General features: G+C 67.4%; 116 protein-coding genes, 3 tRNA genes and 2 other RNA genes (1 of these 121 running past the window's edge). 40 read left to right on the top strand and 81 right to left on the bottom strand.

What is annotated here, in order from left to right; all coding sequences use genetic code 11:
* A protein-coding gene (locus tag K2Y03_RS06040) for an SDR family oxidoreductase (RefSeq protein WP_294089137.1) crosses the window boundary here: on the top strand, positions 1–680 show its 3' portion. The gene continues 67 nt to the left of window position 1, outside the view; the window shows 680 of its 747 coding nt (coding positions 68–747); the start codon falls outside the window, past its left edge; it ends in the stop codon at positions 678–680.
* On the opposite strand, the gene miaA is transcribed toward K2Y03_RS06040, so the two are convergent.
* Complete coding sequence (gene miaA / locus K2Y03_RS06035) at positions 675–1,595, bottom strand: tRNA (adenosine(37)-N6)-dimethylallyltransferase MiaA (protein ID WP_294089134.1); 921 nt, start codon at positions 1,593–1,595, stop codon at positions 675–677. The genes K2Y03_RS06040 and miaA overlap by 6 nt on opposite strands.
* Between miaA and serB the strand changes: the two genes are divergently transcribed.
* Complete coding sequence (serB, locus tag K2Y03_RS06030; protein WP_294089131.1) at positions 1,588–2,469, top strand: phosphoserine phosphatase SerB; 882 nt, start codon at positions 1,588–1,590, stop codon at positions 2,467–2,469. The genes miaA and serB overlap by 8 nt on opposite strands.
* On the opposite strand, the gene K2Y03_RS06025 is transcribed toward serB, so the two are convergent.
* Positions 2,466–3,485: an SPOR domain-containing protein gene (locus tag K2Y03_RS06025; protein WP_294089128.1), complete on the bottom strand. Its 1,020-nt coding sequence runs from the start codon at positions 3,483–3,485 to the stop codon at positions 2,466–2,468. The two genes, serB and K2Y03_RS06025, sit on opposite strands and share 4 nt — an antisense overlap.
* Positions 3,486–3,651: 166 nt before the next feature.
* Between K2Y03_RS06025 and K2Y03_RS06020 the strand changes: the two genes are divergently transcribed.
* The 3 genes from K2Y03_RS06020 to K2Y03_RS06010 are packed head-to-tail and all read left to right on the top strand — an operon-like array spanning position 3,652 to position 6,300.
* On the top strand, positions 3,652–4,365 hold the full coding sequence (locus K2Y03_RS06020) for a ParA family protein (protein WP_294089126.1): 714 nt from the start codon (positions 3,652–3,654) through the stop codon (positions 4,363–4,365).
* 14 nt (positions 4,366–4,379) lie between these two features.
* A complete protein-coding gene (locus tag K2Y03_RS06015) occupies positions 4,380–4,946 on the top strand; it encodes a hypothetical protein (RefSeq protein WP_294089124.1) in 567 nt (188 codons plus the stop codon).
* A 4-nt stretch (positions 4,947–4,950) separates the two neighbouring features.
* Complete coding sequence (locus tag K2Y03_RS06010; RefSeq protein WP_294089122.1) at positions 4,951–6,300, top strand: tetratricopeptide repeat protein; 1,350 nt, start codon at positions 4,951–4,953, stop codon at positions 6,298–6,300.
* A 7-nt stretch (positions 6,301–6,307) separates the two neighbouring features.
* Here the strand turns inward: K2Y03_RS06010 and K2Y03_RS06005 are convergent, their stop codons facing one another.
* The gene (locus tag K2Y03_RS06005) at positions 6,308–7,528 is read right to left on the bottom strand and encodes a dihydroorotase family protein (RefSeq protein WP_294089121.1); all 1,221 of its coding nucleotides are present in this window, start codon (positions 7,526–7,528) and stop codon (positions 6,308–6,310) included.
* On the bottom strand, positions 7,519–8,502 hold the full coding sequence (locus K2Y03_RS06000; RefSeq protein ID WP_294089119.1) for an aspartate carbamoyltransferase catalytic subunit: 984 nt from the start codon (positions 8,500–8,502) through the stop codon (positions 7,519–7,521). The genes K2Y03_RS06005 and K2Y03_RS06000 overlap by 10 nt, the downstream gene beginning before the upstream one ends.
* 79 nt (positions 8,503–8,581) lie before the next feature.
* Between K2Y03_RS06000 and lipA the strand changes: the two genes are divergently transcribed.
* Together lipA and K2Y03_RS05990 are read left to right on the top strand one after the other, a co-directional pair.
* Positions 8,582–9,502 carry a lipoyl synthase gene (lipA, locus tag K2Y03_RS05995; protein ID WP_294089117.1) on the top strand — a complete coding sequence of 307 codons (921 nt, stop codon included), beginning with the start codon at positions 8,582–8,584 and terminating at the stop codon, positions 9,500–9,502.
* A gap of 1 nt (position 9,503) precedes the next feature.
* Positions 9,504–9,980, top strand: coding sequence for a type II toxin-antitoxin system RatA family toxin (locus K2Y03_RS05990; RefSeq protein ID WP_294089115.1), 477 nt, complete (start codon positions 9,504–9,506; stop codon positions 9,978–9,980).
* Here K2Y03_RS05990 and K2Y03_RS05985 read toward each other — a convergent pair.
* Genes K2Y03_RS05985 through K2Y03_RS05975 form a run of 3 tightly spaced genes read right to left on the bottom strand, consistent with a single transcriptional unit; the run spans position 9,926 to position 12,167 of the window.
* On the bottom strand, positions 9,926–10,456 hold the full coding sequence (locus tag K2Y03_RS05985) for a CinA family protein (protein ID WP_294089112.1): 531 nt from the start codon (positions 10,454–10,456) through the stop codon (positions 9,926–9,928). The genes K2Y03_RS05990 and K2Y03_RS05985 overlap by 55 nt on opposite strands.
* Positions 10,453–11,007 carry a hypothetical protein gene (locus K2Y03_RS05980; RefSeq protein ID WP_294089110.1) on the bottom strand — a complete coding sequence of 185 codons (555 nt, stop codon included), beginning with the start codon at positions 11,005–11,007 and terminating at the stop codon, positions 10,453–10,455. Before K2Y03_RS05980 ends, K2Y03_RS05985 begins: the two co-directional genes overlap by 4 nt.
* On the bottom strand, positions 11,004–12,167 hold the full coding sequence (locus tag K2Y03_RS05975; RefSeq protein ID WP_294089107.1) for a bifunctional 2-C-methyl-D-erythritol 4-phosphate cytidylyltransferase/2-C-methyl-D-erythritol 2,4-cyclodiphosphate synthase: 1,164 nt from the start codon (positions 12,165–12,167) through the stop codon (positions 11,004–11,006). The genes K2Y03_RS05980 and K2Y03_RS05975 overlap by 4 nt, the downstream gene beginning before the upstream one ends.
* Positions 12,168–12,258: 91 nt before the next feature.
* Between K2Y03_RS05975 and dusB the strand changes: the two genes are divergently transcribed.
* From dusB to K2Y03_RS05945, 6 genes are all read left to right on the top strand, one after another.
* The gene (gene dusB / locus K2Y03_RS05970; RefSeq protein ID WP_294089104.1) at positions 12,259–13,257 is read left to right on the top strand and encodes a tRNA dihydrouridine synthase DusB; all 999 of its coding nucleotides are present in this window, start codon (positions 12,259–12,261) and stop codon (positions 13,255–13,257) included.
* Between the two features lie 118 nt (positions 13,258–13,375).
* Positions 13,376–15,601 carry an ATP-binding protein gene (locus tag K2Y03_RS05965; RefSeq protein WP_294089102.1) on the top strand — a complete coding sequence of 742 codons (2,226 nt, stop codon included), beginning with the start codon at positions 13,376–13,378 and terminating at the stop codon, positions 15,599–15,601.
* The gene (locus tag K2Y03_RS05960; protein WP_294089100.1) at positions 15,601–16,980 is read left to right on the top strand and encodes a sigma-54 dependent transcriptional regulator; all 1,380 of its coding nucleotides are present in this window, start codon (positions 15,601–15,603) and stop codon (positions 16,978–16,980) included. Before K2Y03_RS05965 ends, K2Y03_RS05960 begins: the two co-directional genes overlap by 1 nt.
* 87 nt (positions 16,981–17,067) lie before the next feature.
* Positions 17,068–17,550 carry an RNA chaperone Hfq gene (hfq, locus tag K2Y03_RS05955; RefSeq protein ID WP_294089096.1) on the top strand — a complete coding sequence of 161 codons (483 nt, stop codon included), beginning with the start codon at positions 17,068–17,070 and terminating at the stop codon, positions 17,548–17,550.
* A complete protein-coding gene (gene hflX / locus K2Y03_RS05950) occupies positions 17,547–18,839 on the top strand; it encodes a GTPase HflX (RefSeq protein ID WP_294089094.1) in 1,293 nt (430 codons plus the stop codon). The genes hfq and hflX overlap by 4 nt, the downstream gene beginning before the upstream one ends.
* A 28-nt stretch (positions 18,840–18,867) precedes the next feature.
* On the top strand, positions 18,868–19,533 hold the full coding sequence (locus K2Y03_RS05945) for an SDR family oxidoreductase (protein WP_294089091.1): 666 nt from the start codon (positions 18,868–18,870) through the stop codon (positions 19,531–19,533).
* Between the two features lie 24 nt (positions 19,534–19,557).
* Here K2Y03_RS05945 and K2Y03_RS05940 read toward each other — a convergent pair whose 3' ends face one another.
* The 11 genes from K2Y03_RS05940 to K2Y03_RS05890 all read right to left on the bottom strand — a co-directional run bounded on the left by K2Y03_RS05940 (position 19,558) and on the right by K2Y03_RS05890 (position 29,527).
* Positions 19,558–20,283, bottom strand: a complete 726-nt coding sequence (locus K2Y03_RS05940; protein WP_294089089.1) for a YoaK family protein — start codon at positions 20,281–20,283, stop codon at positions 19,558–19,560.
* Positions 20,284–20,350: 67 nt separating this feature from the next.
* Positions 20,351–21,103 (bottom strand): nucleoside triphosphate pyrophosphohydrolase, encoded by a 753-nt coding sequence (mazG, locus tag K2Y03_RS05935; RefSeq protein WP_294089087.1) that lies wholly within the window; start codon positions 21,101–21,103, stop codon positions 20,351–20,353.
* 35 nt (positions 21,104–21,138) lie between these two features.
* Positions 21,139–21,765 (bottom strand): TIGR02281 family clan AA aspartic protease, encoded by a 627-nt coding sequence (locus K2Y03_RS05930; RefSeq protein WP_294089085.1) that lies wholly within the window; start codon positions 21,763–21,765, stop codon positions 21,139–21,141.
* On the bottom strand, positions 21,762–22,526 hold the full coding sequence (locus K2Y03_RS05925; protein WP_294089084.1) for an MBL fold metallo-hydrolase: 765 nt from the start codon (positions 22,524–22,526) through the stop codon (positions 21,762–21,764). Before K2Y03_RS05925 ends, K2Y03_RS05930 begins: the two co-directional genes overlap by 4 nt.
* Complete coding sequence (locus K2Y03_RS05920; RefSeq protein WP_294089082.1) at positions 22,523–23,305, bottom strand: TatD family hydrolase; 783 nt, start codon at positions 23,303–23,305, stop codon at positions 22,523–22,525. The genes K2Y03_RS05925 and K2Y03_RS05920 overlap by 4 nt, the downstream gene beginning before the upstream one ends.
* A complete protein-coding gene (gene metG / locus K2Y03_RS05915; RefSeq protein ID WP_294089080.1) occupies positions 23,305–24,867 on the bottom strand; it encodes a methionine--tRNA ligase in 1,563 nt (520 codons plus the stop codon). Before metG ends, K2Y03_RS05920 begins: the two co-directional genes overlap by 1 nt.
* A 29-nt stretch (positions 24,868–24,896) precedes the next feature.
* Positions 24,897–25,889 carry an AAA family ATPase gene (locus K2Y03_RS05910; RefSeq protein WP_294089078.1) on the bottom strand — a complete coding sequence of 331 codons (993 nt, stop codon included), beginning with the start codon at positions 25,887–25,889 and terminating at the stop codon, positions 24,897–24,899.
* Positions 25,886–26,512: a dTMP kinase gene (gene tmk / locus K2Y03_RS05905; RefSeq protein WP_294089077.1), complete on the bottom strand. Its 627-nt coding sequence runs from the start codon at positions 26,510–26,512 to the stop codon at positions 25,886–25,888. Before tmk ends, K2Y03_RS05910 begins: the two co-directional genes overlap by 4 nt.
* Positions 26,509–27,684: a D-alanyl-D-alanine carboxypeptidase family protein gene (locus tag K2Y03_RS05900; protein ID WP_294089210.1), complete on the bottom strand. Its 1,176-nt coding sequence runs from the start codon at positions 27,682–27,684 to the stop codon at positions 26,509–26,511. The genes tmk and K2Y03_RS05900 overlap by 4 nt, the downstream gene beginning before the upstream one ends.
* Positions 27,685–27,695: 11 nt before the next feature.
* A complete protein-coding gene (locus tag K2Y03_RS05895; protein ID WP_294089075.1) occupies positions 27,696–28,490 on the bottom strand; it encodes a septal ring lytic transglycosylase RlpA family protein in 795 nt (264 codons plus the stop codon).
* On the bottom strand, positions 28,490–29,527 hold the full coding sequence (locus K2Y03_RS05890; RefSeq protein ID WP_294089072.1) for a lytic transglycosylase domain-containing protein: 1,038 nt from the start codon (positions 29,525–29,527) through the stop codon (positions 28,490–28,492). Before K2Y03_RS05890 ends, K2Y03_RS05895 begins: the two co-directional genes overlap by 1 nt.
* Before the next feature lie 136 nt (positions 29,528–29,663).
* Between K2Y03_RS05890 and K2Y03_RS05885 the strand changes: the two genes are divergently transcribed.
* Positions 29,664–29,753, top strand: a tRNA-Ser gene (locus tag K2Y03_RS05885).
* A 2-nt stretch (positions 29,754–29,755) separates the two neighbouring features.
* Here K2Y03_RS05885 and K2Y03_RS05880 read toward each other — a convergent pair.
* The 15 genes from K2Y03_RS05880 to ffh form a co-directional block, all read right to left on the bottom strand.
* Positions 29,756–30,769 (bottom strand): DUF2806 domain-containing protein, encoded by a 1,014-nt coding sequence (locus tag K2Y03_RS05880; protein WP_294089069.1) that lies wholly within the window; start codon positions 30,767–30,769, stop codon positions 29,756–29,758.
* 240 nt (positions 30,770–31,009) lie between these two features.
* Positions 31,010–32,551, bottom strand: coding sequence for a TolC family protein (locus K2Y03_RS05875; RefSeq protein WP_294089067.1), 1,542 nt, complete (start codon positions 32,549–32,551; stop codon positions 31,010–31,012).
* Positions 32,548–33,624, bottom strand: coding sequence for an HlyD family efflux transporter periplasmic adaptor subunit (locus K2Y03_RS05870; RefSeq protein ID WP_294089063.1), 1,077 nt, complete (start codon positions 33,622–33,624; stop codon positions 32,548–32,550). The genes K2Y03_RS05875 and K2Y03_RS05870 overlap by 4 nt, the downstream gene beginning before the upstream one ends.
* Positions 33,611–35,311, bottom strand: coding sequence for an ABC transporter ATP-binding protein (locus K2Y03_RS05865; RefSeq protein WP_294089061.1), 1,701 nt, complete (start codon positions 35,309–35,311; stop codon positions 33,611–33,613). Before K2Y03_RS05865 ends, K2Y03_RS05870 begins: the two co-directional genes overlap by 14 nt.
* A 213-nt stretch (positions 35,312–35,524) precedes the next feature.
* The gene (locus K2Y03_RS05860) at positions 35,525–35,857 is read right to left on the bottom strand and encodes a PilZ domain-containing protein (protein ID WP_294089058.1); all 333 of its coding nucleotides are present in this window, start codon (positions 35,855–35,857) and stop codon (positions 35,525–35,527) included.
* A 61-nt stretch (positions 35,858–35,918) separates the two neighbouring features.
* Positions 35,919–36,149 (bottom strand): 50S ribosomal protein L31, encoded by a 231-nt coding sequence (gene rpmE / locus K2Y03_RS05855; RefSeq protein WP_294089056.1) that lies wholly within the window; start codon positions 36,147–36,149, stop codon positions 35,919–35,921.
* 97 nt (positions 36,150–36,246) lie between these two features.
* Positions 36,247–38,070 (bottom strand): M2 family metallopeptidase, encoded by a 1,824-nt coding sequence (locus tag K2Y03_RS05850; protein WP_294089051.1) that lies wholly within the window; start codon positions 38,068–38,070, stop codon positions 36,247–36,249.
* Between the two features lie 59 nt (positions 38,071–38,129).
* Positions 38,130–38,897: an alpha/beta fold hydrolase gene (locus tag K2Y03_RS05845; RefSeq protein WP_294089048.1), complete on the bottom strand. Its 768-nt coding sequence runs from the start codon at positions 38,895–38,897 to the stop codon at positions 38,130–38,132.
* Positions 38,898–38,907: 10 nt separating this feature from the next.
* On the bottom strand, positions 38,908–39,939 hold the full coding sequence (locus K2Y03_RS05840) for an aspartate-semialdehyde dehydrogenase (RefSeq protein WP_294089045.1): 1,032 nt from the start codon (positions 39,937–39,939) through the stop codon (positions 38,908–38,910).
* A gap of 74 nt (positions 39,940–40,013) precedes the next feature.
* Positions 40,014–42,212 carry a DPP IV N-terminal domain-containing protein gene (locus K2Y03_RS05835; protein ID WP_294089207.1) on the bottom strand — a complete coding sequence of 733 codons (2,199 nt, stop codon included), beginning with the start codon at positions 42,210–42,212 and terminating at the stop codon, positions 40,014–40,016.
* Between the two features lie 195 nt (positions 42,213–42,407).
* Positions 42,408–42,779, bottom strand: a complete 372-nt coding sequence (rplS, locus tag K2Y03_RS05830) for a 50S ribosomal protein L19 (protein ID WP_294089043.1) — start codon at positions 42,777–42,779, stop codon at positions 42,408–42,410.
* A 3-nt stretch (positions 42,780–42,782) separates the two neighbouring features.
* The gene (gene trmD, locus K2Y03_RS05825) at positions 42,783–43,514 is read right to left on the bottom strand and encodes a tRNA (guanosine(37)-N1)-methyltransferase TrmD (RefSeq protein WP_294089041.1); all 732 of its coding nucleotides are present in this window, start codon (positions 43,512–43,514) and stop codon (positions 42,783–42,785) included.
* An 18-nt stretch (positions 43,515–43,532) separates the two neighbouring features.
* The gene (gene rimM, locus K2Y03_RS05820; RefSeq protein WP_294089040.1) at positions 43,533–44,009 is read right to left on the bottom strand and encodes a ribosome maturation factor RimM; all 477 of its coding nucleotides are present in this window, start codon (positions 44,007–44,009) and stop codon (positions 43,533–43,535) included.
* Position 44,010: 1 nt separating this feature from the next.
* Positions 44,011–44,460 (bottom strand): 30S ribosomal protein S16, encoded by a 450-nt coding sequence (gene rpsP, locus K2Y03_RS05815; protein ID WP_294089038.1) that lies wholly within the window; start codon positions 44,458–44,460, stop codon positions 44,011–44,013.
* Positions 44,461–44,499: 39 nt separating this feature from the next.
* On the bottom strand, positions 44,500–45,996 hold the full coding sequence (gene ffh / locus K2Y03_RS05810) for a signal recognition particle protein (RefSeq protein ID WP_294089035.1): 1,497 nt from the start codon (positions 45,994–45,996) through the stop codon (positions 44,500–44,502).
* 201 nt (positions 45,997–46,197) lie between these two features.
* Between ffh and K2Y03_RS05805 the strand changes: the two genes are divergently transcribed.
* From K2Y03_RS05805 to K2Y03_RS05790, 4 genes are read left to right on the top strand one after another with little or no spacing between them, the layout of a single operon-like run.
* Positions 46,198–47,772, top strand: coding sequence for an EAL domain-containing protein (locus tag K2Y03_RS05805; RefSeq protein WP_294089033.1), 1,575 nt, complete (start codon positions 46,198–46,200; stop codon positions 47,770–47,772).
* A gap of 41 nt (positions 47,773–47,813) precedes the next feature.
* Positions 47,814–49,040, top strand: coding sequence for a tRNA (N(6)-L-threonylcarbamoyladenosine(37)-C(2))-methylthiotransferase MtaB (gene mtaB / locus K2Y03_RS05800; RefSeq protein ID WP_294089031.1), 1,227 nt, complete (start codon positions 47,814–47,816; stop codon positions 49,038–49,040).
* On the top strand, positions 49,037–49,960 hold the full coding sequence (gene ftsY, locus K2Y03_RS05795; RefSeq protein WP_294089029.1) for a signal recognition particle-docking protein FtsY: 924 nt from the start codon (positions 49,037–49,039) through the stop codon (positions 49,958–49,960). Before mtaB ends, ftsY begins: the two co-directional genes overlap by 4 nt.
* A gap of 32 nt (positions 49,961–49,992) precedes the next feature.
* Positions 49,993–50,595 (top strand): septation protein A, encoded by a 603-nt coding sequence (locus tag K2Y03_RS05790; RefSeq protein ID WP_294089027.1) that lies wholly within the window; start codon positions 49,993–49,995, stop codon positions 50,593–50,595.
* A gap of 45 nt (positions 50,596–50,640) precedes the next feature.
* Here K2Y03_RS05790 and K2Y03_RS05785 read toward each other — a convergent pair whose 3' ends face one another.
* On the bottom strand, positions 50,641–51,261 hold the full coding sequence (locus K2Y03_RS05785) for a superoxide dismutase (RefSeq protein WP_294089025.1): 621 nt from the start codon (positions 51,259–51,261) through the stop codon (positions 50,641–50,643).
* A 70-nt stretch (positions 51,262–51,331) separates the two neighbouring features.
* Entirely contained in the window at positions 51,332–52,360 is a 1,029-nt protein-coding gene (gene pspF / locus K2Y03_RS05780) for a phage shock protein operon transcriptional activator (RefSeq protein ID WP_294089024.1), read from the bottom strand.
* Between the two features lie 175 nt (positions 52,361–52,535).
* On the opposite strand from pspF, the gene K2Y03_RS05775 reads away from it, so the two are divergent.
* The 10 genes from K2Y03_RS05775 to K2Y03_RS05730 all read left to right on the top strand — a co-directional run bounded on the left by K2Y03_RS05775 (position 52,536) and on the right by K2Y03_RS05730 (position 56,005).
* Positions 52,536–52,676 (top strand): hypothetical protein, encoded by a 141-nt coding sequence (locus tag K2Y03_RS05775; RefSeq protein WP_294089023.1) that lies wholly within the window; start codon positions 52,536–52,538, stop codon positions 52,674–52,676.
* A 91-nt stretch (positions 52,677–52,767) separates the two neighbouring features.
* A complete protein-coding gene (pspA, locus tag K2Y03_RS05770; RefSeq protein WP_294089022.1) occupies positions 52,768–53,436 on the top strand; it encodes a phage shock protein PspA in 669 nt (222 codons plus the stop codon).
* A gap of 1 nt (position 53,437) precedes the next feature.
* The gene (gene pspB / locus K2Y03_RS05765; RefSeq protein WP_294089021.1) at positions 53,438–53,707 is read left to right on the top strand and encodes an envelope stress response membrane protein PspB; all 270 of its coding nucleotides are present in this window, start codon (positions 53,438–53,440) and stop codon (positions 53,705–53,707) included.
* A 3-nt stretch (positions 53,708–53,710) separates the two neighbouring features.
* Positions 53,711–54,085, top strand: a complete 375-nt coding sequence (gene pspC / locus K2Y03_RS05760) for an envelope stress response membrane protein PspC (RefSeq protein ID WP_294089020.1) — start codon at positions 53,711–53,713, stop codon at positions 54,083–54,085.
* 30 nt (positions 54,086–54,115) lie between these two features.
* Positions 54,116–54,412, top strand: coding sequence for a hypothetical protein (locus K2Y03_RS05755; protein ID WP_294089205.1), 297 nt, complete (start codon positions 54,116–54,118; stop codon positions 54,410–54,412).
* Between the two features lie 14 nt (positions 54,413–54,426).
* Positions 54,427–54,759: a hypothetical protein gene (locus K2Y03_RS05750; protein ID WP_294089018.1), complete on the top strand. Its 333-nt coding sequence runs from the start codon at positions 54,427–54,429 to the stop codon at positions 54,757–54,759.
* 10 nt (positions 54,760–54,769) lie between these two features.
* On the top strand, positions 54,770–55,039 hold the full coding sequence (locus tag K2Y03_RS05745) for a hypothetical protein (protein ID WP_294089016.1): 270 nt from the start codon (positions 54,770–54,772) through the stop codon (positions 55,037–55,039).
* Between the two features lie 40 nt (positions 55,040–55,079).
* Positions 55,080–55,325 (top strand): hypothetical protein, encoded by a 246-nt coding sequence (locus tag K2Y03_RS05740; protein ID WP_294089015.1) that lies wholly within the window; start codon positions 55,080–55,082, stop codon positions 55,323–55,325.
* A 5-nt stretch (positions 55,326–55,330) separates the two neighbouring features.
* Positions 55,331–55,573: a hypothetical protein gene (locus K2Y03_RS05735; RefSeq protein ID WP_294089012.1), complete on the top strand. Its 243-nt coding sequence runs from the start codon at positions 55,331–55,333 to the stop codon at positions 55,571–55,573.
* 24 nt (positions 55,574–55,597) lie between these two features.
* Positions 55,598–56,005 (top strand): SufE family protein, encoded by a 408-nt coding sequence (locus K2Y03_RS05730; protein ID WP_294089010.1) that lies wholly within the window; start codon positions 55,598–55,600, stop codon positions 56,003–56,005.
* Here the strand turns inward: K2Y03_RS05730 and K2Y03_RS05725 are convergent.
* A complete protein-coding gene (locus tag K2Y03_RS05725) occupies positions 56,002–56,781 on the bottom strand; it encodes an SDR family oxidoreductase (protein ID WP_294089007.1) in 780 nt (259 codons plus the stop codon). The two genes, K2Y03_RS05730 and K2Y03_RS05725, sit on opposite strands and share 4 nt — an antisense overlap.
* 145 nt (positions 56,782–56,926) lie before the next feature.
* On the opposite strand from K2Y03_RS05725, the gene K2Y03_RS05720 reads away from it, so the two are divergent.
* Positions 56,927–57,583: a DUF4197 domain-containing protein gene (locus K2Y03_RS05720; RefSeq protein WP_294089005.1), complete on the top strand. Its 657-nt coding sequence runs from the start codon at positions 56,927–56,929 to the stop codon at positions 57,581–57,583.
* On the opposite strand, the gene K2Y03_RS05715 is transcribed toward K2Y03_RS05720, so the two are convergent.
* The 12 genes from K2Y03_RS05715 to K2Y03_RS05660 form a co-directional block, all read right to left on the bottom strand.
* Positions 57,573–57,893, bottom strand: a complete 321-nt coding sequence (locus tag K2Y03_RS05715) for a hypothetical protein (RefSeq protein ID WP_294089002.1) — start codon at positions 57,891–57,893, stop codon at positions 57,573–57,575. The two genes, K2Y03_RS05720 and K2Y03_RS05715, sit on opposite strands and share 11 nt — an antisense overlap.
* Entirely contained in the window at positions 57,878–58,414 is a 537-nt protein-coding gene (locus K2Y03_RS05710; protein ID WP_294089001.1) for a J domain-containing protein, read from the bottom strand. Before K2Y03_RS05710 ends, K2Y03_RS05715 begins: the two co-directional genes overlap by 16 nt.
* A 52-nt stretch (positions 58,415–58,466) precedes the next feature.
* Positions 58,467–58,850: RNase P RNA component class A (gene rnpB, locus K2Y03_RS05705), an RNA gene on the bottom strand.
* A 10-nt stretch (positions 58,851–58,860) separates the two neighbouring features.
* Positions 58,861–59,574 carry an N-acetylmuramoyl-L-alanine amidase gene (locus tag K2Y03_RS05700; RefSeq protein WP_294089000.1) on the bottom strand — a complete coding sequence of 238 codons (714 nt, stop codon included), beginning with the start codon at positions 59,572–59,574 and terminating at the stop codon, positions 58,861–58,863.
* A complete protein-coding gene (locus K2Y03_RS05695) occupies positions 59,571–60,461 on the bottom strand; it encodes a DMT family transporter (protein WP_294088999.1) in 891 nt (296 codons plus the stop codon). The genes K2Y03_RS05700 and K2Y03_RS05695 overlap by 4 nt, the downstream gene beginning before the upstream one ends.
* 41 nt (positions 60,462–60,502) lie before the next feature.
* Positions 60,503–61,315 carry a protein-glutamate O-methyltransferase CheR gene (locus tag K2Y03_RS05690; protein WP_294089203.1) on the bottom strand — a complete coding sequence of 271 codons (813 nt, stop codon included), beginning with the start codon at positions 61,313–61,315 and terminating at the stop codon, positions 60,503–60,505.
* A gap of 38 nt (positions 61,316–61,353) precedes the next feature.
* Positions 61,354–62,424 (bottom strand): chemotaxis-specific protein-glutamate methyltransferase CheB, encoded by a 1,071-nt coding sequence (gene cheB, locus K2Y03_RS05685; protein WP_294088998.1) that lies wholly within the window; start codon positions 62,422–62,424, stop codon positions 61,354–61,356.
* Positions 62,425–62,446: 22 nt separating this feature from the next.
* The gene (locus K2Y03_RS05680) at positions 62,447–62,812 is read right to left on the bottom strand and encodes a response regulator (protein WP_294088996.1); all 366 of its coding nucleotides are present in this window, start codon (positions 62,810–62,812) and stop codon (positions 62,447–62,449) included.
* A gap of 61 nt (positions 62,813–62,873) precedes the next feature.
* Entirely contained in the window at positions 62,874–63,305 is a 432-nt protein-coding gene (locus K2Y03_RS05675) for a chemotaxis protein CheW (protein WP_294088994.1), read from the bottom strand.
* Positions 63,305–65,641 carry a chemotaxis protein CheW gene (locus K2Y03_RS05670; protein ID WP_294088992.1) on the bottom strand — a complete coding sequence of 779 codons (2,337 nt, stop codon included), beginning with the start codon at positions 65,639–65,641 and terminating at the stop codon, positions 63,305–63,307. Before K2Y03_RS05670 ends, K2Y03_RS05675 begins: the two co-directional genes overlap by 1 nt.
* A gap of 60 nt (positions 65,642–65,701) precedes the next feature.
* Positions 65,702–66,346 (bottom strand): histidine phosphotransferase family protein, encoded by a 645-nt coding sequence (locus K2Y03_RS05665; RefSeq protein ID WP_294088990.1) that lies wholly within the window; start codon positions 66,344–66,346, stop codon positions 65,702–65,704.
* On the bottom strand, positions 66,343–66,825 hold the full coding sequence (locus K2Y03_RS05660) for a M67 family metallopeptidase (protein ID WP_294089200.1): 483 nt from the start codon (positions 66,823–66,825) through the stop codon (positions 66,343–66,345). The genes K2Y03_RS05665 and K2Y03_RS05660 overlap by 4 nt, the downstream gene beginning before the upstream one ends.
* 18 nt (positions 66,826–66,843) lie before the next feature.
* On the opposite strand from K2Y03_RS05660, the gene K2Y03_RS05655 reads away from it, so the two are divergent.
* The 3 genes from K2Y03_RS05655 (at position 66,844) to mtgA (ending at position 69,516) form a co-directional block, all read left to right on the top strand.
* A complete protein-coding gene (locus K2Y03_RS05655; protein WP_294088989.1) occupies positions 66,844–67,794 on the top strand; it encodes an RluA family pseudouridine synthase in 951 nt (316 codons plus the stop codon).
* 74 nt (positions 67,795–67,868) lie between these two features.
* Positions 67,869–68,771 (top strand): RNA polymerase sigma factor RpoH, encoded by a 903-nt coding sequence (gene rpoH, locus K2Y03_RS05650; protein ID WP_294088986.1) that lies wholly within the window; start codon positions 67,869–67,871, stop codon positions 68,769–68,771.
* Between the two features lie 67 nt (positions 68,772–68,838).
* A complete protein-coding gene (mtgA, locus tag K2Y03_RS05645; RefSeq protein WP_294088984.1) occupies positions 68,839–69,516 on the top strand; it encodes a monofunctional biosynthetic peptidoglycan transglycosylase in 678 nt (225 codons plus the stop codon).
* A 177-nt stretch (positions 69,517–69,693) separates the two neighbouring features.
* Here mtgA and K2Y03_RS05640 read toward each other — a convergent pair whose 3' ends face one another.
* The 6 genes from K2Y03_RS05640 to K2Y03_RS05615 all read right to left on the bottom strand — a co-directional run bounded on the left by K2Y03_RS05640 (position 69,694) and on the right by K2Y03_RS05615 (position 74,310).
* Positions 69,694–70,017 (bottom strand): YbaB/EbfC family nucleoid-associated protein, encoded by a 324-nt coding sequence (locus K2Y03_RS05640; RefSeq protein WP_294088982.1) that lies wholly within the window; start codon positions 70,015–70,017, stop codon positions 69,694–69,696.
* A complete protein-coding gene (locus K2Y03_RS05635; RefSeq protein ID WP_294089195.1) occupies positions 70,014–71,660 on the bottom strand; it encodes a DNA polymerase III subunit gamma/tau in 1,647 nt (548 codons plus the stop codon). The genes K2Y03_RS05640 and K2Y03_RS05635 overlap by 4 nt, the downstream gene beginning before the upstream one ends.
* 48 nt (positions 71,661–71,708) lie before the next feature.
* Positions 71,709–71,807, bottom strand: an RNA gene (gene ffs, locus K2Y03_RS05630) — signal recognition particle sRNA small type.
* A gap of 54 nt (positions 71,808–71,861) precedes the next feature.
* Positions 71,862–72,197, bottom strand: a complete 336-nt coding sequence (locus tag K2Y03_RS05625; protein WP_294088980.1) for a 2Fe-2S iron-sulfur cluster-binding protein — start codon at positions 72,195–72,197, stop codon at positions 71,862–71,864.
* Entirely contained in the window at positions 72,194–73,270 is a 1,077-nt protein-coding gene (locus K2Y03_RS05620; protein WP_294088979.1) for a cysteine desulfurase family protein, read from the bottom strand. Before K2Y03_RS05620 ends, K2Y03_RS05625 begins: the two co-directional genes overlap by 4 nt.
* Complete coding sequence (locus K2Y03_RS05615) at positions 73,267–74,310, bottom strand: aminotransferase class V-fold PLP-dependent enzyme (RefSeq protein WP_294088976.1); 1,044 nt, start codon at positions 74,308–74,310, stop codon at positions 73,267–73,269. The genes K2Y03_RS05620 and K2Y03_RS05615 overlap by 4 nt, the downstream gene beginning before the upstream one ends.
* A 92-nt stretch (positions 74,311–74,402) precedes the next feature.
* On the opposite strand from K2Y03_RS05615, the gene K2Y03_RS05610 reads away from it, so the two are divergent.
* On the top strand, positions 74,403–75,059 hold the full coding sequence (locus K2Y03_RS05610) for an alpha/beta hydrolase (protein WP_294088974.1): 657 nt from the start codon (positions 74,403–74,405) through the stop codon (positions 75,057–75,059).
* Between the two features lie 51 nt (positions 75,060–75,110).
* On the opposite strand, the gene K2Y03_RS05605 is transcribed toward K2Y03_RS05610, so the two are convergent.
* Complete coding sequence (locus K2Y03_RS05605; RefSeq protein WP_294088972.1) at positions 75,111–75,290, bottom strand: hypothetical protein; 180 nt, start codon at positions 75,288–75,290, stop codon at positions 75,111–75,113.
* Positions 75,291–75,293: 3 nt separating this feature from the next.
* Entirely contained in the window at positions 75,294–76,256 is a 963-nt protein-coding gene (locus K2Y03_RS05600) for a threonine/serine dehydratase (RefSeq protein ID WP_294088969.1), read from the bottom strand.
* A 142-nt stretch (positions 76,257–76,398) separates the two neighbouring features.
* On the opposite strand from K2Y03_RS05600, the gene K2Y03_RS05595 reads away from it, so the two are divergent.
* The 3 genes from K2Y03_RS05595 to K2Y03_RS05585 all read left to right on the top strand — a co-directional run bounded on the left by K2Y03_RS05595 (position 76,399) and on the right by K2Y03_RS05585 (position 79,299).
* Positions 76,399–77,625 (top strand): type III PLP-dependent enzyme, encoded by a 1,227-nt coding sequence (locus K2Y03_RS05595; protein ID WP_294088968.1) that lies wholly within the window; start codon positions 76,399–76,401, stop codon positions 77,623–77,625.
* Positions 77,626–77,698: 73 nt separating this feature from the next.
* Positions 77,699–78,763 carry a deoxyhypusine synthase gene (locus tag K2Y03_RS05590; protein WP_294088967.1) on the top strand — a complete coding sequence of 355 codons (1,065 nt, stop codon included), beginning with the start codon at positions 77,699–77,701 and terminating at the stop codon, positions 78,761–78,763.
* Between the two features lie 77 nt (positions 78,764–78,840).
* Positions 78,841–79,299: an MAPEG family protein gene (locus K2Y03_RS05585; RefSeq protein WP_294088965.1), complete on the top strand. Its 459-nt coding sequence runs from the start codon at positions 78,841–78,843 to the stop codon at positions 79,297–79,299.
* Here the strand turns inward: K2Y03_RS05585 and K2Y03_RS05580 are convergent.
* The 12 genes from K2Y03_RS05580 to K2Y03_RS05525 all read right to left on the bottom strand — a co-directional run bounded on the left by K2Y03_RS05580 (position 79,288) and on the right by K2Y03_RS05525 (position 94,617).
* A complete protein-coding gene (locus K2Y03_RS05580) occupies positions 79,288–81,180 on the bottom strand; it encodes an XrtA/PEP-CTERM system amidotransferase (RefSeq protein ID WP_294088963.1) in 1,893 nt (630 codons plus the stop codon). The genes K2Y03_RS05585 and K2Y03_RS05580 overlap by 12 nt on opposite strands.
* The gene (gene xrtA, locus K2Y03_RS05575; RefSeq protein ID WP_294088962.1) at positions 81,180–82,700 is read right to left on the bottom strand and encodes an exosortase A; all 1,521 of its coding nucleotides are present in this window, start codon (positions 82,698–82,700) and stop codon (positions 81,180–81,182) included. The genes K2Y03_RS05580 and xrtA overlap by 1 nt, the downstream gene beginning before the upstream one ends.
* Complete coding sequence (locus K2Y03_RS05570) at positions 82,697–83,893, bottom strand: TIGR03087 family PEP-CTERM/XrtA system glycosyltransferase (protein WP_294088961.1); 1,197 nt, start codon at positions 83,891–83,893, stop codon at positions 82,697–82,699. Before K2Y03_RS05570 ends, xrtA begins: the two co-directional genes overlap by 4 nt.
* Positions 83,893–84,963, bottom strand: a complete 1,071-nt coding sequence (locus K2Y03_RS05565) for a FemAB family XrtA/PEP-CTERM system-associated protein (RefSeq protein WP_294088960.1) — start codon at positions 84,961–84,963, stop codon at positions 83,893–83,895. Before K2Y03_RS05565 ends, K2Y03_RS05570 begins: the two co-directional genes overlap by 1 nt.
* Positions 84,960–85,796, bottom strand: coding sequence for an XrtA system polysaccharide deacetylase (locus K2Y03_RS05560; protein WP_294088959.1), 837 nt, complete (start codon positions 85,794–85,796; stop codon positions 84,960–84,962). Before K2Y03_RS05560 ends, K2Y03_RS05565 begins: the two co-directional genes overlap by 4 nt.
* A 5-nt stretch (positions 85,797–85,801) precedes the next feature.
* Positions 85,802–87,079: an AAA family ATPase gene (locus K2Y03_RS05555; protein WP_294088957.1), complete on the bottom strand. Its 1,278-nt coding sequence runs from the start codon at positions 87,077–87,079 to the stop codon at positions 85,802–85,804.
* A gap of 31 nt (positions 87,080–87,110) precedes the next feature.
* Positions 87,111–88,709 (bottom strand): hypothetical protein, encoded by a 1,599-nt coding sequence (locus K2Y03_RS05550; protein WP_294088955.1) that lies wholly within the window; start codon positions 88,707–88,709, stop codon positions 87,111–87,113.
* Positions 88,709–89,623, bottom strand: a complete 915-nt coding sequence (locus K2Y03_RS05545) for a CpsD/CapB family tyrosine-protein kinase (protein WP_294088953.1) — start codon at positions 89,621–89,623, stop codon at positions 88,709–88,711. The genes K2Y03_RS05550 and K2Y03_RS05545 overlap by 1 nt, the downstream gene beginning before the upstream one ends.
* The gene (locus K2Y03_RS05540) at positions 89,620–91,131 is read right to left on the bottom strand and encodes an XrtA system polysaccharide chain length determinant (protein WP_294088952.1); all 1,512 of its coding nucleotides are present in this window, start codon (positions 91,129–91,131) and stop codon (positions 89,620–89,622) included. Before K2Y03_RS05540 ends, K2Y03_RS05545 begins: the two co-directional genes overlap by 4 nt.
* Before the next feature lie 15 nt (positions 91,132–91,146).
* A complete protein-coding gene (locus K2Y03_RS05535) occupies positions 91,147–91,743 on the bottom strand; it encodes an XrtA/PEP-CTERM system exopolysaccharide export protein (RefSeq protein ID WP_294089193.1) in 597 nt (198 codons plus the stop codon).
* Positions 91,744–91,864: 121 nt separating this feature from the next.
* Positions 91,865–93,121, bottom strand: coding sequence for a pyridoxal-dependent decarboxylase, exosortase A system-associated (locus K2Y03_RS05530; RefSeq protein WP_294088950.1), 1,257 nt, complete (start codon positions 93,119–93,121; stop codon positions 91,865–91,867).
* Positions 93,118–94,617: an acyl-CoA ligase (AMP-forming), exosortase A system-associated gene (locus K2Y03_RS05525; protein WP_294088948.1), complete on the bottom strand. Its 1,500-nt coding sequence runs from the start codon at positions 94,615–94,617 to the stop codon at positions 93,118–93,120. The genes K2Y03_RS05530 and K2Y03_RS05525 overlap by 4 nt, the downstream gene beginning before the upstream one ends.
* A gap of 104 nt (positions 94,618–94,721) precedes the next feature.
* On the opposite strand from K2Y03_RS05525, the gene K2Y03_RS05520 reads away from it, so the two are divergent.
* Genes K2Y03_RS05520 through K2Y03_RS05510 form a run of 3 tightly spaced genes read left to right on the top strand, consistent with a single transcriptional unit; the run spans position 94,722 to position 96,378 of the window.
* Positions 94,722–94,988 carry an acyl carrier protein gene (locus K2Y03_RS05520; RefSeq protein WP_294088946.1) on the top strand — a complete coding sequence of 89 codons (267 nt, stop codon included), beginning with the start codon at positions 94,722–94,724 and terminating at the stop codon, positions 94,986–94,988.
* Between the two features lie 35 nt (positions 94,989–95,023).
* The gene (locus K2Y03_RS05515) at positions 95,024–95,620 is read left to right on the top strand and encodes a hypothetical protein (RefSeq protein WP_294088944.1); all 597 of its coding nucleotides are present in this window, start codon (positions 95,024–95,026) and stop codon (positions 95,618–95,620) included.
* Positions 95,608–96,378 (top strand): hydrolase 1, exosortase A system-associated, encoded by a 771-nt coding sequence (locus tag K2Y03_RS05510; protein WP_294088942.1) that lies wholly within the window; start codon positions 95,608–95,610, stop codon positions 96,376–96,378. Before K2Y03_RS05515 ends, K2Y03_RS05510 begins: the two co-directional genes overlap by 13 nt.
* A 66-nt stretch (positions 96,379–96,444) precedes the next feature.
* Here K2Y03_RS05510 and trxB read toward each other — a convergent pair whose 3' ends face one another.
* The 5 genes from trxB to K2Y03_RS05485 form a co-directional block, all read right to left on the bottom strand.
* On the bottom strand, positions 96,445–97,419 hold the full coding sequence (gene trxB / locus K2Y03_RS05505) for a thioredoxin-disulfide reductase (protein WP_294088941.1): 975 nt from the start codon (positions 97,417–97,419) through the stop codon (positions 96,445–96,447).
* Positions 97,420–97,535: 116 nt separating this feature from the next.
* Positions 97,536–97,612, bottom strand: a tRNA-Met gene (locus tag K2Y03_RS05500).
* A gap of 93 nt (positions 97,613–97,705) precedes the next feature.
* Entirely contained in the window at positions 97,706–99,970 is a 2,265-nt protein-coding gene (locus tag K2Y03_RS05495; RefSeq protein ID WP_294088940.1) for an FG-GAP-like repeat-containing protein, read from the bottom strand.
* Between the two features lie 127 nt (positions 99,971–100,097).
* A complete protein-coding gene (locus K2Y03_RS05490) occupies positions 100,098–100,607 on the bottom strand; it encodes a 2'-5' RNA ligase family protein (RefSeq protein ID WP_294088938.1) in 510 nt (169 codons plus the stop codon).
* Positions 100,604–102,448 (bottom strand): potassium transporter Kup, encoded by a 1,845-nt coding sequence (locus tag K2Y03_RS05485; RefSeq protein ID WP_294089191.1) that lies wholly within the window; start codon positions 102,446–102,448, stop codon positions 100,604–100,606. The genes K2Y03_RS05490 and K2Y03_RS05485 overlap by 4 nt, the downstream gene beginning before the upstream one ends.
* Before the next feature lie 228 nt (positions 102,449–102,676).
* Here K2Y03_RS05485 and ald point away from each other — a divergent pair, with 228 nt between their 5' ends.
* Positions 102,677–103,771 carry an alanine dehydrogenase gene (gene ald / locus K2Y03_RS05480; RefSeq protein ID WP_294088936.1) on the top strand — a complete coding sequence of 365 codons (1,095 nt, stop codon included), beginning with the start codon at positions 102,677–102,679 and terminating at the stop codon, positions 103,769–103,771.
* Between the two features lie 36 nt (positions 103,772–103,807).
* On the opposite strand, the gene K2Y03_RS05475 is transcribed toward ald, so the two are convergent.
* The 8 genes from K2Y03_RS05475 to gspJ all read right to left on the bottom strand — a co-directional run bounded on the left by K2Y03_RS05475 (position 103,808) and on the right by gspJ (position 109,865).
* The gene (locus tag K2Y03_RS05475) at positions 103,808–104,614 is read right to left on the bottom strand and encodes an APH(3') family aminoglycoside O-phosphotransferase (RefSeq protein WP_294088934.1); all 807 of its coding nucleotides are present in this window, start codon (positions 104,612–104,614) and stop codon (positions 103,808–103,810) included.
* Positions 104,615–104,748: 134 nt separating this feature from the next.
* Positions 104,749–105,795 (bottom strand): Glu/Leu/Phe/Val dehydrogenase dimerization domain-containing protein, encoded by a 1,047-nt coding sequence (locus tag K2Y03_RS05470; protein WP_294088932.1) that lies wholly within the window; start codon positions 105,793–105,795, stop codon positions 104,749–104,751.
* Positions 105,796–105,822: 27 nt separating this feature from the next.
* Positions 105,823–105,899: transfer RNA gene (locus tag K2Y03_RS05465), tRNA-His, on the bottom strand.
* 47 nt (positions 105,900–105,946) lie between these two features.
* Positions 105,947–106,636 carry a type II secretion system protein N gene (gene gspN, locus K2Y03_RS05460; RefSeq protein WP_294088931.1) on the bottom strand — a complete coding sequence of 230 codons (690 nt, stop codon included), beginning with the start codon at positions 106,634–106,636 and terminating at the stop codon, positions 105,947–105,949.
* Positions 106,636–107,115 carry a type II secretion system protein GspM gene (gene gspM, locus K2Y03_RS05455; protein WP_294088929.1) on the bottom strand — a complete coding sequence of 160 codons (480 nt, stop codon included), beginning with the start codon at positions 107,113–107,115 and terminating at the stop codon, positions 106,636–106,638. The genes gspN and gspM overlap by 1 nt, the downstream gene beginning before the upstream one ends.
* Positions 107,112–108,191 (bottom strand): type II secretion system protein GspL, encoded by a 1,080-nt coding sequence (gene gspL / locus K2Y03_RS05450; protein ID WP_294088928.1) that lies wholly within the window; start codon positions 108,189–108,191, stop codon positions 107,112–107,114. The genes gspM and gspL overlap by 4 nt, the downstream gene beginning before the upstream one ends.
* Entirely contained in the window at positions 108,188–109,168 is a 981-nt protein-coding gene (gene gspK, locus K2Y03_RS05445) for a type II secretion system minor pseudopilin GspK (protein ID WP_294088927.1), read from the bottom strand. Before gspK ends, gspL begins: the two co-directional genes overlap by 4 nt.
* Positions 109,155–109,865: a type II secretion system minor pseudopilin GspJ gene (gspJ, locus tag K2Y03_RS05440; RefSeq protein ID WP_294088924.1), complete on the bottom strand. Its 711-nt coding sequence runs from the start codon at positions 109,863–109,865 to the stop codon at positions 109,155–109,157. The genes gspK and gspJ overlap by 14 nt, the downstream gene beginning before the upstream one ends.
* Positions 109,866–109,967 lie beyond the last annotated feature (102 nt).

The following is a 109,967-nucleotide window of genomic DNA, read 5'->3' as shown; positions in this document are numbered from 1 at the left end:
CTGCCCGGCTGGCGGCGGCCGGCTATGTCGTGGCCGTGCACGCAAGCGGCGCGCTGCCCCCCGATCCGGCAGTCGCCGCGATGCTGGCCGGCGGCGATCACGCACTGTTCGCGGCCGATTTTACCGAGGACGGCGCGGCAACCGGGCTGTTCGCGGCGGTGCACCGTCACTATGGCCGCGCGCCGGACCTGCTGGTCAACAATGCCGCGATCTTCGGCAATGATGACCTGGCCACCACCTGCCACGCCGAACTGGCGCGGCATTATACCGTCAACCTGGTCGCGCCGGCGCTGCTGATGCGGGCGCTGGCGGCGGCGCGACCGGCCGGAGCGGCGGTGGTCAACATCGTCGATCAGCGGGTGGTGCATCCGCACCGCGATCAGCTGAGCTACACACTGTCAAAGGTCGCGCTGGCCGCTTTGGGCGCAATCGCCGCGCAGCAGCCGGGCCTGCGCGTGAATGCGGTGGCGCCGGGCCTGGTGCTGCCCACCGCCGATTATGCGCCCGATCAGATGCGCCGGCTGGCCGCCGCAATGCCGCTCGGCGCGCTGCCGACCCCGGGCGCGATTGCCGATGCGGTGCTGTTCCTGGCCGGGCAGGGGGCGATCAACGGCGCGCTGCTGTTCGTCGATGGCGGCGCGCATCTGCGACCGTTTACGGCCGATTTCGTCAATCTATAGCAGCAGCAGCAGCGGCAGGCACTGCGCCGGCGTCGGCTCGGTCGCGCGGGGCCAGTCGGGCGGCGGCTGGTTGCGGAACCAGGTATATTGCCGCTTGGCATAGCGGCGCGTGGCGAGCTGGGCGCGGGCCAGCGCTTCGTCGCGCTCCCACGCGCCGCGCAGCCAGCCGGCGATTTCCGGCACGCCGATTGCGCGCAGCACCGGGGCGTCGGGGTTCAGGCCGGGCCGGGCGAGCAGCGCGCGCACCTCCTCCACCGCGCCGCCATCGAACATCGTGGCCAGCCGCGCGTCGCACCGCGCCATCAAGGTCGCGCGGTCGGGCAGCAGGATGAGCGGGCGGAGCGCCACGCGATCCGCGATCCCGCCCTCGCGCGCGGCCTGCCATTCCGCCAGCGGCCGGCCGGTCGACCGTACCACCTCCAGCGCGCGGGCGACGCGGCTGGTGTCGGCCGGGTTCAGCCGCGTCGCACCCGCCGGATCGAGCCGGACGAGCGCGTCGTGCGCCTGCGCGACCGGCATCGCTCGAACCGCCGCGCGGACGGCGGGGTCGATATCCGGCACCGGCGCGATCCCGTCGAGCAGGGTGCGCAGGTAAAGCCCGGTGCCGCCGACCAGGATCGGCAGCTGCCCGGCGGCGTGCGCTGCGGCAATCTCGCCGCGCGCCGCCGCCGCCCAGCGCGCCGCCGACCCCGCCTCGTCCGCTGGCAGATAGCCGAACAGCCGGTGCGGCACGCGCGCCTCGTCCGCTTGCGTCGGCCGGGCGGAAAGGATGCGCAGGTCGGCATAGGCCTGGGTCGCATCGGCATTGATGACGACGCCATTGGCGGATTCCGCCAGCGCCATCGCAAGCGCGGACTTGCCGCTGGCGGTTGGCCCTGCGATGAGCGCGAGGCGAGGAAGCGACGCCATGTTCATTGCCACATTGATAGCAGCCGACGGAATCGATCAAGGCCGGATTTCGGAAAGCATGGACCGGCTGGCCGAAGCCGGCTGTGCGCCGGTCGCGGGCGGCTGGCTGGACGAAGGGGTGGCGGCGGACCTGTTGTTCGGCCTGAATGCCGATGCGGCGCGGGCCGCGCTCGAAGGGGTGTTTCCGGCCACCGATGTGGTGGTGCAGGCGCAGTTCACCCGCGCCAAGAAACTGCTGGTGGCAGACATGGATTCGACGATGATCACCGTCGAATGCATCGACGAACTGGCCGACTATGCCGGCATCAAGCCCCAGATCGCCGCCGTGACCGAGGCGGCAATGCGCGGCGAGCTGGATTTCGAGGCGGCGCTCAACGCTCGTGTCGAACTGCTCGCCGGGCTGGATGAGAGCGTCATCGCCCGCTGCCTGGCGGAGCGGGTGCGGATCATGCCGGGTGCCGTTGCGCTGGTGCGCACGATGCGGGCGCGCGGCGCGCGCTGCGTGCTGGTCTCGGGCGGCTTCACCCGCTTTGCCGAGCCGGTCGCCGCCGAAATCGGCTTCGACCGCGCCATCGCCAACCGGCTGGGCGTGGCAGACGGGCGGCTGACCGGGCAGGTCGCGCTGCCGATCATCGGCTCAGCCGCCAAGCTGGAGACGCTGGAAGCCGAAAGCGCCGCCGGCCAGCTTCAGCCGCACGAAACGCTGGCGGTGGGCGACGGCGCCAATGATCTGGCGATGATCCGTGCGGCCGGGCTGGGCGTTGCCTATCATGCCAAGCCCGTGGTGGCCGCTGCTGCCGCCGCGCGGATCGACCATAATGACCTGACCGCGCTGCTTTATGCGCAGGGCATCGCCCGAAGCGACTGGGTGAACACCTAGGGCGCGACCGGCACGCAGGCGCCGCCCGTCGCCGCGCGCACCTGACCGCACAGCTTGGCGGCGGCGGCCGCATTGGCGAGCGGCCCGGCCTGGAGCCGGGTGAGGGCGCCCGAGCGCACCAGATAGGGCTGCATCGCGCCCAGCGCGCTCACGCGGCCGCGCAATTGCTCCCACAGGCGGCGGGCATTGCCTTCCTCGCCAAACGCGCCGAGCTGCACGCGCCATTTGCCGCCCGTCGCCGGCGCGGGTGCCGGGGTGATCGTCGCCACCGGTGCGGGGCGAGGCGGCGGCACCTGTCGCGTCGCAACTGGCGGCGGCGGCGCGGTGGTGGCCACGCGCGGCGGCTTCACGCCCGGCTGCGCCTCGGTTGACGCCGTGCTGGGTGGCAATTCGGTGCCGCGCGGGCCGGGCGTGGTGCCGCCGGCCAGTTCATAGGAAAGCTGCGGGCTTTGTGACTGCGCCTCATATTGCCGGGCCAGTTCCAGCCCGCGCTGGCGCACGTCGGTGGGGATATACTGGTCCATCTGCCCCAGCGTTTCCGACGCCTTGGGGAGGCCGGTGGAGGAGGCGCGCACCATCAATGCATAGGCGCGCACCCAGTCTTTCTGAACGCTGTCGCCATTGAACAGCATCGTGCCCAGCACCAGCTGCCCGCGCGGATCGCCGCGCCCGGCCGATTTTTCCAGCCATGGCACGGCTTCGGCATGCTTTCCGTTCTGGAACAGGGCCAGCGCATAGTTGGTTTCGGCCTGGGGGTGGCCCTGGGCGGCGGCCTTGCCGAACCATTGCTCGGCCAGCGCAGGATCGACGGGCACGCCGCGCCCCAGCTTATAGGCCTGGCCCAGATTGAACTGCGCATCGGCATCGCCTGCCACCGCGAGCGGGCGCCATTCCTCGATCGCGCGCCGATAGTCGCCGCGCTGCCACGCATCGACGCCAGCCTTTACATCAGCGAGCGACGGGGTCGCCGACAGCGCCAGCAGCAACGGCAACGCAATCCCAAACGGCTTCAGCACCTACCCGCTCCCTCGCAGCCTGCCCGGCGGCGTGCATTATGCCTCTTTCTGCGGCAATCGCAAACCATTGGCACGAATGGCCGATCTGGGGCCGCGCCGTTTTAACCACTTCTTATCACTCGCTGTGTCATCCCCCATGCGGAACAGTTTAAGTTCAGGGGTTAGAATGCGCGTTCTGGCGATGGCATCGCAAAAAGGCGGCTCCGGCAAGACGACCTTGTCGGGTCACCTGGCCGTGCAGGCCCAGTTGGCCGGCATGGGGCCGGTTGTGCTGATCGACATCGACCCCCAGGGTTCGCTGTCTGACTGGTGGAACGAGCGCGCTACCGAATTTCCCGCCTTTGCCCAGACTACGGTCGCGCGGCTGGCCGCCGATCTGGAAGTGCTGCGCCAGCAGGGCTTCAAGCTGGCCGTTATCGACACGCCGCCTGCCATCACCATGGCGATCCAGAGCGTGATTGCGGTTGCCGAGCTGATCGTCATCCCCACGCGGCCCAGCCCGCACGATCTGCGCGCGGTGGGGGCAACGGTCGATCTGTGCGACCGCGCCGGCAAGCCGCTGATCTTCGTGGTGAATGCAGCGACGCCCAAGGCGCGGATCACCTCCGAAGCCGCGGTCGCGCTGTCGCAGCATGGCACGGTGGCGCCGGTCACCATCCACCACCGCACCGATTTTGCTGCCTCGATGATCGACGGGCGCACGGTGATGGAGGTCGATCCCAACGGCAAGTCTGCCCAGGAAGTGGCGGCGCTGTGGGCCTATATCTCTGACCGGCTGGAAAAGAATTTCCGCCGCACCGTGTTCAGCGCGCCTGCCCAGCCGGGTGGGATGGTTCCCAACCGACAGTCGGCCGGCTTTGGCCGACGTGTCGTGAGTTGAGCGGGGAGGGGGGGATGATCAACGGTCAGGCCAAGTCCTTCGCATCGCTCTCTTCGGGGCTGCTGGCGCGCAAGGGGCAGGCACGCCCGGCGATGCGGCCGCAGGCATTCGGCGCAGCAGACGCGGGCGCGCTCGACGATCTGGGCTGGAACGACATGGGCCATGCTGGCCCGGCGGTGGCGCCGGTGCCGGTGGTGGCCAGCATTGCGCCGCCGCCGCCCGGTGTGCCGCCGGTGCTGCGCCAGCGCGAAGTGCTGCGCGAGGAATTCGAGGCGCCTGTCGCCCGGCCGGTCTCCGAGCCGGTGGCTGAGGTTGAAGCGCCGGCGGCCGAAGTTGAGGTGGCGGTGCCCGTGGTGGCACGCCTGCCCAAGGCGAAGGCGGCGTTCACGCTGCGGCTCGACGCCGATCGTCATCTGCGGCTGCGGGTGGCGAGCGCGATCGGCCGCCGTTCGGCGCAGCAGATCGTGACGCAGGCGCTCGACGCCTATCTCGCGACGCTGCCGCAGGTTGACCAGATGTTGGGGCACATGTCGGCCGGGGCCGGCACCGTTCAGGCCACGGATCAAGGCAAGGGGGAATGATCCAATGAAGAACCGGGCGATGATGATGCTGGGCGTATCTGCGCTGGTGCTGTGCACCGGCGGCGTAAGCGCCGTGTTGACGCAGGGAGGTGCCGCGGTTGCCGGCGCGCCGAGCGCGACCAAGCTTGCCAAGCAGGCCGCGGCCGATGCGGAAGCCGCGCGCAAGGCGATCGGCGACCGCGCCTTTGGCAAGGCCGTGCGCTATGCGGAGCGGGCCGTGGCGGGGGCGCCGGACAATGGCACCTATCGCGCGCTGTTGGGCCATGCCTATCTTCAGTCGGGCCGCTTCGCTTCTGCCCGCGATGCCTTTGGCGATGCGCTGACGCTGATGCCCAATGATGGCCGCTCGGCGCTCAGCTATGCGCTGGCGCAGATCGCAACCGGCGACTGGGTCGGCGCGCGCCAGACGCTGGAAAGCAACGCCGAAACCATTCCGGTGGCCGACCGTGCGCTGGCAACCGCGCTGGCCGGCGACCCGGCGGTCGCGGTCGAGCAGCTGGCGGTTGCCGCCCGCAGCCCCGGCGCGGATGCCAAGACCCGGCAGAATCTGGCGCTGGCACTGGCGCTGTCGGGCCGCTGGGCCGAAGCGCGCGCGATGGCCGAGCTCGACGTGGCGCCGAACGAAGTCGATGCGCGCATGATCGAATGGGCCAAGTTCGCCCGCCCCACGGGTGCGGCGGACCAGGTTTCCTATCTGCTGGGCGTGACGCCGGTGATGGACCCGGGCCAGCCGGTCTCGCTGGCGCTGGCTCGCCCCGCACCGGCCACGCCGGTGGTGGCGGCGGCCGAACCGGCTCCTGCCCCTGCCCCTGCTGTTGAAGCAGCGCCGCAGCCGGCAGCCGAGGTGGCCGAGGTCGCAGCACCTGTCGAAGCGCCACGCCCGACCATCGTATTTGCCGAGCGCAAGGAAGTGGTGCAGCCGCTGCCCGTGCAGGCCGAGCGGGTTCGCCCGGTGCGCGTCGCCAAGGTGGCCAAGCCGGTGGTGAAGCCGGTGGAAGTGGCCGCAACGGTTGCGCCGGTGGCCCCGGTTGCCACCAAGCCGGTAGTCGCCAAGGGCAATTTCTATGTGCAGCTGGGCGCCTTTGAAAACGCCGCCGTCGCGCGCGACGGCTGGGCGCGCGCGGTGCGCCGCTATGCCGGTTTTGTGGGTCAGCAGCCCTCGGGCATGGCGGTGAAGACGGCCGCTGGCCAGTTCTACCGCCTGTCGGTGGGCGGCTATGCTCGCAATGATGCAGTCGCGATGTGCCAGGGGTATCGCGCGGCGGGTGGCACCTGCTTCGTGCGCCAGGGCGCGGGCGATCAGGTGGCCAGCTGGGTGAAGCCGACGGCAGTGCGTCAGCTCGCGTCGCGCTGAGCCACAATCAGACCAACCGGCGCCCGCCCTTGTAGAGCTGGCGCACCTGGCCCTGCACCGGCAACCCGTCAAACGGCGTGTTGCCGGCGCGGCCGGCATAGCGATCGGCGCTGATCTGCCACGGTGCCTGATCATCGAACACCAGCAGATCGGCGGGCAGCCCTGGCTCCAGCCGGCCCGTCTCCACGCCCAGCACTTGCGCCGGTGCCGCCGCCAGCAGCGAAAACAGGCGGGGCAGGGTGATGCGCTCATCACGCACCAGCCCCAGCGCCAGCGCGAGCAGGCTTTCGGCGCCCGCCGCGCCGGGGCTTGAATCGGCAAAGGGCAGGCGCTTTTCCTCCGGCCCGCGCGGGTCGTGCCCCGAACAGATCAGGTCGATCGTGCCATCGGCAAGCGCTGCAAGCGCTGCCTGCCGGTCCGCCTCGCTCCGCAAGGGGGGCGAGAGGTGGGTGAAGGTGCGGAAATCGGCCATCGCTATGTCCGACAGCAACAGATGCGCAGGCGTAATCCCGCAGCTAACCGCCACACCCCGCCGCTTCGCCGCGCGTACCAGATCGAACGCTGCCGCCGTGGTCAGCTGGCGGAAATGCAGCCGCGCGCCGGTTTCCTCGGCCAGCATCAGGTCGCGCGCCACTGCCAGCGCCTCGGCCAGGGCAGGGGCGGCGGCCAGGCCCAGCCGGGTCGCGGTTTCGCCCTGCGTGGCAACCGCACCGGCGGCGAGCCCGCCATCCTCAGCATGGGCAATCATGGCGAGACCCAGATCATGCGCATAGAGCAGCGCCCGGCGCATCACGCCGCTATCGGCAATCCAGCCACGCCCAGTGCCCACTGCGCGCGCGCCGGCGCCCCGGTTGATCGCCATTTCGGCCAGTTCGCGGCCAGCGAGGCCCCGGGTGGCGGCGGCAATCGGGTGAATCCACAGGTCCGGCCGGCCGATAAGGGCGGCACGCTGCACGATGCCGGGCTCGTCGAGCACGGGGGACTGGTCTGGCATCAGCCCGATCCGCACGATGCCGCCGGCATGGCACGCCGCCACATCGGCCGCGAACACGCCCAGATCGACGATCGCCGGCGCCAGCATCAGCCCGTTCAGATCATGAACCTCGGCCTCCGCCGGCACGTCGACCGCGCCGAGTGCCGCAATCGCATCCCCCGCCACCAGCAGCGTGCCGGGCGAGACGCCGCCCGCCGTCACCAGCCGGGCGTTGATGAAGGCGGTCAGGCCCATCCCGGCACCCCGCGTTCGGCGCGCGTCAGCACGTCCAGACAGGCCATGCGCACCGCCACGCCCATTTCGACCTGCTCGGTGATTGCCGACCGTTCATGATCGGCCACTGCCGAGGTTATTTCCACGCCCCGGTTCATCGGGCCGGGATGCATGATCAGCGCATCGGGCCGCGCGCGCTTCAGCCGCTCGACGGTCAGGCCATAGCGGGCATGGAATTCGCGGGTGGATGGGATGAAGGCGCCGTCCATCCGCTCATTCTGCAGCCGCAGCATCATCACCACATCGGCGCCATCCAGCGCGGCATCGAAATCGGTGAAGGCGGCGACCCCCATCGATTCGACGGCGGCGGGCATCAGCGTCGACGGGGCCACCACACGCACCTCAGCCGCCAGCGCGGTCAGCGCCAGGATGTTCGAGCGCGCAACCCGGCTGTGCAGCAGATCGCCACAGATCACAACGCGTTGCCCGGCAATGCTACCACGCCGTCTGCGGATGGTGAGCGCGTCGAGCAGCGCCTGAGTGGGGTGTTCGTGCCGCCCGTCACCGGCGTTGAGCACCGGGCAGTCCACCTTGCCGGCGATCAGCTGCACCGCGCCCGAACTCTGGTGGCGGATGACAAGGGCATCGGCGCGCATCGCGTTCAGCGTCATCGCGGTGTCGATCAGCGTCTCGCCCTTTTTCACGCTCGATTGCGCGGCGTGCATGTTGACGACATCGGCGCCCAGCCGCTTGCCGGCAATCTCGAACGACAGCAGGGTGCGCGTGCTGTTCTCGAAAAAGGCGTTGATCACGGTGAGGCCGGCCAGCCGGTCGCTCTTGCGGCGGGCGCGATTGGCCTCGATCCACTGTTCCGCCTCGTCGAGCAGAAAGGTGATTTCGTGCGGCTGCAGCCCGGCAATGCCGGTCAGGTGGCGGTGCGGAAACACGGCGCGGCCGGGGATCAGCGAGGCGGGGCGATGGTCGGACGCGGTCATCACGCCCGCTGGGTAGAGCGTGGCCGGGGCCTGTGCAAGCGTGGTTGCGGGCGCCCCGGCGCGGGGCTATCTGCGGGACATGACCGAGATGACCCCGCTCGCCCGCGCCCCGCGCGTGCGCAAGCCCGACTGGATCCGCGTAAAGGCCCCGACCAGCACCGGCTTTGCCGAAACCAAGGCGTTGATGCGCCGGCTGAACCTGGCCACGGTGTGCGAGGAGGCGGCCTGCCCGAACATCGGCGAATGCTGGACCAAGAAGCACGCGACGGTGATGATTCTGGGCGATGTGTGCACCCGCGCCTGCGCCTTCTGCAACGTGAAGACGGGGATGCCGCGCGCGGTGGACCCGCTGGAGCCGCAGCATGTGGCCGATGCCGCCGCCGAGCTGGGCCTGACCCATATCGTCATCACCTCGGTCGACCGCGACGATCTGCCCGATGGTGGCGCCAGCCAGTTCGTGAAGGTGATCGAGGCGCTGCGGCGGACCACGCCCGCCACCACCATCGAAATCCTGACGCCCGATTTCCGCAACAAGCATGAGCGCGCGGTCGCCGCGATCGTGGAGGCGCGGCCCGATGTCTATAACCACAATCTGGAAACCGTGCCCCGGCTTTATCCCACCATCCGCCCGGGTGCGCGCTATTATGCGTCGCTGCGCCTGCTGGAGAGCGTGAAGAAGCGCGATCCGTCGATCTTCACCAAATCCGGCATCATGCTGGGGCTGGGCGAGGAACGGCTGGAAGTGCACCAGGTGATGGACGACATGCGCAGCGCCGACATCGATTTCCTGACGATGGGGCAATATCTGCAGCCGACGCCGCGCCATGCGGCCGTCGCCGAGTTCGTGCCGCCACAGGGCTTCAACGCCTATGCCCAGATCGCGCGGGCCAAGGGCTTTCTGCTGGTGGCCAGCTCGCCGCTCACCCGGTCCAGCTATCATGCGGGGGATGATTTTGAGAAGCTTCGCGCCGCGCGCCAGGCCCAGCTGACGCCGCGCTGAGATGCCCAAGCACAGCGAGACCCGGGCGCTGCCCTATGCGCCGGAGCAGATGTATCAGCTGGTCGCCGATGTCGCGCGCTATCCGGAGTTTCTGCCCTGGGTTTCGGCCATCCGGGTCCGCTCCGACAGCGAGACGCTGATGGTGGCGGACATGATCGTGGGCTTCAAGGGTCTGCGCGAGACCTTCACCTCGCGCGTGACGAAGCAGCGGCCGGGCGCGATCCATGTCGATTATCTCGACGGGCCGCTCAAATATCTGAAGAATGACTGGTCGTTCCGGGCCGATGGGCAGGGGGGGTGCCTCGTTGATTTCTCGGTCGATTTCGCGTTCAAGAACCGCGTGTTCGAAATGCTGGCGGGGCAGGTGTTCGACCGTGCGCTGCGCAAGATGATCGGCGCGTTCGAGGCGCGCGCGGCCGCGCTTTACGCCGCGCCGCCGCCGGGCAGCAGCAGTTCGAGCGCGACCAGCGCTGCCTGAAGGCGGATGCCGCCGCGCCCCAGATCGCCGAACTGGCGCTGATCGGCAATCACCTCGGCCGGGTCTGCGCCGCGCTCCGCCCGCGCGAACACGACGGTGCCAACGGGCTTCTTGGCCGACCCGCCGCCTGGTCCTGCAATGCCGGTAATGGCAACCGCGACATCGGCGTCGCCCGCCTCCAGCGCGCCCTGCGCCATGGCCCAGGCGGTGGCGACCGACACCGCGCCAAAGGTTTCCAGAATGTCCGGGCTGACGTTCAGCGTCTTCTGCTTGGCGTCGTTCGAATAGGTGACGAAACCGGCGTGCAGCACGTCGGACGAGCCGGCAATCTCGGTGATCGCGGCGCACACCAGCCCGCCAGTGCAGCTTTCCGCGACCGCCACCCGTCGCCCGGCGGCGCGGTTTTCCTCCACCACGCGGCGTGCGGCGGTTAGCAGCGGCTCGGGCAGGGTCGTGTCGGCCACCGGCGTGCTCATGGCCGCACCGGGCACAGGGTCAGCCCCGGGCGGGCGGTGCTGGCCGGGGTGGACTGGGCACCGCGCCGGCTGTCGGCCAGCGTCCAGGCGGCGACCAGGATACCGGCAAGATTGCGCGGCGGCAGCGGCTGGGCGAGCGTGAAGATGCGGTCATAGGCCGCGCAATCGGCCGGCTGTACCGCGCGCACGATGACGGGGGCGATCAGCCCGCCAACCAGCGGCCGCGCCGCCGCACCGGTCAGCAACGCGCCCGCCTGTGGCCCGGCAATCCGCGCGACCGCCCCTTGCGCGGCCGGCCAGGCGGCATCGGCATCGGCGCGATAGCGGGCCATCAGCTCGGCCGGCGGCTGACGCAGCACCGCACCCGCCGGCAGCGCGCCCGCGCAGATGCTGCCCAGCTGGTCCACCGTTTCGGGGAGCACCGACGTGATCACGGCTTCCGCCTCCGGCGCGGTGACGCAGGGGAGCTGCATCGCCATGGTCTGGGCGGTGCTGGCGCCGGTGCCCAGCACCAGCATCAGCGCGGCGGGCAGGGCGAGCCGGCGCATCATGCGCAGCGCTCCGCCAGCGGCAGGCGGACCGTGGCACAGGCTTGCGCGGCAATGCCCTCTCCCCGCCCGGTAAAGCCCAGCCGCTCGGTGGTGGTCGCCTTGATGCTCACCTGGCGCGGGCTGAGGCTCAGCAGTTCGGCAATCCGCGCGCGCATCGCCTCGCGGTGGGGGCCGATCTTGGGCGCCTCGCAGATCAGCGTCAGGTCGACGAAATCGATGATGCCGCCCTGCGCGGTGATCAGGCCCGCGGCGTGCTGCAGGAACTTGTAGGAGGCCGCCCCCTTCCATTGCGGGTCGCTGGGCGGGAAATGGGTGCCGATGTCACCCTCTCCGGTGCAGCCGAGCAGCGCGTCGGTAATCGCGTGGAGCGCGACATCGGCATCGCTATGCCCCGACAGCCCCTTGTCATGCGGGATCAGCACGCCGCCCAGCCACAATTCCTCGCCCGCCTCCAGCCGGTGAACGTCGAAGCCAGTTGCGCTGCGGCTGATCAGCTGCGCGGCGTGGCGCGCCTCGGCCGCGGCGATATCGGCGGGATAGGTAACCTTGTCGAGCATCGGATCGCCTTTTGTCAGTGCCACCGCGCCGCCGAACCGGCGCAGCATCTGCGCGTCGTCGGTCGCGTCCTCATTGTGGGGCCAGCGGCGGTGCGCGTCCAGTATCGCCGCAAAGTCGAAGGCCTGCGGCGTCTGCACCCGCCACAGCCCATCCCGCGTCACCGTGTCGCCCAGCGCCGCATCGCCGCGCGCCAGCGTATCGGCGACGGGCAGCGCCGGAATCGCGCCCGGGTGCGTCTCCAGCGCGGCCAGCAGCCGGTCGATCACCGCCGCCGGCAGGAAGGGGCGGGCGGCATCGTGGATCAGCACGCGGCTAACGCCCTCGGCGGCCAGTGCCTCCAGCCCCGCGCGGGCGGACTCGCGCCGGGTCGCGCCGCCGGTGATGTGGCGCACAGGGCCGACGGCCGCCGCCAGCATTGCTTCCTGACCCGGCCCGATCGCGACCAGAACGTCGTCGATGCCGGGGTGGCGGCGAAGTGCCTCCAGGCTGTGCGCAATCATCGGCCGGCCGGCGAGTGGGGCATATTGCTTGGGGATCGTGCCGCCCAGCCGGGTGCCGGTGCCGGCCGCGACGATGAGCGCTACGGTGCGATGCGACGTCATGCCGGCCGCCTAGCGCAAGGGCGCCAGCGCCGCCAGTCCTTGCCAGCCGCCGCGATCGCCGCTATGCGCTCACCGCTTTAACAGGCGCTTCATGGCACAGCTTCGTCCTATCTCGATCGGCCCGGTAACGGTTGCCCAGCCGGTGCTTCTGGCGCCGATGACGGGCGTTACCGACATGCCGTTCCGCAAGCTCGTGCGGCGCTATGGCTCCGGCCTGAATGTGACCGAGATGATCGCCAGCCAGGCGATGATCCGCGAAACCCGCCAGTCGCTGCAAAAGGCGGCGTGGGACCCGGTGGAAGAGCCGGTGTCGATGCAGCTGGCGGGGTGCAGCCCGCGCGAAATGGGGGAGGCGGCGCGCCTGAACCAGGATCGCGGCGCCGCGATCATCGACATCAACATGGGCTGCCCGGTTAAGAAGATCGTCAATGGCGATGCCGGCTCCGCGCTGATGCGCGACCTGCCGCTGGCCGCTTCGATCATCGAAGCGACGGTGAAGGCGGTCAGCGTGCCGGTTACGCTCAAGATGCGGATGGGCTGGGACCATGCCAGCCTGAACGCGCCCGAACTGGCGCGCATTGCCGAGGATCTGGGCGTCAAGATGATCACCGTCCACGGCCGCACCCGCTGCCAGATGTACAAGGGCTCGGCCGACTGGGCGTTTGTGCGCCGGGTGAAGGAGGCGGTGCGCCTGCCGGTCATCGTGAACGGCGACATCTGCAGCATCGAGGATGCCGAGACCGCGCTGGAGCAATCGGGCGCCGACGGGGTGATGATCGGCCGCGGCGCCTATGGCAAGCCGTGGCTGCTGGGGCAGGTGATGGCCTGGTTCGACAGCGGCCGGCGCGTGCCCGACCCCTCGCTTGACGAGCAATATCACCTCATCGTCGAGCATTATCACGCGATGCTGGCGCTTTACGGCACCACCACCGGCGTCAACCTCGCGCGCAAGCATATCGGCTGGTACACGCGCGGGCTGCACGGCTCGGCCGAGTTCCGCAACCGGGTGAACCAGGAGGAAGACCCGCGCGTGGTGCTGGCGATGCTGGCCGAGTTCTACGCCCCGTGGCGCCAGCGCGCCGCCGCCTGACGCGCGCCTTTTTCCTGCCACCAACGCGGCCGATAGCGTTGCCGGTGAGGCCGGCGTGCGACATTGGGTGTATCGCCAACGCCCCACCTGTTGTATTGATGCAACGATGGATGGCGTCATGGCGGCGATAACGGAACCACAGGAGCAGCCCCGCCGGCTGTCGCCGGTGGTCGAGCTTGCCGTGCTGGGCACCGCGATGGTGGTGGCGCTGGGCAGCTGGTGGCTGATCGCGCGTGGCGCCGGCGGCACCACCCTGCTTACCCCGCCTCTGGTTGCGCTGCTGCTGGTCGCCAATCTGCTGCCCGGCATGGGCCTGCTGGTGCTGCTCGGCCGGCGGATCGCGATGCGGCGCGCGGCGCGCTCGCCGATTGGCGGGCATGGCCGGCTGCATGTGCGCCTCGTCGCGCTGTTCTCCGCGATTGCGGCGGTGCCGACGCTGCTGGTGGTAATCTTCGCCTCGCTGCTGTTCCAATATGGCGTCGAATTCTGGTTTTCGGACCGCGCGCGCGCCATGCTGGAGGACGCCTCGGTCATCGCGCGCAGCCATTATCGCGAAGAGCTGGACCGGGTGGGGCGCGAGGCGACCGCGATGAGCGGCGACCTGGCCAAATATCTGTCGGTCTATCCGATCGAGAGCCCCGCCTTCGTCAATGGCCTCGCCCAGCAGACCTATCGGCGCGAATTGTCGGAGGCGATCATCCTCCACCGCACCCCAAACGGCCAGCTGATCGCGCTGGCGCTGGTCGATCCCTATGACCGCGATCTGCAGCGGGTGGTGACGCCGGCACTGCTCGCGCGCGTTGCCCAGCCAGGGGCGGCGGCGCTGGTGGAAAGCATGGAAGCGCCGGGCGCGCTGACCCGCATCGATTTCGGCAAGGACAATTTCCTTTACGTTACCCGCGTGTTCGATGCGCGCACGACGATGCTGCTACGGCGCAGCCAGGCGATTGTCGATGATTATCACGCGCTCATCTCGCGCTCGCGCACGGTGCAGGTTCAGTTCAACGCGGCGCTGCTGCTGATCTCGCTGCTCATCGTCGGCGTGGCGGTGTGGGTGGCGCTGGTGGTGGCAGACCGGCTGGTGCGGCCGGTGGGCGAGTTGGTGGAAGCGGCGCGGCGCGTGGCGAGCGGCGACCTGAGCGTGCGTGTGCGCCAGCCCAAGGCGCGCGACGAGATCGGCACGCTGACCGGCGCATTCAACGCGATGACCAGCCAGCTGGAGGCACAGACCGGCGCGCTCGTAACCGCGAATGACCAGCTGGACAGCCGCCGCGCGCTGATCGAGGCAGTGATGTCGGGCGTGTCGGCCGGGGTCGTCTCGATCGATCGCGAGCGGCGGGTGCGGCTGATCAACGATTCGGCGCGCACCTTGCTGGGGGCGGGGGAGGGCAGCGAGCCCGACCAGCCGCTCGCCGCGCTGTCGCCCGAGCTGGACCGGCTGCTCGACAGCGACACGCGCGAGGCGGTGGTGCAGATCGTCGTGCGCGGCGAAACCCGCACGCTGGCAGTGAAGATTGCCGAGGCCGATGCCGGCCCCATCCTGACCTTTGACGACATCACCCAGCAGCTGCTCGACCAGCGCCGCGCCGCCTGGGCCGATGTCGCGCGCCGCATCGCGCATGAGATCAAGAACCCGCTGACCCCCATTCAGCTGGCGGCCGAGCGGCTGCAGCGCCGCTATGGCGCGCAAGTGGCGGCCGAGGACCCGATTTTTGCGCGCCTGACCGAAACCATTGTGCGCCAGGTGGGCGATCTGCGCCGGATGGTCGACGAATTCTCGTCGTTCGCGCGCATGCCCAAGCCCGTGTTCCGCGAGGAGGCACTGCTCGACATCGCCCGCCAGGTGATGTTCCTGCACGAAGTCGCGCATGGCAATATCCGCTTCCGGCTCGACTGTGCCGATCCGCCCCAATTGGTGTGCGACCGGCGGCAAATCGCCCAGGCGTTGACGAACGTCGTGAAGAACGCCGTTGAGGCGATTGAGGTTAAAGAAGAAAATTCCAGCGGCGACGTGACGATGACGATCACCGGCGGCGGCGAGGCGCCGGTGGTGGTGTCGGTGAGCGACACCGGCATCGGCCTGCCGCTGGAACGCGACCGGATCGTCGAGCCCTATATGACCACGCGCCAGCGCGGCACCGGCCTTGGCCTTGCCATCGTGAAGCGCATTGCCGAGGAGCATATGGGCAGCATCAGCTTTGCCGATCGCCCCGGCGGCGGCACGGTGGTGACGCTGAGTTTCGACACCGCCGCGCTTGCCCGCATCGGCTGCGGCGAGGGCGAGGGGCCGTGCGCCGATGAAGACAGCCGCCCCGCCATGCTCACCAGAATAAGCAACGGATGATGAAGCTCGATATTCTTGTCGTCGATGATGAGCGCGATATCCGCGAACTGGTCGCAGGCGTGCTGGAGGATGAAGGCTATGGCACGCGCCTGGCCGCCGACAGCGATTCCGCGCTGGAAGCGATTGCCGCGCGGCGCCCGTCGCTGGTGCTGCTCGACGTGTGGCTGCAGGGCTCGCGGCTGGACGGGCTCGACCTGCTCGACGAGATCAAGCGGCGCGACCCCAGCATTCCGGTGATCGTGATTTCGGGGCACGGCAATCTCGACACGGCGGTGGCCGCCATTCGCCGGGGCGCCGCCGACTTCATCGAAAAACCGTTCGAGGCGGAGCGGCTGCTGCTGCTGGTCGAACGCGCGACCGAGACCGAGCGGATGAAGCGCGAGATCGCCTCGCTGCGCGCGCAGGCCGGCCGCGAGGATGAACTGACCGGCAGCTCCAGCGCGATCAACGCCGTGCGCGCGACGCTGAAGCGCGTGGCCGCCACCGGCAGCCGCGTGCTCATCACCGGCGGCCCCGGCACCGGCAAGGAAGTGGCCGCCCGCCTGCTCCACAACTGGAGCCAGCGCGCCGCCGGCCCCTTCATCGTCGTCAGCGCCGCACGGATGACGCCCGAGCGGGTGGAGGAGGAGTTGTTCGGGGTGGAGCAGGGCGATCTCGTCTCCCCCGGCCTGCTCGAACAGGCGCATGGCGGCACGCTGTTCCTTGACGAAATCGCCGACATGCCGGTGCAGACCCAGGCGCGCATCATGCGCGTGCTGACCGAGCAGAGCTTCACCCGCGTCGGCGGCCAGCGGGTGGTGCGCGTGGATGTGCGCGTCGTCTCCGCCACCGCGCGCGACCTGGGCGTGGAAATCGCCGAGGGGCGGTTCCGCGAAGACCTTTATTACCGGCTGAACGTGGTGCCGGTGACCATTCCCGGCCTTGCCGAGCGGCGCGAGGATATTCCGCCGCTGGTCGAGCATTTCGTCGCCCATTATGCCGCGCAGCGCCGCGTGCCGACGCCGGAAATCGCGCCCGAGGCAATGGTCGCGCTGCAAAGCCATGAATGGCCCGGCAATGTGCGCGAACTGCGCAACCTGGTCGAGCGCACCGTCATACTGGCGCCGGGGGACCGCATCGGCCGGATCGACCTTGACCTGTTGCCGGCCGAAATTCTGGGCGACAAGAACGACATGGGGCTGGGGCCGGCGGCCAGCGCAATCATGGGCGCGCCGCTGCGCGAGGCCCGCGAATTTTTCGAGCGCGAATATCTGCGCGTCCAGATCCGCCGCTTTTCCGGCAACATCTCGCGCACCGCGACCTTCATCGGGATGGAGCGGTCCGCCCTTCACCGCAAGCTGAAGCTGCTGGGAATTACCGACAGCAAGGGCGAGGACTGACGCGCGGCAACTGGACGGCGCGGGGCGGAACCCCTACATTTGCGCCTGCGCGCCACCCCCCGGCGCGCCAATAACAAGGAGGTCGCCATGGCCGAGAAGCAAGCCTCGCTCCAAGACCTTTTCCTGAACGCACTGCGCCGCGCCAAAACGCCGATCACCATGTTCCTGGTCAAGGGTGTGAAGCTGCAGGGCGTGGTGACGTGGTTTGACAATTTTTCGGTGCTGCTGCGCCGCGACGGCCAGTCGCAGCTGATCTACAAGCATGCGATTTCCACGATCATGCCGGCCGCGCCGATCGATGTCGACGCGATCCTCGATTCGGCGGGAGAGGCGCAGAAAAAATCGCCGCTGTTGCAGGAAGTGTTCCTGAACGCGGTCCGCAAATCCGAAGAGCCGGTAACAATGTTTCTGGTCAACGGTGTGATGTTGCAGGGTTATATCACTGCGTTCGACCTGTTCTGCATGATGCTGCACCGCGATGGCATGGTGCAGCTGGTCTACAAGCATGCGGTGTCCACCGTGCAGCCCGCGCACCCGCTCAACCTGGCCGATGAGGCGGACGAGGATTGAGTAGCGGCTTTGAGCGCGACCGGGGCGAATTTGCCCGTGGCGCGCATACGATCATCGTGCTGCCCGATCAGGGCGGCGCCACCCGCGACACCGACGCGCGGCTGGCCGAGACGGCGGGCCTCGCGCTGGCGATCGGGCTCGACGTGCGTGACCGGATCGCGGTGCGGCTGCGCACGCCGCGCCCGGCCACGCTGATCGGGCAGGGGCAGATCGAGACCATTGCCGCCGCCGCCCGCATGGAAGACGCGCAGCTGATTGTGTTCGACGCGAGCCTGACCCCGGTGCAGCAGCGCAATCTGGAAACCGCGCTGGCCGCCAAGGTGATCGACCGCACCGGGCTGATCCTGGAAATTTTCGGCGAGCGCGCCGCCACCGCCGAGGGCCGGCTGCAGGTGGAGCTGGCGCATCTGGACTATCAGGCCGGGCGGCTGGTGCGCAGCTGGACGCACCTGGAGCGGCAGCGCGGCGGCTTCGGCTTTCTGGGCGGCCCCGGCGAAACGCAGATCGAGGCCGACCGCCGGCTGATCCGCGACCGCATGGCCCGGCTGCGCCGCGAGCTCGATCAGGTCAGCCGCACGCGCGGGCTGCACCGCGACCGGCGCCAGCGCGCGCCCTGGCCGGTGATCGCGCTGGTCGGCTATACCAATGCCGGCAAGTCGACCCTGTTCAACCGGCTGACCGGCGCCCGGGTGATGGCCGAAAACCTGCTGTTCGCCACGCTTGATCCCACGCTGCGGCAGATCAACTTGCCCGGCATCGACAAGGCGATCCTGTCGGACACGGTGGGCTTCGTCTCCGACCTGCCGACGCAGCTGGTGGCGGCGTTCCGTGCGACGCTGGAGGAAGTGGTGTCGGCCGACATTCTGGTCCATGTCCGCGATCTGGCGCACCCCGACAGCGAGGCGCAGCGCCAGGATGTCGAAGATGTCCTCGCCGAACTGGGCGTGGCCGAGACGACACCGCGGATCGAGGCGTGGAACAAGCTCGATCTGCTCGATGCGGACGCGCGCGCGCTGCTGCTGGCCGATGCGGCGAAGCGCGACGATGCGATGCCGATTTCGGCGCTGAGCGGGGAAGGGGTGGAGGCACTGCTCGCGCTGCTGTCTGAGCGGCTGACGCAGGGGCACCGGCGCTACACCGTCGCGCTCGACGCGGCGGATGGCGCGGGGGCGGCGTGGCTCCACCAGCATGGCGACGTGCTCGACCATTGGGCCGATGGCGGCCAGATGATCTATGACGTGCGGCTCAGCGAGCGCGATTGGCACCGGTTCGGCACACGCAGCGGCTGAAACGCGTCAACCGCCGGAGGAGTGAATGATGGCCAGAGTGGTGATTACCGGCGGCAATCGCGGCATCGGGCTTCAGCTCGCCCGCCTTTATGCCGCCACCGGGCATGATGTGGTGATCGGCGCGCGCCAGCCGCCGCCAGTGGCGGTGCCGCAGGCCGGATTTGCCGCGCTGGATGTGGCGGACGGCGCATCGATCGAGCGCTTCGCCGCCGCGCTGGGGGCGGGGCCGGTCGACATTCTCATCAACAATGCCGGCATCATCGGCCCGGCGCGCCAGTCCGCGCTCGACATGGACTTTGACGGTTTTCTGGAAACATTGGTCGTCAACACACTGGGGCCGCTGCGGGTTACACAGGCGTTGCTGCCGGCGCTGCGGCGCTCGGCCGGGGCGAAGCTCGCCATCATCAGCAGCCAGATGGGGTCGATGAGCGCGGCCAGGTCCGGCCATGTCGCCTATCGCGCGTCGAAGGCGGCGGTGAACAAGGTCGGCCAGTGCCTCGCGGCCGATCTGGCGGGGGAGGGGGTTGCGATCGCCATGATCCACCCCGGCTGGGTGCGCACCGACATGGGCGGCCCCGGCGCGGACATTGCGCCCGAGGAAAGCGCCGAAGGAATCATGCGGGTGATCGACGCGCTGTCTCCCGCCAGCTCGGGCCGCTTCTGGAATTATGACGGGGGCGAGATGGCGTGGTGACCGGCGGCGCCTGGCGCGAACGCATCACCGCACGCTGGAGCCGGGTGCCGGCGGACGCGCGCCAGGCGTGGTAGCGATGAGGGCGATCAGCACGGCGAGTGGAATGAGCACGCACCAGAAGGATAGGTGCAGATAGGAAATGGCGCCGCCAATCGCGCCGGCCGCAAAAGCCAGCAGTGCCGGTACCGATTTTCTGGCGCGCGCGGCCGCAGTTCTGCGGGGCTCCGCCGGGCCGGGACGGACGATGGCGATCAAATCGATCATCAACTGCGTCACGGTGCCGGTCATCACGGTGGTGGGAATGTGGGACGACAGGACCAGTCGGCTCTTGGCGTTCTGAACGCCCATCGCCAGCACCGCGAGCATCCCGGTCGTGATTTCCCGCCAGCCATCGGCATGGCGTGGCGGCCAGGCCAGACCCGCCGCCATGAAACCGAGCAGCAGCAACAGCTGCGCGACAAGCAGTGGCCGTAGCGGCGACATTCCGCGTGAGTTGCACGCATCCACGATGAGCGACGTTGCCAGTACCGCCGCCATGAACACTGGCAGTGCACAGAGTTTGGCGAACACGCCGGGTCCGCCTTGCGCCAATTCGACGCCGATCATGATCAGGTTGCCGGTCACATGGGCGGTAAACAGGCCGAACAACGCGACGAATCCGCTAGCGTCGACGAAGCCGGCCACGAAGGCCAGGCTTGCGCCAACCTGCAGAATGCGTGTCGGTGCCAGGTCGGCGTGAGTGGTGGCCATTTCGCTCTATCCTTGCGCAGCGGCCGGCAGTTACGACAGTTGGCCGGGCCGCGCCATTGGTGGGTGGTCAGCCGTGCGCGGCGGCCTCATCCGCCTTGGCGCGCAGCCAAAGCGCTTCCTTGTCATCCAGCGTCAGCCCCGCAAACGCATCGCCGGCCGACGCCTCCATCGCGCGGAAGCGGCGCTCGAACTTGCCGTTCGCCGCGCGCAGTGCCGCTTCGGGATCGACGCCCAGCTTGCGCGCCCAGTTGACCACCGCGAACAGCAGGTCGCCGATCTCCTCGGCGCGGTGATCGTCGGCGGTGGCGGCGGCGACTTCGGCCAGTTCCTCGTCGATCTTCGCGCGCGCGCCGCTGGCATCGGGCCAGTCAAAGCCGGTGCGCGCGGCGCGCTTCTGCAGCTTTTCGGCGCGCATCAGTGCGGGCAGGCCCAGCGCCACGCCGTCCAGCGCACTGTCATGCCCCTTTTGCCCACGCTCCTCGGCCTTGATTTGTTCCCATTGGTCCGGGCCGCCGCTGCCATCGCCGAAGATATGCGGGTGGCGGCGCTCCATCTTGTCGCTGATCGCGTTCACCACATCGGCAAAGGCGAAATGCCCGGCTTCCTCGGCGATCCGCGCGTGGAACACGACCTGGAGCAGCAGGTCGCCAAGCTCGTCCTTCAGGTCCGCCATGTCGGCGCGCGCAATCGCATCGGCAACTTCATGCGCTTCCTCGATCGTATAGGGCGCGATGCTGGCGAAATCCTGTGCCAGGTCCCAGGGGCAGCCGGCCTGGGGGTCTCTCAGTCGCGCCATGATGGTTACCAGCCTGTTTACCATGCGCCAGCCTTTCCAGTCCGATAATATATATTATGTTAAATGGAGTCACCGGGCGCGGTGGGGGGAGCGTTCAGGATCATCCGGTCACCCTCGACCCGCCAGCCCTTGAGCTGGTTGAGAAAATTCATCCCCAGCACGCCATCGCCGAAGCTGGGCGCGACCAGCACGCCCAGATCGCGCGCGGTGATCGGGCCGAGCGTGACCGTCTCGATCGTGCCCGGTTCCGCCGTGATCGTGCCATTGGCGGTCTCCACCATGGTCTGTTCGCCGCCCGGCACCCGGTCCGCCGGGCGCACGCCGATGCGCTTGGCCAGCTCCGCGCTGATCGCGGTTTCGGTCGCGCCGCTGTCGATCATCAGCCGGTGCGGCTGGCCGTTCAGCATGACATCGGCGTAGAAATGCCCGTCTTCGTTGCGGGCGAGCGTGATGCTGCCCCCGCGCACCAGATGCTGTTTCAGCCCGGTCGAGACGAGCAGATCGTCGATCGCCGGCCGGTTGCGCGTCCACAGCGTCACCAGCAGCAGCGCGACCGCGAAAATGCCGGCCCAGCCCAGCGCCATCTTCGCCAGCTGCCCCAGCGGCAAGCGCCGCGCGATGAGCGCCGACAGCGGCAGGATGAGCAGCGCCAGATAGAAGATCGCGTTGCCCGATTGGTCGCTCACAGGATCAGCTCCAGGCCGTCATAACCTGGCACGATACCGTCCGGCAATTCACTGGCAAGCGTTGCATAGTCCATCGTCTGGTCCATGTGGCACAGGATGGCGCGTTTGGGCGCAAGTTCGCCGATCCAGCCCAGAACGCGGGCCAGATCGGGGTGCGTCGGGTGCGGCCGGCGGCGAAGTGCGTCGACAAACCACGCATCAAGGTCTTGATACAGGGTGCGCATATCCGCCGTCATCTCATTGAAATCGGTGGCATATCCGATCGAAACCCCCTCGCCCTCAAACCGCAGACCCGCAGAGGTGATATTGCCATGTGGTTGATCTGTAACGATAACTTTGATGTCGCCCAGTTCGATTGTGTCCACGAGAGGCTCTATCAAAGCGGTTGGCGGATAGCCTGCCCGACCGTGAAAGACATAAGGAAACCGGCCGGTTAGCGCTGCCATTGTCTCCAGCCGGGCCAGCCCGCGCACCGGCGCGCCGCGAGCATGGTAGAGCTGACGCAGATCGTCGATGCCGTGGCAATGGTCGGCATGGTCATGCGTCCAGATGACCGCGTCGAGGTCGCTCACCCCGGCCGCCAGCAGCTGCTCGCGCAGGTCCGGGCTGGTGTCGACCAGGATGCGGGTGCGCGCCGTTTCGACCAGGATGGAGGCCCGGGTCCGCCGGTTGCGCGGCTCTGCCGGATCGCACTCGCCCCAGTCGCCACCGATGCGCGGCACGCCCGACGACGTGCCGGAGCCGAGCAGCCGGACCTTCACTGCGCCCCTGCCACCTTGGTGAACAACGCGTGAAAATTGGCGGTGGTCGCCTCGGCCAGTTCCTCCACCGCCATCCCGCGCAGCCCGGCCAGGAAGCGCGCGGTATCGGCGACGAAGGCCGGCTCCCCGGTCTTGCCTCGATGGGGCACCGGCGCCAGGAAGGGCGCGTCGGTTTCGATCAGCAGCCGGTCGAGCGGCACCCGCGCCGCCGTCTCCTGCAGGTCGCGGGCGTTCTTGAACGTCACGATGCCCGAGATCGAGATGTAGCAGCCCAGCGCCAGCGCTGCGTCAGCAAAGGCCGCACTCGCGGTGAAACAGTGGATCAGGCAGGGAAACGCCCCCTTCCCCCTCTCGTCGCGCAGGATGGCGAGGGTGTCGTCCTCGGCATCGCGAGTGTGCACGATCAGCGGCAGCCCGGTCTCGCGCGCCGCCGCGATATGGGCGCGAAAGCTTTCCCCCTGCCGCGCGCGGTCGCTATGGTCGTAATAATAATCGAGTCCCGTCTCGCCGATGCCGACGACCCGGGGGTGCGCGGCGCGGGCGACCAGGGTCGCCGTGTCGACATGGGCATGCTCGTCCGCCTCATGCGGATGGATGCCGATGCTTGCCCAGATATCGTCATGCTGCTCGGCAATCGCGACGACCTCGTCCCATTCGCGCTCGCGGGTGGAGATGGTGAGCATCGTCGCCACGCCGGCGGCACGGGCCCGGTCGATTATGTCGCCCTGCTGCTCGACCAGCCCCTTGTAATTCAGGTGGCAGTGCGAATCGACGAACATCACGCCTCCTCCGCCGGCGGATCGAGCCGGGGGAAGAGCGGCACCGGCTGGGCGAGGCGAAAACCGCTTTCGGCGAGCGGCGCATACCAATGGCCGCCAATCGCCCCGAAGCTGCGCAGATCGGGCGCAATGCCCATCGCGTCGAGCAATCGCGCCGCGCTTGCCGGAATGACCGGGGCAATCGCCACCGCCAGCTGGGCGATGCAGATATAGAGCGTCGCCAGCACCGTCTCCATCCGCTGCGGGTCGGTCTTGCGCAGCGCCCAGGGCGCCTGTTCGTCGATATAGGCGTTGCAGGCGAACACGGCCTGGATCCAGCTTTCCGTCGCCTGCGACAGCGCCAGCTCGCCATAAGCGCGCGGCATCGCATCGCGCACCGTGGCGTCGATTGTGGCGAACAGTGCCTGATCGGCATCCTCTTGCCCGTTGATCGCGGGGAGCTGGCCGTCGCAATTCTTGAAAATCTGGGTCAGCGTGCGCTGCGCCAGATTGCCGAAGCTGTTGGCCAGATCGGCATTGGCGCGGGCGACGATTGCCTCTGCCGAATAGCTGCCATCCTGCCCGAAGCTGATGTCGCGCAGCAGGAAATAGCGCAGCGCATCGACGCCATAAGCATCGGCCAGCGCCAGCGGATCGGCGACATTGCCGGCTGATTTCGACATCTTGCTGCCATCGCGCGCCAGCACGAAGCCATGGCCGAACACCTGGCGCGGCAGCGGCAGCCCCGCCGACATCAGGAAGGCGGGCCAGTAGACCGTGTGGAAGCGGACAATGTCCTTCCCGATCAGGTGAAGGTCTGCCGGCCAGAAGCGCTTCGCCTCACCGTCCCAGCCGGGATAACCCGTGCCGGTCAGGTAATTGGTCAGCGCATCGACCCACACATACATCACATGCCCCGGCGCACCCGGCACCGGCACGCCCCAGTCGAAGCTGGTGCGCGAGACCGACAGGTCGCTAAGCCCCCCTTCGACGAAGCGCAAAATCTCGTTGCGGCGGCTTTCGGGGCGGATGAAGTCCGGGTGCGCGGCATAGAAATCGAGCAGCGGCTGCTGATAGCGGGACAGGCGGAAGAACCAGCTTTCCTCCGCCGTCCATTCAACCGGCGTGCCCTGGGGCGACAGCTTCACGCCCCCCTCGCCCTCGGTCAGTTCCTTCTCGTCGTAAAAGGCCTCGTCGCGCACCGAATACCAGCCCTCATAGCGCGCGGGGTACAGGTCACCGGCGGCGGCCATTGCCTGCCAGATCGCCTGGCTGGCGGCGTAATGGTCGGCATCGGTGGTGCGGATGAACCGGTTGTAGCTGATGTTCAGCCGGTCCGCCATTTCGCGGAAATGGCCCGACATCTCGTCGGCCAGGGCGCGGGTGGAGATACCCCGGTCGCGCGCCGTTTGCGCCATTTTCAGCCCGTGCTCGTCAGTGCCGGTCTGAAAGCGCACATCGCGCCCGGCCTGGCGCTGAAAGCGCGCAATGGCATCGGCGGCAATCGCTTCATAGGCATGGCCGATATGCGGCCGCCCATTGGGATAGTTGATCGCGGTGGTGATGTAGAAGGGATCGGCCATGACCGCGCCCCCTAAAGCATCGCGCCCGACTATTGAAGCCTTGGCGACGCGAGGCGTGCGACCAGCCCGGCCATTTCATAGACCGTGGCCTGCGCGTCGAGCGACAGCGCGCGTGCCGACACCGCCAGCGCCCGGGCACCGTCATAGGCATCGAGCGCGGCCGCCAGCGCCGGGCCGGTGCGCTCGCTCGCCTGTTCGGCAATGAAGCCCGGCACACGGTCCAGAAAGGCTTCGTAGCGGGCCTGCGCGGCCTTTGCGCCCAATGTCTTGGCGAGCGCGGCGCGCTGGCCATTGCCCGGATCGCCTGTGCGCGCGATGGCCGTCATGACGTCATCCAGCTGCGCCATGCCCAGCCCTGCATAGCCCAGTGCGCGACCCGGCGATCCGTCGCCTGCACGGATCAGCGCGGCAAGCTCGGTCGCGTCCGCTTCCGGCAGCACATCGCGGAGCACGGTGCGCATCTGGTCGTCATCCAGCCGGTCAAAGCGCAACCGCCGGCAGCGCGAGCGGATGGTGGGCAGCAACCGCCCCGGCGCATGGCTGACGAGGAGGAAAATGGTGCCGGCGGGTGGCTCCTCAAGATTCTTGAGCAGCGCGTTGGAGGCACCGGGCTGTTCGAGATCGTCGATCGCGTCGATCAGCACCACGCGGCGCGGGGACAGGCTGGGCTTGGTGGCGAACAGCGGCTGCAGCGCGCGCACCTGGGCGATGGTGATCGAGCGCGCCAGCTCCCCTTCCGGCTTGTCGGCATCCTTGGGCAGGCGGCACAGCTCGCGATAATCGGGGTGCGATCCGGCGGCGATCAGCGCGCGCGCCGGGTGCGTTGACGGCACCTCCAGGCCGGGGTCCAGGCTGTCCGGGGTCACCGCCTCTGCCAGCAGGCGCAGCCCCACTGCGCGGGCGAATGCGCCCTTCCCCACCCCTTGCGGCCCGGTGAGCAGCCAGGCGTGGTGCAGCGCGCCTGAATCCATGGCGGCGCGAAAGGCGCGCAGTGCCGCCTCATTGCCCAGCGGCAGCGTCACAGCCAGTCCGCCAGTCCGGCCAGGATGGCGGCGGTCACCTGCTGGGCCGGTCGCCCCGCGTCGATCAGGCGGAAGCGCTCGGGCTCGGCAGCGGCAAAGCGGCGGAACGCCTCGCCCACGCTGGCATGGAAGCTGTCGTCGCGCGCGGCGATGCGGTCGGCGCGGTCACCGTCGCGGGCGCGGGTGCGCGCACGACCAGTGCCCATGTCGAGATCGAGCACGAAGGTGCGGTCGGGCAGCAGCCCGCGCGAGCCAAAGCCGTGCAGCGCCAGGATGGCCGCATCATCGATGCCGCCGGCCAGCCCCTGATAGGCCCGGCTGCTGTCCAGAAACCGGTCGCAGATCACCCAGTGGCCCGCCGCAATCGCCGGGCGGATGGTTTTCTCGACATGGTCGGCGCGGGCAGCGGCGAACAGCAGCGCCTCGCTATGCGCGCTCCAGCGGCCGGCATCGCCCGACAGCAGCAGCGTGCGGATCGCCTCCGCCCCCTCGCTTCCGCCCGGTTCGCGCGTGATGATCGCATGGAGGCCGCGCGCCTCCAGCGCGGCCTGCAACGCGCGCGCCTGGGTCGATTTGCCCGCCCCCTCGCCGCCCTCCAGCGAAATGAACTTGCCGGGCCTCACATCCCGAACAGCGACCAGAAGCCGGCCCAGGCACGGCCGAAAAAGCCAGCCTCGGCGACATCATTCGCCGCCACCAGCGGCAGGGTCTGATTGGGCAGACCGGGGGAGGTCACCACCAGATCGGCGATATGGGCACCGGCCTTGAAAGGCGCCTTGACCGGGCCGTCATAAACGATGCGCAGCTGCAGATCGGGCGTCGCGCCGCGCGGCACGGTGATTGCCAGATCGCGCGGGGCGACCAGCTCGACGCTCGCCACGCTGCCCTGCTGCACCGCCGCCGTGCCGATGCGCTTGCCTTTGGCGACCAGCTTCTTGCCCTGCCAGGCGCGGAAGCCCCATTCCATGAAGCGCACCGATTCCTCGATCCGCTGGTTGAAGCTGGTCAGGCCGGCAACCACCATCACCAGCCGCCGGCCATTCTGCTCGGCCGAGCCGGTAAAGCCATAGCCCGCCTCTTCGGTGTGCCCGGTCTTCAAGCCATCGGCACCGGCGACACGGCCGAGCAACGGGTCGCGATTGGCCTGGGTGATCGCCGCGCCGCCCAGCGTCTTGCCCCAGGTGAAATCGGGGCGGGAATAATATTTTTTGTACAGATCCGGAAAGTTCTCGATCGTCGCCGAGGCCAGCTTGCCCAGGTCTCGCGCGGTGACATAGGTTACGCCATTGTCGGGCCAGCCATTGGAATTGCCGAAATGGCTGTTGCTGAGGCCCAGCTTCTTGGCGGTTTCGTTCATCCGCTGGGCAAAGGTTTCCTCGGTGCCCATCAACCCTTCAGCGAGCACCACGCAGGCGTCGTTCCCCGACAGGGTGATGACGCCGTAGAGCAGATTCTCCACGCTCACCTGTTCATTGGGCGACAGGAACATGGTCGATCCCGCCTGTGGGCCATGCCATTTCTGCCACACTTCCGGCCGCACGGTGATCAGCTGGCTCGGCTTGATCTCGCCGCGCTTCAGCATCTCGAAGGCGACATAGACCGTCATCATCTTCGCCATCGAGGCGGGCGGCATGCGCCGGTCGGCGTCGCGGGCATAGAGCACGCTGCCGCTCGACAGATCGACCATATAGGCAACCGGCGCGGCAGAGCTGTAGGTGGGCGCCGCCGCCATCCCCGGCAGGGCCATGAACGATATGGTGGCAGCAACCGAACACGCGGCAAGCAACTTCTTCATCACTTTACTCATCACTCCTGGATCAAGCGGGCATCGCCATAGCCCCGGCCGGCGGCATCGGCACGGGCGCGTTCGGCAGTGGTACGGTCGGCAAACGGTCCCAGCCGCACCCGGTACAGCCCGTTGGCGGCGGTCACCGTGCCGCCCAGGCTGCCGGCGAGCGCCTCTGCACGGGCGCGGGCGGAAAAAGCGGCGACCTGAACGAACAGGCTGCCGGTGGCAGCGGCCGGGCGGGGTGCAACCGGCGCCGGTCTGCCAGCGGCAGGGCGCGGCGGCGGCGGGCTGACCGCGGCGACGGGCGGCGTGCCCAGCTTCTTGCGCAGCGCCACCAGCACGGCGGGCGGCGAATCAAGCCGTGCCGAACCGGGGGTGCCGGCGCGCAGCGCGGTCTGGTCGGCCGCGGGCGGCTCCACAGCGCGCACCCGCACCGGCAACAGCCCGGCCCGGTCATTGCCCAGCAGCCGGGCGGCTCCCCGCGACAGGTCGATCAGCCGGCCCGGCATGTTGGGGCCACGATCGGCAATCATCACCAAGATGGTGCGACCGGTGTCGAGCGCGGTCACTTCGGCAAAGCTGCCCAGCGCCAGCGTGGGATGTGCGGCAATGATCGCATCGGGATTGAAAGGCTGGCCGGAAGCGGTTGGCTGGCCGGCCATTTCATCGCCATACCAGCTGGCATAGCCGACCGCATCATAACGCTGCGCCCCGAAATCCTGGCTGGTGCCGCGCGGCCCCGCGCCCGGTGGCGGCTCCTGCGCCAGCGCGGGGCTGGCCAGCGCCAGCCCGAACAAAATCCCCCAACGCATCATTGCTCCACCGCATCCGCCAACAGGCCCACCGACAGGGCATAGAAGTTTGAACAGTTATAGTCGAGGATGACGCGGTAATTGCCGGTCAGCAGATAGCCCGGCTTGCCGATGCCGTCCGGCTCCAGCAGGGTCGCCATCACAGTGTCATCGGGCCAGGGCTTGCTGACCGGGGCCAGGCCCAGCGCGCGCCATTCGCGCATCGTTTTCCACATGCTGTGCCGCTCGAACACGCGCGGGCAGCGCGGCGCGACGGTGCGGTTGGCGATCGCTGCCCGGTCGAGCGACGACGGCACCGACACGGCAAAGCCCCAGCCCTGCCCGCGCCGCCACCCGGCACTGACGAAATAATTGGCGATGGAGGCCAGTGTGTCGGCCTCGCTCGTCCAGATGTCGATGGTGCCGTCGCCATCGCCATCGCGCGCCAGCCGCAGATACACGGACGGCAGGAATTGCGGATTGCCGGTGGCGCCCGCCCAGCTGCCCCTCAGCCGGGCGCGCGGCACGCCCCGGTCGAGCATTTTGAGCGACGCGATGAACTCGTCGGTGAACAGGTCGCGCCGTCGCCCCTCATAGGCCAAAGTCGCCAGCGCATTGGGCAGGTCGAAATTGCCGGTGATCGCGCCGTAATTGGTCTCATGCCCCCAGATCGCGACCATCATCGATTCGGGCACGCCCGTCTGCGCCTCGATCGTCGCCAGCCGGCTGCGCATCGACTGATAGACCTGCCGCCCCTGCGCAATGCGCTGTGCGTCGACATGGCTGCGGCGATAGGGCTCGAACATCGGCGGCGGGGTGTTGGCGGGGCCGGCCGGCTGCCTGCGGTCGAGCGCGATCACCTGCGTATCGAGCATCAGCGTGGGGAAGACCTGATCGACCGTCGCCGGGGTGACCCCGCGCGCGAGCGCCTGCTGGCGCAGCGTGACCAGGAAATTCTGGAACCCCGCCGCATCCTGCGCCGCCGCCGGCCCGATGGCGGCCAGCGCGGCGAGCAACGCGGCAAGCGCGATACGCGGACGACGGAACAACAAACGCATGGCCAAAGCTTTGCCACAAGCAGCTTTTCCGGCAACCCCTCTTTCGTTGAGATGGGCGTCGATCCGCCTCTTGCGCGCCGGGGGCGATCAGCCCTAAGCGCCAGCCGGTGGCGCGCCCCGCCAGCGCGCCCGGCAAGGAAGAGTGGCCGAGCGGTTTAAGGCACTGGTCTTGAAAACCAGCGACGGTGCAAGCCGTCCGTGGGTTCGAATCCCACCTCTTCCGCCAGTTCATGCTGAAGGGCTAACAACCTGCTCGGGCGGCGACTGCCAGAGTATCTCCATGGGGATCAAGCTACGTTCCGGGCCAGAAATGGTGGCAAGTAACGCCGACCTGATGGCTGGTGATTTGATCGCGTTTGCCACTCTGCGAGCAGCGGCGCGCGCATCACGGCCGGGGAGCAAGCTGAGCAGCTCCTGACCGAGAGGGGTGAGGAGACATACCGAATAGCGAACGCTCTCTCCTGGAGCGCCCTGAAGAAGGATGACTAGCGATCCTTCGCGCACAAACCCGTTTCCCGCACTGTCAAAGGTTATTTGAACTTTCAGTCCCAGACCGCTCGCTCCTTGAATCAACCCAGACGACTCTAAATAGACGAGATCGCGAATGTCACTCTTGTTGTCCGGTTTTACAAGTTCTGCGGGAGCAGCGTCGCCAAAGGCAGATGTGCAGAAATCAGAGAATTTTAGCCCATCAGCTTGAGAGAACTCCGATAGGAAACGAAGCGTCCGCATAGAGTAGCGACCTGGCTTCCTAATCTCTCCCGCAAGAACCCGACCCCAGAGGTTCTGCATTCTCTCAGTTGAAGCGTCCTCAGCATAACGTTCAAAAACGTTCAGCCAGTCTTCGTCGAGGTTCGGCGGTGGTGCTGTTGACTCCCCCTGATGTTCTTCTGCCGGGCTTGCACGCAGGTCTTCAACCATGGCTGCTGCAACGGACTGCCGGTTGATCTGCTTTCGGTACGCTTTGCGTACCAAGACGTTTACCGCGTTCTGCACGGTTTCAGCGTCGCCGCCAGCGGAGTTAGCAGCGGCATCAGCGATCGCTTTCTCGACCAACGTGTATGCTTGCGTTTGCGCGTCGATCTGAGCCTTCTTCTGAGCGAGCCAAGCAACAGGAATGTCGACCGCCGCGCCTACCAGCCTATCCAGAGCTTTGACGCTCGTTGGGATCAACGCTTTCGGGATGCCAGTCAGCGCGTCCGCGATCTGCGCGGGTAGGTTGGAATGCTCAGGCGTCGTCATCGCCGTAAGCTTACACATGGAACAAACAGAGACAATAAGCAAAGCGCTCCGCACCCTAAGGATGCGAGGCGCTGGCAGCGTCAGTGCGAAGAAGTGGAGGCCACGCTGCAGAGTCCGTTTGATGATCGCCCTACGATTTTTAATGGGATGGGCGCGGCAGGAAGATCGTGCACCGCAACGCTGTCACCTTCACCAGCGGTACGGCTTTCCCGTATTTTTCACGTACTCGCAGGCCAGCCGTTATTGCAGCCCCAGCGCCTTCAAGTCCGCCGCCGCAGCCGCGAGGTCGGCGTTCGACACGATGTTGCGGAACTTTGCGTCCAGGCGGCGGACGGCGGCGTCGGCGGCGGCTTCCTCGCGCACGTTGACGAGGAAGAAGTCGCTGGCGCCCGCGCCGAAGCGGCGGCGTTCGGCAACGGCCATTTCGCCGGCGCGCTGCTGTTCTTCATCGGCCAGCAGGAACAACCGCTCGGTCGCGCGGACATCGATGGCGATGCCGTCAATCTCGGCGACGATCTGCTCGCGGGCGAACTGGCGGCGGCGCTCCAGCGCGTCGATCTCGGCCGTCGTCGCCTCGATCCGGCCCTTGGCGGCGCGGCGCTCCAGCGGGACGCTGAAGCTGAGGCCGACCTTGGTCTCGAACGGCCGGCGGGAAATGCCACCCGCGCCCACCGGCCCCACATCCTGCGAGGCTTCCGCCTTGAAATCGAGCCGGGGTTTCAGCTCGTTGCGGTCGAGCGCCAGCCGGTTGGTCTGCTGGGCAATGCGCATGTCGAGCGCCTTCAGGTCCGGCCGCCCCTCCAGCGCCATCCGGGTGGCGCCCACCGGCTGCGGGATCAGCGGGAAGCTGTCGGGCAGCATGTCGGGCGTCGGGCGGCGCGGCTGGCCGTTATCGTCGCGCCAGAACAGCGACAGAGTGTTGGCGGCCTGCGCCAGCTCCTGCTCCGAGCGCGCGACGAGCGTTTCGCGGCGCAGGATGTTCTGGGCGTTTTCGGTCAGAATGATGCGCGGGCGGCCGCCCAGCTCCACCTGCCGTTCAAGCCCGGCCTGACGCTCGCGCGCCAGCTTCAGCAGCTCGCGGTACACGTCGAGCCGCAGGCCGGCGGCAACCCACAGATTATAAGCGGCAATCGCACGCCTCTGCACAGTGATCGCGGCGATCAGCCGCTCGGCCTCGGCAATGTCGACATCGATCGCGGCATTGCCCCGGTTGAAGCGCCGCGCGTCTATGAACCGGTCGCGCAGCAGCGACAGCGCCACCCCCGCCTTCAGCTCGCCGACGACATTGGTGAAGCGTTCGTCCTCGTAAACCGGCAGGCGCCCGGTCGAGAAGCGATAGCCGCCATAATAGCTGCCGCCCCAGCTCTCGATCGGCCGTTCAACCGTGCCGCCGGCAAAGGTGGAGCCGGAATAGAAGCCGGTCAGAAAGCTCTGCCCCTCGGCCTTCACCACCGTGTCGAACGCGCCCTGGCTCTGCAGCAGCTTGCCCTGCGCCGCGCGCACCTTGGCGATCGCTTCCTGGATCTGCGGCTGAAACTGGCGCGATGAGGCGAGCACTTCGGCGAGCGTGAGCGTGCGGGACTTGGGCGCCGCGGCCGCCTCGGCGGGCGATTGCGGTGCGGCCTCCGGCGCGGGCGCGGCGGTGACTGGCGGGGCTGCCACCGGCTTTGCCTTGGCCTTGGCCGCCGGCCGCTTGGGCGCGGCCGCGCGTGGCGGCTCCGCCACCCCGGCGGCCGGAATCAGCAGCAACAGCGGCAGGGCAAGACGGCGCGAAAGCCTCATTTCGCGTCCGTGCTGTTGCCATAAAGGTCGGGATATTGCGCGGCCTTGGGGTCACCCGGCGGCGTCCACTGCAGCGGGAAGTCGTTCAGCTGCCGCCACAGCTCAAAGCCCACCGAAACCTGGTCCATCAGCACCCAGCCCGAAACCTTGGCACCCAGCCGGACGAACGGCTCCTTGGGCCAGCCCGGGCGCCCGTCGATGCGCGGTCCCTGCTCCACGATGATGCGGAACAGGCCGCTGGGCGATGCCGATGCATCGACCGAGCGCACGCGGCCATCGAACACACCATAAGCCACCGAGGGCCAGCCGCTGAACTGAATGGCGGGCCAGCCCTCGAATTCCAGCCGCACCCGGCGGCCGGGCTTGATCAGCGGCACGTCGCGCCCGTCGATATACAGCTCCACCACGCGCTCGGATTCTTCCGGCGCGATCGTCGCCAGCGTGTCGCCCGCCTTCACCAGCGTGGCGATGTCGCCGGCGTTCACATTCATGATCAGCCCGTCGCGCGGCGCGCGCAGCAGCTGTACCGATTGCCGGTTGAGATTCACCTCGACCCGGGTGAGCGCGGCGCGCGCATCGGCCAGCTTGGCCTCGTAATCGCGCACCTTGATCATCGCGAATTCATATTCGCGCCGCGCCGCCAGCCCTTCGTTGAACAGCTGCCGGGTGCGGGTAACATCGAGGATCGCGGTGGACATCGCCTGCTGCGTCGCAGCGATTTCGGCCCGCGCCTGCGCCTGTTCGGCCTGGAGCCGGGTGAGCAGCATCGGGTCGTTGTCGACGATCTTGGCGATGGGGTCGCCCTTCTTCACCCGCTGGCCGTCGGTGACGAAGAATTCCTCGATCCGGCCGGGCACCAGCGCGGTGATCTTTGTCACCCGGTCGCGTGGGTCGAGCGCGATCACCTTGCCCTGCCCCGGCGACGTCTGGATCCACGGGACGAACACCATCACCAGAATGCACAAGGTGATGCTGATAATCAGCATCGTGGTGATCACCCACGCAATGCTGGGTGCCCGCAGCTTCTTCAGCGCGGTGAACTGATCGAACTGGGCCTTCTCAACGGTCGCCATTGGGGGCCTCCGACGCATAACGCAGCGCATCGAACTCGGTCTGGCTCGCAACCAGCGCCTGCCGGTCGCGCCCGAGCCAGAAATAGCCGTCCATGACGGGCGGCGTTGCGCGGTTGGTGAAATAGATCATCGTGGTGTCGCGGCTGTTGAAAGCGGCAAGCATCCGCTCCAGGTCCGGCCGTGCAATCATGTCGAACAGCGGCGACAGCACCAGAATGCGCGGCCGAGCGAGCGTGGCGGCCGCGAATTTCAGTCGCATGACGTCAGGCAGCGCCAGCGGCCAGCCCGTTGTCGACAGCACTGTCTGGATACCATCGGGCAGCCGGCCGATCTGACGATCCAGGCCGACCAGCTTGATTGCCTCCATCATCTCGGCCGGCGTCGCGTCACCTGTCGCCAGGTCCAGATAGTCGAAGATGCTGCTTTCAACGGTGGTCGGCTTGTCGAGCACGATCACGTCGGAGCGCAGCTGATAGATGTCGAGCGCGGAAATGTCGGCACCGCCCAGCGTGACGAAGCCAGCGTCTGCCCGGCGATGGCGCTTGAGCAACAGCGCGAAGGTGCGCTGCACGTCGGGCTCCGCCGCCGCGACCAGACGCTTGCCCTGAGGAATGGTGAAATCGAACGCGATATCGCCGGCTTTCACATCGGCCAGGCAAAGTTCCGCGCCATCGCTATGTGGGGCGGTTTTTCCCGTGCGGCTTTCCTGCGGCACCTCCATAAACAGGTGCAGCTCCTCGCACGCGGCGACCAGTTCATAGAAGCTTTCCAGATACGGCCCCAGCTGCGACGCGCCGTAGAAAATGCTCGACAGGATCAGCTCGGCCGCCACCAGCTGTCCGATCGAAAGCTGCCCCTGGATCACCAGCCAGCCACCCAGCGCCAGCAAACCGGCGCTCGCCGCAGCATATAGCGTCAGGTAGAAGATATGCTGGGTAAAGTGGTTGCCGAAGTAGCGCCGGTCGGCAGCGATATAGGTCGCGGTCAGCTCGTCGCTCTTGTGGATCGCATAGTCGATATGGCGGCCGGATTTGTAAAAGCCGTTCGAGGCGCCGACGCTTTCCAGCCAGTGCGCGGTATCATATTTCGCATGGCTGAGCGCCACGATCTCGGTCATCGCCGGGCGTGACCAGACCCGCCAGATGATCCAGACCAGCGCGATGAACACTAGGTTGAACACCAGAAAGAACGGGTGGTAGATCGACGTCACCACAAAGCCGACCGCCGATTGCAGCACGATGGTGAACAGCCCGACCAGCAGCGACGGGATCGACTTCTGGACGTTCATGACGTCGAAATAGCGGTTGAACAGGTCGGCGCGCCGGGCGTCACTGAAGAACGGGTCGCGCGCATGTACCGCACGCATCGTGATTTCGGCGACCAGCCGCGCGAAGAACTTGCGCCGGAAAATTTCCATGATGTGCGTGCGGAATGCGCTGAGCACGTTTGTCGCCATCAGCAGGCCGAAAAGCAGCAGCGCGAGCGTGAACAGCGGCACCGGCATCGCGGTATAGGCAATGCTGTTGATCAGCAGCTGCACCGAGATCGGCGTTGCCAGCGACAACAGGCTGATGGCGATGCCATAGACGATCGCCAGATAGAAAAACTGCTTGTCCGGCCACAGGATAGGGCGCGCCCAGGCGAGGAAATCGCGCATCCGCACCGATTTCTTTGCATGTGCTGCCACCTGTCGGGTTCCTTCCAAAAGTTAGATTGGCAAACACCAATCATGTTGCGGCGCACATAATGCGCCGTGTGTCGGCGTCAACCGTGGATTTTGATGGCCCCCCACGGGCCCGCCGCTAGCTGAGCTACCATGCGGCATGGTGCACGCTTGTGCAAAGCAATGATGAGCGCAAGCTGAACGAGAGCGGATTTACAACCGGCGTCCATTGCGGGTTCAGGCGGCGTTGCGGTTCTGGTCCATCTCGACCAGCGCATTGAACTGGTCCTCGGCGATCGGGTCCTGAAACTGGCAACCGCAGACAAAGTCGTCCGCCCAGACCACATTGGCCGCCACCGGCCCGACCACCGGCAATGTCAGCCAGATCATCGATCCTGAACGCAGGCCGGAATAGGTCTGGAGCCGTGCACCATGGCGCGAAATATCGACCACCTTGCACAGCGCGCGATCAAGCCCGCCGCGCCCGATCTTCGCATCGAGCGAGACCGGCGCGCGCGGGGATCGCCGGCGCCCATTGGGCTCGGCGGGTTCGAATTCGGCGGCGAACATCGCGGTTCCTCTCATGGTGAGAAGAACCTAAACGCAGATCGTTAACGCGCCGTTGACGAGATTATTTGGTCTTGAGCGACAGGCCGCCGAAACGCTTGTTGAAGCGCGCCACCTGGCCACCCGCATCGAGCATCTGGCCACGGCCGCCGGTCCAGGCCGGGTGCGACTTGGGGTCGATTTCCAGCGTCATCAGATCACCTTCCTTGCCCCAGGTGGAGCGGGTGTCATAGACGGTGCCGTCGGTCATCTGGACCTTGATCCAGTGATAATCGGGGTGAATGTTCTTCTTCACGCGCAAATCTCCAAGAGTGCCGCTGGTTACCGACCAGCGAGCAAGGCGCGGCCGCTAGCATAGCTTGGCCGGCCGCGCAACGCCTTGGGCGCTCCCCTCACCAGCCCTGTGGCTTGCCCTTGTTCTGCTCGTCGAGCCAGGCCTTTAGCGGCGCGAAATACTCGGCCATGGCCAGCCCCGAAATTTCGGACGTGCCGGTGAACGCCTTCAGCGCCTCGGGCCAAGGCTTCGACTGGCCCAGTTCCAGCATTGCGTTCAGCTTCGCGCCGACCTCCTTGTTGCCATAGAAGGAACAGCGGTGCAGCGGCCCGGTCCACCCCGCCTGCTTGCACGCGGCGGCATAGAATTGGAACTGCAGCAGCCGGGCCAGGAAATAGCGGGTGTAGGGCACACCGGCCGGGATGTGATATTTCGCGCCGGGGTCGAACCTGGTCTCGTCGCGCTCGACCGGCGGCTTGATCCCCTGATATTGCAGGCGCAGCGCGTCCCACGCCGTCTGATAATCGCTGGTGCGGATGGCGCCGGAAAACACGCCCCAGCGCCATTTGTCGATCAGCAGGCCAAAGGGCAGAAACGCCACCTTGTCCATCGCCTGGCGCAGCAACAGGCCGATATCCTTGTCTTCGCTGGGCACCTTGGCCGGGTCGAGCAGGCTGATGTCGACCAGATATTGCGGTGTGATCGACAGCGCGACGAAATCGCCTATCGCCTCATGGAAGCCGTCATTTGCGCCGTTCTTGTAGAGGAAGGGCTGGCCCTTATAGGCGCGCTGATAATAATTATGGCCCAGCTCGTGGTGGATGGTGACGAAGTCGCCGCTGTTCACCTTGGTGCACATCTTGATGCGGATATCGTCCAGATTGTCGATATCCCAGGCCGAGGCATGGCAGATCACCTCGCGGTCGGCGGGCTTCACGATCTGCGAGCGCGTCCAGAAAGTTTCCGGCAGCGGTGCCATGCCGAGCGATGAATAGAAGCCCTCGCCCGCCTTCACCATCTTGACCGGGTCATAGCCCTTTTCCTTGAGGAGCGCGCCAATGTCATAGCCCAGGTCGCCGGCCCCCTTGGGCGCGACCAGGTCGTAGATGTCGCCCCATTCCTGCGCCCACATATTGCCCAGCAGATCGGCGCGGATCGGCCCCGTTTTGGGCTGCACCGCATCGCCATATTTGGCGTTGAGCTTGGCGCGGACATAGGCGTGGAGCGATTTGTAGAGCGGCTCCACCTCGCGCCACAATTTGTCGGTCAGCTGCGCGAATTCGGCCGGGCTCATGTCATAGCCCGAGCGCCACATCGCGCCGACATCCTTATAGCCAAGCTCGGTCGCGCCCTGGTTGGCGATGGTCGCCGCGCGGGCATAATCCTTGCGCAGCGGCGCGCCGACATTGTCGTGCCAGCTGACCCACATTTCCTTCAGCCGTTCCGGGTCGCGCTCGGTGCCCATCGCGGCTTCGATGTCGCTGCCGTTGATCGGCTGGCCGCCCAGCGTTCCCTTGCCCTTGCCATAAGCCGAGGACATCCGCGTCACCAGCGTGGACAACTCGTCGGCGGCGCCCGCCCGGGTTGGCGCAGGCAGCGTGATGCCGCCGCGCAGCAGGTCGAGCTTGCGCGCCGTGTCGGGCGACAGGCCGGTAACCTTCTGCAGCTTGGCCGCCTGCAGCGCGAGCTTCACGGCCAGTTCGGTCACCTGCGCGCCGGCCTTGGCGGCCAGCGCGTCGGTATCCTCGGTGATGTAGGTGGCGTTCACCCAGCTGATCCGGGCGACATCGACGGAGAGGTCGGCGAGCTGCTTTTCGGCATCGCGGATGAAGGCGTCGGCGGTCGCGGCATTGGGCGCCGGCTCGCCCTTGGACTGGGCAAGCGCCGGCGTCGCGGCAAGGGCGGCCGCAAGTGCGGCAAGCGAAATGGCGGTTCGTAACATGGCGGCACCCTCTTTATGGCTTCTATGGCGCGCTAGATGCGCCCGCCGGGTGCGCCGGGTCAAGCCGCCAGAAAGTCTGCGATCGCCTGGCCAAACTCGGGCTTGGTTACCGCGCTCATATGGTTGCCGGGCAGCGCCAGATAGCGCCCATCGGGCAGCGCGGTGGCCAGCGCCTGCGCCGATCCATTGTCGCGATCATCGGTGCCGCAGGGCACCAGCACCGGCGGGGCGATCCGGGCCAGCTCGGCATCGCTGGTCGAAACGAAAGTGTCGAGCAGATGGACCAGCGCCGCTGCGTCGCCGCCCGATGTCTTCAGAAACGCCTGCACCGCCCATTCTGCCGTGCCGCGCTCAAAGCCCTGCCCGGTCAGCGCCCGGCGGAAGAAATCGATCCGCGTGGTCACGGCCGTCACGCCTTCATAGCCCATGCCCGAAACCACGGCGCGGCGCGGCGTGGCGCCCATCACCAGCATGCGCACACTGGTGCGGGCACCGAGCGAATAGCCGCCCAGATCATAGTCGCTCAAGCCGAGGTGCGCGATCAGCGCCAAGCCGTCATGCGCCAGCACGTCGAGCGGATAGGCGGCGGCATCGTGCGACTTGGCGCTTGCCCCGTGCGCGCGCAGATCGGGCATGATGACGCGAAAGCCCCGCGCGGCAATCGTCGCGGCATGGCCATATTTGATCCAGTTGGTCTCCGCATCCGAGATGAAGCCGTGGAGCAGCACCACCGGCCGCCCCTCCCCCAGCTCATGCCAGGCAAGCCGGGCGCCATCGGGCGCGGTGAAGTGATGCGTCGCAATTGTCATATCAGCAGAACCGGCCATCATCATCGCGTCACGCCGCCTTCTGCAGATGCCGCCGGCCGAGCAGTTCGGCGATCTGTACGGCGTTCAGCGCGGCGCCCTTGCGCAGATTGTCACTGACGCACCACAGCACCAGCCCGTTGTCGACGGTCGGGTCTTCGCGCACGCGGCTGATGAAGGTGGCATAATCGCCGACACATTCCACCGGCGTCACATAGCCGCCGTCCTCGCGCTTATCGACCAGCATCACGCCGGGCGCCTCGCGCAGGATCGACTGGGCCTGCTTGGCCGAAATCTCGTTCTCGAACTCGATGGTGATGGCTTCGCTATGCCCCACGAACACCGGCACGCGCACGCAGGTGGCCACCACCTTGATGCGGGGATCGAGGATCTTCTTGGTCTCCACCACCATCTTCCATTCTTCCTTGGTGAAGCCATCATCCAGGAAGCTGTCGATGTGCGGAATCACGTTGAACGCGATCTGCTTGGTGAATTTGTTCGGCTCGGCACTGTCGCCGACAAAGATGTTGCGGCTCTGCTCGAACAGTTCGTCCATCCCCGCCTTGCCCGCGCCCGACACCGATTGATAGGTCGAGACGACCACGCGCTTGATCTTGGCGAAATCATGCAGGGGCTTCAGCGCCACCACCATCTGCGCGGTCGAGCAATTGGGGTTGGCGATGATGTTCCTGGCGGTATAGCCGTCAATCGCCTGCGGGTTCACCTCGGGCACGATCAGCGGCACGTCCGGGTCCATGCGATAGAGCGAGGCATTGTCGATCACCGTGCAGCCGGCAGCGGCAAAGCGCGGGGCGTGCAGCTTGCTCCCCTCGCTGCCGATGGCGAACAGTGCGATGTCCCAGCCGGCGGGATCGAAATGCTCGATGTTGCGCACTTTCAGCTTGCGCCCGGTTTCGCCGAAGTCGATCTCGTCGCCCTGGCTGCGCGCCGAGGCGAGCACGGCAATGTCCGCGATGGGGAATTCGCGCTCGGCCAGGATGTTGAGCATCTCGCGGCCGACATTGCCGGTCGCGCCGGCGACGACGATCCGATATCCGTCCATGGTCTTTGCCTTTGCGTTTCTCTGCCCGGCTGACATAGGCGCTGGTGCGCACCTGTCGAGTCAGCCGGCGCGGTTTAATTTGCCGGCGGCATGTGCCGGTCGAGGAAATTGAGGATCGTCGTCCAAAGATGCTCGCTGACGCCGGGGCCGCCCACGCGGTGCGTCTGCCCGGGATAGAACATCATCTCGAACGGGCGCGCGCCATGCTGCATTGCGGCTGCAACCGCCGTTGAATGGTCGAGCACGACATTGTCATCCGACATGCCGTGGATCAGCAGCAGCGGGTCGGCGATCTTTGCGGCATCGTCTATCGCATTGGACCGCTGATAGCTTGCCGGGTCGGTGCGCGGGTCGCCCAGATAGCGCTCGGTATAATGGGTGTCGTAAAGCTGCCATTTGGAAACGGGCGCGCCCGAAATGCCCGCCGCGAACACGCCGGGTGCCGCGCCCAGCAGTTTCAGCGTCATATAGCCGCCATAGGACCAGCCATAGGTCGCAATCCGTTTGGGATCGACAAAGGGCTGCTGCTTCAGGAAGGCGGCGCCGGCAAGCTGATCGGCCACCTCCACGCTGCCCATCGCGTGATAAATCTGGTCCTCGAACGCCTTGCCGCGATTATAGGAGCCGCGATTGTCGATCTGGAAATAGATATAGCCGCGCGAGACCAGATACTGGGCCAGCGCCCCGTTCCAGCCGCGCGTCACCTGCTGCCCGGTGCCGGGGCCGCCATAATGCTGGAAGAAGACCGGGTAACGCTTACCGGGTTCCAGCTTGGGGGTGATCATCTCCCAGTAGAGCGTGGAGCCATCGGCGGCCTTGATCGTGCCGAATTCGCGCGGGCGGTGCTGCGCGAGATAGGGGTGATAGGGGTGCCCGGGCTTCACCGCATTTTCGTTGATCCAGGCGATGCGCTTGCCGCTGCTGTCGGCCAGATAGACCTGGGTTGGCTGGTTCGGGTTCGACCGCGCGATGATGGCGCGGGTGCCGGCGCCGTCCATTGCCGCGTTGTTCCACCAGCCGGCCTCGGTCAGCCGTTCCGGCGCGCCGCCCTTCATATAATCGAGCGCATAGAGATGCTGCTCGAGCACGCCGTCCCGGTTGCCGGCGAAATAGAGTTTGCCGCGCGACTCATCCACCCCGGCGAGCGCCTGCACCACCCAATCGCCGCTGGTCAGCGCTGTCCAGCTACCCTTGTGGAAGCGATAGAGGTGGCCATAGCCGCTCCGTTCCGACCGCCAGATCAGCGATCCGTCCTTCAGCGGGCGATAGGCGTCGCTCAGGTTGATCCAGCTGCGCGCGCCGGCACGCTCGGTGAACAGGATGCGCGCGGCGCCGGTTGCCGGGTCGACCGCGAGCATGTCGAGCGTCTTCTGGTCGCGGCTCTGGCGCTGCACGAGCAACGTCTTGCCGTCGGGCGTCCAGTCGACGCGGGCGAGATAGACGTCGGTATCGGTGCCCAGATCCACCTTCACGCGGCCGCTGCCGTCAGGATTGATGACGTAAAGTTCCACCACCGCATTGGCGGTGCCGGCGGCCGGATAGCGCTGGTCGAAGGTGCGCGTTCCTTCCGCGCCGATCGCGGTGCGGGTGACGATGCCCACGGGTGCCTCGTCGAACCGGGCGACGGCGATGCGCTTGTCATCGGGCGACCACCAATAGCCGGTGCGCCGGTCAATCTCTTCCTGCGCGACGAATTCCGCCTCGCCCCAATGGACGGTGCCGCCCCCGCCCTGCGTCGCGGCCCAGGCGGCGGCGCCTTTCAACGGCTGCACGAACAGATTCTGGTCGCGCACGAAGCTGACATAGCCACCCTTGGGGCTGATCGCAGGGTTCAGCTCGCCGGCGCTGGTTTCGGTCAGCCGCGTAACCTTGCCATCCAGCGTCGCCAGGAACAGGTCGCCATCCAGCGGCACCAGGATCGCTTTGCCATCCGGCGCCCAGTCATAGGCCACGATGCCGCGCGACCCGCCAATGCGCGCCCGCTCGCGCTGCATCTTCTCAGCTTCGGAAAGCTCGGCGCCCGAGCCGATTGCCTTGGAATCGACCAGCATCCATTCACGCCCGGTCTTGGTGTCGAGCGCCCACAGGTCGAAGCGCTCCTTCTCATCGGCGCGCGGGCGCAGCGACGTTAGCAGCGCGCCATCGGGCGACAGTTTCAGCGCGCGCGGCTGCGGCCCGGCCAGATCGGGGCTGGCAAAGACGCGCTTCAGCGTCAGCGGTTCGGCCGCGGCCGGGCTCTGCGGTGCCTCAGCCATGGCGGTGCCCGCCATCATCAGCGCCATAGCGCCCGCAGCCCCCAAAAGCCCCCGCATCGTCCATCTCCCGTGCTCTCATCGGCACGGCTTATTGCGGGTGGCGCGCGGCGCGTAAAGGCCTGACCGGGGCGCTTCGGCAATCCACGAAAAAAGGCGGCGCGGGGGCCGTGAAAGCACCCCGCGCCGCCTGATCGGTCAGCTGAGCGAAAGGGCTTATTCGCCCTTGGTGTCGCGGCGCTCGGCGATGCGGGCCGACTTGCCGCGGCGACCGCGCAGATAATAGAGCTTGGCGCGGCGCACCACACCCTTGCGCACCACTTCGATCGACTCGATGTTGGGCGAATAGAGCGGGAAAACGCGCTCGACGCCTTCGCCGAACGAAATCTTGCGGACGGTGAAGTTGCTGCCCATGCCCTTGTTCGAGCGGGCAATGCATACGCCTTCGTAATTCTGCACGCGGGTGCGCTCGCCTTCGACCACCTTCACGCCCACTTTCAGCGTGTCGCCGGGGCGGAATTCGGGAATCTTCTTGGCGCTGGTCAGCTTGGCAATCTGCTCGGCTTCGAGCTGCTGAATGATGTTCATGGCTTACTCGTCCTCTTGTCGCCGCGCACCAGAGGGCGGCTGGACCCGAGCGCCCTCATGGCGCTCCCACAGGTCCGGCCGCCTTAGCCGTGTATCCTCGACAGCTCTGGCATGGCGCCAGGCCGCGATTTTCGCATGATCCCCCGATCGCAGCACTTCAGGGATCGTGCGCCCTTCCCAGGTAACGGGCCGGGTGTAATGCGGATATTCGAGCAGCCCCGTCTCGAAGCTCTCGTCATCCCCGCTTGAAGGCGCGCCCATTACGCCCGGCAACAGCCGAATGCAAGCGTCTAGCAGCAACAGCGCCGCCATTTCCCCGCCGGACAGGATATAGTCGCCGATCGACAGCGGTTCGATCTGCGGCCGTGCCTCGAACAGGCGCTCGTCAAACCCCTCGAACCGGCCGCACAGGATAGTGACGCCGGGTCCCTCCGCCAGCGCCCGCACCCGCGCCTGGGTGAGCGGCCTGCCACGCGGCGTCATCGCCACGATCGGTCGGGCATCGGCAACGCTGTCCAGCGCGGCGGCAACGATATCGGCGCGCAGCACCATGCCCGCGCCGCCGCCTGCCGGCGTATCATCAACGGTGCGGTGCTTGTCGGTGGCGAAATCGCGGATGTTGACCGTATCGAGCGCCCAGCGCCCTTCCCCCAGCGCCCGCCCGGCCAGCGATGTACCGAGCGGCCCGGGAAACATCTCCGGATAGAGGGTGAGGATGGTCGCGGCGAAGGTCATCGACTGTGCCAGTAACCCTCAGCCCAGATAGGCCCGGCTGATCACCAGCCGCGCCTCATCCCATTCGGGCACGGCGTCGGGCCGCATCGGCACCATGAAGCGGCGGCCATCGGCCTGTTCGATCTCGATCACGTCGCCCGCGCCGAAATTCTCGACCGCCACGACATGGCCAAGCGCCTCGCCCGCGTCGTTTTCCGCAGCCAGGCCGATCAGGTCGACATGATAATATTCGCCGGGTGCCAAAGCGGGCAGCTCGGCACGGGGCACGGTGAGCGCGGTGCCGCGCAGCGCCTCCGCGGCGTTGCGGTCTGCGATTTCGGCAAAGCGGGCGATGATGCCGTTGCTGCCGGCGCGCAGCTTCATCAGCGTCAGCGCGCCGGCGTTGAAGCTGGCATAGCGCGCCAGATCGTCGGCAAAGCTTTTCAACCGCACCTCGCCCGTCACGCCGTGCGCGCCGATGACGACGGCCAGCGTGACGGGCTGATCGGGCCGCATATCAGGCGTCGGCGGCCGGTGCTTCTTCGGCGGGCGCTTCTGCAGCCGGTGCCTCTTCAGCAGGCGCTTCTTCCACCGGCGCGCTCGCGGCGGCGGCAGCGGCTTCCTCAGCGGCCTTCAGCTTCTCGGCGCGCTCCTCGGCGCGTTCCTTGGCCTTGTCGCCGGGTTCGGCCTTCTTCGGATTGTTGCGGGCCGCACGCTCACGGATGCCGGCGGCGTCGAGGAAGCGCGCGACACGGTCGGTCGGCTGCGCACCCATCTTCAGCCAGTGCGCGGCGCGGTCATTGTCCAGCTTCACGCGCTCCGGGCTGTCCTTGGCGAGCAGCGGGTTATAGGTGCCGATCTTCTCGATGAAGCGGCCATCGCGCGGTGCGCGCGCATCGGCGACGACGACCCGGTAATAAGGGCGCTTCTTCGAACCGCCGCGCGACAAACGAATGCTCAGTGCCATATTCTGTCCTTCTTTCCTTAAACAACCGGGCAAAAAGCCCTATTTCTTCTTGGTCTTCACGAAATTCTGAAAGCCCGGCGGCAATTTGGGCATGCCGGGGAGCGGACCGCCGGGGCCCATGCCGGCGCCGATCTTGCCCATCATATCGCCAAGCTCGGGGCCGCCCATCGCCTCGCCCATGCCGGCCATGCCGCCGCCGCCCTGGCCCAGCATCGCCATCATCCCGCGCAGGCCACCCATCTTCTTCAGCCGCTTCATCGCGGTTGCCATTTCCTGGTGCATCTTCAGCAACCGGTTGACGTCCTGCACGGTGGTGCCGCTGCCCTTGGCGACGCGGATCTTGCGCTTGGCGTTGAGCAGTTCGGGCTTGCTGCGCTCCTTGGGCGTCATCGAGCCGATCATCGCTTCCATCCGCACCAGCAGCCGCTCGTCCAGCGCGCCGGCTGCCATCGCGGCCTGCGCCTTCTTCATCCCCGGGATCATGCCGGCCAGCGCGCCCAGCCCGCCCATCCGGCGCATCTGCTGCAACTGGCCCTTCAGGTCGTTCATGTCGAACTCGCCCTTGGCCAGCCGGCGGGCCATGCGTTCGGCATCTTCCTGCTGGATCGCCTCGGCCGCCTTTTCGACCAGGCTGACCACGTCGCCCATGCCCAGAATGCGCCCGGCGACGCGGCCGGGATGGAAGCTTTCCAGCGCGTCCATCTTTTCGCCGGTGCCGGCAAACTTGATCGGCTTGCCCGTCACCGCGCGCATCGACAGTGCCGCACCGCCGCGCGCGTCACCGTCCATCCGGGTGAGCACCACGCCGGTCAGTGGCACCTGCTCGCTGAAATTCTGGGCAACGTTGACCGCGTCCTGGCCGGTGAGCGCATCGACGACGAGCAGAATCTCGTGCGGATGGGCAATGCCGGCCACCGCCTTCATCTCGTCCATCAGCGCCTGGTCGACGTGCAGGCGCCCGGCGGTGTCGAGCAGCAGCACGTCATAGCCCTGCAGCTTGGCCGCCTGCATCGCGCGGCGGGCGATATCGACGGGCTGCTGCCCGGCAATGATCGGCAGCGTCGCCACCTCGACCTGCTGGCCCAGCGTTGCCAGCTGTTCCTGCGCGGCCGGGCGATTGACGTCGAGCGACGCCATCAGCACCTTCTTGCGATCGCGCGCGGCGAGCCGCTTGGCGATCTTGGCGGTGGTCGTCGTCTTGCCCGAACCCTGCAGGCCGACCATCATGATGACGGCCGGCGGCGCCACTTCGATCGCCAGTTCCGCCTCGCCGCCGCCCAGCATTTCGGTGAGCGCGTCATTGACGATCTTGACGACCTGTTGCCCCGGCGTGACCGAGCGCAGCACCTGCTGGCCAACGGCCTGTTCGGTAACCTTGTCGACAAAGTCGCGCGCGACCGGCAGCGCCACATCGGCTTCGAGCAACGCGATGCGGACCTCGCGCATCGCGGCGCGCACGTCTGCCTCGGTCAGCGCGCCACGGCCGCGCAGCCTGTCGAATACCTGGCCAAGCCGATCGCTTAGGCTATCGAACATCAAAAGCTCCTGTTTGACCGATTCGTGTGAAACGCAAGAAACGCCGGCGGACGAAACCTCGTCGGCCAGCGTGTACGCCCTTGGGCGTTTCCTTCAAGCGCTCCTTTTGGAACGGTCGGCGGCGCGCATAGCGTAATGCTCAGCCTTTCGCAACCATCCGGCTTAACGCGACCTTGAGGGCGGCCGTGCGACAAGCGCGGCATGAAGAATCGTGCGCCCCGCTCTGCCCTGCCTGCGCTGCTCGGACCGGCTGACCCCCGGCGCGACCGGCTGGGGATCGCGACCATCGTCGCCGCCATTTTGCTGTTTGTCGCGATCGCCAGTTTGGTGCTCGCCCGCGTGATGGCCGGCACGATGGCGGGCGACCGGGTGATGCTGGTCGCGCTGCTGCTGAACGTTGCGCTGCTGCTGTTCAGCTGGCGCCGGCACAGCGCGATGCGGGCAGCGTTGGCCGATGAGGCAAGCGCCGCGCGGGCAGGACTGCTCGGCACGACCGACGCACTGACCGGCCTCGGCAACCGCCGCGCGCTGGCCGAAGAGGGTGCTGCGCTCCTTGCCCAGGCGCAGCGGCGCGGCAAGGTCGTGGCCCTGATGCTGCTCGACATTGACGGCCTGAAGCAGGTCAACGAACGCCATGGCGCCGGCTTTGGCGACCAGACACTGGCCGAAATCGGCCGGGCCGTGACGGAAGTGCTGCCGCTTGGGTGCGTGGTGGCGCGGATGAACAGCGACAGCTTCGCCGCAGCCCTGCTGTTCGATGCCGCCTATCCCGAAACCGTGGACCGGCTGGCGGAGCGGATGCTCGCGCGGTTCGGGCGCGGCTTTCAGGTGGCCGGCGTGCAGGTGCCGCTGGGGGTATCGATCGGCCTTGCGCGGTCTGACATCGAGAGCAGCGGTATCGAAGGATTGCTGCGTGTGGCGGGCCTGGCGCTATCGGCCGCGAAGGAAACGGGCAGCAATCGCTGCGCCTGGTTCGACGAGGGGATGGCGCGCGCACTAGAGGTGCGGACCAAGTTCGAAGCCGCGCTGCGCGACGCGGTGGCGAAGGGGGCAATCCTGCCCTGCTTCGCGCCCCGGGTCGACCTCGCAACGGGCCGGCTGGCGGGCTTCGAAGTGGTGCCCCGCTGGGAAGGTGCGCAGGGTGCCGTCGAGGCGGACGGGTTCATGCCGCTTGCCGAGGAAGTCGGGCTGATCGACCCGCTGTTCGAGGCGGTGGTGCGCCACGCGCTGGCGCAAGCGCGCGACTGGGATCCGTCGCTGCGGCTCGCGATCAGCCTCGCACCGGCACAGCTGCGCGATCCATGGGCGGCGCAGAAACTGCTCAAGCTGCTGAGCGAGAGCGGCTTTGCCCCTCAGCGGATCGACATTCAGCTGACCGAGGCCGGGCTGATGCACAACCTGACCCTGGCGCAGTCGCTGGCCACCAGCCTGAAGGCGCAGGGCGCGCGGCTGGTGCTGGACCGCTTCGGAACGGGCTATGCCGCGATCGGCCATCTGCGCGCGCTGGCGTTTGACGGCCTGAAGCTCGACCGCGGCTTCGCTGTTGATCTCGTCGCCGGCGGTGAAAGCCTGGCGGTGACGACGGCAATCGCCCGGCTGGCAGAGAGCCTGAACCTGCCCGCCAGTGCCGATGGCGTTGCCGATGCAGCCACCGCCGAACGGCTGCAGACGCTGGGCTATGCCTCGGCGCAGGGGGCGCATTTCGGTGGTCTGCTATCCGCCGCCGGCGCGCGGCGCATGCTGGCGGAGCAGCGGCTGATCGTCGCCGCCGCCTGATCCGGTGGACTTGGCCGCTGGCTGCGCCTAGGACGCGCGCCATGCCTGCCCCGCATGTCATCACCCTGGGTTGCCGCCTGAACGCCGCAGAAAGCGAGAGCATCCGCACGCTGGCGGCCGGGCGCGACCGGGTGGTGGTGAACAGCTGCGCGGTCACCCAAAGCGCGGTGGCCGAAACTCGCGCCGCGATCCGCCGCGCCCGTCGCGACCATCCGGCCGCCGAACTGGTGGTGACCGGGTGCGCCGCGCAGATCGATCCGCACGGCTTTGCCGCCATGGCGGAGGTCGACCGGGTGATCGGCAACGACGCCAAGCTCGATCCGCAGGCTTGGCAGGGCGCGGCCCCGGTGGTGGTGGGCGACATCATGCGCGTGGCCGAAACCGCGCCGCATCTGGCGCCCAGCTTCACCCGCCATGTCCGCGCCTTTGTGGAAGTGCAGAATGGCTGCGACCATCGCTGCACCTTCTGCATCATTCCCTATGGCCGGGGGAACAGCCGCTCGGCCCCGGTGGCGCAGGTGGTGGAGCGGGTGGCGGCGCTGGTGGCGGCCGGCCACCGCGAAGTCGTGCTGACCGGGGTTGACCTGACCAGCTATGGCCCGCCCTCCCTCGCCGCGCTGGTACAGGCCATTCTGCTGGGCGTTCCCGCGCTCGACCGGATGCGGCTGTCATCGCTCGATTCGATCGAGATCGACGATGCGCTGTTCGAGCTGTTGACGGGCGAACCGCGCCTGATGCCGCATCTGCACCTGTCGCTTCAGGCTGGCGACGACATGATCCTGAAGCGGATGAAGCGCCGCCATGCCCGCGCCGACGCGGTGCGCATGGTTGACCGGCTGAAGGCCCGGCGCGACATAGCCATTGGTGCGGACCTGATTGCCGGCTTCCCGACCGAGACTGAGGCGATGTTCCAGAATAGCCTGAAACTGATCGACGATTGCGACATCGTCCACGCGCACATCTTCCCCTATTCCCCCCGCAGCGGAACGCCCGCCGCGCGCATGCCGCAAGTCGCGCCCGAGGTCCGACGCGCGCGGGCGGCCCAGCTGCGCGCGCGGGGTGCCGAGCGCCGCGCCGGCTGGCTCAGCACGCTGATCGGCACCGAGCAGCCGGTGCTGATCGAACGACCGGGCACGCGCGGCCATGCCGCCAATTTCGCCGAAGTCACCTGTGCCGCCGCGCCCGTTGGCGCGGTTGCCATGCTGCGTATCACGGGCAGCGACGGCCAGCGCCTGGTCGGCACGGCCATGGAGCGGCAGGCGGCATGAGCTGGCACGACAAGCTGCTGGGCGGGCTGCGCCGCACGTCGGACCGGCTGGTCGGCAACCTTGCCGGCCTTGGCACCGCGCGGCTGGACGACGGCACGCTCGACGAGATCGAGGAAGCGCTGATCGCGTCCGACCTGGGCGTGGCGACCGCTGCGCGCATCCGCGACCGGCTGTCCGCCCAGAATTTCGAGCGCGGGCTGGAAGATTTGGGCATCCGCCTGATCGTGGCGGAGGAGATTGAGCGCACGCTCGCCCCGGTCGCCAGGGGCATTGACGCAACCGCCGCCACCCGGCCCCATGTCGTGCTGGTGATCGGCGTTAACGGATCGGGCAAGACGACGACGATTGCCAAGCTCGCCAAATGGTTCGTCGATGCGCGCTACAAGGTGATGCTGGCCGCCGGCGACACCTTCCGCGCCGCTGCCATCGGCCAGCTGGCCACCTGGGCGGAGCGGATCGGCGTGCCCATCGTGCGCGGCGCCGAAGGGGGTGACGCAGCCGGTATCGTGTTCGAAGCGGTGAAGCAGGCCGCCGCCGATGGCACCGATGTGCTGATCGTCGATACCGCCGGCCGGCTGCAGAACAAGCGCGAGCTGATGGACGAGCTGGCCAAGATCAAGCGCGTGCTCGGCCGGCTTGACCCCAGCGCGCCGCATGACGTGGTGCTGGTGCTCGATGCGACCACCGGGCAGAATGCGCTATCGCAGATCGAGGTGTTCCGCGATGTGGCCGGCGTGACCGGCTTGATCATGACCAAGCTGGACGGCACCGCGCGCGGTGGCGTGCTGGTGGCGGCGGCGGAACAGTTCGGCCTGCCCATCCATGCGATTGGCGTCGGTGAAGGCATTGACGATCTGCGCCCGTTCGACTCGCTCGAAGTCGCGCGCATCATCGCCGGTGTCGACCGCCCTGCCCGTTGACGCGCCCGCCGCCCCCGCGCCAAGGACCGTGAATGACCGCTGACCGACCTGCCAGAAACCCGTTCCTCCCGCTCGCGATCGATTATGGGCCGCTGCTGGTGTTCTTCGTCGCCTATTACGCGGTGCCGGGCCTGGCGCTGGTGAGGATGATGGTGGCGACCGGCGCCTTCATGGTGGCGATGATGGCCGCGCTGATCGCGTCGTTCGCGCTGTTCAAGCGGGTGTCGCCGATGCTGGCGCTGACGGCGGTGCTGGTGATCGTGTTTGGCGGGCTGACGCTCTATTTCCGCGACGCGCGCTTCATCCAGATGAAGCCGACGATCATCTATGGCATTCTCTCCGCGCTGCTCGGCTTCGGCCTCGTCACTGGTCGCCCGTTGCTGCAGATGGTGCTGGGTCAGGCCTATCCGGGGTTGAGCGCGCTTGGCTGGCGCAAGCTGACCATCAACTGGATGCTGTTCTTCGCGGTGATGGCAGTGCTGAACGAGGTGGTGCGCCTCAATTTCTCGGCCGACGTCTGGGTCAATTACAAGACCTGGGGCGTCATCCCCCTCACCCTCGTCTTCGCGCTGGCCAATGTGCCGATGCTGACGCGGCACGGGCTTGATCTGGAGGGGAAGCCCCCCGCGCCCTGAGGATGCCGGCGAGCCCCGCTGCAACGGGGCTCGCCGTGATGGGGTTCAGCCCTGGTCGGCGCGGGCGATGCCGTTGCCGTCCAGATTCTGCGCGGCAAATTCCCAGTTCAGGATCTTGCCGGTCACCGCTTCCAGATAGCCGGGCCGCGCGTTGCGATAATCGATGTAATAGGCATGTTCCCACACATCGATGGTCAGCAGCGGCTTCATGCCGTCATACACCACCGGCGTGTCGGCATCGTGGAGCGACGTGACCTTCAGCTTGCCGCCGTCGAGCACCAGCCAGCCCCAGCCGCTGGCGAAATGGTTGGCGGACTCGGCGATCAGCGCCTTAACCAGCTCGTCGGTCGAGCCGAAATCGGCGGCGATCATCTCGGCCAGCTTGCCACTGGGTGCCTGATGGTTCGGGGTCAGCGAGTGCCAGAAGAAAGTATGGTTCCAGATCTGCGCGGAGTTGTTGAACAGGCCCTTGTCGCCGCGCTCTTTCGCCGCCTTGATCACGTCGGTCAGCTTGGCGCCTTCCAGCCCTTTTTCCGCGAGCATGCCATTGGTCTTGTCGACATAGGCCTTGTGGTGCTTGCCATGGTGGAAGTCGAAGGTTTCCGCCGACATCACGGGGGCCAGCGCGTCCTTGGCATAGGGCAGCGGCGGGAGTTCGAAAGCCATCACTCTTTCTCCTGATCTGGAATTTTCGGTGTTTCCCAATCCCTAGGCGGGGCACCCGAGTCGTGCAAGCTCAGCCGCCGGGGAGCAGGTCGTGCCGACGCAGCGCATGGCGCAGCTGGTCATAGCTCAGCCCCAGCGCCTCTGCCGTCGCGCGCTGGTTGAAGCGGTGGGTGGCCAGCGCCTTCGCCAGCACCTGCCGCTCGAAGCGCGCGACCTGCGACTTGAAATCCATGGGGTGCCCGTCTTCGTCATCAGCCGCAGGTGGCACCGGCGCGGGCGCGGCAGTCTGCGCGGTCTCGGTGCTGGCGCCATGTGCTGCCTGCGGGCGATAGGGTGAGGCAAAGGGATCGAACTGGATCGCGTCGATCGGCCCTTCCTCCTCCCAGCGATAGACGGCGCGCTCGACCACGTTGCGCAGCTCGCGCACATTGCCGGGCCAGCGATAGTCGATCATCGCATCGGTTGCCGCCACCGAGAAACCCGGCCAGTCGTTCCAGCCCAGTTCGGCGGCCATGCGCCGGCCGAAATGCTCGGCCAGCACCATCACGTCGCCGGCGCGTTCCCTGAGCGGCGGCAGAGTGACCACCTCGAAGCTCAGCCGGTCGAGCAGGTCGGCACGAAAGCTGTTGCGCTCCACCCGGTCGGGCAGATGCTCGTTGGTTGCGGCGACGATGCGCACATCCACCCGCACCGGGCGCGACGAACCGATGCGTGTCACCTCGCCATATTCCACCGCGCGCAGCAGCCGCTCCTGTGCGGCCATCGACAAGGTGCCAAGCTCGTCCAGAAACAGGGTGCCGCCATGGGCCTCCTCGAACCGGCCCTGGCGCGCCTTGGTCGCGCCGGTGAAGGCGCCCGCTTCATGCCCGAACAGCTCGGCCTCGATCAGCGTTTCGGGAAGGGCCGCGCAGTTCATCACGATCAGCGGCTGGTCCCAGCGCGGGCTCAGGCGATGGAGGCGCTCGGCGACCAGCTCCTTGCCGGTGCCGCGCTCGCCGATCACCAGCACCGGCCGGTCGAGCGCGGCGGCGCGGCTGGCGCGTTCCAGCACGTCCAGAAAGACGCCCGACTGGCCGATGACATGCGCTTGTCGTTCCATGGCCAACACTTGGCGTAAATTGCCAAGGCTTGGCAAGTGGTAACCCACTCATCGGCGAACGAGAATCTGACAACGCATTGAAAACAAGTGCATTTCAAAACTGGCACGCATTCTGCAAAGCATGTGGCATCTGCCGCAACGGCAGCCCCGATCAGCAAGTTCAAGGAGTAGCAACATGACCCACTATCACTCGACCAACACCGCACGCAGCCTGACTGCAGCGGTCCTGTCGCTCGTCGCCGGTGTCGTGTTCGTGCTGGGTGCGGTTGCGCCCGCCGAAGTCCGCCTGAACCCCACCACCAGCTTCGTCGCCTGAAGCCCCCTGCAGGCGACGACCCTGCCGGGGCGGCATTTCTGCCCCCAACCTAGTGGCCGCCCCGGCACCTTTTTTCTGGAGTAACAACAAGATGGGCATTTTCTCTCGCACCCGCGACATCATCGCCGCCAACGTGACCGACCTGCTCGACAAGGCGGAGGACCCCGCGAAGATGATCCGCATGATCATCCTCGAAATGGAGGAAACGCTGGTCGAAGTCCGCGCCTCTGCCGCGCGCACCATTGCCGACCAGAAGGAAATGCGCCGTCACATCGCCAAGCTGGAAAAGCTGCAGGAAAGCTGGACCGAAAAGGCCGAGCTGGCGCTGTCGAAGAATCGTGAGGATCTGGCCAAGGCCGCGCTGCTCGAGCGCCAGAAGGCGGTCGATATGTGCGACCAGCTGAACGCCGAGATCGCGGTGCTGGATGACACGCTGCGTGCGGCTGAGGAAGACATCAACAAGCTGCAGACCAAGCTGCGCGAGGCCCGCACCCGCCAGAACTCGATCGTGACCCGGCTGGAAACCGCGCACAACCGGTTCCGCATGCGCGACCTGTACGCCGGCAGCAAGGTGACCGACGCGTTCAGCCGCTTCGAAGTGATGGAGCGCCGCGCCGACATGGCGGAGGGCCGTGCCGAGGCCGCCGGCCTGGGCGGCAGCCCCAAGACGCTGGAAGAGGAAATCGCCGAGCTGAAGTCCAACGACAAGGTGGAGGCCGAACTCGCCGCACTGAAGGCCCGCATCGGCAAGGAAGGTTGAGATGGAAGAAATCTTCATCCCCATCGCCGTCGTCGGCATGCTCTTCATCGGGCTGCCCTGGATCGTGCTCCATTATGTGACCAAGTGGCGCCAGGCGCCCAAGATCACCGACGAGGACGAACGCCTGCTCGATGAGCTCTACAATCACGCCCGCCGGCTCGACGAGCGGCTGGGCACGATCGAACGGATCATCGCTGCCGACAATCCCGATTGGACCCAGCTCGCGCCGCGCGTCGAGCAGCCCGATTTCGACCTGACCCGGAGGAACTGAGCCATGAGCGCCAGCCGTACCAAATTCTATCTCGACAAGCAGAACGGCAAGATCTTCGGCGTGTGCGCCGGGATCGCGGACTATACCGGGGTTGACCCGCTGCTGGTTCGCATCGGTGCCGTGGTGCTGACCTTCATGACCGGGTGGCCCATCCTGATCTATCTGATCATCGCCTGGGCCGCCGAGAACAAGCCGATGGGGCTGTACGAAAGCCGCGAGGACCAGAAATTCTGGCAGGGCGTGCGCTCCAACCCGAAGCGCACCACGGCCGAGGTTCGTTCCAAGTTCCGCGACATCGACCGGCGCCTGGCTGACATCGAGATGATGTACACCAGCCGCAACCAGCGCCTGGCCGACGAAATCGACAATCTGCGCTGAGCCGCCAGCCCGCAGTTCCTGGGGAGGAAAATCATGAGTTCTGGCCAATTCTTTGTCCTGGCGATCATCGGCATCTCGACGATGGGCTGGGTGATCACCAGCTGGATCAGGGCCCGCCACGGCTATCCGCTGGAAAATGAATGGGGTGGCAATGTTGCCGCCAAGCTGAACGGACCGGAGGCTGACCGCGCGATCGAGCTGCTGTCCAGCGAGAATGAGCGCCTGAAAGGGCAGATCGGCCGGCTGGAAGAGCGGATCGCCGTGCTCGAGCGGATCGCCACCGATCCCGCCGAGCGGACCGCCCGCGAAATCGACGCACTGCGCTGAGAGGGAAAGTGACAATGACCGCAGAGACGACAATTCTGCCCTATGTGCCATTCCTTGCGATTATGGCGTTGTCGATCGGCCTGGCCGGTGTGGCCGGATGGATTTATACGACCCGCCTTCGGATCAAAAACGGGTATCCGCTGGAGAACAGCTGGGGCAAGGCGATCTACCCACAGACGACGTCGGTCGATCGTGAGCGTATCGCGCTGCTGAGCCAGGAAAACGCGCAACTGCGCGCAGAACTGGGGGCCATCAAGGACCGGCTTGCCAATGTCGAACGCATCGTGACCGACAGCGCGCACAGCCTGGACCGTGAGATCGAGGCCCTGCGGGGCCGGACGAACTGAGGAGGAGGACATGCATATCAGCCCGATCCTGATCCCCATCCTCGGCATTTGCTGCGGTTTGCTGGCGATCTTCGGTGGCGTTGTGGTGCGGCCCTATATCCGCTTTCGCGAACGCAAGATGGAGATCGAGGCCGAACTGATGCGCCAGCGGATCGAAATGGACACGGCACGCCACGAACGGCTCGACCAGCGGGTCGCGGTGCTCGAGCGGATCGTGACCGATCGCGGCCTGAACGTTGCCGATGAGATCGAACGGCTGCGCGACAAGCCGCTGAACTGAAGCAGGGTTTCAACCAGGCTTTTTGCGACGGAGTATCACAATGAACGCCTATGCAATGGTGGTGATGATCGTGCTGATCGTCACCGTCGCCCGAGTGCTGCGTGCCCGGTATGAAGCGTCGAGCGGCCGCCCGCAGGTGACCGATAGCCGCGAAACCGTGATGCTGCGCGACGAGGTGCGCACGCTGAAAGAGCGCGTCGCCGTGCTCGAAAAACTGGCAACCGATGACAACACCCTCAGCGCCAAGCTCAACCGCGAGATTGAAGCGCTGCGTGACCGGAGCTGACCCCGATGACGACCGAACCCATCCTTTACGTAACGCTCGCGACGGCCGGGCTGGCGGCGCTGGCCATGGTGACGCTGGCGGCGCTGGCGGGCTGGCGCGGCTGGCTGCAGCTGAAGCACCAGGAGCTTTCGCGCGGTAACCGCGACGAAGGCCCCGCCCTGCCCCAGGCCAGCGCGCGGATCGAACTGGCTGACCTGCGCGAGCGCATCCGCAAGCTGGAAGCGATCGCCGCCGGGGTGGACCTTTAAGGCCCACCCCGCTAGCGGGCGGCCATGAGCCGCATCGAAGACCTGTTCGCCGAATATGATTTTCTGGACGCCGATGATCGATACCGCCTGTTGATCGATCTCGGCCGCACGCTGGAGCCGATGCCGGCGGCGCTGAAGACGGACGCAACGCTGGTGCGGGGCTGTTCGGCCTCGGTCTGGGTCTATCCCACCAGGCGCGACGATGGCCGGCTGCACTTTCTGGCCGATTCCAACGCCGCGATCACCAAGGGCATCATCGCGCTGGTGCTGCTGGTGGTGCAGGATGCGCACCCGGCCGATATTCTGGCGACCGATATCGGCGCGGCGCTCGCCCCGTTCGACCTGCGCAACCAGCTCAGCTCCAACCGGACGCAGGGCATCCCCAACATGATCGCGCTGATCCGCGAGACGGCCGCGCGCTTTTCGGCCTAGCCCGGCGATGCAGCGGAGCCGGCGAGCAGCCCGCCATCAATGTTGAGTTCGGCACCAGTGATATAGGCCGCTTCGTCCGACGCCAGCATCGCGGCGATTGCCGCCACTTCCTCGGGCAGGCCAAAGCGCTTCATCGGCGTGTCGGCCACCAGTGCCGCCATCTTTTCCGCCCGGTCTGGCCCGTCGCCCAGCATCGGCTCCCAGATGCCGGTCAGAATGGCTGCCGGGTGGATCGAATTGCAGCGGATCGCCCAGCCCTGCTGCGCGCAATAGAGCGCGACCGTCTTGCTGTGATTGCGGATCGCTGCCTTTGACGATGCATAGGCAGCCGCGCCGGGAATGCCGACCAGCCCGGAGCGCGACGAGATGTTGATGATCGACCCCCTGCCCTTGGCCTTCATCGCCACGATGGCATAGCGGCAGCCCAGAAACGTGCCGTCCAGGTTGACGCGGTGCACGGCGCGCCAATCGGCAAGGCTGGCATGTTCGGGGTCGTGCGCGGTGATGCCCTCTTCAAAGCCGGTGATGCCGGCATTGTTCACCACGACATCGGCAACCGGCACCACAGCGGCGAGCCGCGCCCAGTCCTGCTCCTCGCGCACGTCGAGCGGCTCAAAGCGACAGCCGATCTCGGCGGCCGCGCGCGTGCCGGCCTCCACATCGATGTCGGTCAGCATCACGGTGCCGCCCTCGTCATGGAAGCGTGCAGCAATGGCGCGGCCGATGCCCCGCGCCGCGCCGGTGACGACGCAGATCTTGTCCTTCAGACGTAGCATGGGCGCAGGCTATAGCTGCGCGCGCGGCGGCGGGCAAATGGCGCCATGGCGGTGCGGCACTTCTGGCCGGCTGGCGCATAAAGGGCTGCAAAAGCGGTGCTTCGCTGTGATAGCATCCGGCCGGTTCGTAACCGGGGAGTCTGACATGATCGATCGTCGTCGGCTGGTGGTGGGGCTGGTGATGCTGCCGTTCGCGGCGCCGCTTTCCGCACAGGGTTTGGGCATATTGAACCTTTTGGGCAGCGCGTCGGACGCGGCGCTCGACAAGCTGGGCAAGCCGGGCGCCTTCTTTGCCGATGAAGCGATCCGGATCGGCCTGCCCGGGCCGCTGAGAAATGCTGGCGGGCTGCTCCGGCTGGCGGACAGCGCGGGGCTGACCAACGGCCTTCAGCGCAGCATGAACGATGCCGCCGGCGCTGCGGCGCGCGAGGCAAAGCCCATCTTCCGCGCCGCGATCAGCCGGATGACGCTCGCCGATGTGCCGCGTATCGTGGGCGCGAATGACGGTGCCAGCCGCTATCTGCGCCAGAGCGCGGGCGGCGAATTGCAGACCCGGCTGCGCCCACTGGTGCTGACCGCACTGGGGTCGACCGGCGCGTTCGGCCTGCTCGACCGGCTGGGCAAGAGCAGCACCGGCGGGTTGCTGAGCGGGCTGGGCATCAACCGCGACGGGCTGACCGATCATGTCACCGGCGGCGCGCTCGACGGCATCTTCAGATATATGGGCACCGAGGAAGCGCGGCTGCGCGCCAATCCGCTGGGCGCGGGCAAGGCTTTGCTGGGCGGCGCGATCAGGCAGTGATGTCGAGCTGATCGAGCAGTGCTGCAAGGTCTGCGCCGCGCGGCACCATGCGCCAGCGGTCGAGCCGCGCAGCATTCGCCACCGTCACCGCCCCGCGCGGACAGGCGGCAAGGCATTTCACCTCCACCACCTCCACCTTTGCGGTTGCCCGCCGGCGCCACCAGCGGCTGATCCCCAGATGGGCTCTCAGCGCGCGCGCCAGCGTCTGCCGGCCGTTCCTGCCGAAACCGGTCCCCAGCCGCTGCTGGCAGGTGGCGCAGACAAGGATTTTCTGCCGCGCGCCGCGCCCCCGGCTCAGGCCGGTTTCCACGTCCGCCGTTCCTCGGCCGTGCGCAGCACGTCATAGGCGGCCTGGATCGCGTGGAATCTTTTGGCCGCCTCGGCATCGCCGGGCTTCACATCGGGGTGGCTCGCCTTGGCCAGCCGGCGCCAGGCTGCGCGCACCGCGTCGAAATCGGCATCCGCCTCCAGCTCCAGCACTTCAAGCGCGCGCATCTCGTCGCGCGAGCGAGTGCCGTCACCCGGCCCGCCCCAGCCATAATGGCGTGCCTCGGCATAGCCTGAGGCGTCGCGCGCCTCGGCCGCTTCGCGCGCGGCGGCTTCCTCCGCGCTCAATCCTTCGAAATAATTCCAGCCGGCATTATATTCGGCCGCGTGCCGCTCACAGAAATACCAGCGTTCCGGGCTGTTGGGCGATTTGGGCGCGGGGCAGTTGCCAGGTAAGTCACAGCCATGCCGGTCGCACAGCCGCACCTTCTGCGCCTCGCTCGCAGCGCCATAGCCGCGCCAGCGCGGGAAACCCCAGTCCACCGATCGAGTGCCGCGTGCCATATCCGCCATCTAGGCGAATGGGCGCCCAGCGCAACACGCGCGGCGCCAAAAAAATGCCAGAAGGTCTGTAAGCCGGGTTCTGTCCCCCCGTCGCCTGCGCGCCGGGATGGGCGACCATTCCTCTAGGAGCCGGGTTGCCCCGGCCCTCAAGCAACCAACCCGGGCAGCGGGCCGGAACATGCCCTGGTGCCGGAAAGGCACCGTGCCGCCCCTATTCGGTCTTGCTCCCGGTGGGGTTTGCCGTGCCGCGCCTGTTACCAGCCGCGCGGTGCGCTCTTACCGCACCCTTTCACCCTTGCCGCCCATGGGCGGCGGTCTGCTCTCTGTGGCACTGTCCCTGGGGTCGCCCCCGCCGGACGTTATCCGGCACCGTTGTTTCCGTGGAGCCCGGACTTTCCTCGAACAGCATGCTGCTCGCGGCCGCCCGACCTTCTGGCGGATTTGCGTTACTCGTCCCCTTGCGGCTTTGGCAAGAGCAGCGCGAGCAGGATCATGCGGCACTCGGCATCGATCTCGCCGTCGATCAGCTCGGGGCGGAAGCGGCGCTGGAACGCCATGATCGCCGCCATCGGATCGGTCACGTCATAGCCGAAGCGTTCCAGCGCGAGCAGGAAGCCGCTTTCGGTCCAGTGCGGGTCCATCAGGTTGCGGGTCGGGCGGGGCAGCGCCAGCCGCAGGCGGGCCAGCGCGTGCCATGGGAACAGCTCGCCGGGGTCGCGCTTGCGCGCCGGGGCAATGTCCGAATGGCCGACGACATTGCCGCGGGTGATGCCGTAGCGTTCCTTGATCGAGGAAACGAGCTGCACGACGGAAGCCATCTGCTCGTCGGGAAAGGGGCGATAGCCGAATTCATGGCCGGGATTGACGATTTCGATGCCGATGCTCGCGCTGTTCACATCGTCCCAGTCGCGCCAGTGCGATTTGCCGGCGTGCCAGGCGCGCTTGTCCTCATCGACCAGGCGCAACACATTGCCATCCTCCGCCACCAGATAATGCGACGACACCTTGGCCTCCGGGTCGCGCAGCCGGGCCAGTGCGCCCTCGAAATCGGGCATGCCGGTGTAATGCAGCACGATCATGGTGACGGGCAGCTTGCGCTCGTCGAAATTGGGGGACGGCGCCAGATGAACCTCAAGGTCGCCCAGCCACTCGCTGCTCATGGCCTGCCCGCCTGAGCCGTCCTGATTGTGACGATCGCCACGCCCGCCATTGCCATCGTCCCGCCAAGTAACATGATACCGGTTACAGGGGTGCCGAAATACCAGGCGGCGGTAAAGACCGAAATTACCGGCGCGCCCAGCGTCATCGGTGTGACCGTGGCGACCGGGTGCCGCTGCAGCAGCCAGCTCATCGCGCCATGCCCGCCCAGTGTGGAGCCGATTGCGGAAAACGCCACCCAGCCCATCGTGCCCAGTGGAATGCGCGGAATTGAAGCGAAGGTGGCCGGCTCCAACCGCCAGGCCATGATGCCCAGGCACAGCGTGCCCCACAGCCCGATCCACGCATAGATGGTCAGCACCGGCACGCCGCGCAGCTGGCGCTGGATGAGCGAGCCGATCGCCCAGATGAGGCTGGACAGCGCCGTCAGCCCGATTGCCGGTATCTCGGTCAGCGCGGCCGGATCGAACACCAGCACCCCCACCCCGCCCAGCGACAGCAAGATGCCGATCAGGCGCGGCCAGCGGATCCGCTCGCCGAACACGATGATTGCCAGAATGAGCGCGAACGGCACGCCCAGCTGCCCGGCAATCGCCAGCGCGCCGACATTGGTCGCCATGGCCAGCGACAGGTTGATCGCGATGTAGAAGGCCGCACCCAGCAGCACGCCAAGCGCGGTGAGCGCCAGCATCCGCCCCGGCACGATCCGCAGCCACGAGACGCACACCGCAAACACGATTGCCTGCCGCAGGAAGGCGGAAGTAAGCGGCGCGATCAGGTCGACCGACTGCTTCACGGCAATGATGTTGAGGCCCCACAGGATGTTCATCATCACCACGACGCCCAGATCGAAGGGGCCGAAGGCGGGGCTGCGATTGACTTGCTCCATGCGCGCCAAGGCTTGGGGGCAGCGCGCGCGAAAGTAAACCGTCAGGCGGCGTTGGCGGTGCGCGCGGGCGGTGCCGGCTCGTAAAAACCGCGATAGGTGGCAGAGGGGACGAAGGCCTCGCTCTGGCCGATCACGGTTTCGCCTGCGCCCAGCACGAGCAGGCCGCCCGGGCGGATGGCACTGGCCAGCCGCTCGAACACGCGGCGGCGCAGTTCGGGTGAGAGATAAAGCAGCACGTTGCGGCACAGGATGATGTCGAACCGGCCAATCGGCGGCGGATCGCTGACCAGATTGTGGCGACGAAAGCAGATGCGGCGCACCAACTCGGGCCGGGCCACCCAGTCGGTATCTTCGGCGCTGAACCAGTCCACCATCTTGCGGATCGGCAGGCCGCGCTGGATCTCGAATTGCGAATATCGTCCAGCACGTGCGCGGCCGAGCGCGGTTTCGGAAACATCAGTCGCCAGGATCTCGGGCTCAAGCCAGGGTGCTTTCTGGCTGCGTTCGGCAAACAGCATGGCGAGCGACAGCGGCTCCTGCCCGGTCGAGCAGGCTGCCGACCAGATCGATACGCGCCGATTGAGCGTCGCCGCCAAAGCCTCCACCGCGCCGGCCACCGTCTCGATCACGCCGGCATCGCGGTAGAAGGAGGTTTCCTGGTTCAACAGCGCGTCCACCGCCTGTGCGGCAATCTGGCCGCTCTGGTCGCGCAGCATCGCCGCTACCAGTTCGTCGAGCGAAGCGAGTCCACGGTCGCGCAGCACCGGCTTCAGCGCGGTTTCGATGCGCCAGGTGCGGTTGGGCGCAATCTGCTGCCCGGTATGCTGTTCGAGCAGCGCCGACAGGACATGCATCGCCTGGGTCGGCGGCATGTGGAGCCGCTCGCGCGGGCTCATGCGGGCCTCCGCTGCGTGGCGATCAGCCGACCGATTTCTTCGGGCCGCAGCACCGCATGGGCAAGCCCGGCCTTGGCTACCGCACCGGGCATGCCCCATACCACCGAGCTTGCCTGATCCTGGGCAACGATGACGCCGCCGGCTGCCGACAGCCGCTGGGCGCCGATTGCGCCATCGCGGCCCATGCCCGACAGCAGCACGCCCATCGCGCGGGCGCCACAGGCCTCGGCCACCGCGTTGAACATCGGGTCGACGGAGGGCATGCAGCCGCTGACTGCCTTTTCGGTGCTGAGCGCCACGGTCAGCCGGTCGCCGCTGCGCACGCAACCCAGATGCGCCTCTCCCGGCGCAATCACGATGCGGCCGGGCTGGACCGGCATATGCTCTGTCGCCACGTCGCACGGGCGCCCCGCCAGCACAGCGATCTGTGCCGCAAAATAGGGCATGAACGACGGCGGCAGATGCTGGGTGATCAGCATCGGCACCCGGCATTCGGCCGGAATGGCGCGCAGTAACTGGCTCAGCGCGTGAATGCCGCCGGTGGATGCGCCGATCGCGATCAGGTCGAAATCGCCGCGTTGCGCCGCCTTGGGCGGGCTTGCCGGCGCAGCGGAGAGATGATCGCCGCTGTCGACCAGGCGCGACAGTTTTTCGTCGAGTACTTCACTGAACTTGCCGAGCAGCCCGCCGACACCGGGCTTCACCAGCGTGTCTGCCGCGCCCAGCGATAGGGCATGGATCGTCGCGGTCGCGCCTTCGGCACAGATGGACGACACCACGATGACGCGCGCGCCGTGGCTGGCGAGCAGCAGGTCCGGCAGCGCCGTCAACCCGTCTATGCCGGGCATTTCAACGTCGAGCAGAATGATGTCGACCCGGTTATGGGCAAGAAACGAAAGCGCGGCCGGCACGTCCGACACCGCACTTGCCACCGTGAAGCGCGGGTTTGCTTCAACGCATTTGCCGATCACCGCGCGGGCAACGGCCGAATCGTCGACGATCAGGATGCGGGCCGGCGCCGGCCCTTTGGGCGTGGCGACCTGGGCAGCCTTGCGGGCGGGTGGCATGCGTCTTCTCCCTCGCCCCCGCTCAGGCGACGCCGACCATCTGAAGCTTGCTTTCCAGCGTTTCGCGGTCGAACGGCTTCATCACATACTCGTCCGCGCCCGCTTCGATTGCGGCGCGGATATAGGCCATGTCGTTCTCGGTGGTGCAGAACACGACCTTGGGCTTGTGGCCGATATCGGTTTCCTTAAGTGCGCGCAGGAACTCCATGCCGCTCATCACCGGCATGTTCCAGTCGAGCAGGATGACATCGGGCACCGCCGCGCGGCAGCTGTCGAGCGCCTCGCGCCCGTCGCCAGCCTCGCTCACCTGGAAGTTGAGCGTTTCCAGAATATGGCGCGCAACCTTGCGGATCACCTTGGAGTCATCAACCACCAGACACGTCTTCATCGTGAGCCCCTGCTGTAGCACCTTGGCCGTGCTGCCTGAAAAGTCTGAGATTCGCGTTAACTCACGCCGCCAGCGCCAGGCCGGGCAGAATGGCGCGCAGATCGATGGCGAGAACCGGGTCGCCATCGCGGTCCACCACGCCGCACCCTGCACGCGCCCAGCCGCCCTCGATCGAGATGCCGCCGGAAAGCGGCGCCACGGGATAGACCGCAATATCCTCCAGCGCCTCCACCAGGACCGCATAGTGATGCCCGTCACCATAAGTGATGACGGCCCGGCCCGGCGGTGTTTCCGGCGGGGGAAAACCCAGGCAGACGCTGGTATCGATCACCGTTACCACCCGGCTGCGCAGCGCCGCGAGCCCGCGCACCGACGCGCTGGCGCGCGGTACGGGCGTAATGGCGCCAATATCGACGACCGATTCAACCTGATCGGAATCGATCGCGATAGTGCGGCCCGCGATCCGCGCGATCAGGAACAGCCGCTCGCTCATCACGCCCCCCTTGCCCGTGCTTCAATCGCCTGAAGCAGGCCTGCACGGTCATAACGATAGATGCTGTCGGTGGCGCCCAGGGTCGCCGCTTCTGTGCGCAGCCGCACGACAGGCACCGGCACGTCGACCACATCGTCCGCCATCGCCAGCGCAACGCTGGGCGTCTCGCCCTCGACCAGCGCGGTGGCCACGCGATAGCCGGCGGCCTCGATCACGGGGCGCAGGAAATTGTCCATCCACCATGCCTGCTCTCCCGTGAACAGGCACAGCGGCGCGGTGTCGACCGGGCCATCATCGGCGCACAGGGCGAACAGCCAGTGCACGTCGATCACTTCGACCTGCTCGCCGTCAATCGACACCACGCCAGCCACCGGCCCGGCATGGCGCGCCGGCAGCAACGTGTTGCCCAGGGTGACGATGTCCAGTGCCTCGCCGATGGCATAGCCGATCTCGCGGTCGCCATCGGCAATGCGCAGCACGCTGATTTCTGCACGGCGGCGGATCTGCTCGGCGCTCTCGCGGCCGGCAATGGTGGCCAGCGGCACGATATCGTCGCCGATCGACAGGCGCAGCTTGCCGCCGGCGAAGCGGATATCGGCGGTATCGACCGGTTCCACGCGTTCGATCACTTCGAGCGGCGCAGCACGACGTTCGCCGTCAAGGTCGATGAACAGCAAGGCGGCCTGGCCGGGTTCGCTCTGGGTAACCTCTTCGGGCAGCTCGGGCTTGGCCGTCTCACGCCCGAACTGCAGCCCGGCGGCCTGGGCCAGCCCCGAGCAATCGAGCAGCAGCATCGGCAGGCCACTGTCGGGCAGCGTCTGCCCGGCATAGAGACCGGTTGCCATCAATGCCGGGGCGGCGGGTTTGATCACCAGCTCTTCAGCGTCCAGCACCTCATCCACCGCCAGCGCATAGCTGCCGCCGGCAATGCTGACGACGGCCAGCTTTTCGGGTGGTGTCTCCGTCTTGTCGATGCCCAGCAGCTGGCCCAGCGCGATCATCGGCAGGCGCCGGTCGCGCACGGTGGCAATCGCGGTATCGCCCAGCATGTCGACGCGGATGGTGTCGCCGCGCACCGTGACGATTTCCTCGATGGACTGGCGCGCGACCGCAAAGCGCTGGCCTTGCGTCGCGACGACGATGGTGGAGATGATCGACAGCGTCAGCGGCACGTGAATGGCGATCACCAGCCCCTTGCCCGGGGAATTGATCAGGTCAATCCGCCCGCCAATCTGTTCGATATTGGCGCGCACCACATCCATGCCGACGCCGCGGCCGGAAATGCTGGTGGCCTCGCTCTTGCTCGACAGGCCCGGCTCGAACACCAGGTCGAGCTTGGCGCGTTCGGGCAGCGCGCGCAGTTCGGCCTCGCTGCGGCCGGACATGGCCGCCATCTTCGTGACCAGCCGTTCGGTATCGATGCCGTGGCCGTCATCGGCGATTTCGATGATGATCTGATTGCCGGACTGGCGCGCGGAGACGGACAGCCAGCCATAATCGCGCTTGCCGACGGCGCGGCGCACATCCGGCAATTCGATGCCATGGTCGATGGCGTTGCGGATGATGTGGACCAGCGGGTCGCGCATCATCTCGATCATTTCGCGGTCAAGTTCCACGTCTGCGCCATCGACCGACAGATGCACCAGCTTGCCCAGCTCGGCGGCGGTATCGCGCACCATGCGCGGCAGGGCAGAGAACAGCGCGTCGATCTTCTGCATGCGCGTGCGGGTGACGGTTTCGCGCATTTCGGCAACGGTGATCGACAGCCGCTCCAGCGCTGCCTCGACCGCCGGTTCGAGCACGCCCGCGCGCAGGCGGCGGGCCAGCTCGTTGCGCGCCAGCACCATGTCGGACATGCCGTTCATCATCCGGTCGAGCAGGTCGACGTTCAGGCGGACCGAACGTGTCGGCGCGCGATGCGCGTTTGGGGCCGGCATCTGGCCGTTGGGGGCAACTGGGGCGGCGTCGCTTCCTTCGGCAAGGGCGGCGATCAGCAGGTCCTCGCCCGAATCGTCAAGCGCGGCGCCTGCGTCGATTGCCTCAATGATTTCGCCGATCCGGTCGACAATCGCGAGCACGGCGTTGACCAGTGCGGTATCGGGCACCCGCTTGCCGGACCGGACGGCGGCCAGCGCATCCTCGGCCGCATGGCTCAGCCGCAGCAGGCGCGGCAGATCCAGAAAGCCGCAGCTGCCCTTTACCGTGTGCACGAAGCGGAAAATCGCGTCGAGCCGCTGGCGGTCGCCGGGCTGCGCTTCCCACATCACGATCTCGCCTGAGAGCGACTCAAGCGTTTCGCGCGTTTCGGCTATGAATTCCTGCAGCAGATCGTCCATGAAACCCGGTGCTCTTGTCGACGCCGGGCAGATGTGGACCGGTGGTGGTTAAAGCGCGGTTTACCGCACGCGAAAAGCCGCACCGAACAGCAGGATGGGCGCATCAGGCGGTGAAACCTGCAACGTGCCGCCATTTTCCTCCACCAGCGCGCGCACCAGATAGGCGGCCGCCGCGCGCGGCGTGACAATGCCCTGATCGCCCCCGCCCGAAAGCGCATTGCGCAACTCGGCATCCAGGATGATGCGCGGCCCCTCGCCCCGCACCACGATTTCGATCGTGTCGGCGGCATGTTCGGCGCCGATATCGAGCGTGCCACCGCGCACCAGCGCATCGCCGGCCAGCAGCGACAGGTTGAGAAGCACCTTGATCGCGGGCTTGGGCAGCACCGATTCCTCGACCAGCCAGCCAATCTTCACCCGGCCATTCTCGCCAAACAGCCCCTCGATCGCGGCGCGGGCTTCCCGCGAATCGACCGTTTCGCCAAAGCCGCCCGCTGCGCCGAACGCCAGGCGGAAGAATTTCAGCTTGTTGGCGGAAGCCCGCGCGCTTTCGCTCAGCAGTTCCAGGCAGCGCTGGCGCATTTCGGGGTCATGCTCGTCGGCGAGCAGCTCGATGCCATTGTTGAGCGCGCCGACCGGGCTCAACAAGTCGTGGCACAGGCGGGAGCAGAGCAGGCTGGCGAAATCGACCGGGCTGATCGTCATGGAAGGGAAAGCCTATCTTCGTCGCAAAATGGATTGCGCCCTTCTGGCGAAGCCATGACGCTCGTGCAACTGTCTGCGCGCGTGGCAATCGCAATCGGCACCATGACGGCAGCCTGACCGGGGACAAGCTGCGCGCGCCAAGCGGCGATTTCGCCCGCGCCCAGGATCAGCCAGATCGCGCCATCCTGCGCGGCCATCGCGGTATCGGCGGATGATGGAGCGGCCGCGCCCCCGGGGTGCGAGTGATAATGGCCGATCACCGCCGGGCCACCGTCGCGCGCGGCCCGGTGCGCGGCGATGAGCGCGGCGGGGTCGATCTCGAACCGGCGCGCGGGGTCTGCCGCCACGTTGCGGCACGGCACCACCACCGTCACGCTGCTGCCCCGCCCCAGCAACAGGCCGCACACCTCGCGCGCCGGGTCACGGCTCGCCTCATGCATGATGGCGTCCAGCGCCCGGCTTGATATCTCCAACACCATGCCCACATCGCTAGCCCAATGCAGTCAGGGGACGCCAGTTTGCAGGTTCGGATCGGGTCGGGCGCGGATGGCGTCCGGCTGGACCGAGCGCTGGCCGATGCGCTTCCCGACGTATCCCGCGAGCGGCTGAAGGCGCTGATCCTGCAGGGCCATGTTACCGACGAGCGCCACCGGCCGGCGACGGACCCCTCGCGCAAGGCTGTGGCCGGCCAGGCCTTTCACATCACCCTGCCCCCGCCCGTCGCCAGCGGCAACGAAGCGCAGCCGATCGCGCTCAGCATCGCCTATGAGGACGAGCATCTGATCGTGGTGGACAAGCCCGCCGGCATGGTCGTCCATCCGGCGGTGGGCAATGCCGATGGCACGCTGGTCAACGCGCTGCTCCACCATTGCCGCGGCCAGCTCTCCGGCATTGGCGGCGTTGCCCGGCCGGGCATCGTCCACCGCATCGACAAGGATACCTCGGGCCTGCTGGTCGCCGCCAAGTCCGACCGTGCGCATGAAGGGCTGGCGCGCCAGTTCGCGGCGCACAGCATCGAACGGCGCTATCTGGCCATCGTCGGCGGGCGGCCCAACCCGGCATCGGGCACGGTGGATGCGCCGGTCGGCCGGTCTCCCGCCAACCGCAAGAAGATGGCGATCGTCGCCGGCGGCAAGCGCGCGGTCACGCATTACCGGCTGCTGGCGCCGCTGGCCGATGCCGCGCTGGTCGAATGCCGGCTGGAAACCGGGCGCACGCACCAGGTGCGCGTGCACATGGCCTCAATCGGCCACGCATTGCTGGGAGACCCGGTTTATGCTAACAGGAAACCCGCGTGCAGAGAGATTTTGGCAACGCTGGGTTTCCAGCGACAGGCATTGCACGCTGCTCATCTGGGGTTCATTCACCCGGTGACAAGTAACGCTTTAGCGTTCGACAGCGAAATGCCCAGTGACATGCGCACGCTGCGCGATAGCCTCATGTTTTAAGGAGTAGGAAACCGGCGGCGGGCACCATCCCGCCCTGCGGTTTTCCGGACAGGTAAAGGGAAGGAGTATCGATCATGGCAAGCGGCAACGTCCCGGCGACGATCCCCGCACTGGGCGGAGAGGCCAGCCTCAACCGCTACCTTGCCGAGATCAAGAAGTTTCCGATCCTCTCGGCGGAGCAGGAATATATGCTCGCCAAGCGGTTCGAGGAGCATGGCGATCCCGAGGCAGCGGCCCAGCTTGTCACCAGCCATCTACGCCTGGTGGCCAAGATTGCGATGGGCTATCGCGGCTATGGCCTGCCGGTTTCGGAGCTGATTTCGGAAGGCAATATCGGCCTGATGCAGGGCGTGAAGAAGTTCGAGGCCGATCGCGGCTTCCGCCTGGCGACCTATGCGATGTGGTGGATCCGCGCGTCGATCCAGGAATTCATCCTGCGCTCGTGGAGCCTGGTGAAGATGGGCACCACCGCTGCCCAGAAGAAGCTGTTCTTCAACCTTCGCCGGATGAAGGCCAAGCTTGACGCGTTCGACGATGGCGACCTGCGCCCCGAGGATCTGGCCAAGATCGCCAAGGATTTGGGCGTGTCGGAGGCTGAGGTGACCAGCATGAACCGGCGCATGGCGCTGGGCGGTGACACCAGCCTGAACGTGCCGCTGCGCGAGGATGGCGAGGGCCAGTGGCAGGACTGGCTGGCCGATGAGGCCCCGCTGCAGGACGAGCGCGTGGCCGATGCGCAGGAAGCCGATGTGCGCCACGAAATGCTGGTGTCGGCGATGGAAAGCCTCAACGACCGCGAGCGCCACATCCTGACCGAACGCCGGCTGACCGACGATCCCAAGACGCTGGAGGAACTGAGCCAGGTCTATGGCGTCTCGCGCGAGCGGGTCCGCCAGATTGAGGTGCGCGCCTTTGAAAAGCTGCAAAAGGCGATGATGCGGCTGGCCGGCGAAAACCGCCTGCTCGCGCGGGTGTAGCGCCACCGCCACGCGACCAGCAGCACCGGCTTGCCACCCTACCCCGCTTCGTGGCAGCGAGCGGGGCATGATCGTGCGCCTGCTCCGTCTGCTCGTCCGCCTTGTCGTCGGTTTCGTGATCGTCTCGCTGCTGTGGGTGCTGGCGTATCGCTTCGTCAATCCGCCGATCACTTTCACCATGATCGGCGATCTGCTGGGCGGCCACAGCATCACAATGAGCTGGATGCCGATCGACCGGATCGACCCGAACATGGCGCGCGCGGTGATTGCGGGTGAGGATGCGCGCTTCTGCCAGCATAATGGTTTTGATGTGCAGGCGATCGAGCAGGCCTATCAGCGCAACCGGCAGGGCGGGCGCATCCGCGGCGGCTCGACGATCAGCCAGCAGACCGCGAAGAACGCCTTCCTCATCCAGGGCGGCGGCTATGTCCGCAAGCTGTTCGAGGCCTATTTCACCGTCCTGATCGAGACGATCTGGGGCAAGAAGCGGATCATGGAAGTCTATCTGAACATCGCCGAGACGGGCATCGGCACGTACGGCGTGAATGCCGGGGCGCAGCGCTATTTCGGGCATGATGCCAGCGAGCTGAGCCTGGCGGAGGCGGCGCGGATTGCCGCCGTGCTGCCGCTGCCCAAAAAGCGCGCGGCGGTGGCGCCGACCGGCTTCACCCGGCGCCATGGCGGCGCGATCCGCCGCCGCGCCGGCATCGTCCGCCGCGACGCGCTCGATGCGTGCCTGCGATAGGGAACACAGGGCGCGCGTATTGCCCCTGTCGTCGCCCCGGACTTGATCCGGGGTCCCGCTTATTCACGGTTGCAAAGGCAGCGGGACCCCGGGTCAAGCCCGGGGTGACGGGTTTGGCGAACCGGCGTGTGCCAATCTGATCTCTTGGCGCTAGTGCCCCACGCGCCGCACCCCACCTCAGAACGGCAGTTTGAACCCCGGCGGCAGGGGGATGGTGCTCGTCATCTTCGCCATTTCCGCGCTGGAAGCCGCATCGGCCTTGGCGCGCGCGTCGTTGAAGGCCGCGGCGACCAGATCCTCGGCCATCTGCTTTTCGCTGGCCTGGAGCAGCGACGAGTCGATTTCCACCGCGATCACATGCCCCTTCGCCGTCGCGCGCACCTTCACCAGCCCGCCGCCGGCCACACCTTCAACCTCGATCGTGTCGAGCGTTGCCTGCGCGCGCTGCAATTCGGCCTGAACCTGTTGCGCCATGGCCAGCGCTTCTTCGATACCCTTCATGGCACACTCCGTTGCCCGATTTCCCAGCCGATCACTTCCGCCGCCGGGAACGCGGCCAGCGCCGCCTTCACGACCGGCTGCTGCTTCACCCAGTCGAGTTCCGCCGCCTGGGCTGCGGCCGCCGCTTCCTGCGGTGTCGGTGCGCCGGGTGCGTCCGCCGTGTCCACCTGCCAGGCCGTGCCGGTGATCGCCTTCAGCGCCTCGGCCAGCTCGCGCGGCAGATCGGCCGGCAGCGGCGATGCCGAGCTTAGCACGATCCGCCCCGGCGCGTAACTCACCACGCGCGCGGCGACGCGCAGCGTGCCGGCCAGCCGCAGCCGGTTGCCCGCATCGAGCAGCGTCAGCACCTCGGCAAAGCTTTCGGGCAGCGCGTTCCGGGCCGTGGGCGCCGGGGCAGCGGCTGGTGCGGGCGCCACCGGCGCAGCGGCCGGGGCGGCACTTGCCCCGCCCGCCAGCTGCCGCGCGAGATCGGCCGGATCGGGCAGGCTGGCGGCGTGGATGACGCGCAGCAGCGCCATTTCCGCCGCCTCGATCGGCAAAGCGGCCCGCGCCACTTCCTCATGCCCGCGCAGCAGCAGCTGCCACAGCCGGTGGAGCGCCGCGAACGACAGGCCCTGCGCCCATTGCTCCAGCTGGGCGCGTTCCTCGGCCGGTTGTGCCGCATCGGGCGCCGCGCCGACCTTGGCGAGCGTCGCCGCATGCACCGTTTCCAGGCAGGCGCGCAGCACCGCGAGCGGATCGACCCCCAGGTCATATTGCCGGCGCAGCGCAGCGAGCGCGCCCGGCCCGTCACCCGCCAACACCAGCGCGAACAGATCGCGCGTCGCGCCCCGGTCCGACAGGCCCAGCATCTCGCGCACCATGTCGGCGCGCACGCCGCCGCCTTCCAGCCCGGCATGGGCAATCGCCTGGTCGAGGATCGACAGCCCGTCGCGCGCCGAGCCCTCCGCCGCCCGCGCGATCAGCGCCAGCGCCTCGGCTTCCGCCTCCACCGCTTCCAGCCGGCAGACCTCGGCAAAATGCGCGGCGAGCTTTTCGGCCGGAATGCGCCGCAGGTCGAAGCGCTGGCAGCGCGAGAGAACGGTGACCGGCACCTTGTTCACCTCGGTCGTGGCGAACAGGAATTTCACATGCGCCGGCGGCTCCTCCAGCGTCTTCAGCAGCGCGTTGAACGCGTTCTTCGACAGCATGTGAACTTCGTCGATGATGTAGATCTTGTAGCGCGCGCTGACGGCGGCATAGCGCGACGCGTCGATAATCTCGCGGACATCATCGACCCCGGTATGGCTGGCGGCGTCCATTTCGATCACGTCGATATGGCGCCCCTCGGCAATCGCCCGGCACGGCTCGCACACGCCGCACGGGTCGATGGTGGGGCCGCCGGTGCCATCGGGGCCGATGCAGTTCAGCGCCTTGGCGATCAGCCGCGCGGTGGATGTCTTGCCCACCCCGCGCACGCCGGTGAGCAGGAAGGCATGCGCCAGCCGCCCGCGCCGGATGGCGTTGGCGAGCGTCTGCACCATCGCATCCTGCCCGATCAGCTCGTTGAAATTGCTCGGCCGGTATTTGCGCGCCAGCACGCGGTAAGCCTCCGCGCGCGGCGGCTGGGGCGGTTCGCCCAGGTCGAGGAAGGAATCGGCCATCTCAGCCGCCATCTATGGCGCCGCCGGGCCAAACCGCAAGCATGGGGAAAAGGTGGGAGCCGGAACGACCCGTTGCTGAAATCGTTGTGGCTGCTTCCTTCCGGACCTGACCAGGTTGGCGACGGCACCGTCCGCCCGACTCCCGGCGCCCATATGGGCCAGCTTTGTCTTGCGATCAAGTTACCGGGCGAGCCGCGACCCTCAGCGCCCCTGCATGTTGCGCGCCTCGCGCGGGATGCGCACGGTCAGCCCGTCAAGTGCTGCCGTCAGCCAGATCTGGCAGGCAAGCCGGCTGGTGCGCGTGGCCCCCAGCGCAAGGTCGAGCATGTCCTCCTCCTCCTCGCGCGCCGGCGGCAGGCGGACAAAATCGGCCGCGTCCACAATGACATGGCAGGTGGAACAGGCCATCTGCCCCTCACACGTGCCCTCCAGCGGTTCGCCCAGTGCCTGCGCCACGTCGAGCAGCCGGTCGCCCTCCTGCGCCTGTGCCGTGCGGCGCGTGCCGTCGGCGCCCACGAAATTGACCGTGATCGTCATGCCTGCGCCCCGGCGGCGGCGGCGATGCGGTCAAGCGCTTCCATCAACTCCTCCTCGCGCGTGTAGCGGCCAAAGCCCAGGCGGATACTGGCCTTTGCCTGCGCATCGCTCAAGCCCAGCGCGCGCAACACATGGCTGGGCCGGCCCGAGCCGCTGGCACAGGCGGAACCGGCGGAAAAGGCAATGTCGCGCAGGTCGCTCATCAACCGGGCAACGTCCAGCCCGTCACGCCGCAGGTTTAGATTGCCGTGATAGCGCGCGCCGGCCGCGCCGTTCAGCGCCCATTCCGCGCCCAGCCGCGCGCGGGCGAGCGCGAACAGCCGCTCGACATGCGCCGCATCGGCCGCGCCGCGTTCCGCCATCAGCCGTGCCGCCGCGCCAAAGCCGGCGCACAGTGCGGGAGACAGCGTGCCCGAACGCCCCGGCTCCTGCGCGCCGCCGTTCATCAGCGGCGCGGGCGGATCGCCCCGGAACCACAAGGCCCCCACTCCCTTTGGCCCGTGAATCTTGTGCGCGGAGAGTGCGACCATGTCGGCCCCTTCAGGGATGGCGACCCGGCCATAGCCCTGCACCGCATCGACCAGCATCCGCGCGCCGGCGGCATGGGCGAGATCGGCAAGCGCGGCAATCGGCTGGATGACGCCGATTTCGTTGTTGACCAGCATCGCCGCGACCAGCCCGGTGCCCGGCACGATGGCCGCGCGCGCCGCCGCCAGATCGACCAGGCCGTCCGCGCCGACGGGCAGCACCGTCACCGCCCGCCCCCGCGCCGCCTCTGCCGCCACGCTATCGAGCACGGCGGCATGTTCGGTGGCAATCGTCACGATCGGGCCGGTGCTGCCCTTGATTGCCCAGTTCAGCGCCTCGGTCGCGCCGCTGGTGAAGGCCAGCGTGCCGCCGCCGGGGAGCAGCTTCAGAAGCTGGGCGCGTGCGACTTCGACCGCCGCCTTGGCGGCGCGGCCGGGGGCATGCGCCGAATGGGGGTTGGCGGGGTGATCGCGCAGCCAGGGCAGCATCGCGTCGAGCGCCTCGGGCGCAAGCGGGGTGGTCGCCTGATAGTCAAGATAGATCATGCGCCCGCCACCGTCAGCCAGGCGTCGCGGAAAGCGGCGATCTCGGCGGGTGTCGTGTTCCAGCCGAAGCTCACGCGGATGGTGCGAGCAGCGCTATCCTCGTCGATGCCAAATGCTTCAAGCGCGCGGCTGCGCTTGAGCGTGCCCGACGAACAGGCGCTGCCCGCCGACACCGCAAAGCCCATCGCGTCGAAGCGGATCAGCTGCGCGGCGGCCGATTTGCCGGGCATGGCGATGGCCAGAATGTGGGCCGCCTGCCCGGCGGGGGCGATCAGCGTTCCCGCCTCACCCAGCGCGGCCCGGAAGCCGGCGAGCGCGTCGGCAGAAACCGGCCACCGTTCCGGCCCGGCATGTTCCGCTGCGGCCGCGAAGCCCAGAATTGCCGGCAGATTCTCCGTGCCCATCCGATAGCCGAACTCATGCCCGCCCACCGGCTCGAGCAGGCCGAAATCGCGCACCAGCAGCGCGCCGATCCCCGGCGGCCCACCCAGCTTGTGCGCGGAGACCACCAGCAGATCGGCATCGGGCAGCGCCAGCTTGCCGGCGGACTGCGCACAGTCGCTCACCACTATGCCGCCTGCCGCGCGCACCTGCGCGGCCAGCGCGCTGACCGGCTGGATCGTCCCCGTCTCCGAATTGACGTGCTGCACGGCGACTACCGCGCGGCCCGGGCCGGACAGCAGCGATGCCAGCGCCTCCCCGTCCACCGCGCCGCCGGCAATCGGCACCACCTCGGCCCCCGCAGCCGCGCGAAAAACCGCGTCATGCTCCACGGCGCTCACGACTCGCCGCTCGACCTTCGCCCGGTTGAGCGCGATCCACAGCGCCTCGCTCGCGCCGCTGGTGAAGATCAGCTCGCCGGTCCAGCCCAGCGCGGCCTTGATCCGCGCGCGTGCCTCCTCCAGCGCTGCCCGCGCCGCGCGACCCTCGGCATGGGGGGAAGAGGGGTTGGCCCAGCGCGCCATGCCTGCCGCCATGGCGTCAATCGCCTCCGGCCGCATCGGCGTGGTTGCGGCATAATCCAGATAGATACGGGTCATTCTTCCCAAAAATTTGCCAGTCGTGCCGCGTGGCCTATATAGCGTTGCCTGTCCAACGCGCCACCAGCGTTCCCGTCATTCGATAGGTTGCTATGCCCGAAGTCATTTTTCCCGGCCCCGATGGCCGACTTGAAGGCCGTTTTGCTCCGCCGCCGCGCCCGCGCGCGCCGGTCGCCATGATCCTGCACCCGCATCCCGCCTCGGGCGGCACGATGAACAACCGCATCGTGCAGGAACTGTACAAGACGTTCCAGCGGCGCGGCTTTGCCACGCTGCGCTTCAACTTTCGCGGGGTCGGCAAGAGCCAGGGCACGTTCGACAACGGCATTGGCGAACTGTCCGACGCGGCGAGCGCGCTCGACTGGGTGCAGAGCATCCACCCGGAGGCGTCCACCACCTGGATCGCAGGGGTCAGCTTCGGCGCTTGGATCGGCATGCAGCTGCTGATGCGCCGGCCGGAAATCCGGGGGTTCATCTCGGTCGCGCCGCCGGCGAACATGTATGACTTCACCTTCCTTGCCCCCTGCCCCTCGTCCGGCATCATCATTCAGGGCGATGCCGATGAAGTGGTCACGCCGACAGCGGTGCAGAAGCTGGTCGAAAAGCTGCGCACGCAAAAGCACATCACCGTGCATCACGACGTGATTCCGCGCGCCAACCACTTCTTCCAGGACGAAATGGGCGACCTGATGGCGAGCGTGGACCGCTATCTCGACTTCCGGCTGGACCCGGCCTGCCCGATCAAGTGACGCCCGATCACGGGGTGGCGGCGGACATGTTGGAAAACATGTCCCTCGTGTCTACGAGACGCTCCACATAAGCACGTTGCCGACCATCACCAGCGCCAGGATGATCAGCAACGCGCCCTTGCGCCGGTCGCCACCATGCCACAGCCGCCACGCGCCGCCGGCCAGGCAGAGCAAGGCGGCGAGCATGACGATCGACATCAGTGTCTGGGCCAGCGGCGACAGTGGCACCATGGCTCAGCCCGCCAGTGCGGCGGCATAGCCCGCCAGATCGACATTGCCGCCTGACAGCAGCACCAGCATCCCCGGCGCCGGCGCCAGCTTGCCGGCCAGCAGCGCGGCCAGCGCCACCGCGCCGCCGGGCTCCACCACCAGCCGCAGCCTGCCCGCCGCCCAGCGCTGCGCGGCGGCAATTTCCGCCTCGCTCACCGCGATCCCGGTCGCGCCGCGCCGCGCCAGTACCTCGAACGTCAACGGCGAGACACGCAACGTCTGCAGCGAATCACAGGCGGTGGGTGGCGGATTGTCGCCCACCGGCTCGATCCACCCCGCCTCCAGCGAGCGGCGCATATCGTCCCACCCTTCCGGTTCGACCACCGTCACCTGCGCCTCGGGCAGTGCCAGCGCCAGGCCCGCCGCCAGCCCGCCGCCACCGCATGGGCTCACGACATGGCTCGGCGCATCGAGCCCGAGTGCTGCCATCTGCTGTGCCGCCTCGATCCCGGCACTTCCCTGCCCCTCGATGATCCAGGGATCGTCGAAGCTCGGCACCAGCACCGCGCCCCGCGCTGCGGCGAGCGCGGCCGCGATCTTCTCGCGGCTTTCGGTCTGCCGGTCATAGCTCACGATCTCGGCACCCAGCGCCAGGGTCGATTCGCGCTTCACGGCAGGCGCGTCGGTCGGCATCACGATCACCGCCGGCATTCCCAGCCGTTTCGCGGCCCAGGCCACACCCTGCGCATGATTGCCCGATGAAAAGGCAACCACGCCGCGCGGCCGCGCTTCAACGTCGATCGCGGTCAGCCGGTGCCACGCCCCGCGTAGCTTGAACGCCCCCATCGGCTGCAGCGATTCGGCCTTGAACGCCACCTCCACCCCATTGATCCGGTGGGTGAAAAGCGGCGTCGGCGGCACCATGGCGGCCACCTTTGCCGCGGCATCGCGCACGCCGGCGCGGGTCGGCTGTCGCTGAAATGTCATAAATTTTTCTCCGTGCCGGAAATTGGGTGTTTACACACAGGCACTACCCCCCTATTTCGCTCGTCCGCTGCCCCATGGGACTTCCAACCGCAAGGCAGCTTTTCGTTGAACTATGCCGCAAGGCAATTGGAGGTCCCTTGAGTTGCACAAGCATCATAGCGCGCTGGGGCTAGCTGTCGCCCCGTTCGATTCCGCTGCCGGAATCGCAATTGCATCGCAGCCGGTTCAGCCGGTCACACTGGTCCGCCCGCATGCGGCGGCGCGTGCCGCCCGTTACTTCGTTGAGAAGTTTCCGGGCCGGTCGATGTATGCCGTAAAGGCCAACCCGTCGCCCGATCTGCTCCGCATTTTGTGGGACAGCGGCATCACCCATTACGACGTCGCCTCGATCGGCGAAGTGCGGCTGGTGGCGCACACCCTGCCCCAGGCGACGCTGTGCTTCATGCACCCGGTAAAGGCCGAGGAGGCGATTGCCGAAGCCTATCACGAGCATGGCGTCCGCGTATTCTCGCTCGACAGCATGGAAGAGCTGGCGAAGATCATGCGCGCCACCGGCAACGCGGCGGACCTGACGCTGTGTGTCCGGCTGCGCGTGTCGTCGGAGCATTCGAAGCTCAGCCTTGCCTCCAAGTTCGGCGTTGCGCCGGGCGAGGCCCGGGAATTGCTGTTCGCTGCGCGCCAGGCGGCCGATGCGCTCGGCATCTGCTTCCATGTCGGCAGCCAGGCAATGACGCCCGAAGCCTATGCCAATGCGATGGAACGCGTGCGCCAGGCTATTGTCGAGGCGGCAGTCACCGTCGACGTGGTCGATGTGGGCGGCGGCTTCCCGTCGCGCTATCCGGGCATGGAGCCGCCGCCGCTGGAACGTTATTTCGAGACGATCCACCGCGCGTTCGAAAGCCTGCCGGTCAGCTATTCGGCCGAACTCTGGGCGGAACCGGGCCGGGCGCTGTGCGCCGAATACAGCTCGCTGATCGTGCGGGTTGAGCGGCGTCGCGGCAGCGAGCTTTACATCAACGACGGTGCCTATGGCGCGTTGTTCGATGCCGCGCATATCGGCTGGCGCTTCCCGGTCGCGTTGCTGCGCGAGCCGGAGTCGGACGCGCGCGACATGCCGTTCAGCTTCTATGGGCCGACCTGTGACGATCTCGATCACATGGCGGGTCCGTTCCTGCTGCCGGCGGATGTGCAGGCGGGCGACTATATCGAAATCGGCATGCTCGGCGCCTATGGTGCGGCGATGCGCACCGGCTTCAACGGCTTCGGCGTTGCCGAAACCGTGGCCGTCGGCGACGAGCCGATGACGTCGCTCTATGCCGACACGGTGGCACCGGCGCGGTCGGTGCCAGCGAGCGTCGTCAAACTGTAACGCCGCTTCGCCATTTGGTTTTATGGAGATAACCTCTGCCGCCTTCGGGCGGCGGGGGCATTTGGAGTTTGCAATGTCCGACACCCTCACCCGCCCCGCCATCAACGACACGCGCAAGGCCGAACTGCTGTCAACCACGGTCGAGCATATCGACATCACCAAGTTCGACGCGCGGCCGATCGTCGATGCGATGGGCAAGATGAGCTTCACCAGCCGCGATCTGGCGCGCGCGACCGGCATCTACAACCAGATGCTGGCCGACCCCGATTGCACCATCTTCCTGGTCATCGCCGGCTCCACTTCGGCCGGGGGCTGCATGGACCTTTATGCCGAGCTGGTGCGCTCGAACATGGTCGATGCGGTGGTGGCAACGGGCGCGACCATCGTCGACATGGATTTCTTCGAAGGGCTTGGCCACAAGCATTACCAGGCGCTGGAAGTGCCCGACGACGACACGCTGCGCTCGCTCTACATCGACCGCATCTATGACACTTACATCGATGAAGAGCAGCTGCAGGACTGCGACTTCACCATCAACAAGATCGCCAACGAACTGGAACCGCGCGCCTACTCCAGCCGCGCCTTCATCCGCGAAATGGGCCGCTACCTCAGCGAGCATGGCAAGAAAGAGAACAGCCTCGTCAAGCTCGCCTATGAGCATGACGTGCCGATCTTCTGCCCGGCCTTCGTCGACAGCTCGGCCGGGTTCGGCCTCGTCAAGCATCAGGTCGACCGCATGAAGGAGAGCAAGCCCTATCTGATGATCGACGCGGTCGCCGATTTCCGCGAACTGACCGACATCAAGATCAAGGCGGGCGAATCGGGCCTGCTGATGATCGGCGGCGGGGTGCCGAAGAACTTCATCCAGGACACGGTCGTCTGCGCCGAAATTCTGGGGCATGAGGATGTTGCGGTGCACAAGTACGCGGTGCAGATCACCGTGGCGGACGTGCGCGACGGTGCCTGCTCCTCCTCCACGCTGCAGGAAGCGGCGAGCTGGGGCAAGGTGTCGACCGCGATCGAGCAGATGGTCTTCGCAGAAGCCGGCAGCGTGATGCCGCTCCTCGCGAGCGACGCCTATCATCGCGGCGCATGGAAGGACCGGCCCAAGCGGCGCTGGGCGTCGATCTTCGCCTGATCGCACGGGGCGGCACCGCGCTGGTTGCATCCGCCGCGCGGCGCCGCCATGCTGCCCCCAGATAACGGGGGAAAGACATGCACAGTCCCATTCTGGCGCCGGTGGTGGCGCTTGTCGGCTGGACGCTGATCGTCTGGATCTGGATGTACGCAACGCGCCTGCCCGCCATGGCGCGGGCCGGCATCGACGGCACCAAGATCGTCGGATCGACGGGGCCGTCGTTGCGCGCGGATCTCGTCGCAGGGGGCGAGACCAGGGCTTCCTGGGTCGCGGATAATTACAATCATCTGCACGAACAGCCGACCGCGTTCTATGCCATCTGCATCGTGCTGGCGCTCGCCGGCATGGGCGGCGGTTTCAACCTGCAGCTGGCCTGGGCCTATGTGGCGCTACGCGTGGTGCACAGCATCGTTCAGATCGGCTTCAACCGCGTGCTGGTGCGCTTCTCGGTGTTCGTGCTGGCCAGCCTGTGCCTGTTCGCGCTCACGCTTCACGCCGCAATGGGGATGCTCAACATCCACCCGCTACTCAAATAGCCGCTTCATGCTTTTTTCGAGCATCAGCAGCTGCCAAAGCGTGCGGCTATGCTCGGCGCGGCCGGCGCGGTGGTCGGCGGCGATGCGCTCGATCGCGGTCGGGTCGAACCAGCCGGTGCCGCCGAGCACGGTCGAGCGGGCGAGCGCCGCCGCCTGATCGGCGAGGGGTCCACGAAACCAGGGGCCGATCGGCGTGACGAACCCCATTTTGGGGCGATAGAGAATGTCACTGGGCAGATAGCGCTCCAGCGCCTTCTTCATCACCCATTTGCCCTGCCCCTGCCTGATCCGCACCGAAACGGGCAGCCGCGCGGCGAATTCCACCAGCCGATAATCGAGCAGCGGCTCGCGTGCTTCCAGGCTTACCGCCATGCTGGTGCGGTCGATCTTGGTCATAATGTCGCCGGGCAGCCAATGCTTGAAGTCGGCATATTGCGCCGCGTCCAGCGGTTCGCGGGCGGGCGCGCTTTTCATAGTGTTCACGTAACGCTCTTCGCCGCGATAGCCGCCCAGCGCGCGGCGCGCCTCTGTACTGAACAACCGGTCGCGCGCTTCGGGGGGCGTTACCCCCACCGCGCGGGCATAGGCCATCGCGCCATCCTGTGCGAGGCCAAGAAGGGTCGCCTTGGCGCGCAGCGGGCGGGGCGCCCAGTCCGCCTTGGGGTAGACCGCGCCCAGCGTGCCGAACAGCCTGCCGCGCAGGCTGCCGGGCAGCAGGCCGCGCACGCGTTCCTCGGCCGCCTGAAAGCGATAGCGGCGATAGCCGGCAAACGCCTCGTCGGCGCCGTCCCCCGACAGCGCCACGGTCACCTGCTCACGGGCCAGCGCGCAGACCTGATAGGTCGCCAGCGCCGATGCATCGGCAAAGGGTTCATCGAATGCTGCCGCCAGCGTGTCGATCAGCGCGAAATCATCGGCATCGACCATCCGCTCCCGGTGATCGGTGGCAAAGCGCTCGGCGATCCGCGCGGCATGGCTGCGCTCGTCATGGTCGGCGGCGTCGAAGCCGATCGTGCAGGTCTTGACCGCGCTGCGCGACGCCTCGGCCATCAGCGCGACCACCGCCGAACTATCCACGCCGCCGGACAGGAAGGCGCCCAGCGGCACATCGGCCAGCATCCGGCTGCGCACCGCATCACGCATCAGCGCGATCAGCTCTTCCTCCAGCGCATCGCCCTTCGCGCTGGTGCGCCGGCTGAAATCCAGGTCCCACCACTGCACCGGGCGCGGCACCGGCTTGCCACGCTCGATCAGCATGAAATGCCCGGCGGGCAGCTTCTGCACGCCGGCCACGAGGCACGCGTCATCGGGCACATAGCCGAACGCCAGATAATCCTCGACCGCGCGCAGATCGGGCACGCGCCGCAACAGCGGGTGCGCGAGCAGCCCTTTCAGTTCCGACGCGAAGGCAATCGAGCCATCGCTGAGCGCGGCATAATGAAGCGGCTTCACGCCCATCCGGTCCCGCGCCAGCAGCAGTGACTGGGTGCGCGCGTCGTGCAGCGCGAAGGCGAACATGCCGTTCAGCCGGTCGAGCAGCGCCCTGCCCCAGGCCAGCCAGCCGTGCAGCAGCACCTCGGTGTCGCTGTTGGTGGCAAAGCGCGCGCCCTTCGCCTCAAGCTCGGCGCGCAGTTCCAGAAAATTGTAGATTTCGCCGTTGAAGACGATGTGCAGGCTGCCATCGGCGCTGGCCATGGGCTGAGCGCCGCCGCCCAGATCGATGATCGACAGCCGGCGATGGCTGAGACCCACGCCGGGCGCGGTCCACACGCCTGATCCGTCCGGCCCGCGATGCGCCTGCGCGTCCGCCATCGCGCGAACGCGAGCTGGATCAACGGGCTTGGGAGTGTCGGGGTGGAAAATCCCCGCGATGCCGCACATCAGCGCTGCCCGGTGGTGCGGTCGGCAAGCCGGTCGAGCGGCCCGAGCGCGACGACGAAGCGCGCGATTGCCTCGCGGGCGCGCGGCCCTTCCGCCGAAACATGAAGTGCAACCGCCGCCTGATTGCCGCCCAGCAGCCGCGCCCTCAGCGTGGCCAGTTTCACCCGCACCGGGCTGGCCGTCAGCACGCCGTCCACGCGATACCAGGTGGCGACGACGCGCTCGACCGGGCCGGGCGCGGTGATCCGCATCGCGCTGCCCCCGGCGATGGCCGGTTGATCCTCAACCCGCACCCAGCGGTCCTCCTCGCGCAGCACCCCGATGCCGAACCCCACGATCTCCGCCCCTTTGCGCTGGCGACCATAGGCGGCAATCGCGAGATCGGCGACATGCCCTGCCTCATCCTGATACCGGCCGATCAGGAAATGGTCGGCTTCCGGATAATTGGGGCTCCAGGGGGCTGCCGTGCTCATCGGTGCGCGGTGCCAGCCGGGAACATCGGGCAGTTCGATCCGTGCAGGCAATGGCGTTTCGCGCCCGGCGATCACCGCGGCCCAGGCAGGCGCCACGCTCGCCACCAGCAGCACCAGCGCGGCCGCCAGCAATGGCGTGACGCGATAGGCTTTGGGTGCCGCCGCCATCACGGCCGGGCTCACCCAGGCCGCATCGGGATCGCGATCGAACCAGTGCCAGCCAAGCGCGAGCACGGCCGCCATCACCAGCCCGAAAAACACCCAGCCATAGACGATATGGTCATAGCCGGTCGCCGCCTCCACCGAGGTAAGATGCGCGGCATAGATGGTGCCGAACGCCCGCACGCCATTCGCCAGCACCGGCACGACCAGCGCCATGGCCATGAACGCGGCGCGTCGCGGCCAGCTGACGAAGCACACATTGGCGACCAGCACGCCATAAGCGAGCATCGCGATCACGAACTTGGCGCCCGAACACGCCTCCGCCACTTCGAAATAGCCGTTCGGGATCGTGATGAGCACGCCATCGACATGCGCCGGCACCCCGGCCAGATTGAGCAGCGGCATCACCTGCGCAACAGTGATCTGCTGCAGCGGCGCTTCCAGCCCCTCCCCGAAGGGAACCAGGAAAAAGGCATAGGCAATCGGGAACAGCAGCGCGCGCGCCACCTGGGGGCCAAGGATGGTGACCACGGCGCCCTGCATCATCATCACCAGCCCCAGATGCCGGGCCAGTGCGACCTCTGCCGCCGCGCCCATCAGCCAGCCCAGCGCGCCGGCCATGACCAGAGCCAGCCCCGGCGCCCAGCCGACAGGTGCCAGCTCCGCCAATTCGCGCCGCCGCAGCCACACCAGCCAGAAGATGACCGGCCCGATGAACAGGCAATGACCAAAGGTAGTGCTGGTCCACCACAGCCGCGCCAGGTCCGCGCTATCGGCAGCGAACAGGGCGGCGATCAGCGTGGCGGTGACGGCCAGCACGAGGCCATGCCGGCGCCACGCCGTTCCGGGAGCGACAAAGGCGGCGGGATCGAGCGCGATCGTCATGCCATTGCCCTTGGTGTTGCCGCCAGGATCGGGTCCAGCGCGGCCAGACGCGCTTCCCAGCTGTAACGGCTGATCACCTGCTGGCGCGCCGAACGGCCCAGCGCCTGCGCTGAATCGGCATCGGCGAGCACGGCACAGACCTGATCGGCAAAGCCGCCGACGTCCCCTGCCACGCGGATGGTGCCGGCGTGGTCGATACCTTCCGCTGCCGCCGTCGACGCGACGACCGGGCGGGCCATGGCCATCGCCTCCAGTACCTTGTTCTGTACGCCGCGCGCCAGTTTCAGCGGCGCCACAATCACATTTGCCGCCGCCAACCAGGGGCGCACATCGGGCACCTCGCCCGTCACCATTACAGCCCCGGATTCGGCGAGTGCCTTGACGGCATCGGTCGGCGCACGGCCGACGATGGCAAATCTGGCGCTAGGGTGGCGCAGGCGGATATGCGGCAAGATGGCCTCGGCAAACCAGGTAACGGCTTCAATATTGGGCCGATAATCCATCTGGCCGGTAAAGGCGATCAGGGGATCGCGGGTGTCGATCCGCTTGAAGCTGGCGCCGGGGTCGAAAAAGCCGGTATCGATGCCGTTCTCGACGACGTGAATGCGGTCACAGCCGCTCCGGTCGGCGAACAGTTGGGCTTCGGCTGCGCTGACGAACAGACTGGCATCGGCCTGACGGGCGATCTGTCGTTCGAACTGGAACAGCAGGCCGGCCTCCCGCCGCATCATCAGCGCCGACGGCCCCTTGCTGCGCGTGGCATAGGCTTCGAACTTCGCCGAATCCATGTCGACAAAGTCCATGATCACGCGGGCGTGATGGCCGGCGGGCAGATATTGCGCCATCTGGCTGGAAAAGACGAAGATCGTGTCGATCCGCCGCCTCAGCAGCGTTTCCTGCACCGCCTGCGCCAGCGGCGCGCTGTGAAACGCGGTCAGCGAGACGGGTTTGCGCCACAGCAGGGCCTGCAGCGCGGCCAGCCAGCGCGGTTTGCCCCGCCAGAAGATTTCCCGGCTGGCGGTATAGGGCGCGAGATTCTGCTTGCGCGTCAGGTCGCGCGCCTCGTCGGCAAAGGCGATCAGGTGAACGCGCTTCCGGGCGGCCAGAAATTTCAGCAGGTTGAAGCTGCGGATCTTGTCGCCCCGGTCGGGCGGAAAGGGAATGCGGTGCGCCAGAAAGAGGATGTCACCCATCACCCCAGCCCGCGCGCGATGACCGGCCCCACCAGCATGGCCGCCCAGCGCGGCATCTTTTTCCACGCCGCGATGCGCGCTTGATATCGCGGCGACAGCGGGTTGACGTCGCGCGCGGGCATGCCGTCGGCCGTTCGCTTGTAATAGGCAAGCGGCCGGGGCTCGAAGCCCCAGTTCTTCTTGTAGGCCGCCGGCCCCGTTCCCGCTTTTGACCGGCCGAAATCGAAGCGCGTGCATCCGCGCTGCCGGGCATGGCACATCAGCGCAAAGTAGAGGCGTTCGTTCGCGCGAAGGCCGCGTGCGGCCTGCGTCCCGCCGCCCCAATAGGGATAGACGGTGCCGTTCATGTAGAGGTTGAGCACAGCGGCCACGACAGCACCTTGATGCGACACCGCAACGATATCACAATCTGCACCGAAAGCCTGCATCACTTCGCCGAAAAGCGCTCGAGGAAACACCGGCGTGCCCAGGTTGCGGACAGACTCGGCGTAAACCGGGTAATGCGTGGCGAGCAGGTCGCGCCCACCGCTCGCCACCTCCAGTTCACCGGCAAGGCCTTTGCGTACCTCGGCCCGGTGCTTGCGCGGGATGGCGGCCAATTCCGCGTCGTCGCTCGCCGCCAGCGGCCGCACGAAGCCGAGATAGGTCTCGTCGTCCAGCGTCCACCCCTGCCCTGGTGCTGCGCCTCCGCGCAGCTCCATGGTCGGGCAGCCGAGCCGCTCTGCGAGCGCCCAGCCGGCCTGCGCAAGCGCGGTGGCCGCGGCCTCATTCTCAGCCAATATGCCCCCGCCGACCCCGAACCCGCTCGACACCAGCGCCCGCCCGAACAGGAACGAACGGATTTCGGTCAGTGGCAGCAGGCCGGCGAGCGAGCCATCAGCACGTTCGGCGACCAGGCAATGCGCACGTTGGCGGCACCCGGCGGCAACCGCCCTGCCCCAGCCGCTCAGGTGGAATGGCGTGCCAAGCGGGTGCGCGCGCGCATAATCATCCAGCCGCGCGCATTCGGCCGGATCGCGCAGATCGGCCGCGCGCAGGCCCAGCGGCCGCGCGAGCAAGGGCATGGTCACGCGCGCTCTCCCAGCGTGGCCACCACCTGATCGGTACGGGTCCACCGGTGCGCCTTGAGCAGGGTGGATAGCTTGTCGGCCATTGCACCAAGGCGGCTATACTGGCGGAACTGCGATTTGAACGGGGCATTGCGCACGCGGGGTTGGCCGGGGTCGATTTCCCAAGGGTGGAAGTAGAACACGGCGGGCCGTTCCTGCGCGTTGACCGTGCGCACCGCATGCGCCGAAAGCGCCCCCGGCAGCAGACGGAAAAACCCGCCACCCGTCACCATGCGCCGTCCAACAATCTCGGTCACCGTCACGGGCAATTCGATCAGGGCACTGTCGCTCAGCGGCCGGAAAGCAAAGCGCGAGGCTTCGGGCCATCCATAATGGTCATGCACAACCGGTGCCACGCTGGAGGAATAGACATAGCCTTCCTCGGCCAGAATGGGGTGTGCCCAGGGCGTGCGCTGATCGATAGAGAAGCTCGGCGCGCGGTAACCGGTCACCTTCTGCCCGCTGGCATCCTCCAACAGGCTGCGGGTGCGGCGCAGATCCGCGCGGAACTCGTCCGGCGTCATCGTGAACACGCGCTTATGGTCATAGCCGTGGCTGGCGATTTCATGGCCGGCGTCGGCAATGCGCCGCATCAGCGCGGGGTGGCGCTCCGCCACCCAGCCCAGTGTGAAGAAGGTCGCCTTCACGCCCGCCGCGCCGAACAGATCGATTACCGCGTCGGTATTGTTCTCGACCCGCGATGGCAGCGACTCCCAGTCCCCCCGGTCGATCACCTTTTCAAAGGCGCCGACCTGGAACCAGTCTTCCACATCCACGGACATCGCGTTGTGCATGGCGCTTACCGGGCTTGGAGATTGGCGATGTCGGGATGGCGGCGGTCGCTTTCGATCCAGTCGATGAGCAGAGTGAGGACACGGCGCAGCGCGGCTTCCTGTTCTTCGACACGCGATTCCAGGTCAGCAATGCGGGCAATGAGCGCGCCTTCATCGGCCGGCTCGCCCATGCTCGGGGTATCGGATGCCCGCGCCGCATGGGGGAACGGTTCGGCATCCATTGTGTCTGCGATGTCGGCAACGGGCATCGGCGCGGCCGGTGCCAGATGGAGACGGCCCAGTGGCAGCGGCGCGACCACCGGCGCCGGCTGGATGGCCAGCAAAGTCGGCTCGGGTGCGACCTCAGCATCAGGTGTCACGGCCTCTGGAACATTGTCGGGTTCCGGTTCAGCGGTCATTTCGACCGGCGCCTGTTCCGCCTCCATCGCTGGATCGACCGACGCGACCGGCGCAGCCGGTGGTGCGATCGGCGCGTCACCACTCATGTCAGCAATCACCGTCGCCACAGCGGCACCGTCGATCGTATCGAGTTGCTCGATCGCGCCATAGAGCATCACCCGGCCCGCCAGCTGGTTCAGCCGGCGCGGCACACCGTCAGACCCGGCATAGAGCGCATCGAACGCGTCTGGCGTGAACGCGGGCCGACCGGTCCACCCCACCACGCCCAGACGGTGGCGCATATAGGGTTCGATCTCGTCGCGGCCCATCGGGTCCAGATGGTGCGTCGCAATCACGCGCTGGCGCAGCTGCTCCAGCCGTTCCGAACCATAGAGCCGCTCGCGGAATTCGGGCTGGCCGAGCAGGAAAATCTGCAGGATGGCGTGGCCGCCAGCCTGAAAGTTCGAGAGCATCCGCAATTCTTCAAGCGAATTGACCGGCAGTGCCTGCGCCTCGTCCACAATCAGCAAGGTCCGGCGGCCGCTGCGCGCCACCGCATGCAGCGCGCGCTCGATCTTGTCGAGCAGCTGTGCCTTGACCATGCCTGCAGGGTCAATCTCCAGCCCCACCGCGACCATGCGCAGCAGATCGTCCGCTTCGATCTGGGTCGACACGATCTTGATCGCGTGCAGCCGTTCCCGGTCGATGGTCGCCATCAGATGGCCGACGAGTGTCGTCTTGCCGGCGCCGATGTCACCGGTCACCACGATGAACCCTTCGCCCTGGCTCAGGCCATAGCCGAGATAGGCCATCGCCTTGCGGTGCGTGGCCGATTCGAACCAGAAGCGTGGATCGGGGGTCAGCTGGAACGGCCGACCGCTCAATCCATAATGGTCATCATACATCACACCCGTCCTTCGCCGGTGGCCCGGCGTGTCAGAAATTGTAGCGGGCGCCGATCAGCGCCTGCAGAACCGTTGCAGAACCCAGCCCGTTCTGCCCGGTGTTGAAGATACCCAGTGCGCCCACCACGCCCAGTCGGCCGAAGCGCCGCTGGATCGAACCCGTCGCGCCAAAGCCATATACACCGGGGGCATTGACGATGCCGCTCTTGAAGTAATTGGCGAAGACACTGGCGTCGACCGTGGTGTTCGAGTCGAGCTGACGCTGGACATAGGCCTGCAGGTAAACGCTCTCGTCCTCGACGCCGGACAGGGTGAAGCCCGTACCGCCATTGGGGGCGACGAACTGGCGGTTGGCATAGCCGGCGCCGACACCGAATTGCCACCGACCGCGATTGTAAGAGACGACCGCATCAACGCCGCGTGAGCGGAACGCCGCCGCCGTTGCCGATTGCAGCGCGCCGTTCAGGCAGTTGCCGGCCGCACCCCCTGCCCCGCCAAAGACGCACCCGTTGAAATCCTGTCCAAACGGGTTGGCGGGCGTGGTGAACTGTGCGGGCGTATTGACCAGCGCGCCCTGCAACTGGCGGCCAAAGGTCTGGATGCCGTCATAGCCCGTCACCCGAACCGCGACATTCTTGTTCGCCTGCCAGCTGAAACTGCCGACCGCGCTGAACGTGCCATAGCGTTCGCCGGCATGCACTTCCAGCTGGGTGCGCGGGCTCGGCCGCCAGATGACGCCGGCATCATAATAAATGCCGTCGAAGTTATAGGCGATGCGGCGCGCGCTGTTCGGGTCGGTCTGGAAACGGCCGCTGCCGTCCAGGATGGGCTGGCCGACCGCGTCGCGCAGTGCATCACGCTGGCTGATCTGGATGTTTTCGTAGCCAACGCCAGCAGTGAGCGCGAGCGTGCGCGTGACCGGCCACAGCACGTCGAACCGGCCATATTTGCCGTCATAGCGCTGCGCCAGCTGGCGCGCATCGTCGCGTGCCCAGCCGCCCGACAGGTTGACGCCGATCACCGGAATGAGCGTCGCCGGCGGTACGTTGACGTTTGCCTGCGCCAGATGAGAGTGCGAGTCATCGAACAGATCGAGCACCGGCTGGTTGGGCAGATTGGTCCGGATGTCGGGCGCTTCCACCTTGGTATAGCCGTAACGGTAGAGACCGGTGATGCCCACCGGACCCAGGTTGGTGGTGGCGGTGGCGCCGGTATAGATGGCAAACAGCTGGCTGATGTTGCTGACATTGCCGGCCAGCAACGCCGGCGCCTGCCCGCGAATATCGGCACGGGTGCGGGTGGCTAGTGCGCCCGCTTCCAGCGTCAGCGGCTTGGCGACCTGCACCGACGCCCGGGCAAGCGCGTTGTGCACGTCCAGATCGACCAGGCGATTGTCATAGGGAATGCGGCGCTCATAGCGATAGCTCGCCTGCACCTGCACCCGCTGCGTCTGCACCTGCGCGTCGATGCCGGCGGCCACCGTGGTATAGGTGAGCGTGTCGCCCGAATTGAGATCGGCCGTCAGCACCTGGCCCAGTTCGATATAGGGCGTGATCTGGCGGTCCCGGTTCTGCGCGGCAGCAGGCGCTGCCACCACGACCATGGTGGTGAAGAACAAGGCGGCACGCATCAGACGTCCTCCACTTCGTAATAGCTGCCGAACCGGCGCCCGCCGGGGTTGAAGGTGACGGCGTTCAGCACCAGGCTGATCGTCTCGCAGCCGTCGAGCAGCCCCACCGCCTCACGCAGGTCGCTGTCGGTGGTCTTGTCGGCGCGCACGACCAGCAGCACCTGGCCAACACGCTGGGCCAGCGTGGCCGCTGGCGACGCGGCCAGCGCCGGGGGCGAATCGAACAGGATGAGGCGGCGCGGATCGGCGGCCAGCATCGCATCCAGCACGCGCGCCGTTTCACCGCTCGCCAGCAATTCGGTGTCCTGATTGGTGCGCGTGCCGGCGCGCAGCAGGCTGAGTTGCGGCACGTCGGTCGCGACGATGAGGTCCTCGACAGGCAGCGCCGGATCGGCGAGCGCATCGAGCAGGCCCGGCCCTTCGGCGTGGCCCAGCCGTTTCATCACGTCGGGCTTGCCGAAATCGCCATCCACGAGAAGCACCTGCGTGTCGCGCTCGGCCGCGAGCGAGAGCGCCAGGTTAATGGCGCACTGTGTCTTGCCATCACCCGGATTGGCCGAGCAGACCAATACCGTGCGCGCGCGGTCGCCCAGCACCGGCGCTACCTGGCGCGCATTGAGCAAAAGCTGGCGCTTGATCAGGCGAAACTCCTCGGCCAGCGCCGACACTGCGGCACCAGGCACCAGCAGCCCCTGCTCAGCGAGCAGCGCGCGATCCAGCGACAGGGTGGTGCGCGCGGGCGCGGCGGCAAAGCTGCGCACCGGAGCTGCCACCTGCGGGGCCGGCTCGACAGCGGGCATCGCTGCTGGCGTCTCGTCCTGCCACTCCCCTGGGCGACCCCGGAAGGCGGCATTGAAATCATACACGGTTGCTGCGCGTTCCAGCAGCGACCCCTGGCGCAGTGGCTTATTCATGCCGCCATCCCCCGCTGCAGAAATTCAACCCCGATCAGCGCGACATAGGCACAGACCAGCCCTGCCATGCCGCCCGCGAAATAGAGCAGCCGCTGGCGCTTCAGCTTCACGGTAGCCTGATCGATGACCGCGCCGACTGAGCCGATCACCGGCATGCCCGTGACCCGTTCCAGCCGCTGGGCAGTGGCAAAGGTTGTGCGCAGCTGGCCGAGCGCGAAGGCAGCGCCAACACCCGCCACGATGCCGGCCAGCAACACACCGCTCAGCAACATCGGCCGGTTGGGTGCGCTGGGTGTGCGCGGCGCGCTGGGCGGATCGACCACCTCGAAGCGGATCGCGCCGCTCTGATTCTGCACCTGGCCGCGCAGCTTGATCTCCTCGCGATCGGCAAGCAGCTTGTCATACTGATCCTTAAGCACCGCATAGTCGCGTTCGAGCTGGGCCTGTTCTGCGGCTACGGCGGGATCGCCGGTCAGCTTCGCCTGAAGCTGGTTCAGGTCGTTCTGAATCTGCGTCTTGCGCGCGACGAGTGCGGCAACCTGCGCCGCTTTTTCGGCCTGCCCCGCCTTCAGTCCGGCATAGAGCGGGTTGGACTGCGCGGCCGCGCCAGCGGAAAGCGGTTCGTTGCGCGCCGCCGCCATCGCCAGCGCAAGCTGGGCATTCAGCGCCCGCACGTCGGGATGCGCGTCGGTCCAGCCGCGGGCACGGGCTTCGGCAATCTGGCCCTGGATCGCCACGACGCGCGCGCGCGCCGGCCCGGCCGTACCACCGCCGCTGCCGCCGGTCGTGGCCGATGTGCTGGCGAGCTGACCGTTCAGGATGGCAAGGCCCGACTGGGCGGCAGCAAGATCGGTTTCCACCTGCGACAGCTGGGTGCGCGCGGCGCTGATCCGGTCGTTCAGCGAGCCGGTGCCGGGCAGCGAGCCCATATAGCGGTTCTGGAACTCGGCGCGCTTCGCCTCCGAATCCTGCAGCTGCTTCTGGCGGGCGGCGAGCTGCCCCTCCAGAAACTGCAGCGTGGTGTTCGTTTCGTCGCGGTCGCCCTGAAGGTTTTCCTCGATGAAGATGTCGATCGTCTTCTGCACGATCTGCTTTGCCAGCTTCGGGCTGGAGGAGGTGGCCGAGATTTCGAACAGATTGTCCTGCTGGGCGACCACCTTGATCGCCGCCTGCAGCGCGGTAACACGGTCCTGCACATCGCGCTCATTGGCGACGGTATTGGCAAGATCGGTACCGCGGACCACCTTGGTCAGGTTGACCGCCGATGTCAGCGTCTGGCGGACGCGGTCGATCCCCTTGGCTTGTTCATCGGGGGTGATGCCGATCTTGCCCGGCAGGATCGACTGGATCTGAACCGAGACGCGCGCTTTGGCGACATAGGTGGCGGGGATTTGTGCAACCAAGAACCACCCGATCAGGCAAACGGCCCACGCGACCGCCAGCACCACCCAGCGTCGCGCCCAGATGCTGTGGATCGCCAGTCGCAGTTCGTCATAAAGGCCGTTCAACTGCCCGCCCCCCGATCAGAACATGCTTTCGGGAATGATGATGACATCCCCGGGCTGCAGCTTGACGTTGGCGCTCGAGTCGCCGTTCTTCAGCAGGCTGGACAGGCGCAGGCCATATTCGCGCTGGCGGCCGGTCGCGCGATCATAGCGGATCAGCCGCGCCCGGTTACCGGCGGCATATTGGCCAAGGCCACCCACCGCGATCATTGCGTCGAGCAGCGTCATATTTGCGCGGTAAGGAATGGCGGCCGGCTTTTCGGTCGCGCCGACAATGCGCACCTGCTGGCTGAACGTGCCCGAGAAATTCTCGACGATGACCGAGACGATCGGGTCCTTGATGTATTCGCCCAGCGCCAGCTTCATGTCGTCGGCCAGCATTGCCGGCGTCTTGCCGACGGCGGGCATGTCGTTCACCAGCGGCGTGGTGATGCGGCCATCGGGGCGCACCTGCACCTTTGCCGAGAGTTCGGGGTTGCGCCAGACGAAGATGTTGAGCTGGTCGAGCGGGCCGATGACATATTCCTCGCCCGCCTGTTCCTGCGTCGCCACATAGCTTGCCGGTGGCAACTCGGTCCGCGAACCACCGACGCAAGAGCTGAGCAGCAGGGCCATTGCCGGCCCGGCAAACACCGTTGAAAACTGGCGCAACCGCATATCGACCTCCCGCGGCGCGGCGTGCGAATGCGTGACGTCAACGCATCCGGCCGTGCTGCTTCAGCCCCGGTTTATGGCGTCAACAGGTGAAGATAGCGTTAGGATTACTGGGAATTCCGGCCAGGATCTGCACCGGCGCGGGGTGGCCAAGAAAGGCCGTCGGGCTTGCCGACAGGCCATAGGCACCGGCCATGAAGATGGCGATAACATCGCCAATTTCCGCGCGGGGCAGGCTGACCTGATCGCCCAGCCGGTCCAGCGGGGTGCACAGGCACCCGACCACGTTGACCACCTCATCCGCTGCGGCATTCAGCCGGTTGGCGAGCGCAAGGGGATAGTTGCGGCGAACGACCGTGCCGAAATTGCCGCTTGCGGCAAGCTGATGGTGCAGCCCGCCATCGGTGACGAGGAAGGTCTCGCCCTTGCTTTGCTTGCGGTCGACGATGCGGGTCAGATACACCCCCGCCTCACCCACCAGCCAGCGCCCCAGTTCCAGCGCAAAGCGGGTGCTGGCCAGGCTCGGCGCGCGCCGGTCGAGCACCTCTGCCAGCACCGCGCCGATGGCGCCTATGTCGAGCGGCTGCTCGCCAGGAAAATAGGGAATGCCGAAGCCGCCACCGAGATTGACGAGCGGCGGCGCGGCGCCGACCGCATCCGCCAGCCGCGCTGCCAGCGCGACCGTCTGCGCCTGGGTTTCGATGATCGCCTCGGCATCAAGCGCCTGAGACCCGGCGAAGATGTGAAAGCCGCGCCAGTCGGCCCCGGCGTCCTGCAGCTGTCGCACCAGCGCGGGCACCTGTTCCGCGTCCACCCCGAAGGGCGAGGCGCGCCCGCCCATGCGCATGCCGCTGCCGCGCAGTTCGAAGTCGGGATTGACGCGGATGGCAAGCTTGGGGGCGATGCCAAGCTGCTCCGCGGCGGCAAGGGCGCGTGCCGCCTCGCCGGCCGATTCCAGGTTGATCGTGGCACCCGCAGTGATTGCCGCCGCCAGTTCCGCGTCGCGCTTGCCCGGGCCTGCAAAGCTCACGGGGCTGGCCGGGGCCACCGCTTGCGCCAGCGCCAGCTCGCCGGCCGACGCGACATCCAACCCATCGACCAGCGGCGCGATCTGTTCGACCAGAGGGCGGAAGGGGTTGGCCTTCACCGCATAATGCACGGCAAGCGCAGGCGGCATTGCCGCGCGCAACTTGCTGATCCGGCGTGCGACGACGGCCATGTCATAAACGAACAGCGGCGTGCAGCCGGCAATCCCGATCCAGTCCTCCGCGCTTCTGCCGGCGATGGTCAGCGTCTCGCCACCGCGAAAATCCGCCGGAATGCTGCCCATCGGTTTCATGACGTCAGTTCCTTTTTCAGCGCGGCGCGGTCCAGCTTGCCATTGGCGTTGCGGGGCAGGTCGGTGCGCCAGTCATAGCGGGCCGGCTGCATGAAATTGGGCAGTTCCGCACGCAGCCGGGCCCGCAGGTCTTCCTCCGCCGCGGCATCGCCGCGCAGCACCAGCGCGATAGCCTGGCCCAGCCGGGCATCGGGCACGCCCACCGCCACCACTTCCGCCGCCTCGCCGCCGCGCAGCACCGCTTCCTCGATCTCGGTGGGGCTGATGCGGTTGCCGGCGCTTTTGATCATCTCGTCCTCGCGGCCGACGAAGCGCAGCAGGCCGTCGGCATCCCGCACCACCGTGTCGCCGGACCAGACGGCGGTGCCACCGCTCGTCGCGTGCGCCGGGGCGGGGCGGAAGCGCTCGGCAGTGCGCGCGGCATCGCGCCAATAGCCCTGGGCAACCAGCGGCCCGGCATGGACCAGCTCGCCGGGTTCGCCGGCATCCGCGGCGCTGCCGTCGGCGCGGACCACCAGTATCTCGGCAAAGGGAATGGCGCGGCCGATCGACTCCGGGTGCGCGTCGACCATTTCCGGCGCCAGATAGGTCGAGCGGAACGCCTCGGTCAGGCCGTACATCGGGTAGAGATCGGCCGCCGGAAACCGCGCCCGCAGCGCGCGCACCAGCGGCACCGTCAACGCGCCGCCCGAATTGGTGAGGCGCCTCAGCATCGCCGCAGTCTCGGCCGGCCACTCGGTCTCCACCAGTTGCAGCCAGAGCGGCGGCACCCCGGCCAGGGTGGTGGCACCGGTGCGGGCAACCGCCTTCACCACGTCGCGCGCAGTGAGATAGTCGAGCGGGGCGACGCTGGCGCCGGCGGCCCAGCTGCTGAACAGCTGGTTCTGGCCATAATCGAAACTGAAGGGCAGCACGCACAGCGTCCGGTCGGCGGGCGACAGCTTCAGATAATGCGCCACGCTGATCGCCCCCAGCCACAGATTGGCGTGGCTCAGCATCACGCCCTTGGGCCGCCCGGTCGAGCCAGAGGTGTAGAGGATGGCCGCCAGCGCATCCGGTGCGGCGGCGGAGGGCGGCATGGCGTCACCCGCAATCACCTGCTCCTCCAGCAGCACCGTGCATTCCGCCGGCACGTCGCCAGCGCTCAGCGTCGCCGCCCGGGCCGGCTGGGTGAGCAGCAGCGCCGCACCACTGTCCGCCAGGATGTGCGCAACCTGCGCGCGCTTCAGCAGCGGGTTGACCGGTACATGGACCAGCCCGGCGCGCGGCGCGGCGAGCGGCATCAGGCAGGCGGTGCGCGTCTTGGGCAGCCAGCTCGCCACCCGGTCGCCGGGTCGCAGGCCTTGCCGGGCCAGCCAGGCCGCCAGCGCCCCCACCGCCCGCTCCAGCCCGGCAAAGTCCAGCGTGCCGCCGGCATCGACAATCGCCGCCGCCGCCGCCGCACCGCGCCGGGGGAGATGATCGATCGGACGGGGGACGGGATCGAGCGCTACCATCCCCCCTAGATACCGGGTGCGGCGCGGCTGTGAAGGGCATCGCGCTTGGCAAGCGCCGGCCAATTGGCTAGGCGCTCGCGCCATTGAGCAAGGGGTTATCCGCAGTGGCGACAGCGGCGAAGGTGGATGAAGTGGTGCGCGGCGTGCTGCGCGATGTGCTGGGCATCAGCGCGGAACGGGCGGCGGCGCTCGATGCCGACAGCGGGCTGTTCGGCACGCTGCTCGAGTTCGACTCGATTGCGGTTGCCGGCGTGCTGACCGAGCTGGAGGACCGGCTGGGCATCCTGATCGAGGATGACGAGGTCGATGCCGACATGATGGGCAGCTTCGGCGCGCTGGTCCGCTATGCCGCTGCCAAGGTCGCCACTTGATCGGCGACTATCACTGGGCCGGCGGGCGGGAGGCGTTGCTGCGCTTCGGCCCCGATCATGGCCCGGTGGTAGTCCTTTTGCTGCCCTTTTTCGAGGAATATAACCGCACCCGCGCCTTTGGCGTCGCGATCCTGCGGGCGCTGGAAAAGCGCGGAATTGCAGGGGTTTTGCCCGATCTGCCGGGTTTCGCAGACAGTCTCGTGGATACTGAGAAACTGGTTCTGGCAAATCTCCAACAGGCGGTGTTGGATTTGGTCGCCTCGCTGGCGTCGCCGGTGTTCAGCGCGGCGATCCGTAGTGCGGCGCTGATCGATGCGCCCGCCCCCGCGCGCTGGCGCCTGTCCCCGCAGACGGGTGCCGAACTTGCGCGTGAAATCAAGCGGTTGCGCGCACTGGGGGATGGCGTGACGGTTGCCGGCAACGCGGTGAGCGACGCCTTCGTCCAGTCACTGGAGACCGCCACGCTTGCCCCCGGCCAGCGGACGGTGCGGCTGGACAGCGACCCCGCGCCCGCCGATCTGAAGCTGCCCGGCGCGCCGCTCTGGCGGCTGGCCGAGCCGGGCGATGATCCTGATCTGGCAGAACTACTTGCAGCCGATATCGCAGAGTGGATCGCAGCATGCGCAGGGTGATCACCTTCCCGTGCGAGGGTGATACCCTGTTCGGCACGCTGGACGAGGCGCCGGGCACCACAGGACTGCTGATCGTCTCCGGCGGCAATGAAATCCGCGCCGGCGCGCATCGCGGCATGGCGGCGCTTGCCGCGCGCGTCGCCGCCGCCGGCCACCCGGTGTTCCGTTTCGACCGGCGCGGCGTGGGCGATTCAACCGGCGTCAATGGCGGCTATGCCAGCGCCGCGCCCGATCTGGCCGCCGCCATCGCCACCTTCCGCACGCATGCCCCGCAGGTGACGCGCCTGGTCGGCTTTGGCAATTGCGACGCGGCCACCGCGCTGTTGCTCCATGCGCCGGGCACTTTCGACCGGCTGCTGCTCGCCAATCCGTGGGTGGTGGAGGCTGGCCCCCTGCCCCCGCCGGCGGCGATCCGCGCGCATTATCTGGCGCGCCTCACCGATCCCAAAGCCTGGGCAAGGCTGCTCAGCGGCCAAATCCGGTTCGGCAAGCTATTCAGCGGGCTGCGCCGTATTTCGCAGAAAACACCTGAGGAGCTGAGCCAGCTCGAAGCAGCCGTGTTTGCCGCCCTTGCCGCCCACCCGGATGCGCGCGTGCTGCTGGCCAGCGGTGACGCGACCGCGATTGCCTTTGCCGACGCCGCCCGCCGCGCCGGCCATGCCGGGCCGGTCACGCGGATCGACACCGCCTCGCACAGTTTCGCCGATGCAGCCGCCAAAGCGGCGCTGACCGACGCGGTGCTGGCGGCGCTGGGCTAGGGCAACCGCGCGGCCTGCCCACCCCCGGCCCCTCCCGCAAGCGGGAGGGGAGGAACGGCGTGCCCCTCACTCCGCAGCGATGGCCACGCGCGCTTCGAACTCGGCCGCTGCCAGGAATTTTTCCGCATCCAGCGCGGCCATGCAGCCGGTGCCGGCGGCGGTGATTGCCTGACGGTAAATCTTGTCCATCACGTCGCCACAGGCGAACACGCCGGGCACGCTGGTGCGCGTGGTGCCGGGCTCGACCTGGATATAGCCATCGCCATCGAGCGCCAGATGCCCCTGGAACAGCGCGGTCGCCGGGCTGTGGCCGATGGCGACAAAGCCACCCTCCACCGCAATGTCGCTCGCCTCGCCGGTCACAGTGTCGATCAGTTCCAGCCCCACTAGCCCTTCCGGCGTGCCGCCGCCGACAAAGCGGGTGACGTTCTTGTTCCACAGCACCTTGATCTTGGGGTTGGCGAACAGCCGGTCCTGCAGGATTTTCTCCGCGCGCAGCGAGTCACGGCGGTGGATGAGCGTCACGTCGTCCGAATGATTGGTGAGGTAGAGCGCTTCCTCAACCGCGGTATTGCCGCCGCCGATCACCGCTACCTTCTTGCCGCGATAGAAAAAGCCGTCGCACGTCGCGCAAGCCGACACGCCCTTGCCCTTCATCAGCTCTTCGCTTTCCAGCCCCAGCCAGCGGGCCTGGGCGCCGGTGGCGATGATCAGCACGTCGCCCGCATACACATCGCCGCTGTCGCCGGTCAGCCGGAAGGGCCGCTCAGACAGATCGACCGAGACGATCGTGTCATACATCAGCCGGGTGCCGACATGTTCGGCCTGGGCCGACATTTCCTCCATCAGCCACGGCCCCTGGATGACGTTGCGAAAGCCGGGATAATTTTCGACATCGGTCGTCGTCATCAACTGGCCGCCGGGCTGGATGCCCTGCACCAGGATCGGCTTCATGCCGGCACGCGCGCCATAAATGGCGGCGGAAAGCCCGGCCGGGCCGGAACCGATGATCAGCATGTGCGTGTGGTGCGTGGTTGGCATGGCGTGTTCCCGGTGGCGAATAGCGTGATTTGGGGGTGCAGCCCCCCGGTTTGCAAGCGCCTTTCGGGCGATGGCCGGGCGCGGTTACAGGTGCCACGAACCCCAAATCGGCGAAATGGTAGCGGAGGAGGGACTTGAACCCCCGACCCCAGGATTATGATTCCCGTGCTCTAACCAACTGAGCTACTCCGCCCCGAAAAGGGCCTGCCGCGCCGGGCAGGCGCGCGGCTTAAGGGGTGGCGCGGCGCAGGTCAAGCGGGCATCGCACGCCCCGTGCAGGCGCTGATCACTGCACCTGCCAGTCGAGCGTGACCGTGTTGAAATCGGTCGACACGGGTACGCCCGAGCTGATGTTCCACCGGCGCAGCGTGCCGTTCTGCGAGCGCCACAATATCTCGCCACGCCGATCGCCGTCATAATCACCCAGCGCCTGACCCGCCTGATCAGCATCGATCTGGCCAAGCCCCCGGGGCGTGGGAATGCTGCCGTTCATCAGCCACAGCGCGACCGAGCCATTGTCGTTGCGCCACACCACATCGGCCCTGCCGTCAGCGTCCATGTCGCGCAGGCCCTGAATGCGCCAGCTGTCGTCGACGGCGGCGACAAAATAGCCGGTCGGCGACAGGCCGTTCATCTGCCAGGTGACAATGCTGCTGTCGGTGCCGCGCCACATCACGTCGCTGCGCCCGTCGCCGTTGAAATCACCCGTCCCGACGAAACGATAAAATGGGGTGACGAAGCCGACATTGCCGGCATTGGCGATGCGCGTGCCATTCATCAACCAGGCGTTCACTTCGCCGGTATCGCCCTGCCACAGGATATCGGCGCGGCCATCGCCGTTAAAGTCACCGACGCCGCGAATCTGATAGCTAAAGGGCACCGACGCGACCACAGCGGCCTGCTTGATCGCAAAACCAACCATCAGCCACATGGTGACTTCGCCATTGGGCCCGCGCCACAAGATGTCGGTCCTGCCGTCGCCGTCAAAATCGCCGGTGCCGGCGATCTGATAATCAGTCGGCACCTGATAGACATAGGCGGCATTGATCTGGTTGCCGTTCATCTGCCACTGGGTGACCCAACCATCATTGACGTTGCGCCACAATATGTCCGACCGTCCATCGCCATTGAAATCACCAGCAACGCGCCCCAGCGCGTCCAGCTGCCCTTCCACCCAGGTTTGCCCAAGGGGATTGGAATTTGAGCTGCCCCCCGGTTCCGTTGCGATGTCGGCGACCAATGTCGAAACGGTGTTCGGCCAGACCGCGCGATACAGGTTCCACCCCAGCTCCGGATCGCTTGCTGGGTAGTATAAACCGCCCGGCGTTACAGTAAAAAGGCCACCATAGCCGATACCAGGAAGCATATTGAAGTTAAAATTATTGGGGCCACGTACCACGGTCGTCCCATCTGTACCGTATAAATTAAATGTTTTACCAGTGCTTACGTAAACGTTGTTACCAAAGCTGCTTGACCTCCATTCAGCCGTAAAAAACCACCCAGGCATTGGCGAAACTTCGCTTGTTAGCGTGCCGTATTCAACGCCATCACAATTAAGTGTATAAAGTGATTCTCGGTCCTGAGTGCCGATCAAGATGTTATTGGTACTATTGCGATAATGAATGAACATTGCAGTATTTGAAGATGCGATATCGGTTTGTCGAACGGCCTGCGGAATCGACGGACGAGGGCCAGCATTTTCGCCATTGGGGAAAAATCGCCGGAACATCGTGGTGGTGCCCGGCGTGCCACTCGACACCCAAAGGTCTGCTGCGCGGCTTTCGACGGGCGCCGTTCCCGGCGGGCTGAAGGTTGGAACCCAGGTAAAGGACGGGGTCGACAGGAACCACATCCGGTTTCGGCAGATGGCGAGTTGCGAGGTAACGCCCTCGATACCCGTGGCAACCTGCATTACTATCGACGTATTGCCGGCGCTACCGTCAGAACGCCATAATTCGCGGCCGGTAACTGCGTCATTGGCCAGGAAATAGGCAACGCCATTGAAATCGACGATATTGTCAATGCTCACACCGGTGCCGTTCAGCGACAGCGCCCGGCTGCTCCCAGCCGGCGTGCCATCGGTCGCCCAAAGCTCGATCCGGCCGGCGTTGGCGACGGTGAAGAACAGGCGGTTGCCAACGGCGGTGAGCTGGCTGATCGTGCCGCCGCCAGCACTGGTTACGAACTGGGTGCCCGCCGCCGTGCCGTCGCTGCGCCACACCCCATTGTTGCTGCCACCATTGGTTGCGAGGAAATAGACGAGGTTGCCAACGCGCGTGAAATTGCGCGCGTTGCTGCCGCTTGCGCCAGGATTAATGTCTGCCACCAGCTGCGTGCTGGCGGCCGTGCCGTTGCTTCGCCACAGTTCCTGCCCGCTATCCGGCGCGCTGCCCGCAAAATAAAATGTCGCGCCAACCGCCGCCGTGCCAGCGTCGGTCACGACGCCATTGCACCTGCCTACGCAGATTTCGCGAACGATACTTGTCGTTTGCGGGGTGCCATCGGTCCTATAAAGCTCATATCCCAGGGATGGGGTGAGCGCGAAGAACATTAATGGCATTGGTCACCCCCGGAAAGTCTATACTTGTGGGACGATCCAATACCGAAAATAGCGGTAAGTTGCCAGCCGCGACAACAAATCAAAGCCCCTTCGCCGACTACAGTCACACGCCGCGCCATCAACCAAAGCGGTGCGTTGACAGCTTCTCCCACGGCCCGCCGCGATACCACCAGCTGGCCAGCCCGGCGATCGCGATGGGGCGCGGCGCAAAGCCTGCCTGAAGCTCGGCGAGCAGCGCGCGGGCGTCCGCTGGCGCGACCTTGTTCTGCACGGTGATATGCGGGCGCCAGCCCGCGGCGTCCTGCGGCGTCAGCAGCGAGCGGAACGCCTCGGCCAGCCGTTCGCGGATATCGGCCAGCGCCGGCGCCTCGATCCGATAGGCAACGCCGCGCCCCAGATTGATGAGGCCGGCAACGCGCGCACTCGGCGGCGGCACGTGGCGGGTTTCGGCGGCCAGCCGCGCCTTCACCTCATCGGCGACCGAGGGCGGCAGATGGTGGAACAGCGTCAGGTGCGCGGGCAGCAGGTTGCGCTCGGGCGGGAAATGGCGGCGGCGCTGCGCATCGAACCAGGCGAAATCGGCCGCACCCAGCAGCGCCGACACGATAATCGGCGCTGCTTCGGTCAAATCTCCACCTGGCTGCCCAGCTCAACCACGCGGTTGGTGGGCAGGCGGAAGAATTCCATCGCCCCCTCGGCATTGCGCAGCATCCACGCGAACAGCTTTTCCCGCCAGATGCTCATGCCGGGCTTCTCCGCCGGCAACAGGCTCTGCCGGGCCAGGAAGAAACTGGTGTCCATCATCCGGAACTGCGCGCCGCAGCGGTGGACATTGGCCAGGGCGGCGGGCACGTCGGGCTCCTCGACAAAGCCGTAGCGCAGCACCATGCGGTGGAACCCGCTGCCCAGATCCTCCAGCTCGCAGCGCTCATCGGCCGCGACATAGGGCTGATCGGCGATCTTCACCGTCAGCAGCACGATGCGGTCGTGCAGCACCTTGTTGTGCTTGAGGTTGTGGAGCAGCGCGTGCGGCACGCCGACGGGCGACGAGGTCATATAGACCGCCGTACCCGGCACGCGCGTCGCGCTGCCCGCGGCGGAGCGGATGAACACGCTGATCGGCAGCGCGGTCGCGCGCATCCGGTCCACCATCAGCTTGCGGCCCTTCGACCAGGTGGTGAGGACGACGAAGATCAGCAGCCCCACCATCAGCGGGAACCAGCCGCCATGCGTCACCTTGGCCAGGTTGGCGGTGAAGAAGGCGCCGTCGACCAGCAGGAACAGCCCCAGCAGGGGCACGGTGCGCCACAGCGGCCATTCCCACAGCCGCAGCAGCACCACGCCCAGCAGGCAGGTGTCGATCAGCATCGCCCCCGTCACCGCGATGCCGTAGGCCGCCGTCAGGTTCGACACGCTGCGGAAGCTCAGCACCAGGATGATCACCATCACCAGCATCGCCCAGTTGATGAGCGGCACATAGATCTGCCCGGCGGTGGCGGCATTGGTGTGCTCCACCCGCAGGCGCGGCATGAAGCCCAGCTGCACCGCCTGATGCGTTACCGAGAAAGTGCCCGAAATCACCGCCTGGCTGGCAATGATCGCAGCCAGCGTTGCCAGCACCACCAGCGGCAGGCGCAGCGCATCGGGGGCGAGCAGGAAGAAAGGATTGTGCAGCGCCGGCGCGCCCAGCCGGATGATCAGCGCCCCCTGCCCCAGATAGTTGAGCAGCAGCGCCGGCAGCACGAAGAAGAGCCACGACACGCGGATGGGATTGCGACCGAAATGGCCCATATCGGCATAAAGCGCCTCCGCCCCGGTGACCGCCAGCACCACCGAGCCGAGCGCGAGAAAGGCGCGCATGGGGTCTGCCACGAAGAACAGCACGGCATGGTGCGGCAGCAGCGCGCCCAATATCTCCGGCGTCTGCGCAATGCTCGCCGCGCCCAGCGCGCCGATAACCACGAAATAGACCAGCATCACCGGGCCGAACCAGGCCCCGACCCGCGCGGTGCCGCCCTGCTGGATCGAAAACAGCATCACCAGAATGGCCACCGACACCGGCAGCACCCAGACCGCGAAATCGGGCGCGGCAACGGTGATCCCCTCCACCGCGCTCAGCACCGAGACGGCGGGCGTGATGATCGAATCGCCATAGAAGAGCGCGGTCGCCAGCACGCCGAGCAACACGATGCCGGCGGTCCAGCGCGATGTCTTGGTGCGGCCGCTGACCAGCGCCAGAAGCGCCAGGCTGCCGCCAGCGCCGCGATTGTCGGCCCGCATGATGACGCTCACATATTTGAACGTCACCACCACCATCATCGACCAGAAGATGAGGCTGAGCACGCCCATGATGTGCAGCATGTCCGGCGTCAGCGCATGGTGGCCGGCAAAGGTTTCGCGCAGCGCATAGAGCGGGCTGGTGCCGATATCGCCGAAGACGACGCCCATCGCGCTGATCGCCAGGCGCATCTTTCCATCGGTGGCGGCGGGTGCCGGGGTGGACGGGGTTTCGCTCACTGCGGGCACGTCCCGGCGAACGGGTTGGAAAGACCGAGCATCAAAGGGAAAACGCCTGGTTGACGAACTCGTTTCGCTTAGCACCTGCAGCATGCACTCGCAACGGGACATTCGCGCGCCACCCGATTATAGGGCCTGCCAGCCGATTCTGGCGGCCGCGAAAACAGATGGAGAGGCGAGATGCGCGTTGGTGTTCCCAAGGAGATCAAGAACCACGAATATCGCGTGGGGCTGACCCCGGCATCGGTCGCGGAACTCTCGCGCGCCGGGCATGAAGTGGTGGTCGAAACCCGCGCCGGCGGCGGCATCGATTTCGAGGATCAGGCCTATGTGAACGCCGGCGCCCGCATCGTCGGCACCGCGGCGGAGGTTTTCGCCCAGTCCGACATGATCGTGAAGGTGAAGGAGCCGCAGCCCGCCGAAGTCGCCATGCTGGAGGCGCGGCACACGCTGTTCACCTATCTGCACCTGGCGGCAGACAAGCCGCAGGCCGAAGGGCTGATGAAGTCGGGCGCGACCTGCATCGCCTATGAAACCGTCACCGCCAACGACCATTCGCTGCCGCTGCTGAAGCCGATGTCGGAAGTGGCCGGGCGCATGTCGGTTCAGGTCGGCGCGCATTATCTGGAAAAGGAACAGGGCGGGCGCGGCGTGCTGCTGGGCGGGGTGCCGGGCGTGGCGCCGGCCAAGGTGGCAATTCTGGGCGGCGGCATTTCGGGCGTCAACGCGGCGCAGATGGCGGTCGGTATGCGCGCGGACGTAACCATCTATGACATCAACAATGCCCGGCTGGCCGAGCTGGACATGTTCTTTTCCAGCCAGATCAAGACGCAATATGCCAGCGCCGCCGCCATCGCGACTGCGGTGCGCGACGCGCATCTGGTGATCGGCGCGGTGCTGGTGCCCGGCGCGGCCGCGCCCAAGCTCGTGACGCGCGAGATGCTGAAGACGATGAAGCGCGGCTCGGTGCTGGTCGACATCGCCATCGACCAGGGCGGCTGCTTCGAAACCTCGCGCGCGACGACGCATGACGACCCCGTCTTCGTGGAGGAAGGCGTGATCCATTACTGCGTCGCCAACATGCCGGGCGCGGTTGCGCGCACCTCGGCATTCGCGCTCAACAACGCCACCCTGCCCTTCGTGCTGAAGCTGGCGAGCCTGGGCGCCGATGCGGCAATGGCGGCTGATGCGCATCTGGCCAATGGCCTCAACGTCTCGGGCGGCAAGATCCGCCACGCAGCCGTTGCCCAGGCGCTGAACCTGCCGCTGAACTGACGGGCGGCCCGCCCCGTTTTTGGGGCGGCTGCTTGCTCAGAACAGCTCGTCGAGCAGCAGGTGGAGCTCGATCAGGCGCGGGTCGGGCGTGGTGCCATAGGCGGCGAACAGCGCCGGCGCCAGCGCGGCATCGAACTCGCCCAGACAATTGAGCAGGATCGCCAGATCCTGATGGCGGTCGGCCACGCCCAGCCGGCCGACATCGATGATGCCGGTCACCGCGCCGCTGTCGTCGAGAAAGATGTTGTCGAGCGAATAGTCGCCATGCGTCACCACCGGCGCGGCTTCGACGGGGAACAGCGCGTGGAGCCGGTCCCAAACCTGCTCCGCGCTCCAGCCGGCGCGGACCTCGTCGAACTCCTCGGTTTCCACCAGCCCGGCATCGATCCGCGCGCGTGCCGCCGCCAGCCGCAGCGGCAGCGCGGCGTTGAACGGGCAGGTCTCGGCCGGCAGCGCATGGAGCCGGCGCAGGAAACGCGCCAGGCCCGCCACCGCCTCCGCCCGGCGTTCGGGGTGCGCCTCCAGCCACGCATAGGCAGCTTGGCCCGCCAGTGCCTCGGTCAGCAGCCACGCGGTGCCGCCTTCCTCGGCAAAGGCAACCAGCCGCGCAACCGGTAGCCGGCCCTGCAGCCAGCGCAGCCGGGCATATTCATCGGCAATGTCGCGCGCGACGGTGCCGCTGCCCTGTTTCAGATAGAGCGTCGGCCGCCCCGGCGCCGCCAGCCGGTGGATGATCGCGCCCGACTCGCCGATGCTGTCGCGGGTGGCGGCATAGCCGGCAAGCCGCGTGGGCCAGTCGGCGGGAAGCGGGGCGGGGAAAGGCGGCAGTTGCGCTTTGGTCATGGCTCCTCCGCTGCGGCTTGATCCAACCCGTCACCCCGGACTTGTTCCGGGGTCCACGGTCATGCCAAGTTCGCCGATCCGTATCCTTGGGACGCCGGTGGATGCCGGAACAAGTCCGGCATGACAGATGTAGCTTACGCCCGCCCGATCAGCCGCTGGGCGATGCTGTCGGCCACGGCGGCGGCGGGGCGGCCGGTGCGGGCGCTTTCCTCCCACACCTGTTCCAGCCGCGCCGGGATCTGGTGGATGCGGGCTTCCACTTCGGCGCGGTCGCCCTGGCCGAAATATTCGAGGCACACATTGATGATGCCGCCGGCGTTGATCACATAATCGGGGGCATAAAGGATGCCGGTGTCGTGCAGCCGCTGGCCGTCGGCGGGGGTCGCCAGCTGGTTGTTGGCGCCGCCGGCGACCACCTTCACCTTCAGCCCGGCAATCGTCTGCTCGGTCAGGATCGCGCCCAGCGCGTTGGGGCTGAGGATGTCGGCCTCCACCCCCAGAATATCGTCGCTGCTCACCACCTGCGCGCCCAGCTGCGTCGCCAGCTGCTGCGCGCGGCCGGCATCGACATCAGCCAGCGTCAGCCGCGCACCATCGGCCGCCAGCAGTTCGGCCAGCCCGCCGCCGACCGAGCCGACGCCCTGAATGGCGACATGCACGCCCTGCATGCTCTCCGCCCCCAGCGCGCGCCGGGCGGCGGCCTTCACGCCCAGATAGATGCCAAGCGCGGTATAGGGGCCGGGATTGCCGCCCGCCTGCCCGCTCGCCACCGGCAGCCCGGCCACGAAGCGCGTCTCGCCGGAAATGACGACCATGTCCTGGTCGGACATGCCGACATCTTCGGCGGTGACATATCGCCCGCCCAGCGAGTCGATCGCGCGGCCGAACGCCTTCAGCAGGCCTTCGGTCTTGGTGCGGCCGGCGTCCGCCAGCACCACGGCCTTGCCGCCGCCCATCGGCAGCCCCGCCATCGCGTTCTTGTAGCTCATGCCGCGCGACAGGCGCAGCGCGTCGGTGATTGCCTGATCGCTGTCGGCATAGTGCCAGAAGCGCGCACCGCCGCCGGCCGGGCCGAGCGCGGTGGAATGCACCGCGATCACTGCCTGAAGGCCGGATGCTGGGTCGGTGAACAGGTGCACGCCTTCATGGGCGTCGAAATCAGCAAAACCCCAGCCGGACACAGGCGCCCCTTTAGCACTATCAGGAAATGGGGCGACCGACGGGACTTGAACCCGCAACTTCCGGCATCACAAGCCGGCGCTCTAACCAATTGAACTACGGTCGCCGTGAAGCGCGGCCACTAGCGGCGCCGACGGGGCATCGTCAAGCCTATCAGAAGCGCCCTTGCGCGGAAAGACGATAGCCGCTGCCGATCGACTGGAACCCGGCACCCGCCAGCCGGGCCGCAGCCTGGCCATCGCCCGGCTGAAGGTCCAGCACCGCGCGAAACGTACCATCGCGGGCAATGGTGAGCGTCAGCTTTTCCTGCCCGCCCGCACTCGCCAGTGGCAGCAACAACGCGCCATCGCTGCACCGCGCGGTGCCGGACAACGCCTGGGGCAGCGCGATGCCGGCAATCTCGCCATCGACACGCGCGGACACCTGCCCGGTGGCACGCGCGCAGCGGCCGCCGGCAAAGCGCACTGACAGCCCGACAAGCTCCAGTTGGCGTACCGGCAGCGGCGCGAACAGGGCGCCGGTGGAGAGCGTGGCGGCGGGCGCATCAAGGCCCCTGCCCCACAGGCCGTTGACCAGCGCGAGGTCGGCGCCAGACGCCCGCAGCGCCAGCCGCGCCTCCCCCACCATCAGCCGCCAGGGGGAGAGCGCCGCGCGTGCATCGCCCAGCGCGACGGGGCCATAGCGGATGTCGGTCAGCGTGGCGCCCCAGATGCTGCCTTCCACCGACCCGATGGCAAGGCCGCCGCGCTCAACCCCGGCCAGCCCCAGCGCCAGCCGCATCGGCAGCGTCGCCACCAGCGCCGCCAGCAGCAGCGCGACCAGCGCCAGCACCAGCCGCCGCATCACAGCCCGCGCGCGCGCAGCGTGACCGATACCGACAGCGTCTGATCGCCATTGTCGGTGACCTGCAACTGCTGGACGAGAATCCCGTCCGCCTCCAGCGCCGCAATCCAGCCGAACAGCGCGCGCGGCCGCGCGGCGGGCAGCGCGATCAGCACGCCATTATCGCTCTGCGCGGAAACGGTGGAGAGCGTGAAACCGGCCAGCGTCGCCCGCTCGCGCAGCACCGTGTCGAGCGGGGCGTTGAGCTTTGCCGGCCCTGCCTTTGCCAGCGGGGTGAGCGCGGCCAGCTGCCCCTGAACGGTCGCCAGCTGCTGCGCGGCGGCGGCGTGGCGCGCACGGGCCTGCTCCAGCCCGATGGTTGCCGGGCGGACAATGCCGAACCAGCCGACAATGCCGGCGAGCAGCAGCGCGGCAATGCCGATCAGCGCCCGCTCACGCGGCGACAATGCGGTGAACCAGCGGCCAAGCGCGCCGATCATCGCGGCACCATGCGCAATTCGCCCTGATAGCGCCCGGCCGACCCGCTCACCGCGCCCGGCTCCGCCACGAAGCCGGCATCGCGCAGCCGGGCGGCAATATCGGCAATCTGCGCCTCCGACTGGGTGACGAGTGTGGCGGTCAGCCGCCCCTGCGCATCGAAGCTCAGCGCGCGTGCCTCGCTGCCCGGCACCGCGCGCATCGCCTGGAACAGCGCCGCCGCCGTCGCGCTGAAGCCGTTGCCCGGCCCGCGCAGCCGTGCCAGCCGCTCGGTCAGCTGGCGCGGCGCGTCTTCCACCGCTTCGCCGGGGGCAAGCCCGGTTCGGGCAAGCTCCGCTGCGCGTCGTTCAAGCGAACCCGCCGCCCAGCCATAGCGCACCAGCTGCACCAGTTGCGTCGCCAGCATCACCAGCGCCACCGCTGCCACCAGCCATCCGGCGCGGCGCAGCATGGCCCGGTTGATCACAACCGGCCGGCGCCGGCTGAATTCGCCCTGGCGCAGATCGAGCGCAGGCGTGGCGACGGCAGCAGCCAGCGCCGTCTCCAACGCGGCCTGATCAAGCAGGGCGGGCGTGGCGCCATCGGTCAGCAGCTCGGTCAGCACCGGATCGTCGGCAAAGCCCGCGCGCGGCCCGCGCACCACCCGCTCCCCGCCCAGATCGCCCAGCACGAAGCCCGTCTCCGGCACCGGCAGCAGCAGCGGCGCGGGAATGATCGCTTCGGGATCGATGCCATGCTCGGCCAGTTCGCCCAGCCAGGCGCGCAAGCGGCCGGTGCTGACCACCGCAATCGGGCGCTCCTCGCCCGCCGGTGCGGCGCCCACGGCGACCTGCGTTTCCGCCGGCGTGCTCAGCAGCTGGTCGGCCAGCACCACCCGCGCCGCCGCCTGCGCCTGTGCCGGGCTGCGCGCGGGGAGCGTCGCCCAGTGCAGCGCTACATCGGCGGCCGGGGCAATCGCCACCACCGGCTCCTCGCCCGCGCCCAGCCCGTCGCCGCGCGCCGCCACGCTGCCCCCGGCCAGCCGCAGCCAGCGGGCGCCGTCGGCATCATCACCGGGCAGGAACACGACCCGGGTCATGACGGGTCGTCCCAGGCGCGCGACACCAGCCGCGCGGGCGCCTCGGTCGCGTCGATCAGCGCGGTCTCGCTCAAGCCTGTATCCCCCAACGCAACGTCGATCTTCAGCGCGAACCAGCGGGTGGTGACGGCGGTCTGCCCCTGCGCCTCCGGCCCCGCCGTAATCCCCTGCCGGCCCGGTCCCTGCCAGAAGGCAACGGTGCTGGTAAAGCCCTGTGGCGGACGTTGTTCAATCATCGCGCGTGCCTGCGCAATGGTCAGCGTGTCGGGCAGCAGCATGGCGAACAGCACGGCCTGCTCCGGCATCAACGTGTTGACGTTGATGCGCGATACCTCGGCACGCGGCAGTGCGCACAGCCATGGGCGCAGCTTGTCATAAAGCGCCGGCGTCATCCCGGCGACGGCGCGCAGTTCGCTCGCGTCCGCCATCAGCGCGCCGGCGGTGCGATAGGGGGTGGCAAGCCCGGCATAGCGCGGGTCTTCCGCCCCGTCGGGCAGGGCGACGGCATCGCTGTCGATCCAGTCGGCGGCGGCGGCGGCAACCTCGCGCGCATGGAGCGGCGGATCGCCCAGCAGCTGCATCAGCCGCGCGAACTGCTCGACCGAGGCCGGGCGCGCGACCAGCCGGCCATCGCCGCCCTGGGTGACCAGGCCGTTCAGGTTGAAGCAATTGCCGCCGTCGGTCAGCGTGGCGGTGGCGCGCCCTTCCGGCACTGGCAGCGGCACCGGCCGCCCGGCCCAGTCGCCCTGCAACGTCACCCGCGCGGCATCGCGGCCCAGCAGCGCGGAGATGCGCGTTGCCGCCAGCACTTCGGCGGCCATCGCATATTGGCGCGCCTGATCGATGGCGACGGCGTTGGCGGCCAGCCGCGTTGCCAGCCGCGCGCGCTCCAGCGCCAAGGCCGCCAGCACCGCGACAAAGGCGACAATCAGCAACACGGTAAGCAGCGCGGCGCCGCGCTCGTTACGGCAGGGCACGGCGCGTCCTCCCGTCGGATGGTGGCGCATAGCCGGTGCCGACCAGCAGCGCGAGGCGATAGCTGCGCCCATCGCGCCGGTTGATCTGCAGCTCCACCGCCTGCGGCAATGGCGCGCCGTCCTGTCCGGTCCAGCGGTCGCTCCATGCGCCGGCCAGCCGGTAGCGTGCGCGCACGTCGCTCACCTCGTCCAGCAGCACGGCGGGCGGCAGGGCAGCCGCGCCATCCAGCATCGGATAGGCCTGGCGCAGCAATTGCCCGTCGCGCAGCAGATAATCGACCCGCTGCACCTCTGCGCGTGGAACACCATCGGGGTTGGTCCAGCCGGTGCGCACCAGCGCCAGCATCGGCACCGCGCTGCCATCGCCGGCGCCCAGAAAGCCGGGCAGCGACAGCCCGGCCGCGTCGCGCGTGGGCCGGTCCACTGCCTGCGCCAGATCCGCGCCCAGCGCCGCCTTCAACCGCTCGATCGCGCCGATATCATCGAGCCGGGCGGTGCTGATCGCCTGCGCGCGTACGCTGTAGCTGAGCACGCCGACGCCGGCCGCCGCGATCAACCCGAAAATGAACAGCGCGACGATGACTTCGACCAGCGTGAAGCCGTGTTCGGCGGAACGCACAGAAGGCGTGAAGCCGTGTTCGGCGGAACGCACAGAAGGCGTGAAGCCATTTGCAGTGTGGCGGCGAGGATGGCTCATGTCGCCCCCGTTCCAGGCGGCGGCGTGCCCGGCGGCGGCGTGCCCGGCCGCGGCGTGCCCGTTTGCGGCGTGCCCGGCGGCAGCGGCGCGGCCCCTTGCGCG

This window comes from Sphingomonas sp. (assembly GCF_019746015.1).
Classification (GTDB): domain Bacteria; phylum Pseudomonadota; class Alphaproteobacteria; order Sphingomonadales; family Sphingomonadaceae; genus Sphingomonas.
This window is presented reverse-complemented; position numbering and strand designations above follow the sequence as displayed.

Bases quoted from the DNA above. Each gene is read 5' to 3' on its own strand.
- K2Y03_RS05555 (WP_294088957.1), bottom strand. From the start codon at position 87,079: ATGTATGATGACCATTATGGATTGAGCGGTCGGCCGTTCCAGCTGACC.
- K2Y03_RS05920 (WP_294089082.1), bottom strand. From the start codon at position 23,305: ATGTTCGTCGATTCGCACTGCCACCTGAATTACAAGGGGCTGGTCGAG.
- mtgA (WP_294088984.1), top strand. From the start codon at position 68,839: ATGATCGTGCGCCTGCTCCGTCTGCTCGTCCGCCTTGTCGTCGGTTTC.
- K2Y03_RS05535 (WP_294089193.1), bottom strand. From the start codon at position 91,743: ATGGCCCTGCTGCTCAGCTCTTGCGTCGGTGGTTCGCGGACCGAGTTG.
- ftsY (WP_294089029.1), top strand. From the start codon at position 49,037: ATGAGCTGGCACGACAAGCTGCTGGGCGGGCTGCGCCGCACGTCGGAC.
- K2Y03_RS05985 (WP_294089112.1), bottom strand. From the start codon at position 10,456: ATGAGCACGCCGGTGGCCGACACGACCCTGCCCGAGCCGCTGCTAACC.
- K2Y03_RS06020 (WP_294089126.1), top strand. From the start codon at position 3,652: ATGCGCGTTCTGGCGATGGCATCGCAAAAAGGCGGCTCCGGCAAGACG.
- gspN (WP_294088931.1), bottom strand. From the start codon at position 106,636: ATGCGGCGGCTGGTGCTGGCGCTGGTCGCGCTGCTGCTGGCGGCGCTG.
- K2Y03_RS06010 (WP_294089122.1), top strand. From the start codon at position 4,951: ATGAAGAACCGGGCGATGATGATGCTGGGCGTATCTGCGCTGGTGCTG.
- K2Y03_RS05605 (WP_294088972.1), bottom strand. From the start codon at position 75,290: ATGGTGCCACTGTCGCCGCTGGCCCAGACACTGATGTCGATCGTCATG.
- K2Y03_RS05530 (WP_294088950.1), bottom strand. From the start codon at position 93,121: ATGAAACCGATGGGCAGCATTCCGGCGGATTTTCGCGGTGGCGAGACG.
- rpoH (WP_294088986.1), top strand. From the start codon at position 67,869: ATGGCAAGCGGCAACGTCCCGGCGACGATCCCCGCACTGGGCGGAGAG.
- K2Y03_RS05875 (WP_294089067.1), bottom strand. From the start codon at position 32,551: ATGAGGCTTTCGCGCCGTCTTGCCCTGCCGCTGTTGCTGCTGATTCCG.
- K2Y03_RS05665 (WP_294088990.1), bottom strand. From the start codon at position 66,346: ATGACGATCAGCCCGGTCGATTTCGCCAGCCTGCTCTGCTCCCGCCTG.
- rpsP (WP_294089038.1), bottom strand. From the start codon at position 44,460: ATGGCACTGAGCATTCGTTTGTCGCGCGGCGGTTCGAAGAAGCGCCCT.
- K2Y03_RS05790 (WP_294089027.1), top strand. From the start codon at position 49,993: ATGACCGCTGACCGACCTGCCAGAAACCCGTTCCTCCCGCTCGCGATC.
- K2Y03_RS05510 (WP_294088942.1), top strand. From the start codon at position 95,608: ATGCGCAGGGTGATCACCTTCCCGTGCGAGGGTGATACCCTGTTCGGC.
- K2Y03_RS05560 (WP_294088959.1), bottom strand. From the start codon at position 85,796: ATGCACAACGCGATGTCCGTGGATGTGGAAGACTGGTTCCAGGTCGGC.
- gspL (WP_294088928.1), bottom strand. From the start codon at position 108,191: ATGACCCGGGTCGTGTTCCTGCCCGGTGATGATGCCGACGGCGCCCGC.
- mazG (WP_294089087.1), bottom strand. From the start codon at position 21,103: ATGGTAAACAGGCTGGTAACCATCATGGCGCGACTGAGAGACCCCCAG.
- rplS (WP_294089043.1), bottom strand. From the start codon at position 42,779: ATGAACATCATTCAGCAGCTCGAAGCCGAGCAGATTGCCAAGCTGACC.
- K2Y03_RS05940 (WP_294089089.1), bottom strand. From the start codon at position 20,283: ATGGCCACCACTCACGCCGACCTGGCACCGACACGCATTCTGCAGGTT.
- K2Y03_RS05945 (WP_294089091.1), top strand. From the start codon at position 18,868: ATGGCCAGAGTGGTGATTACCGGCGGCAATCGCGGCATCGGGCTTCAG.
- dusB (WP_294089104.1), top strand. From the start codon at position 12,259: ATGGCACAGCTTCGTCCTATCTCGATCGGCCCGGTAACGGTTGCCCAG.
- K2Y03_RS05745 (WP_294089016.1), top strand. From the start codon at position 54,770: ATGCATATCAGCCCGATCCTGATCCCCATCCTCGGCATTTGCTGCGGT.
- K2Y03_RS05700 (WP_294089000.1), bottom strand. From the start codon at position 59,574: ATGAGCAGCGAGTGGCTGGGCGACCTTGAGGTTCATCTGGCGCCGTCC.
- hfq (WP_294089096.1), top strand. From the start codon at position 17,068: ATGGCCGAGAAGCAAGCCTCGCTCCAAGACCTTTTCCTGAACGCACTG.
- K2Y03_RS05625 (WP_294088980.1), bottom strand. From the start codon at position 72,197: ATGACGATCACGGTCAATTTCGTGGGCGCCGACGGCACGCGCCGCACG.
- metG (WP_294089080.1), bottom strand. From the start codon at position 24,867: ATGGCCGATCCCTTCTACATCACCACCGCGATCAACTATCCCAATGGG.
- K2Y03_RS05980 (WP_294089110.1), bottom strand. From the start codon at position 11,007: ATGATGCGCCGGCTCGCCCTGCCCGCCGCGCTGATGCTGGTGCTGGGC.
- K2Y03_RS05730 (WP_294089010.1), top strand. From the start codon at position 55,598: ATGAGCCGCATCGAAGACCTGTTCGCCGAATATGATTTTCTGGACGCC.
- K2Y03_RS05805 (WP_294089033.1), top strand. From the start codon at position 46,198: ATGAAGAATCGTGCGCCCCGCTCTGCCCTGCCTGCGCTGCTCGGACCG.
- trmD (WP_294089041.1), bottom strand. From the start codon at position 43,514: ATGACCTTCGCCGCGACCATCCTCACCCTCTATCCGGAGATGTTTCCC.
- K2Y03_RS05975 (WP_294089107.1), bottom strand. From the start codon at position 12,167: ATGACGTCGCATCGCACCGTAGCGCTCATCGTCGCGGCCGGCACCGGC.
- K2Y03_RS05835 (WP_294089207.1), bottom strand. From the start codon at position 42,212: ATGATGGCGGGCACCGCCATGGCTGAGGCACCGCAGAGCCCGGCCGCG.
- cheB (WP_294088998.1), bottom strand. From the start codon at position 62,424: ATGCCACCCGCCCGCAAGGCTGCCCAGGTCGCCACGCCCAAAGGGCCG.
- ald (WP_294088936.1), top strand. From the start codon at position 102,677: ATGCGCGTTGGTGTTCCCAAGGAGATCAAGAACCACGAATATCGCGTG.
- K2Y03_RS05640 (WP_294088982.1), bottom strand. From the start codon at position 70,017: ATGAAGGGTATCGAAGAAGCGCTGGCCATGGCGCAACAGGTTCAGGCC.
- lipA (WP_294089117.1), top strand. From the start codon at position 8,582: ATGACCGAGATGACCCCGCTCGCCCGCGCCCCGCGCGTGCGCAAGCCC.
- K2Y03_RS05495 (WP_294088940.1), bottom strand. From the start codon at position 99,970: ATGTTCTTCGCGCTCACCCCATCCCTGGGATATGAGCTTTATAGGACC.
- pspA (WP_294089022.1), top strand. From the start codon at position 52,768: ATGGGCATTTTCTCTCGCACCCGCGACATCATCGCCGCCAACGTGACC.
- ffh (WP_294089035.1), bottom strand. From the start codon at position 45,996: ATGTTCGATAGCCTAAGCGATCGGCTTGGCCAGGTATTCGACAGGCTG.
- K2Y03_RS05635 (WP_294089195.1), bottom strand. From the start codon at position 71,660: ATGGCCGATTCCTTCCTCGACCTGGGCGAACCGCCCCAGCCGCCGCGC.
- K2Y03_RS05475 (WP_294088934.1), bottom strand. From the start codon at position 104,614: ATGACCAAAGCGCAACTGCCGCCTTTCCCCGCCCCGCTTCCCGCCGAC.
- K2Y03_RS05740 (WP_294089015.1), top strand. From the start codon at position 55,080: ATGAACGCCTATGCAATGGTGGTGATGATCGTGCTGATCGTCACCGTC.
- K2Y03_RS05610 (WP_294088974.1), top strand. From the start codon at position 74,403: ATGCCCGAAGTCATTTTTCCCGGCCCCGATGGCCGACTTGAAGGCCGT.
- K2Y03_RS05880 (WP_294089069.1), bottom strand. From the start codon at position 30,769: ATGACGACGCCTGAGCATTCCAACCTACCCGCGCAGATCGCGGACGCG.
- rimM (WP_294089040.1), bottom strand. From the start codon at position 44,009: ATGCGGCCCGATCAGCCCGTCACGCTGGCCGTCGTCATCGGCGCGCAC.
- K2Y03_RS05670 (WP_294088992.1), bottom strand. From the start codon at position 65,641: ATGGACGATCTGCTGCAGGAATTCATAGCCGAAACGCGCGAAACGCTT.
- K2Y03_RS05550 (WP_294088955.1), bottom strand. From the start codon at position 88,709: ATGCGTGCCGCCTTGTTCTTCACCACCATGGTCGTGGTGGCAGCGCCT.
- K2Y03_RS05990 (WP_294089115.1), top strand. From the start codon at position 9,504: ATGCCCAAGCACAGCGAGACCCGGGCGCTGCCCTATGCGCCGGAGCAG.
- xrtA (WP_294088962.1), bottom strand. From the start codon at position 82,700: ATGACGATCGCGCTCGATCCCGCCGCCTTTGTCGCTCCCGGAACGGCG.
- K2Y03_RS05600 (WP_294088969.1), bottom strand. From the start codon at position 76,256: ATGACATTTCAGCGACAGCCGACCCGCGCCGGCGTGCGCGATGCCGCG.
- K2Y03_RS05960 (WP_294089100.1), top strand. From the start codon at position 15,601: ATGAAGCTCGATATTCTTGTCGTCGATGATGAGCGCGATATCCGCGAA.
- K2Y03_RS05615 (WP_294088976.1), bottom strand. From the start codon at position 74,310: ATGACCCGTATCTATCTGGATTATGCCGCAACCACGCCGATGCGGCCG.
- pspF (WP_294089024.1), bottom strand. From the start codon at position 52,360: ATGGAACGACAAGCGCATGTCATCGGCCAGTCGGGCGTCTTTCTGGAC.
- K2Y03_RS05675 (WP_294088994.1), bottom strand. From the start codon at position 63,305: ATGAGCGAGCGGCTGTTCCTGATCGCGCGGATCGCGGGCCGCACTATC.
- K2Y03_RS05580 (WP_294088963.1), bottom strand. From the start codon at position 81,180: ATGTGCGGCATCGCGGGGATTTTCCACCCCGACACTCCCAAGCCCGTT.
- K2Y03_RS05750 (WP_294089018.1), top strand. From the start codon at position 54,427: ATGACCGCAGAGACGACAATTCTGCCCTATGTGCCATTCCTTGCGATT.
- K2Y03_RS05485 (WP_294089191.1), bottom strand. From the start codon at position 102,448: ATGCGCCTGGCGATCAGCGCGATGGGCGTCGTCTTCGGCGATATCGGC.
- K2Y03_RS05620 (WP_294088979.1), bottom strand. From the start codon at position 73,270: ATGATCTATCTTGACTATCAGGCGACCACCCCGCTTGCGCCCGAGGCG.
- gspJ (WP_294088924.1), bottom strand. From the start codon at position 109,865: ATGAGCCATCCTCGCCGCCACACTGCAAATGGCTTCACGCCTTCTGTG.
- K2Y03_RS05840 (WP_294089045.1), bottom strand. From the start codon at position 39,939: ATGGACGGATATCGGATCGTCGTCGCCGGCGCGACCGGCAATGTCGGC.
- K2Y03_RS05545 (WP_294088953.1), bottom strand. From the start codon at position 89,623: ATGAATAAGCCACTGCGCCAGGGGTCGCTGCTGGAACGCGCAGCAACC.
- K2Y03_RS05570 (WP_294088961.1), bottom strand. From the start codon at position 83,893: ATGGGTGACATCCTCTTTCTGGCGCACCGCATTCCCTTTCCGCCCGAC.
- K2Y03_RS05900 (WP_294089210.1), bottom strand. From the start codon at position 27,684: ATGAAGAAGTTGCTTGCCGCGTGTTCGGTTGCTGCCACCATATCGTTC.
- trxB (WP_294088941.1), bottom strand. From the start codon at position 97,419: ATGCCAACCACGCACCACACGCACATGCTGATCATCGGTTCCGGCCCG.
- K2Y03_RS05660 (WP_294089200.1), bottom strand. From the start codon at position 66,825: ATGGTGTTGGAGATATCAAGCCGGGCGCTGGACGCCATCATGCATGAG.
- serB (WP_294089131.1), top strand. From the start codon at position 1,588: ATGTTCATTGCCACATTGATAGCAGCCGACGGAATCGATCAAGGCCGG.
- K2Y03_RS05655 (WP_294088989.1), top strand. From the start codon at position 66,844: ATGCAGTCAGGGGACGCCAGTTTGCAGGTTCGGATCGGGTCGGGCGCG.
- K2Y03_RS05525 (WP_294088948.1), bottom strand. From the start codon at position 94,617: ATGGTAGCGCTCGATCCCGTCCCCCGTCCGATCGATCATCTCCCCCGG.
- K2Y03_RS05590 (WP_294088967.1), top strand. From the start codon at position 77,699: ATGTCCGACACCCTCACCCGCCCCGCCATCAACGACACGCGCAAGGCC.
- pspC (WP_294089020.1), top strand. From the start codon at position 53,711: ATGAGCGCCAGCCGTACCAAATTCTATCTCGACAAGCAGAACGGCAAG.
- K2Y03_RS05845 (WP_294089048.1), bottom strand. From the start codon at position 38,897: ATGGCCGGTTCTGCTGATATGACAATTGCGACGCATCACTTCACCGCG.
- K2Y03_RS05585 (WP_294088965.1), top strand. From the start codon at position 78,841: ATGCACAGTCCCATTCTGGCGCCGGTGGTGGCGCTTGTCGGCTGGACG.
- K2Y03_RS05785 (WP_294089025.1), bottom strand. From the start codon at position 51,261: ATGGCTTTCGAACTCCCGCCGCTGCCCTATGCCAAGGACGCGCTGGCC.
- gspM (WP_294088929.1), bottom strand. From the start codon at position 107,115: ATGATCGGCGCGCTTGGCCGCTGGTTCACCGCATTGTCGCCGCGTGAG.
- K2Y03_RS05850 (WP_294089051.1), bottom strand. From the start codon at position 38,070: ATGTTACGAACCGCCATTTCGCTTGCCGCACTTGCGGCCGCCCTTGCC.
- K2Y03_RS05890 (WP_294089072.1), bottom strand. From the start codon at position 29,527: ATGCGTTTGTTGTTCCGTCGTCCGCGTATCGCGCTTGCCGCGTTGCTC.
- K2Y03_RS05775 (WP_294089023.1), top strand. From the start codon at position 52,536: ATGACCCACTATCACTCGACCAACACCGCACGCAGCCTGACTGCAGCG.
- miaA (WP_294089134.1), bottom strand. From the start codon at position 1,595: ATGAACATGGCGTCGCTTCCTCGCCTCGCGCTCATCGCAGGGCCAACC.
- mtaB (WP_294089031.1), top strand. From the start codon at position 47,814: ATGCCTGCCCCGCATGTCATCACCCTGGGTTGCCGCCTGAACGCCGCA.
- K2Y03_RS05860 (WP_294089058.1), bottom strand. From the start codon at position 35,857: ATGTTCGCCGCCGAATTCGAACCCGCCGAGCCCAATGGGCGCCGGCGA.
- K2Y03_RS05870 (WP_294089063.1), bottom strand. From the start codon at position 33,624: ATGGCGACCGTTGAGAAGGCCCAGTTCGATCAGTTCACCGCGCTGAAG.
- K2Y03_RS05690 (WP_294089203.1), bottom strand. From the start codon at position 61,315: ATGCATGTCCTGTCGGCGCTGCTCGAACAGCATACCGGGCAGCAGATT.
- K2Y03_RS05965 (WP_294089102.1), top strand. From the start codon at position 13,376: ATGGCGGCGATAACGGAACCACAGGAGCAGCCCCGCCGGCTGTCGCCG.
- K2Y03_RS05720 (WP_294089005.1), top strand. From the start codon at position 56,927: ATGATCGATCGTCGTCGGCTGGTGGTGGGGCTGGTGATGCTGCCGTTC.
- K2Y03_RS05895 (WP_294089075.1), bottom strand. From the start codon at position 28,490: ATGCGTTGGGGGATTTTGTTCGGGCTGGCGCTGGCCAGCCCCGCGCTG.
- K2Y03_RS06015 (WP_294089124.1), top strand. From the start codon at position 4,380: ATGATCAACGGTCAGGCCAAGTCCTTCGCATCGCTCTCTTCGGGGCTG.
- K2Y03_RS05725 (WP_294089007.1), bottom strand. From the start codon at position 56,781: ATGCTACGTCTGAAGGACAAGATCTGCGTCGTCACCGGCGCGGCGCGG.
- K2Y03_RS06005 (WP_294089121.1), bottom strand. From the start codon at position 7,528: ATGGGCCTGACCGCCTTCATCAACGCCCGGCTGGTGACGGCGGGCGGC.
- K2Y03_RS05695 (WP_294088999.1), bottom strand. From the start codon at position 60,461: ATGGAGCAAGTCAATCGCAGCCCCGCCTTCGGCCCCTTCGATCTGGGC.
- K2Y03_RS06000 (WP_294089119.1), bottom strand. From the start codon at position 8,502: ATGACCGCGTCCGACCATCGCCCCGCCTCGCTGATCCCCGGCCGCGCC.
- K2Y03_RS05710 (WP_294089001.1), bottom strand. From the start codon at position 58,414: ATGGCACGCGGCACTCGATCGGTGGACTGGGGTTTCCCGCGCTGGCGC.
- K2Y03_RS05735 (WP_294089012.1), top strand. From the start codon at position 55,331: ATGACGACCGAACCCATCCTTTACGTAACGCTCGCGACGGCCGGGCTG.
- K2Y03_RS05680 (WP_294088996.1), bottom strand. From the start codon at position 62,812: ATGAAGACGTGTCTGGTGGTTGATGACTCCAAGGTGATCCGCAAGGTT.
- pspB (WP_294089021.1), top strand. From the start codon at position 53,438: ATGGAAGAAATCTTCATCCCCATCGCCGTCGTCGGCATGCTCTTCATC.